At 67.6% G+C, this 84,377-nt stretch carries 76 protein-coding genes and 3 pseudogenes; 32 read left to right on the forward strand and 47 right to left on the reverse strand.

Annotated features, from left to right (window positions below; genetic code table 11):
• Positions 1–135: 135 nt before the first annotated feature.
• The 12 genes from RJ1_RS24410 to dctA all read right to left on the reverse strand — a co-directional run bounded on the left by RJ1_RS24410 (position 136) and on the right by dctA (position 13,852).
• On the reverse strand, positions 136–864 hold the full coding sequence (locus RJ1_RS24410) for an aspartate/glutamate racemase family protein (protein WP_073364701.1): 729 nt from the start codon (positions 862–864) through the stop codon (positions 136–138).
• A gap of 12 nt (positions 865–876) precedes the next feature.
• Entirely contained in the window at positions 877–2,433 is a 1,557-nt protein-coding gene (locus tag RJ1_RS24415) for an NCS1 family nucleobase:cation symporter-1 (RefSeq protein ID WP_073364703.1), read from the reverse strand.
• 202 nt (positions 2,434–2,635) lie between these two features.
• Positions 2,636–3,979, reverse strand: a complete 1,344-nt coding sequence (gene allB, locus RJ1_RS24420; RefSeq protein WP_073364806.1) for an allantoinase AllB — start codon at positions 3,977–3,979, stop codon at positions 2,636–2,638.
• On the reverse strand, positions 3,972–5,369 hold the full coding sequence (locus RJ1_RS24425; RefSeq protein ID WP_073364705.1) for an NAD-dependent malic enzyme: 1,398 nt from the start codon (positions 5,367–5,369) through the stop codon (positions 3,972–3,974). Before RJ1_RS24425 ends, allB begins: the two co-directional genes overlap by 8 nt.
• A gap of 37 nt (positions 5,370–5,406) precedes the next feature.
• Positions 5,407–6,465, reverse strand: coding sequence for an allantoicase (gene alc / locus RJ1_RS24430; protein WP_073364707.1), 1,059 nt, complete (start codon positions 6,463–6,465; stop codon positions 5,407–5,409).
• Positions 6,462–7,613, reverse strand: a complete 1,152-nt coding sequence (locus RJ1_RS24435) for a glycerate kinase (protein ID WP_073364709.1) — start codon at positions 7,611–7,613, stop codon at positions 6,462–6,464. The genes alc and RJ1_RS24435 overlap by 4 nt, the downstream gene beginning before the upstream one ends.
• Positions 7,614–7,622: 9 nt before the next feature.
• The gene (gene gcl / locus RJ1_RS24440; protein WP_073364711.1) at positions 7,623–9,428 is read right to left on the reverse strand and encodes a glyoxylate carboligase; all 1,806 of its coding nucleotides are present in this window, start codon (positions 9,426–9,428) and stop codon (positions 7,623–7,625) included.
• Between the two features lie 36 nt (positions 9,429–9,464).
• A complete protein-coding gene (locus RJ1_RS24445; protein WP_073364713.1) occupies positions 9,465–10,349 on the reverse strand; it encodes a 2-hydroxy-3-oxopropionate reductase in 885 nt (294 codons plus the stop codon).
• A 37-nt stretch (positions 10,350–10,386) separates the two neighbouring features.
• Positions 10,387–11,208, reverse strand: a complete 822-nt coding sequence (locus RJ1_RS24450; RefSeq protein WP_073364715.1) for a hydroxypyruvate isomerase family protein — start codon at positions 11,206–11,208, stop codon at positions 10,387–10,389.
• 26 nt (positions 11,209–11,234) lie between these two features.
• Positions 11,235–11,642: an allophanate hydrolase-related protein gene (locus RJ1_RS24455; RefSeq protein ID WP_073364716.1), complete on the reverse strand. Its 408-nt coding sequence runs from the start codon at positions 11,640–11,642 to the stop codon at positions 11,235–11,237.
• Between the two features lies 1 nt (position 11,643).
• Positions 11,644–12,426, reverse strand: coding sequence for an MTAP family purine nucleoside phosphorylase (locus RJ1_RS24460; protein WP_073364718.1), 783 nt, complete (start codon positions 12,424–12,426; stop codon positions 11,644–11,646).
• Positions 12,419–13,852 carry a C4-dicarboxylate transporter DctA gene (dctA, locus tag RJ1_RS24465; protein ID WP_073364720.1) on the reverse strand — a complete coding sequence of 478 codons (1,434 nt, stop codon included), beginning with the start codon at positions 13,850–13,852 and terminating at the stop codon, positions 12,419–12,421. The genes RJ1_RS24460 and dctA overlap by 8 nt, the downstream gene beginning before the upstream one ends.
• Positions 13,853–14,064: 212 nt before the next feature.
• On the opposite strand from dctA, the gene RJ1_RS24470 reads away from it, so the two are divergent.
• The gene (locus RJ1_RS24470) at positions 14,065–14,844 is read left to right on the forward strand and encodes an IclR family transcriptional regulator (RefSeq protein ID WP_073364722.1); all 780 of its coding nucleotides are present in this window, start codon (positions 14,065–14,067) and stop codon (positions 14,842–14,844) included.
• A 12-nt stretch (positions 14,845–14,856) separates the two neighbouring features.
• Here RJ1_RS24470 and RJ1_RS24475 read toward each other — a convergent pair whose 3' ends face one another.
• Complete coding sequence (locus tag RJ1_RS24475) at positions 14,857–16,455, reverse strand: serine/threonine-protein kinase (protein WP_073364724.1); 1,599 nt, start codon at positions 16,453–16,455, stop codon at positions 14,857–14,859.
• Between the two features lie 153 nt (positions 16,456–16,608).
• On the opposite strand from RJ1_RS24475, the gene RJ1_RS24480 reads away from it, so the two are divergent.
• From RJ1_RS24480 to RJ1_RS24495, 4 genes are all read left to right on the forward strand, one after another.
• Complete coding sequence (locus tag RJ1_RS24480) at positions 16,609–16,824, forward strand: hypothetical protein (RefSeq protein ID WP_073364807.1); 216 nt, start codon at positions 16,609–16,611, stop codon at positions 16,822–16,824.
• Entirely contained in the window at positions 16,821–17,312 is a 492-nt protein-coding gene (locus tag RJ1_RS24485) for a Clp protease N-terminal domain-containing protein (protein ID WP_073364726.1), read from the forward strand. The genes RJ1_RS24480 and RJ1_RS24485 overlap by 4 nt, the downstream gene beginning before the upstream one ends.
• 100 nt (positions 17,313–17,412) lie before the next feature.
• Positions 17,413–18,651, forward strand: a complete 1,239-nt coding sequence (locus tag RJ1_RS24490) for a helix-turn-helix transcriptional regulator (RefSeq protein WP_073364728.1) — start codon at positions 17,413–17,415, stop codon at positions 18,649–18,651.
• A gap of 5 nt (positions 18,652–18,656) precedes the next feature.
• A complete protein-coding gene (locus RJ1_RS24495) occupies positions 18,657–19,202 on the forward strand; it encodes a hypothetical protein (RefSeq protein ID WP_073364808.1) in 546 nt (181 codons plus the stop codon).
• 48 nt (positions 19,203–19,250) lie between these two features.
• On the opposite strand, the gene fdhD is transcribed toward RJ1_RS24495, so the two are convergent.
• Genes fdhD through RJ1_RS24515 form a run of 4 tightly spaced genes read right to left on the reverse strand, consistent with a single transcriptional unit; the run spans position 19,251 to position 24,097 of the window.
• On the reverse strand, positions 19,251–20,072 hold the full coding sequence (gene fdhD / locus RJ1_RS24500; protein WP_073364730.1) for a formate dehydrogenase accessory sulfurtransferase FdhD: 822 nt from the start codon (positions 20,070–20,072) through the stop codon (positions 19,251–19,253).
• Positions 20,072–22,378, reverse strand: coding sequence for an FdhF/YdeP family oxidoreductase (locus RJ1_RS24505; protein WP_073364732.1), 2,307 nt, complete (start codon positions 22,376–22,378; stop codon positions 20,072–20,074). The genes fdhD and RJ1_RS24505 overlap by 1 nt, the downstream gene beginning before the upstream one ends.
• 4 nt (positions 22,379–22,382) lie before the next feature.
• Entirely contained in the window at positions 22,383–23,015 is a 633-nt protein-coding gene (locus RJ1_RS24510) for an MBL fold metallo-hydrolase (protein ID WP_073364734.1), read from the reverse strand.
• The gene (locus RJ1_RS24515; protein WP_073364809.1) at positions 23,012–24,097 is read right to left on the reverse strand and encodes an S-(hydroxymethyl)mycothiol dehydrogenase; all 1,086 of its coding nucleotides are present in this window, start codon (positions 24,095–24,097) and stop codon (positions 23,012–23,014) included. Before RJ1_RS24515 ends, RJ1_RS24510 begins: the two co-directional genes overlap by 4 nt.
• 312 nt (positions 24,098–24,409) lie before the next feature.
• Here RJ1_RS24515 and RJ1_RS24520 point away from each other — a divergent pair, with 312 nt between their 5' ends.
• The 5 genes from RJ1_RS24520 (at position 24,410) to RJ1_RS24540 (ending at position 29,403) form a co-directional block, all read left to right on the forward strand.
• Positions 24,410–25,906, forward strand: coding sequence for an aromatic amino acid ammonia-lyase (locus RJ1_RS24520; RefSeq protein ID WP_073364736.1), 1,497 nt, complete (start codon positions 24,410–24,412; stop codon positions 25,904–25,906).
• A 65-nt stretch (positions 25,907–25,971) separates the two neighbouring features.
• Entirely contained in the window at positions 25,972–27,087 is a 1,116-nt protein-coding gene (locus tag RJ1_RS24525) for an ABC transporter ATP-binding protein (RefSeq protein ID WP_073364738.1), read from the forward strand.
• On the forward strand, positions 27,084–27,734 hold the full coding sequence (locus RJ1_RS24530; RefSeq protein WP_073364740.1) for an ABC transporter permease: 651 nt from the start codon (positions 27,084–27,086) through the stop codon (positions 27,732–27,734). Before RJ1_RS24525 ends, RJ1_RS24530 begins: the two co-directional genes overlap by 4 nt.
• Entirely contained in the window at positions 27,731–28,483 is a 753-nt protein-coding gene (locus RJ1_RS24535) for an ABC transporter permease (RefSeq protein WP_073364742.1), read from the forward strand. The genes RJ1_RS24530 and RJ1_RS24535 overlap by 4 nt, the downstream gene beginning before the upstream one ends.
• Before the next feature lie 11 nt (positions 28,484–28,494).
• Positions 28,495–29,403 carry an ABC transporter substrate-binding protein gene (locus RJ1_RS24540; protein WP_073364743.1) on the forward strand — a complete coding sequence of 303 codons (909 nt, stop codon included), beginning with the start codon at positions 28,495–28,497 and terminating at the stop codon, positions 29,401–29,403.
• Between the two features lie 20 nt (positions 29,404–29,423).
• On the opposite strand, the gene RJ1_RS24545 is transcribed toward RJ1_RS24540, so the two are convergent.
• A complete protein-coding gene (locus RJ1_RS24545; protein WP_073364745.1) occupies positions 29,424–30,563 on the reverse strand; it encodes a serine hydrolase domain-containing protein in 1,140 nt (379 codons plus the stop codon).
• A 224-nt stretch (positions 30,564–30,787) separates the two neighbouring features.
• Here RJ1_RS24545 and RJ1_RS24550 point away from each other — a divergent pair, with 224 nt between their 5' ends.
• On the forward strand, positions 30,788–33,142 hold the full coding sequence (locus RJ1_RS24550) for an arylsulfatase (protein WP_073364747.1): 2,355 nt from the start codon (positions 30,788–30,790) through the stop codon (positions 33,140–33,142).
• Between the two features lie 34 nt (positions 33,143–33,176).
• On the opposite strand, the gene RJ1_RS24555 is transcribed toward RJ1_RS24550, so the two are convergent.
• The 5 genes from RJ1_RS24555 to RJ1_RS24575 all read right to left on the reverse strand — a co-directional run bounded on the left by RJ1_RS24555 (position 33,177) and on the right by RJ1_RS24575 (position 40,732).
• Entirely contained in the window at positions 33,177–34,955 is a 1,779-nt protein-coding gene (locus RJ1_RS24555) for a CocE/NonD family hydrolase (protein WP_073364749.1), read from the reverse strand.
• A gap of 177 nt (positions 34,956–35,132) precedes the next feature.
• On the reverse strand, positions 35,133–35,576 hold the full coding sequence (locus RJ1_RS24560; protein WP_073364751.1) for a hypothetical protein: 444 nt from the start codon (positions 35,574–35,576) through the stop codon (positions 35,133–35,135).
• A gap of 5 nt (positions 35,577–35,581) precedes the next feature.
• Positions 35,582–37,528: a primary-amine oxidase gene (locus tag RJ1_RS24565; RefSeq protein ID WP_073364752.1), complete on the reverse strand. Its 1,947-nt coding sequence runs from the start codon at positions 37,526–37,528 to the stop codon at positions 35,582–35,584.
• The gene (locus tag RJ1_RS24570) at positions 37,525–39,015 is read right to left on the reverse strand and encodes an APC family permease (RefSeq protein ID WP_073364754.1); all 1,491 of its coding nucleotides are present in this window, start codon (positions 39,013–39,015) and stop codon (positions 37,525–37,527) included. Before RJ1_RS24570 ends, RJ1_RS24565 begins: the two co-directional genes overlap by 4 nt.
• A 211-nt stretch (positions 39,016–39,226) precedes the next feature.
• On the reverse strand, positions 39,227–40,732 hold the full coding sequence (locus RJ1_RS24575; protein ID WP_073364810.1) for an aldehyde dehydrogenase family protein: 1,506 nt from the start codon (positions 40,730–40,732) through the stop codon (positions 39,227–39,229).
• Between the two features lie 422 nt (positions 40,733–41,154).
• On the opposite strand from RJ1_RS24575, the gene RJ1_RS24580 reads away from it, so the two are divergent.
• The 4 genes from RJ1_RS24580 (at position 41,155) to RJ1_RS24595 (ending at position 44,051) form a co-directional block, all read left to right on the forward strand.
• Positions 41,155–42,609: an APC family permease gene (locus RJ1_RS24580; RefSeq protein ID WP_174695015.1), complete on the forward strand. Its 1,455-nt coding sequence runs from the start codon at positions 41,155–41,157 to the stop codon at positions 42,607–42,609.
• Positions 42,606–43,361, forward strand: a complete 756-nt coding sequence (locus RJ1_RS24585) for an IclR family transcriptional regulator (protein WP_073364812.1) — start codon at positions 42,606–42,608, stop codon at positions 43,359–43,361. The genes RJ1_RS24580 and RJ1_RS24585 overlap by 4 nt, the downstream gene beginning before the upstream one ends.
• 131 nt (positions 43,362–43,492) lie before the next feature.
• A complete protein-coding gene (locus tag RJ1_RS24590) occupies positions 43,493–43,732 on the forward strand; it encodes a response regulator transcription factor (protein WP_240319906.1) in 240 nt (79 codons plus the stop codon).
• Between the two features lie 85 nt (positions 43,733–43,817).
• Complete coding sequence (locus RJ1_RS24595; RefSeq protein ID WP_073364760.1) at positions 43,818–44,051, forward strand: hypothetical protein; 234 nt, start codon at positions 43,818–43,820, stop codon at positions 44,049–44,051.
• On the opposite strand, the gene RJ1_RS24600 is transcribed toward RJ1_RS24595, so the two are convergent.
• From RJ1_RS24600 to RJ1_RS24630, 7 genes are all read right to left on the reverse strand, one after another.
• Complete coding sequence (locus RJ1_RS24600) at positions 44,048–44,662, reverse strand: hypothetical protein (RefSeq protein ID WP_073364762.1); 615 nt, start codon at positions 44,660–44,662, stop codon at positions 44,048–44,050. The genes RJ1_RS24595 and RJ1_RS24600 overlap by 4 nt on opposite strands.
• Positions 44,659–45,321, reverse strand: coding sequence for a TetR/AcrR family transcriptional regulator (locus RJ1_RS24605; RefSeq protein WP_073364764.1), 663 nt, complete (start codon positions 45,319–45,321; stop codon positions 44,659–44,661). The genes RJ1_RS24600 and RJ1_RS24605 overlap by 4 nt, the downstream gene beginning before the upstream one ends.
• 89 nt (positions 45,322–45,410) lie before the next feature.
• On the reverse strand, positions 45,411–46,553 hold the full coding sequence (locus RJ1_RS24610) for an acyl-CoA dehydrogenase family protein (protein ID WP_073364765.1): 1,143 nt from the start codon (positions 46,551–46,553) through the stop codon (positions 45,411–45,413).
• 19 nt (positions 46,554–46,572) lie between these two features.
• A complete protein-coding gene (locus RJ1_RS24615; RefSeq protein WP_073364767.1) occupies positions 46,573–48,252 on the reverse strand; it encodes a class I adenylate-forming enzyme family protein in 1,680 nt (559 codons plus the stop codon).
• Positions 48,253–48,277: 25 nt separating this feature from the next.
• Positions 48,278–49,012, reverse strand: coding sequence for an SDR family NAD(P)-dependent oxidoreductase (locus tag RJ1_RS24620; RefSeq protein WP_073364770.1), 735 nt, complete (start codon positions 49,010–49,012; stop codon positions 48,278–48,280).
• Between the two features lie 29 nt (positions 49,013–49,041).
• Complete coding sequence (locus tag RJ1_RS24625; RefSeq protein WP_073364772.1) at positions 49,042–49,836, reverse strand: enoyl-CoA hydratase-related protein; 795 nt, start codon at positions 49,834–49,836, stop codon at positions 49,042–49,044.
• Between the two features lie 122 nt (positions 49,837–49,958).
• The gene (locus RJ1_RS24630) at positions 49,959–51,110 is read right to left on the reverse strand and encodes an acyl-CoA dehydrogenase family protein (RefSeq protein WP_073364774.1); all 1,152 of its coding nucleotides are present in this window, start codon (positions 51,108–51,110) and stop codon (positions 49,959–49,961) included.
• A 150-nt stretch (positions 51,111–51,260) separates the two neighbouring features.
• Here RJ1_RS24630 and RJ1_RS24635 point away from each other — a divergent pair.
• The 10 genes and pseudogenes from RJ1_RS24635 (at position 51,261) to RJ1_RS46025 (ending at position 59,466) form a co-directional block, all read left to right on the forward strand.
• A pseudogene (locus RJ1_RS24635) lies at positions 51,261–52,210 on the forward strand (pyridoxamine 5'-phosphate oxidase family protein).
• Between the two features lie 481 nt (positions 52,211–52,691).
• On the forward strand, positions 52,692–53,759 hold the full coding sequence (locus RJ1_RS24640) for a beta-keto acid cleavage family enzyme (RefSeq protein ID WP_073364776.1): 1,068 nt from the start codon (positions 52,692–52,694) through the stop codon (positions 53,757–53,759).
• Between the two features lie 137 nt (positions 53,760–53,896).
• Positions 53,897–55,234: an MFS transporter gene (locus RJ1_RS24645; protein WP_073364778.1), complete on the forward strand. Its 1,338-nt coding sequence runs from the start codon at positions 53,897–53,899 to the stop codon at positions 55,232–55,234.
• 14 nt (positions 55,235–55,248) lie between these two features.
• Entirely contained in the window at positions 55,249–55,848 is a 600-nt protein-coding gene (locus RJ1_RS24650; protein WP_073364780.1) for an RBBP9/YdeN family alpha/beta hydrolase, read from the forward strand.
• Positions 55,845–56,642 (forward strand): CoA transferase subunit A, encoded by a 798-nt coding sequence (locus RJ1_RS24655; RefSeq protein ID WP_073364782.1) that lies wholly within the window; start codon positions 55,845–55,847, stop codon positions 56,640–56,642. The genes RJ1_RS24650 and RJ1_RS24655 overlap by 4 nt, the downstream gene beginning before the upstream one ends.
• Position 56,643: 1 nt before the next feature.
• Positions 56,644–57,306, forward strand: a complete 663-nt coding sequence (locus tag RJ1_RS24660; RefSeq protein ID WP_073364784.1) for a 3-oxoacid CoA-transferase subunit B — start codon at positions 56,644–56,646, stop codon at positions 57,304–57,306.
• Positions 57,307–57,366: 60 nt separating this feature from the next.
• Positions 57,367–57,683 (forward strand): annotated as a pseudogene (locus RJ1_RS45420) (AMP-binding protein); the annotation flags it as partial.
• Positions 57,684–57,715: 32 nt separating this feature from the next.
• Entirely contained in the window at positions 57,716–58,102 is a 387-nt protein-coding gene (locus RJ1_RS24670) for a carboxymuconolactone decarboxylase family protein (RefSeq protein ID WP_073364787.1), read from the forward strand.
• A 294-nt stretch (positions 58,103–58,396) separates the two neighbouring features.
• Positions 58,397–59,221, forward strand: a complete 825-nt coding sequence (locus tag RJ1_RS24675) for an SDR family NAD(P)-dependent oxidoreductase (protein ID WP_073364788.1) — start codon at positions 58,397–58,399, stop codon at positions 59,219–59,221.
• Between the two features lie 41 nt (positions 59,222–59,262).
• Positions 59,263–59,466 (forward strand): hypothetical protein, encoded by a 204-nt coding sequence (locus tag RJ1_RS46025; RefSeq protein WP_143048925.1) that lies wholly within the window; start codon positions 59,263–59,265, stop codon positions 59,464–59,466.
• A gap of 43 nt (positions 59,467–59,509) precedes the next feature.
• Here RJ1_RS46025 and RJ1_RS24680 read toward each other — a convergent pair whose 3' ends face one another.
• Positions 59,510–60,586: an AraC family transcriptional regulator gene (locus RJ1_RS24680; protein WP_083400633.1), complete on the reverse strand. Its 1,077-nt coding sequence runs from the start codon at positions 60,584–60,586 to the stop codon at positions 59,510–59,512.
• Between the two features lie 303 nt (positions 60,587–60,889).
• Here RJ1_RS24680 and RJ1_RS24685 point away from each other — a divergent pair, with 303 nt between their 5' ends.
• Positions 60,890–61,501, forward strand: a complete 612-nt coding sequence (locus RJ1_RS24685; RefSeq protein ID WP_005250938.1) for a TetR/AcrR family transcriptional regulator — start codon at positions 60,890–60,892, stop codon at positions 61,499–61,501.
• A 2-nt stretch (positions 61,502–61,503) separates the two neighbouring features.
• On the opposite strand, the gene RJ1_RS24690 is transcribed toward RJ1_RS24685, so the two are convergent.
• The 3 genes from RJ1_RS24690 to RJ1_RS24700 are packed head-to-tail and all read right to left on the reverse strand — an operon-like array spanning position 61,504 to position 63,007.
• Entirely contained in the window at positions 61,504–61,875 is a 372-nt protein-coding gene (locus RJ1_RS24690; RefSeq protein WP_240319905.1) for a type II toxin-antitoxin system VapC family toxin, read from the reverse strand.
• Between the two features lie 5 nt (positions 61,876–61,880).
• Positions 61,881–62,129 carry a type II toxin-antitoxin system Phd/YefM family antitoxin gene (locus tag RJ1_RS24695; protein WP_073364789.1) on the reverse strand — a complete coding sequence of 83 codons (249 nt, stop codon included), beginning with the start codon at positions 62,127–62,129 and terminating at the stop codon, positions 61,881–61,883.
• Between the two features lie 20 nt (positions 62,130–62,149).
• A complete protein-coding gene (locus tag RJ1_RS24700; protein ID WP_073364817.1) occupies positions 62,150–63,007 on the reverse strand; it encodes an oxygenase MpaB family protein in 858 nt (285 codons plus the stop codon).
• Between the two features lie 127 nt (positions 63,008–63,134).
• Here RJ1_RS24700 and RJ1_RS24705 point away from each other — a divergent pair, with 127 nt between their 5' ends.
• Positions 63,135–63,785 carry a TetR/AcrR family transcriptional regulator gene (locus tag RJ1_RS24705; protein ID WP_073364790.1) on the forward strand — a complete coding sequence of 217 codons (651 nt, stop codon included), beginning with the start codon at positions 63,135–63,137 and terminating at the stop codon, positions 63,783–63,785.
• Here the strand turns inward: RJ1_RS24705 and RJ1_RS24710 are convergent.
• Positions 63,782–64,249 (reverse strand): DUF6069 family protein, encoded by a 468-nt coding sequence (locus RJ1_RS24710; RefSeq protein WP_073364791.1) that lies wholly within the window; start codon positions 64,247–64,249, stop codon positions 63,782–63,784. The genes RJ1_RS24705 and RJ1_RS24710 overlap by 4 nt on opposite strands.
• Before the next feature lie 183 nt (positions 64,250–64,432).
• Here RJ1_RS24710 and RJ1_RS24715 point away from each other — a divergent pair, with 183 nt between their 5' ends.
• Positions 64,433–64,972, forward strand: a complete 540-nt coding sequence (locus RJ1_RS24715; RefSeq protein ID WP_083400631.1) for a nitroreductase family deazaflavin-dependent oxidoreductase — start codon at positions 64,433–64,435, stop codon at positions 64,970–64,972.
• Here RJ1_RS24715 and RJ1_RS24720 read toward each other — a convergent pair.
• Entirely contained in the window at positions 64,950–65,534 is a 585-nt protein-coding gene (locus RJ1_RS24720; protein WP_240319904.1) for a TetR/AcrR family transcriptional regulator, read from the reverse strand. The genes RJ1_RS24715 and RJ1_RS24720 overlap by 23 nt on opposite strands.
• A gap of 232 nt (positions 65,535–65,766) precedes the next feature.
• Between RJ1_RS24720 and RJ1_RS24725 the strand changes: the two genes are divergently transcribed.
• Genes RJ1_RS24725 through RJ1_RS24740 form a run of 4 tightly spaced genes read left to right on the forward strand, consistent with a single transcriptional unit; the run spans position 65,767 to position 72,632 of the window.
• Positions 65,767–67,005: a cytochrome P450 gene (locus RJ1_RS24725; RefSeq protein WP_073364793.1), complete on the forward strand. Its 1,239-nt coding sequence runs from the start codon at positions 65,767–65,769 to the stop codon at positions 67,003–67,005.
• A 38-nt stretch (positions 67,006–67,043) separates the two neighbouring features.
• Positions 67,044–67,670 (forward strand): TetR/AcrR family transcriptional regulator, encoded by a 627-nt coding sequence (locus tag RJ1_RS24730; protein ID WP_073364794.1) that lies wholly within the window; start codon positions 67,044–67,046, stop codon positions 67,668–67,670.
• Positions 67,671–67,704: 34 nt separating this feature from the next.
• Positions 67,705–69,414, forward strand: a complete 1,710-nt coding sequence (locus RJ1_RS24735; protein WP_073364795.1) for an AMP-binding protein — start codon at positions 67,705–67,707, stop codon at positions 69,412–69,414.
• Positions 69,411–72,632, forward strand: a complete 3,222-nt coding sequence (locus tag RJ1_RS24740; RefSeq protein ID WP_073364796.1) for an acetyl-CoA carboxylase family protein — start codon at positions 69,411–69,413, stop codon at positions 72,630–72,632. The genes RJ1_RS24735 and RJ1_RS24740 overlap by 4 nt, the downstream gene beginning before the upstream one ends.
• A gap of 24 nt (positions 72,633–72,656) precedes the next feature.
• Here the strand turns inward: RJ1_RS24740 and RJ1_RS24745 are convergent, their stop codons facing one another.
• The 11 genes and pseudogenes from RJ1_RS24745 to RJ1_RS24795 form a co-directional block, all read right to left on the reverse strand.
• Positions 72,657–73,655, reverse strand: a complete 999-nt coding sequence (locus tag RJ1_RS24745; RefSeq protein WP_073364821.1) for an MDR family oxidoreductase — start codon at positions 73,653–73,655, stop codon at positions 72,657–72,659.
• 90 nt (positions 73,656–73,745) lie between these two features.
• The gene (locus RJ1_RS24750; protein ID WP_073364797.1) at positions 73,746–74,816 is read right to left on the reverse strand and encodes an L-idonate 5-dehydrogenase; all 1,071 of its coding nucleotides are present in this window, start codon (positions 74,814–74,816) and stop codon (positions 73,746–73,748) included.
• A gap of 35 nt (positions 74,817–74,851) precedes the next feature.
• On the reverse strand, positions 74,852–75,790 hold the full coding sequence (locus tag RJ1_RS24755; RefSeq protein WP_073364798.1) for a sugar kinase: 939 nt from the start codon (positions 75,788–75,790) through the stop codon (positions 74,852–74,854).
• Positions 75,790–76,404: a bifunctional 4-hydroxy-2-oxoglutarate aldolase/2-dehydro-3-deoxy-phosphogluconate aldolase gene (locus RJ1_RS24760; protein ID WP_073364799.1), complete on the reverse strand. Its 615-nt coding sequence runs from the start codon at positions 76,402–76,404 to the stop codon at positions 75,790–75,792. The genes RJ1_RS24755 and RJ1_RS24760 overlap by 1 nt, the downstream gene beginning before the upstream one ends.
• On the reverse strand, positions 76,401–77,780 hold the full coding sequence (locus RJ1_RS24765) for an MFS transporter (protein ID WP_073364801.1): 1,380 nt from the start codon (positions 77,778–77,780) through the stop codon (positions 76,401–76,403). Before RJ1_RS24765 ends, RJ1_RS24760 begins: the two co-directional genes overlap by 4 nt.
• 51 nt (positions 77,781–77,831) lie before the next feature.
• Positions 77,832–79,367 carry a mannitol dehydrogenase family protein gene (locus RJ1_RS24770; protein ID WP_073364823.1) on the reverse strand — a complete coding sequence of 512 codons (1,536 nt, stop codon included), beginning with the start codon at positions 79,365–79,367 and terminating at the stop codon, positions 77,832–77,834.
• A gap of 5 nt (positions 79,368–79,372) precedes the next feature.
• On the reverse strand, positions 79,373–80,590 hold the full coding sequence (gene manD, locus RJ1_RS24775) for a D-mannonate dehydratase ManD (protein WP_073364802.1): 1,218 nt from the start codon (positions 80,588–80,590) through the stop codon (positions 79,373–79,375).
• Entirely contained in the window at positions 80,587–81,591 is a 1,005-nt protein-coding gene (locus RJ1_RS24780) for a 2-hydroxyacid dehydrogenase (RefSeq protein ID WP_073364803.1), read from the reverse strand. The genes manD and RJ1_RS24780 overlap by 4 nt, the downstream gene beginning before the upstream one ends.
• Complete coding sequence (locus RJ1_RS24785) at positions 81,592–82,608, reverse strand: LacI family DNA-binding transcriptional regulator (protein WP_073364804.1); 1,017 nt, start codon at positions 82,606–82,608, stop codon at positions 81,592–81,594.
• A 110-nt stretch (positions 82,609–82,718) separates the two neighbouring features.
• Positions 82,719–83,414 (reverse strand): annotated as a pseudogene (locus RJ1_RS24790) (LLM class flavin-dependent oxidoreductase); the annotation flags it as partial.
• A 91-nt stretch (positions 83,415–83,505) separates the two neighbouring features.
• Positions 83,506–84,377, reverse strand: an 872-nt coding sequence (locus RJ1_RS24795; protein ID WP_073364805.1) for an RNA-guided endonuclease InsQ/TnpB family protein, incomplete at its 5' end; no start/stop codon positions are given.

Genomic DNA, 84,377 nt, shown 5'->3' on the forward strand with positions numbered 1-84,377 from the left:
GAACCCGCTCGGGCGTGGTCTGCGGAGGTCGTGGTCTGTTCGAGCAAGGGATACTCCATCGTTGCGGGCGCGGGGTGCGGCGCCGTGGGATCCGTCCGGGGTGAGGACGAAGCTGGGACAGCTCACAGCATGTGGCTACCGCGGTTTCGTCAGCGGCCAACCGGTGATCTGCTTGGGACGCGGGGGCGCGTACGTGCGCACCTTCGAGGTCGAGAGCCCCAACCCTACAAGAGATTCCGCCAATTTCACAGCCGCACTGACGCCGTCGACCACCGGAACCCCGGTGCGCTCGCGGATCCGCTCGTCGAGGCCGGCCATTCCGCCGCAGCCGAGACAGATCACCTCGGCCTTGTCTTCGCGCACAGCAGCTTCGGCTTCGTCGACGATCGCCTCGATGGTCCGTTCGGGGTCGGTTTCCAGCGCGAGGACGGGCAGCCCGCTCGCGCGCACACTCGCGCACTTGGCGTCGAGGCCGGCGAGCCGGAGCCTGTCTTCGATGAGCGGCACGGTGCGGTCGAGGGTGGTGACCACGGAGTACTTGCGCCCCAGCATCATTGCGATGCTCGCGGAGGCCTCGGTGATGTCGACGACCGGTACGTCGAGCAGTTCCTGCAGACCTTCCCGGCCGTGTTCGCCGTAGCCGGCCTGGATCACCGCATCGTAGGGTTCCGGGTACGACCGCACCCGGTCCATCACCGCGATCGCGGCGAGGTAGCTCTCGAAGTTCCCTTCGACGGACTCCGCACCGATCTCCGGTGTCAGCCCGACGATCTCGGTGCCGGGTGCGGCCGCGGCCTCGGCCTGCTTGGCGATGGCGTCCGTGATGGACGCGGTGGTGTTGACGTTGACGACGAGAATGCGCATCGAAAGCTCCTGTCAGTGGTCGCCGTGGCCACTGTCCACGGCGATGGACTCGCCGGACACGTCCACGTACTGCCGGGTGCGGTCGCCGACGACCGCGTAGATGGCCGCAGCCAGGCCCGCGCCGATGAACCACGAGAAGGGGGCGACGAGATGGAAGGCGGGGACGATCGCGAACAGTGTGCTCACGAGGGCGGCGGGAACGAGGGCGTAGATCGCCCGCAGGTTGAATCCCTTGCGGTAGTAGTAGGTTCCGGTCGGGCTGTCCGAGTAGAGCGCGGGTACGTCGACCTTCGTGCGGCGGATGAACCAGTAGTCGACGAAGATGATGCCGAACAGCGGGCCGAGGACGGCACCGAGGCCGCCGAGGAAGTAGTTGATCACCACCGGGCTGTCGTAGAGGTTCCAGGGCAGCAGGACCACACCGATGCAGGCGCTGATGATGCCCGCCTTGCGGAAGCTGATCTTCTCGGGGGCGAGGTTCGACAGCACGTACGACGGCGCGACGAAGTTCGCCATGACGTTGACGGCCATCGTGACGATGACGAGGGCGAGGCAGGCCAGCGACAGGAACAGGGTGTTCGGGATCGCCGCGACGATGTCGGTGGGGCTGTCGATGATCGTGCCGTCGATCCGGAACTGGGCGCCGCACAGGATGAACGCGATGACGGCGAACGCGAGGACGTTGACGAACAGGCCCCAGAAGTTGCCGCGCACCACAGCCGTCTTGGACGGAGAGCGCCTCGAGAAGTCGCAGAAGTTGAGGATCAGGGTGCCGTAGATCGACATCCACAGGGCCGCGCCCGCGAAGACCTGGCGCCACATCTCGCCGCCCGAGGCGGGCTGATCGGACGTCCAGGCGATGGAGAAGTCGGTACGGAACAGCATCCACAGGGCGAGCGAACCGACCGTCACGAGGATCAGCGGACCGGCCAGACTCTCGAATTTGCGCACCGCCTCCATCCCGTAGATGAGGACGACGATCTGGATCGCCCAGATCCCGATGAAGCAGATCCATCCGAGGCTGGACAGTCCGAGGATCGAGTTCTGGTCGAAGCGGTCGAGGGAGGGCGCGACGGCGACGAGGAAGATCCGGAAGACGATCGAAGCGAGGTAGGTCTGGATTCCGAACCAGACGATCGCGATGACCGCGCGGACCATCGCGGGAATCTGGGCGCCGCGGATACCGAAACTGATCCGGCTCATCACGGGGAACGGCACGCCCGTCTTCTGCCCCATGAATCCGGCGTAGGTCATCGCGGCGCAGACGATGACCGCGCCGATCATGAGAGACAGGATCATGTGGCCGCCGCCGAGCCCGAGTGCGAACAGGCCGATCGCGAACGAGTAGTTGGCGATGTTGTGGACGTCGTTGGTCCACAGCGTGAAGATGCTGTAGCTACCCCACCGGCGGCCGGTGGCCTTCGTGGGGGCCAGGTCCAAGTTGTAGAGTGTGGTGCTCGTCTCGGTCGCTGTCGGCGTCGCCGACGTAGTCGGCTGAGTGCGGCCGTGGACGGCGGCGGCAGTGTGGTCGACGGTGGTGTGCCGCGAGACTGTGTCGTCTATGAGCATGTGCCTGTCCTTGCGTGGCGGCGAACGAACTTCCGTATCACGGAAAGCTTGTTCCATTGGTCCCTCCAAGTGTGAGCCAGGCAACAGTGGGCGGTCAATGATTTCGGCAGGATATATCTTGGTGCCGCACCGCCTGGGACACGACAAACCCGCTGTAGCACTGGATCTTTCGGATCCAGCGCGTTGTGAGGGTCAGGGGGCGTCAGGCCAGTCCGCGGCTGAGCAGTCGCCCGCGGGGCGCCTCGTCGAGGTCGATCCGCTTGCCTGCCAGCCAGGTACTGCGCACGACGCCGGCGAGGGCACGCCGATCGTAGGCGGAGACGGGATTCTTGTGCTGCAGGGCGGCCACGTCGACGACGAACGCCTCCTCGGGCGCGAACACGGCGAAATCCGCCGCGTACCCCAGCGCGATGTGCCCTTTCGTGTTCAGCCCGACCTGCTCGGCCGGGTTCTCCGCCATCCATCGGACCACGTCGTTCAGGCTGTGCCCGCGACGTTTGGCCTCCGACCACACCGCGGACAGCGACACCTGCAGCGAGGCGATGCCGCCCCACGCGACACCGAAGTCGCCGATGTCGAACCGCTTGAGGTCGACCGTGCACGGGGAATGGTCGGTGACGACGCAGTCGATCACCCCGTCGGCCAGGCCCTGCCACAGCAGCTCACGGTTCCCGGCTTCACGGATCGGCGGGCAGCACTTGAATTGCGTTGCTCCCGAAGGTATCTCTTCCGAGACGAACGACAGATAGTGCGGGCACGTCTCCACCGTGAGCTTCACGCCGTCCTTGCGGGCGGACGCGATCATCGGCAACGCATCGGAACTCGACAGGTGCAGGATGTGCACCCGGCACCCGGTCCATCGCGCCAGCTCGATGACCTCGGCAATGGCGAGATTCTCGGCGCCCCGCGGCCGCGAGTCGAGGAAGTCCGAATAGTTCTCACCGCCGGGTGACGCCGCGCGGTCGATCGCATGCGCGTCTTCCGCGTGCACGAACATCATCGCGCCGAACCCGGCGATCTCCTTCAGCGCCAGTTCGAGCTCGGCCGGATCCAACGGCGGAAACTCGTCGACACCGGAGTGCAGCAGGAAGCATTTGAACCCGAACACGCCCGCGTCGTGCAGGGCCCGCAGGTCCGGGACGTTGCCGGGCACGGCGCCGCCCCAGAATCCGACGTCGACGTACGCCTGATCGGACGCGACCCGACGTTTGACGTCCAGGGCCTCGGCGTCGACGGTCGGCGGGATGCTGTTGAGCGGCATGTCGACGATCGTGGTCACGCCGCCGGCCGCGGCCGCGCGGGTCGCGCTCGCGAAGCCCTCCCATTCGGTGCGGCCCGGCTCGTTGACGTGCACGTGGGTGTCGACGAGACCGGGGATCAGCACCTCGTCGTCGCCCAGTTCGACGACGACCTCCGCGTCGAGCTGGGCGCCGAACGGTTCGATGACGACGATCCGGCCGTCCCGCACGCCCACGCACCGCGCGACCTCCCCCGCCGCGGTGATCACCCGCGGGGCACGGAACAGCAGATCGAGCGGGTCAGACATCGCCTTCACGACCTGCGCCGGCGATGCCGCGCACCGCTGCCGCCACGGCCGGGGCCACGGCTGCATCGAACACGCTCGGCACGATGTATGTGGGATTGAGCTCCGACGGGGACACCGAATCGGAGATCGCCCGGGCGGCGGCGATGAGCATGTCGTCGGTGATCTCGACGGCATGCGCGTCGAGCAGACCCCGGAACACGCCCGGGAACGCGAGCACGTTGTTGATCTGGTTCGGGAAGTCGGAACGGCCGGTCGCGACCACGGCAGCGTGCTGCCCGGCGGCGACGGGATCGACCTCGGGTACCGGATTCGCGAGGGCGAACACGATCGAGTCGGGACCCATCGTCGCGATGTCGTCGCCGGTGAGGATGTCCGGTGCCGAGACACCGATGAACACGTCGGCGCCGACCAGTGCGTCCCGCAGCGATCCGGACCGCGCTTCCGGGTTGGTGTTGTCCGCGATCCAGGAACGGAACGAGTCGGACGTGTCGTCGGGCGAGAGGATTCCGCCCCGCCCGCACGCCACGATGTTCGTCGCACCCTGCGCCACCAGCAGACGGATGATGGCGTGTCCGGCGGCGCCGACACCCGAGACCACGATCTTCACCGTGTCGAGGCTCTTCTCGACCACGCGCAGGGCATTGGTCAGTGCGGCGAGAACCACGATGGCCGTGCCGTGCTGGTCGTCGTGGAACACCGGGATGTCCAGCATGTCGCGGAGCCGGGCCTCGATCTCGAAGCATCGCGGGGCGGAGATGTCCTCCAGGTTGATTCCGCCGTACACCGGGGCGAGCGCCCGGACGATCTCGACGATCGCGTCCGTGTCCTGGGTGTCCAGGCACACCGGCCACGCGTCGACATCCGCGAACTGCTTGAACAGCGCCGCCTTGCCCTCCATCACCGGAATCGACGCGGCGGCCCCGATGTTGCCCAGCCCCAGCACGGCCGAGCCGTCGGTGACGACCGCGACGGTGTTGCGTTTGATCGTCAGCCGCCGTACGTCCTCGGGGTTCTCGGCGATCGCGGTGCACACCCGGGCGACGCCGGGCGTGTAGGCGCGGGACAGGTCGTCCCGGTGCTTGAGCGGAACCTTCGGCACCACTTCGAGTTTCCCGCCGAGATGGAGCAGGAACGTGCGGTCACTGACCTTGCCCACCACGACACCGGGCACGTCGGCGATCGCGGACGCGATCTGTTCGGCGTGCTCGACGTCGGACGCGTCGCACGTGACGTCGATGACCATGTGGTCGGGGTGGCTCTCCACCACGTCCAGCGCGGTCATGGCCCCCTTCACGGAGGCCACCGCCCCCGCGAGGGTCGAGGTGGTGCCCGCGCCGACCGGGGCCGTGACGCGAACGGTGATGGAGTAACCGGGACTGGTATTGGGCATGGTTGTTTCCTCGGGTTCGTCGAAGGGGTAGAGGGTGCTAGCGGGGCGCCTGGTCGGCGACGAGCGCCTGATGGGTCTGTGGGAGGGCGTCCCACCAGGTGCGCCGCGTCTCGGACAGCGCTGTCGCGTCGAGATCACCGAACAGCCGCAGTCGGGACAGGCCACCGTCGGGGTAGACGTCGAGCCGCAGGTGGGTGGCGGCGGCGGTGCCGTCCAGAACGAACCGGTGCCGCGTGTCGGGTTGTACGGCCGTGCGCGGCAGCAATTCCGTCCACGCGCCCTCGTCCGCGATGTCGGCGGTGCGCGCGTCGGCGGTGCTCAGCCGCACCCAGCCCGGCGCGTTCCCCACGTAGTAGCTGGTATCGATCTCGACGTGCCGCGGAGCTCCGGCCGCGGCGAGCGAGAACACGGCGAAGTCGTTGCCGCCGCCGCGGCGCCGGGAGTTCTCCCAGCCCTCCCCCATGTTCCGGGCCCGCCCGGGAAGGATGATGTTCGCGGGTGACGCGTAGAACGCGTCGGAGCAGCCGACGAGGCGGCCGCCGTTCTCAGCGGCCAGCAGGTCGACGGTCCCGTCGAGGAACCGGGGGTCGGGCACGACCTCGCCGTGCACGCGCAGCCGGGCGACGCCGCCGTCGGGGTAGATCGAGAGCCGCACGTGGGTCCACCGGTGCCGGTCGGCGACGGCGTACTGGTTCGCCGCGTGTCCCTCGGCGGGGGACTTCTCGACGATGGTCTGCCAATCCGCCTTCATGACCTCCTCGATGGACGGGTAGCCCTCGATCGAGGCCGCCTCGACGGAGATGAAGGGCGGGTAGTTGCCCTTGAAGTGTGCGGTGTCCACGACGATCCCGTGGATGATGCCGGCGGCGCCGAGGCGGACGATCGCGTAGTCGTGGCCGTCGTCCCGGCGGCGGCGAGTCTCCCAGCCGTCGTAGACCTTGCCCTTGTGTCCGAAGTCCGCGGGATCGAAGAACGGGGCCTCCGCCTTGATGAGGTTCTCCCGCTGGGCGAACAGTTCGTCGTTGGCGGCGGATACGCTCCCGCCGAGGGCTCGTGAGGCGAGGTCGGGCAGGGCGGTGAAGTCGGCAGAAGTCATGATTCTCCTCGTGTGCTGAGTGTGGTGAGTTCGTCGGACGATGCGGCGATGGTGCAGCCGATCCGGCGCAGTAGCTCCGCCGCATGTCGGATCGATCGATGAAGGTCCGGTTCCAGATCCGCGAGCGCGTAGGCCGCGGATATTCCGGCGCTGTGTAATTGGATGTCGCTGAGTAGGTTTCGGCCGCACACGGCGAGGACGGGGATTCCCTCTGCCCGCGCCTCGGTCGCGACGCCGATCGGGGCCTTGCCGTGCAGGCTCTGCGCGTCCAGAGACCCCTCGCCGGTGACGACGAGGTCTGCGGCGGCCAGGCGCCGACGGAAGTCGACGAGACCGAGGACCGTGTCGATCCCGGGTCGGGTGTCCGCGCCCAGCACCGAGATCGCTCCGAACGCCGCTCCGCCCGCGGCGCCGGCCCCCGCGACCCGGCTGTCGTCGCGGCCCGTCGCGGCGCGCACGACCTGCGCAAACCGCGTCATCGCGTCTTCCAGAACGACCAGTTCTTCTGCCGCCGCGCCTTTTTGGCTCGCATACACGGCGGTGGCGCCACTCGGGCCGAGAAGCGGGTTGTCGACGTCGCAGGCGAGCCGGAACTGCGCCGCCCGCGCCGCAGGGTGGAGGCCGGTGAGGTCGACCCGGGCGGCGCAGCGCAGCGCCGCTCCGCCCGGTGCGACGTCGTTGCCCTCGGCGTCGAGAACACGCACGCCGAGAGCCTGCAACAAGCCGGCACCGCCGTCGGTTGACGCGCTGCCCCCGAGACCGACGATGATCTCGCGAGCTCCCCCCTCCAGCGCATGCCTGACGACGGTGCCGAGTCCGAATGTACTGGCACCCAGCGGGTCCGGAGCACCGTCCGGGAGCAGGACCAATCCCACGGCCGACGCCAGTTCCACCACCGCGGTCGAATCGCGCACCGCGTAGGACGAGGTCACGGGCAGCCCCGTCGGTCCCGTGGTGTCGACCGGGACCGGGGTCCAGCCCGCGGCGACGGCCGCCGCGACGGTGCCGTCACCGCCGTCCGCCACCGGTACCCTATCGATCACCCAGGACGGATCACCGGCGAGGAGCCCGTCGGCGAGGGCGTCCGCGACTTCCGCTGCGGTGAGAGATCCCTTGAACTTGTCGGGTGCGACCAGTACACGTGTCACGGTGCGCCCCTAGTCCAGCAGCATGAGAGCTGTGGGAGCGTGCTCCCAGCTCTCCGCCAGATCCTCGAACTCGGCGACGTTGTCGAGTTCGGTGCCCATCGCGATGTTGGTGACCCGCTCGAGGAAGACCTCGACGACCACCGGCACCTTGTGTTCTCCGGCGAGTTCGCGGGCCTTCTCCAGGGCGCCGGCGATCTCGCCCGGCTCGGTGACCCGCAGGGCCTTGCAGCCCAGGCCCTCGGCGACCTTGACGTGATCGACGCCGTACCCCTTCGGGACCGCGGGCATCGTCTCGTGCTCGCTCCGCTCCTGGGTGTTGATGTTGTCGAAGCCCAGTTGCACGCAGAAGTCCATGTCGAACGCGCGCTGTGCCTGACGGATCAGTCCCAGGTAGGAGTTGTTCACCACGACGTGGATGTACGGCAGGTTGAACTGGGCGCCCACGGCCAGTTCCTCGATCATGAACTGGAAGTCGTAGTCACCGGACAGCGCCACGACGGGCGTCTCCGGCTCCGCGGCAACCACTCCGAGAGCGGCGGGGATCGTCCAGCCGAGCGGCCCGGCCTGCCCGCAGTTGATCCAGTTGCGGGCCTTGTAGACGTGCAGGAACTGGCCGCCGGCGATCTGCGAGAGCCCGATCGTGCTCACGTACCGGGTGTCGCGCCCGAAGACGCGGTTCATCTCCTCGTACACGCGCTGCGGTTTGACCGGGACGTCGTCGAAGTGGGTCTTGCGCTGCATGGTCCGCTTCCGGGTGGCACAGTCCTCGACCCAGGTGCTGCGGTCCGCCAGGGTTCCGGCGGCCTTGCGCTCCTTCGCGACGGCGACGAACAGTTCGAGCGCAGCCTTGGCGTCGGACACGATCCCGTAGTCGGGCGCGAACACGCGACCGATCTGGGTGGGTTCGATGTCGACGTGAACGAACTTGCGGCCCTTCCGGTAGGTGTCGAGACCGCCCGTGTGCCGGTTGGCCCACCGGTTGCCGATGCCGAGGACGAAGTCCGACGCCAGCATCGTGGCGTTGCCGTATCGGTGGGCGGTCTGCAGTCCGACCATCCCGGCGGCGAGACGGTGGTCGTCCGGGATGGTGCCCCAGCCCATCAGCGTCGGCACGACCGGAATGTCCAGCAGTTCGGCCAGTTCCACCAGCAGGTCCGCGGCGTCGGCGTTGATGATGCCACCGCCCGCAACGATCAGCGGGCGTTCGGCGGCACCCAGCATGTCGAGTGCCTTCTCCGCCTGCGCGCGGGTCGCGGCCGGCTTGTACACGGGCAGCGGCTGGTAGGTATCCGGGTCGAAGTCGATCTCCGCCAACTGCACGTCGATCGGCAGGTCGATGAGCACCGGTCCTGGCCGACCAGACCGCATCAAGTGAAATGCCTGCGCGAACGCTCCCGGAACCTGGGCCGGCTCGAGCACCGTCATCGCCATCTTCGTGACCGGGCCTGCGATCGAGGCGATGTCGACGGCCTGGAAGTCTTCCTTGTGCAGGCGCGCCACGGGAGCTTGGCCGGTGATCGCGAGGATCGGGATCGAGTCCGCCATGGCCGAATACAGACCGGTGATCATGTCGGTTCCGGCGGGCCCGGAGGTGCCGATGCAGACTCCGATGTTTCCGGCCTTGGCGCGGGTGAATCCCTCGGCCATGTGGGAGGCGCCCTCGACGTGGCGGGCGAGGATGTGCTTGATTCCTCCGTGGTTACGCATTGCTGCGTAGAACGGGTTGATCGCCGCACCGGGGAGGCCGAAGGCCTGAGTGGCACCTTCGAGTTCCAGAATCTTGACCGCTGCGTCAGCGGCGCGCATACGAGGCATATCACTTCTCCATCGAGGATTACGAGTTGGAACGGGTCACTGGGAGGGGCGGCCGGACAGCCGCTCCACTCCACGCAGCAGGCCCGAATGGTCCAGGCCACCATCACCGTTCGCACGGGCGGAGGCCATCAGCTGGGCGACGACCGCGCCGAGGGGTGTCACGACACCGGCCTCGCGAGCGGCGCTGGTCACGATGCCGAGGTCCTTGTGGTGCAGTTCGATGCGGAATCCCGGTTCGAAGGACCGGTCCAGCATCTTCTGTGCCTTCTGGTTCAGGACGGCCGATCCGGCCAGCCCGCCGCCGAGCACCTCGACCGCAGCCGCGGTGTCGACACCGTAGGCCTCGAGGAAGATGATCGCCTCGGCGAGGAGTTGGATGTTGCCCGCGACGATCAGCTGGTTCGCGGCCTTCACCGTCTGCCCGGAACCGTTCGGGCCCACGTGCACCACGGTCTTGCCGACGGTGTCGAGGATCGGCTTGGCCGCCTCGAAATCCTCCGGCGCGCCGCCGACCATGATCGACAGTGCGGCGTTGACCGCACCGGCCTCGCCACCCGATACCGGGGCGTCGATCAGCCGGAAGCCCCGCTCGGTTGCCTGCGCGGCGAGGGCGGTGGTGACGTCGGGCCGGATGCTGGAGAAGTCGATGATCAGGGCGCCGGCCGGGGCGTGCTCGAAGACTCCGTCCTCGCCGGCGAGTACGGCCTGGACGTCCGGGGAGTCGGGGACCATCACGGCCACGACGTCGGCGCCGGCAACGGCCTTGGCGATGGAGTCGGCCGCGGTGCCCCCGGCGTCGACGAGCGCCGCGGTGCGCTCGGGCGAGCGGTTGTATCCGACCACCTGGTGGCCGGCCTTGGCGAGATGAACGGCCATGGGGCTGCCCATGATTCCGAGTCCGATGAATGCGATAGTGCTCACGAGTCTCCTCGATTCCGTCTGAGTGTGGTGGTGTGTGTCAGCGGCCGGCGCGGGTCGCGCGCTGTTCGCGGGGCAACCAGTCGAAGGTGTCCGGCCGCGTCGCCTTGTATTCGAGCCCGACGTACCCGCGGTAACCGTGGGCGGCGAGCCTCGTCAAGTAGCCGTCGATGTCGAGTGTTCCGGTGCCGGGTTCGCCGCGTCCCGGCGCATCCGCGATCTGCACGTGCCCGATGCGGTCTGCATAGGCATCGATCGCGGCGCCGATGTCGTCGCCGTTGACCTCGAGGTGATAGAGGTCGGCGAGGAGCCGGAGCGAATCGACACCGTGCTCGGCCTTCACCCGGTCGATCACGGCGATCGCGTCCGCCGCGGTCTTCAGCGGGTACGCCGGTGTGCCGCTGACCGGTTCGACGAGAACGACCGCACCGATACGATCCGACGCCTTGCCCGCCTGGGCGAGGTTCTCGATGGCCGTGTCGTCCTGGGTCTTCGGGTCTGCGCCGTCGATACGATTACCGTACAGGGCGTTGAACGCTCTGGTGCCCAGCCGTTCTCCGATTCCGACGGTGATGTCGATGTTGTCGCGGAACGCCGAGACCTGCGCCGGGTCGGACAGCAGTCCGCGGTCCCCCGCCGGCATGTTCCCCGCCGCGAAGTTCAACCCCGTGAGCTGCACTCCGGCGTTCTCGATCGCGGCCACGAACGCGTCGACGTCGCTGTCCCGCGGTACGGCGGTGTCGAACGGCCACCAGAATTCGACGGCGTCGAATCCGGCGTCCCGCGCCGCCTGCGGACGCTGCAGGAGCGGCACGTCGGTCAGCAGGATCGAGCAGTTCAGGGTGTAGGCAAAGGTATCCATCGGCTGTTCTTTCACGCTCGGGATGTTCAGGAGACTGTGGTGTTGTCGGGCTCGGGCAGGACCCGGTAGCGACGCCAGCCGCCGTGATCGGTGATCTCGGTGAGCTCACCGGCCTTGCTCTCGAGCAGACCCGGACGCAGCCCTACCGCCAGAACCGAACGGCCGTCGGACAGTTCGATCACGGTGAGCTCGAGTTCCTCGGGCTCATCGGGGAGGAAGTCGGTGCGGATGTCGCCGATCGGGACGTCGTAGAGTTCGCCCTCGATCGAGGCGCCACCGCTCTCCGTCAGGAGGAGGGCCGGGAATTCGTCACGCACGGAGAAGAATCGGTAGTTCGGTGCGGTCCGGACCGTACCGAGGAACGTGTGTGCGGATACGTTGTGATGGAGGTTTCCACCTCGCATCGCGCCACCGTTGCAGAACAGTTCAGCCATGTCAGCTCCTTCTTCCGTGGGCAGTTGCCGCCACTTCGGGCCGGCCTGCCAGTTCGATCGCTACCTGCAGCAGCGCTTCGCGTAGTCGTTTGGTGTTGGCGTCGAGACCCTCCCGCACCAGGTCCTGGGTGACGGGCCACGGGGTGTCGCTGATGACGTCGTGATCGGTGACCAGGGCGATGCAGGTGTAGGACATGTCGAGTTCCCGGGCCAACGCAGCTTCGGGGTACGGGGTCATGCTGATCAGGTCCCATCCCTGCGATGCGTACCAGCGTGATTCGGCGCGGGTCGAGAATCGGGGACCGCGGATCGCGACCATCACGCCGCCGTCGTTGACCACCCAGCCGTTCCTGCGGAGCGTCGACACCACCGCTCGGCGTCCGTGGGCGCAGAAGGGGTCCGCGAACGAGATGTGGACGTCGTCGTCGTGGAAGGTGTCATCGGTGCGGCCCGTGCGGTCGACCAGCTGGTCGGGAACGACGACCGATCCGACACCGATCGCCGGTCGCAACGAGCCCGAAGGGGTGGGCGCGAGAATCGTTCGGACGCCCAGGCTGTGCAGCGCCCAGATGTTCGCGCGGGCGTTGATCCGGTGGGGCGGGATGTTGCGGTCGCGGCCGGTCCGGGTCAGGTACGCGAGCCGGCGGCCGCCCGCGGACCCGAGAACGATGCTGTCCGAGGTCGGTCCGTACGGAGTCTCGATGTCGACCTGCTCGGCGTCGTCGAGGAGTCCGTGGTAACCCCAGGTGCCGAGCAACCCCACGGTGGGCTGGGTGTCAGGCATGGTGGTTCACCGTTCCTTCCGTGGCCTTGTTCGCGGTCAGCAGTTCGGTCCTCTCGATCGCCGGCTGTTCCGGCGCGTTCTGGAGGTGTTCGTGTCCCGGGTGCGGGTGGACGGTGACGTCGTCCGGGTCGTCGGGTGTCACCTGTCCGTCGAGAACCGCGCGCATCTTGTCCTTGTCCAGCAGGCCTTCCCAGTTCGCGACCACGAAGGTGGCGAGGCAGTTACCGAGCAGGTTCGTGAACACCCGCATGGAATCCATGAGCCGGTCGGCGCCGAGCAGCAGCGCGACGGCGGCGACCGGGAATGCACCGATCGCGGCGGCGGTCGCGGACAGCGCGACGAAGGCCGAGCCCGGCACACCCGCCATTCCCTTGGAGCTGAGGATGAGGATGCCCATGATCGCGAGCTGCTCGCCGAATCCGAGGTCCACCCCGACCGCCTGCGCCAGGAACATCATCGCCAGCGACAGGTAGATCGCGGCTCCGTCGAGGTTGAACGAGTAGCCGGTAGGGATCACCAGACCGACGACCGCGCGGTCGCATCCCGCGTTGTCCAACTTCTTGATGATGCGGGGCATGACCGCCTCGGACGATCCGGTGCCCAGGGCGAGCATGAACTCTTCGCGGCAGTACTTGATGAACTTCCACGCATTCACGCCGGTGATCAGCTTGACGACGATCGACAGCACGACGATGAAGACCAGTGCCGCTCCGTAGCACGCCAGGATCAGAATTCCGAAGGATTTGAGCGAGCCGGCGCCGTAGTTGCCGACGGTGAAGGCCATCGCACCGAACGCACCGAGAGGCGCCAGGTACATGATGTAGCCGACGATGCGGAAGATGACGTGCAGCGTCTGGTCGATCACATCCATCAGGATCGGCGGAGCCGACTCACTGAAGGACGCCAGCGCGACACCGAACAGGATCGCGAACAGCAGCACCTGCAGCAAGTTGTTCTGGGCGAACGCATCGAACACGCTGGTCGGGATGATGTGCATGACGAACTCGACGCCACCCGGCAGGTGGCCGCCCTGCGTCTTCTCGTCCAGGGCGCTGGTGTCCAGCGTGGCCGGGTCGATGTTGAGCCCGCTACCCGGTTTGACGAGGTTTCCGACGAGCAGACCGAGCCCGAGCGCGAAGGTCGTCGCGGCCGTGAACCAGAGCAGCGCCTTGCCGCCGATCTTTCCGAGCGCTTTCATGCTGCCGACCTTGGCGATGCCGGTGACGATCACCAGGAAAATCAGCGGGGACACGACCATTTTGATCAGCTTGATGAAGCCCTCACCCAGCGGCGCCAGGTGATGGGAGAACTCCGGAAACAGGATTCCGGTGGCGATGCCCAGGGCAATTCCGATCAGGACCTGGACGAAAAGTGATCTGTACCAACGCTGCTTTGTGGGTTTCGCAGCGATTTCGACTTCAGACACGGGGCCCTCCCTCGGGGCTTGGCGTTTTCCATATTATGGAAGTTGTATTTCGTATCTCGATATAGTGAACGCCGTCACACAGGGGTTTGTCAACCGATGTAGGGAAGGAATCGGCGCGATCCGCCGGAACCGCGCTATCGTCATCCGGACGGGCTTTTCCGCTTCATGGAAGGTCCCGACCACTCGCGACATCACGACCGGGGAGGCACGACATGGAGCCCACGACGAATACGCAGGCACCCACCGGCGGAGTGCAGTCGGTGGAACGCGCCTTCGAACTGCTCGAACTCATGGCGAGCGCGGGCGGGTCGATCGGCGTCAGCGAACTCGCCGAGTTGGCCGGACTGCCCCTGCCCACGATTCACCGGCTCATCCGCACCCTCATGAACCGCGGATACGTCCGGCAACTCCCCACCCGGCGGTACGCGCTCGGTCCCAAACTGATCAGGCTCGGCGAAAGTGCCACGCAGCTGATCGGAGAGTGGTCACGTCCCCACCTGTCCGAACTCGTGAAGGGCACCGGCGAGACCGCGAACATGGCGGTACTCGACGGGACCATGGCGGTGTACGTCGCGCAGGTGCCGTCCCAACATTCCATGCGGATGTTCACCGAGGTCGGTCGCCGCGTCTACACCCACTGCACCGGCGTCGGCAAAGCGCTGCTGCTCCAACTGTCCGACGACGCCGTCCGCTCCCTCGTGGCCCGCACAGGAATGGCGTCCTACACCGAGAACTCCCTCACCGACCCCGACTCGCTGATCGCCGACCTCGAGCTGAGCCGGCAACGCGGCTTCGCCATCGACGAGGGCGAGCAGGAGATCGGCGTCCGCTGCTTCTCGGTGCCCGTCCCCAACGCGCCGACCCCCACCGCCATCTCGATCTCCGGGCCCGCCGCCCGCGTCACCCTCGAATCCGCCGACCACATCGTCCCGATGCTGAAACGCGTCGCGAAGGAGCTGGGCACCGAGTTCGACAAGAACGCCGCGCTCTGACCCGAACGCCCCTCAGCGGTAAGCGGATTCGATCATCGGTTCGGTGGCGACGACCTGCCCGTCGCTACCGACGATGGTCAGCGCGGACGGGGTGACGCGATACTGGGTGCCGTTGCCGGCGTTGGTAGCGACGAACCCGGACCCGTTCGGGACGGGGTCGTCAACGGAGATCGCGGCGCCGTCGCTGATACGGACACCCTGGTAGTAGTACCGCCCGACCCCGGTCTCGCAGACGACGACCAGCGATTTCGTGGTGCGGCCGATGAACGCTGCCGGGTTGGTGTAGTTGCAGCGCGCGTCCGAGGGCGGCAGGAAGCCCTGCTCGTCGGTGCCCGACACCTCGCCGACCATCGGCGGCGGCGGCGCCACCGTCGTCCGCGGAGTCGTCGTCCTCGTGGTCGGGGGCGTGACCGTCGACGGCGGTACCGGTGCCGCGGACTCGATCGACGTCCGCACGGCGGGTGGCTGCACGACGGTGCTCGCGGCGGTTGTCGACGGATCGTCCGGCCTGTTCCGGTCCAGGACCAGCCAGGCGACCACACCTCCGAGCGCGATGATCGCCACCACCAGCAGCGTCACCATCACCGGCACGGCGGCGGACCGCGTCTTCTGCGGAGGCGGACCCGCCGCGTAATAGTTCGACCGCGGCGGGGGCGGGTGGTGCGGGGGCGGCGCGACCGGGCCTCGCGGAACGCTCGTCGGCGGGTACTCCGGTGGCCGCCCGACACTGTCGATCCGGGTCGGCGCCGGTCCGCCCGCGACGTTCGTCGGGGCGGGTGGTCTTCCCGACAGGGCGGCCCGGGCGGCGGACGCCAAGGCTCCCGCGGTGCGGTACCGCGTATCCCGGCTCTTCGCGAGACCGGTCGAGACGACGCCGTCGAACGCGGTGGGAAGGTCGGGCCGGATCGCGCTGGGACGCGGGGCGGGCGCCGCCAGGTGCGCCCGGATGGCGCTGCTGATGCTGTTCGACGGGAACGGGATCGCCCCGGTCAGGCACTCGTGCAGCACACACGCCAGCGAGTAGACGTCGGCCCGGCCGTCCACCGGGGCGTTGTCGAACCGTTCCGGCGCCATGTAGGCGTAGGAGCCGACCGCGCTGCCGAGGGTGGTGAGCCGAAGGTCCGAACTCGAGTGGGCGATGCCGAAGTCCACGAGGTACGCGAAGTCGTTGGCCGTGACCAGGATGTTCTCGGGCTTCACGTCCCGATGGACCAACCCGTCCGCGTGTGCGGCGTCGAGGGCCGCCGCGATCTGCTCCACGATCACGGCCGCTCGCGCCGGGTCCATCGGACCGTGCGACCGTAGCAACGACCGCAGATCCCGGCCGGGGACGAGGCGCATGTCGATGTAGAGGACGCCGTCGATCTCGCCCCAGTCGTGGATCGGGATGACGTGCGGTTCCTGAAGTCTCGCCGCGGCGTGCGATTCGCGGCGGAAACGCTGCTGGTAGGTCTCGTCCTTCGCCAGTTCCACGTCGAGGAGTTTCAGGGCCACGGTGCGCCCCTTCACCGTGTCGAACGCCTCGTAGACCTCGCCCATCCCGCCGCGCCCCAACAGCGCGCGCAGGTGGTACTGCCCGAACTGCGTGCCGACCCGCGACCCTGCCGCCATCTTCCGTTCCCCTCGACGGCCGCGTTCGCGGCACCACCTCCCGACCGGGGCTGATTCTTCCCCATGGCGGCGGGATCCGACACCGCCGAGGGCGCGAAGCATCGCCATCAACAAAGGTTGACGGATCTCGCCCATCAACATAAGTTGATGGCTGTGAGTGACGATCCCGATCCGGCCACCACTTTCGCTGCCGTCGTCGCGCTGCGGCGCCAGGCCGATCAACTCGAGCGCGACGCCGTCACCCACGCACTCTCCGCCGGGTGGACCTGGGCGGACATCGGCCAGGCGCTCGGCGTCTCGGGTCAGGCGGCGCACAAGCGCCTCGGCCCCGGGCGGTCGGGCGACAAGAAGACGAGGGGAACACGATGACACTCACCCGGGCCTGGCGCGACATGCGCACGATGAAGACCCTGTTCGCCGAAACCGAGGCCGAGGCCGACCGGCTGGGCGACCGCGAACCCGGTCTCGAACACCTCCTTCTCGGGGCGTTCGCACTGCCGGACGGCACGGCCGGACGAGTGTTCGAGAATCTCGGGTCGAGCCGGGACGCCTTGCGCGAGGCCATCGTTCGCGTGCACGGCGACGCACTCGCGGCGGCAGGCATGACGGACGCGGGCGACGCCACCAGCGCACTGAGCCGCCCCCGCACCGGGCCGCTGCGACTGACCGAACCGGCCCAGGCCGCGTTCCGCAATGCGGCGGCTCTCGCAAAGTCGGAACGGAGACCGATCGTCGGAGCCGACATCGTCGCAGCCGTCGCCACCATCACGCACGGCACCGCGGCGCGAGCACTGGAGTCGCTCGGACTCACGCGATCCGCCGTCGTCGACGCGGCGCGGGCGGCGCCGGCAGGCTGAGCGGACGGCCCGGGCCTGGCGCTCGCCGACACGCGGATAGGCTCGTCACGTGGTTCTTGCAAGCTCGACTTCGGTGTCACCGGCAGATGTTCTCGGTTCCATGCGGGACGTCATCGACGGTCCGCTGCCCGACATCGCGGTGCGTTTCTCCAAGTTCCTCGCCGACATCTGGCCGCACACCGCGCTGGTGATCTTCACCCGGGAGTGCACGGGCCGTCCCCGCAAGGTCAGCGGCGACCCGTCGGTGGTCGAGCGCGTCACCATCACCGAGCTGGACACCCTGCGCACCCGGATGACGGAAGGGGTTCCGCTCGACGATCAGGCGGTGATCGCCGGCTCGAAGCGGAAGGTGTGGGCGCTGCTCGACGCGACAGGCACCCTCCTCCTCGTTCTCCCGAAACCGCGGCAGCGCATCCGGGAGGTCCCGCTGGTGGCGGGCGCATTCGGTGTCGTCGCCGTCTCGATCCGGCATCAGGTGGCGCAGGCGAGCCCGGCGTACCTGGCGGAGTCGCGGGCGGCGTCGAGCGAGCGGGCCAGGACCATCGTGGAACTGACGGACCTCCACGCGGCGACACTCGAATCGATCCTGTCGACGCTGCGGTCCAAGGACCTCGACGACCGTCGGTCGCGGATCACGGCGAGCGAGACGGCGTCGGCCGCACTGGTCACCCTGCGTTCCGCGGGCGAATCCGACCGCATCCTCACCGAGGAGGCCGTCACCACCGCGTTCGCCCGGCTGCAGGGCGAACTCCGGCCGCTGCTCCAGCACCGTCCCGTCCGGGTCGACTACGTCGATCCCCCGGTGGACGGCCGCGCTCTGCCCGGCGAGGTGGCGCACGCCGCCCGGGCTGTCGTGCGCAGCGCCGTCCTTGCGTTCGCGGCGCAGACCGCCCTCGAGCGGATCCGCATCGCCTGGGACTGCGACGGAGCGAACCTCCTGGTCGAAGTCCGCGACGACGGCGACGGCGGTCTCGACACCGACGCCCTCGTGCGTCAACTCTCCGGCCGGGTGCACACACTCGGCGGCCGCATCGACGTCGAGTCGGTCGACGGGTGGGGCTCCCGGGTCGCGGTCGCGATTCCCCTGGACCTGCCGGCGGCGAGACCCGACGAACAGCAACTCGGCGACCTCAACCCCCGCGAGCTCGAGGTGCTGGGACATCTGGCGACGGGTAAGCGGAACAAGGCGATCGCCGACAGCCTCGGCATCAGCGAGAGCACTGTCAAGTTCCACGTCGCGGGTGTGCTGAAGAAGCTCGGTGTGGCGTCCCGCGGTGAAGCGGGCGCGATCGCGCTCGAGGCCGGTATCCGCGCCGACACCACCGGCAGGCACCCGTGACCGGCATGACGACGATGCGGCGCCGTGTCACCGAACGGAAGCACGGACCGCTGCCCGCCGCCCGGGCCTCGGCCCGCCTGTCGGCCTACGTGTACGGGAACATCCTCGTCCTCACCGTGGTCGTGGCCGCGACGCCCCGGACCATCGAGAACGGCGCGGCCGTCGCGCTGGTGCTCGGCACGACGGTCACCACCTTCCTGGCCCACGTGTTCGCGGACGCCGTCGCCCACGGCAGCGTGCCCGTGGACGACGACGCGGAGCCGGCGGAACGGTCGTCGAATGCGCTCGACGAACTGCGTGACGCGGTGCCGATCGTCTCGTCCGGCACCGGGCCGGCGGCCCTGCTCGCCCTGGGGTGGCTGCATGTGCTCCCCACCGCCTGGGCTCAGCTCCTCGCCGGCGGTGTCATCGTGTTCCGCATTTCGACGATCCAGATCGTCACCGAGCGGGTTCGGGGCAACCGCCTGACTCTGCGCCTGCTGATCGTCGGACTCGCCACGGCCGCTCTCGCCGCGGCCATCGTCATCGCGAAGGTCCTTGTCGGACACTGACCCCCATGTGAGTGGCAATGCGTGCGGGCACACACATTGCCACTCACGTCAGGTGATGCGGTCGGGGTGGGTGTAGATGTTCATCGTGGTGCCGCGGAGGAACCCGATGAGGGTCAGTCCGGTGTCGTGGGCGAGGTCGATCGCCAGTGAGGACGGTGCGGAGACGGCGGCGAGGACGGGGATGCCGGCCATCACTGCCTTCTGGGCGAGTTCGAACGACGCCCGGCCGCTGACGAGCAGTACCGTGCCGCGCAGCGGGACGCGGTTCTGTTCGGTGGCCCACCCGATCAGCTTGTCGACGGCGTTGTGCCGTCCGACGTCCTCCTTGATGGTGAGCAGTTCCCCGGTGCGGGTGAACAACCCGGCCGCGTGCAACCCGCCGGTGGTCTCGAACACCTTCTGCGCGGCCCGCAGCCGGTCGGGGAGTTCCGCGATCGTCGCGGCCGGCACCCGCACCGCGTCGGTGGCCGGGGAATGCTTCGTGCGTTGCCGGATCGCGTCGAGGGACGCCTTCCCGCACACCCCGCACGAGGAGGTGGTGTAGAAATTGCGTTCGATGCCGGTGTCGGGCAGGAACACCCCCGCCGCGAGGTCGACGTCGAGGACGTTGTAGGTGTTGACCCCGTGCTCGTCGACGCTGTTGCAGTAGCGGATCGACGCGATGTCTCCGCGGTCGGCGATGATCCCCTCGGTCAGCAGGAACCCCTGCGCCAGTTCGACATCCGACCCGGGGGTGCGCATGGTGACCGCCAGCGGTGTCCCGTTCACCCGGATCTCGAGCGGCTCCTCCACCACCACCGTGTCCGGTCGGGTCGACTGCCGGGTGTCGGTGATCCGGGTGATCGGGGTCCGGGTGGTCACACGCCCCATCAGGGCCGCCGTTCGAGGCGGATGGTGATCGCCTTCGACACCGGGGTGTTCGACTTGACCGCCACGTGATCGAGCGGGATCAGCGGATTCGTCTCCGGGTAGTAGGCGGCCACGTTCCCCACCGGCGTCGGGTACGGCACCAACCGGAAATCGTCGGCGCGCCGCTCCTGCACCGTCCCGTCCCGGGTGGTCCACTCGGAGACCAGATCCACCCGATCCCCCGCCGCGTACCCGAACGACTCGAGGTCCTGCGTGCTGATGAACAGCACCCGCCGGCCGCCCTTGACACCGCGGTAGCGGTCGTCGAGGCCGTAGATGGTGGTGTTGTACTGATCGTGCGACCGCATCGTCTGCAAGATCAGCCGCCCCTCCGGCACCGGCAGCCAGGACAGCTCGTTGACCGTGAAATTGGCCTTCCCCGTGCCGGTGACGAACCGGCGCTCGTCCCGCGGCGGGTGCGGCAACCCGAACCCGTCCGGCCGGCGGACCTTGCGGTTGAAGTCCTCGAACCCGGGAATGACCCGTGCGATGGAATCGCGGATGCGGTCGTAGTCGGCAGTGAATTCCGTCCAGGGCACCGAGTGCCCGGGACCGAACAAGGCCTGCGCGATCCCGCAGACGATGGCGACCTCACTGCGCAACTGGTCGCTGGCGGGTGTGAGGCTGCCGCGGGACAGGTGCACCATCGACATCGAGTCCTCGACCGACACCTGCTGTTTCTTACCGGACTGCACGTCCTTGTCGGTGCGGCCCAACGAGGGCAGGATCAGCGCGGTCCGCCCGGTGACGAGGTGGGAGCGGTTCAGTTTCGTCGACACCTGCACCGTCAGCGCGCACCCCCGCAAAGCGGCCTCGGTGGTGTCGGTGTCCGGGGTGGCGGAGACGAAGTTACCGCCCATCCCGACGAACACCGACGCCTTCCCGTCCCGCATCGCCCGAATCGAGTCGACCGCGTCGAGGCCGTGCTCGCGCGGTGACCGGATACCGAATTCGGCGTCCAACGCGGCCAGGAACGATTCGGGCATCTTCTCCCAGATCCCCATCGTCCGGTCACCCTGGACGTTGGAGTGCCCGCGCACCGGGCACACCCCGGCCCCGGGTTTGCCGATCATCCCCTGCAACAGCAGCAGGTTCACCGCATCCTGGATGGTCGCGACCCCGTGCGTCTGCTGGGTCAACCCCATCGCCCAGCAGATGATCGTCTTCTTCGACGAGATCAACGCGTCCGCCGTGGCCCGGATCTGGTCGAGCGACAACCCGGTCGCATCCACCACCGTGCCCAGGTCGACCTGCCGCAGGTGCGCCGCGCACTCCTCGAATCCGGCGGTGTGCCGGTCGATGAAGTCCCGGTCCAGCACCGTGCCGGGCGCCGCGTCCTCGGCCTCGAGCAGCAACCGGCCCAACCCCTGGAACAGGGCCTGGTCGCCGCCGATCCGGATCTGCAGGAACTCGTCCGCGATCTGCACCCCGTCGCCGACCACCCCGTGCACCTTCTGCGGGTCCTTGAACCGCAGCAACCCGGCCTCCGGGAGCGGGTTGATCGCGATCACCTTCGCCCCATTCGCTTTCGCCTTCTCCAGGGTCGAGAGCATCCGCGGGTGGTTGGTGCCCGGGTTCTGCCCGGCGATCAGGATCAGGTCGGCGTTCTCGATGTCGGGAACCGACACCGACCCCTTCCCGATCCCGATCGTCTCCACCAACGCCGACCCGGACGATTCGTGGCACATGTTCGAGCAGTCCGGCAGGTTGTTCGTCCCGAACGCCCGGATCATCAACTGATACACGAACGCCGCCTCGTTGGAGGTGCGGCCGGAGGTGTAGAACACCGCCTCGTGCGGCGACCCCAGCGCCCGCAACTCCCCGGCGATCATCGCGAACGCCGCATCCCAGCCGATCGGCTCGTAATGCGTCGCCCCCGGCAGCAACACCATCGGATGCGTCAACCGGCCCTGCTGCCCCAACCAGAACTCGGTACGACCCAGCAGATCCGCCACCGAATGCTCGGCGAAGAACTCCGGGCCGACGGTGCGGGTGGTCGCCTCCTCCGCCACCGCCTTCGCCCCGTTCTCGCAGAACTCCGCATGCTTGCGGTGCCCCGGGGTCTCCGGCCACGCACACCCCGGACAGTCGAACCCCTCCCGCTGATTCAACTTCATCAACGTCCGGGCCGTGCGCACCGGACCCATCTGCTCCACCCCACGACGCAACGACACCAACACCGCAGGAACACCTGCCGCATAGGACTTCTCGTGCGTGACGACGACGTCGTCTTCGTCGAAGGTGTACCTGTCGGTGGTGTCGGTCATGGACTCAGTTTCCTCGTGCAATCCATTCGGCGAGGTGCGGGGCCTCGGTGCCGATCGTGGTTCCGTCACCGTGACCGGTGTGGACGAGTGTGTCTTCGGGAAGGGCGAACAGCCGGTCGCGGATCGACCCGATGATGGTCGGGAAGTCCGAGTACGAGCGGCCCGTGGCGCCGGGGCCGCCGGAGAACAGGGTGTCTCCGGAGAACAGCGCCCCCGCCTCGGGCAGGTACAGGCACACCGATCCCGGCGAGTGGCCCGGTGAGTGGATCACCTGAATCTCGGTGCCCGCGATGGCGATCCGCTGCTCGTCCTCGAGGTGCCAGTACAGCTCCTCGGGATGACTCATCTTCCACAGCACGTCGTCCCCGGGGTGCAGGAGGATCGGTGCGTGGAGCCGGGCGCCGAGTTCGGGCGCCACGGTGACGTGGTCGTTGTGGCCGTGGGTGCAGATCACGGCGTTCACGTGCCGGTCGCCGACCGCGTCGATGATCGGCTGCGCGGCGTGGGCGGCGTCGACGATGACGACATCGGTGTCGTCACCGATCAGCCAGATGTTGTTGTCGACGTTCCACTCACCACCGTCGAGGGCGAAAGTGCCTTCGGTGACGACCCGTTCGATCCGGAACTCGCCGCTCACAGGACGACGACCGAACGCAGCACCTCACCGGCGTGCATCTTGTGGAAGGCCTCTTCGACCTCGTCGATCTTGATGCGCTCGGAGACGAACTTCTCCAGCGGCAGCCGGCCCTGCTGGTACAGGTCGACGAGCATCGGGAAGTCGCGCTCGGGCAGGCAGTCGCCGTACCACGACGACTTCAGGGATCCGCCGCGGGAGAAGAAGTCGATCAGTGGCATCTCGAGCTTCATGTCGGGGGTGGGAACACCGACCAGCACGACGGTGCCGGCGAGGTCGCGGGCGTAGAACGCCTGCTTCCACGTCTCCGGCCGGCCGACCGCATCGATCACGACGTCGGCACCGAATCCGCCGGTGAGTTCCTGCACGGCCTCGACCGCATCGACGTCGGCGCCGTTGATCGTGTGCGTCGCGCCCAGGTCCTTGGCCCACTCGAGCTTCTTGTCGTCGCGGTCGATCGCGATGATCTTCACGGCGCCGGCCAGGCGGGCACCCATGATCGCGGCGTCGCCGACGCCACCGCAGCCGATGACGGCGACGGTGTCACCGCGTCCCACGTTGCCGGTGTTGACGGCGGCACCGAGACCGGCCATGACGCCGCAGCCGAGCAGCCCGACCACGGCCGGGTCCGCGGACTGGTCGACCTTGGTGCACTGTCCGGCGTGGACGAGGGTCTTGTCGGCGAACGCGCCGATGCCCAGTGCCGGGCTGAGTTCGGTGCCGTCCTCGAGCGTCATCTTCTGCTCGGCGTTGTGGGTGTCGAAGCAGTACTGCGGGCGTCCGCGCTTACAGGCGCGGCACTGTCCGCAGACGGCGCGCCAGTTGAGGACGACGAAGTCTCCGACGGCCACGGAGGTGACGCCCTCGCCGACGCTCTCGACGACCCCGGAGGCCTCGTGGCCCAGCAGGAACGGGAACTCGTCGTTGATCCCACCGTCGCGGTAGGTGAGGTCGGTGTGGCACACACCGCAGGCCGCGATGTCGACGACCACTTCTCCGGGACCGGGATCCGGAATGGTGATGGTCGCGATCTCGACGGGGGCACCCTTGGATCGGGCGATGACGCCTCGTACCTGCTGCGGCATGGGATTCATTCCTTACGGTCGATCAGTCGGAGCGGGATCGATGCATGGCTATGTATGCACCTCTCCCGAGACCCTACGTTCCGGACGGGCACCGGGGGACTGATCGAAGTGAGAGGTCGACCTAGCCGGAATGCCAGCCCGTTCCGACGAGTCACCGGCGGGTTGCGGGCCCGGTCATCGCAGGAAAACCAGCGGTTGACAGGAGGCGGTATATACAGGACTATACATTTCGAACGAGTGAGGCACGACACACTGGCTCCGTCCACAACAGCCTCGTGAGTACCCGTACACCGCATCGATCACGGAGTTCCGATGACCCGGAAAGATCCCCGCTCGACCGAGGAACCGCATCCGCCCGTTCCGGTGCTGCTCGACGGCGCCCAACTCACCGTCGATCAGCTCACGGCCCTGGCCCGGGAGCCCGTCGCGGTCGAACCGGACCCGGCGGCGCTCGACCACGCACGCCGGTCCTGGGAGACCGCGGTGCGGATCGCCGCGCGACAGCCCATCTACGGACGCACCACGGGGGTCGGGGGAAACCGCGACACGTCCGTCTCCGACGGCGTCGAACAGGATCTCCGCCTTCTCCGCAGCCACGCCACGGGGTCGGGTCCCTCGCTGCCGGACCACGTCGTCCGCGCCGCCATGATCATTCGCGTCAATCAGATCCTCAACGGCGGATCCGGTCTGCATCCCGACATCGTGACGGCGCTGATCGGTGCGGTCGCAGCGGACGAACTGCCTACCGTGCACGCCCGCGGGGCGATCGGCACCGGTGACCTCAGCGCGTTCTCGGAGATCGCGCTCGGGCTGACGGGTGAGACACCGCTGCGGGACGGCCGGATGGTGACCCGGTGGACGGCGCACCAAGGTGATGCACTCCCCCTGATCTCGACCAACGCCATGACCGTCGCACTCGCGGCCACCGCCACCGACAGCGTGGCCAACTGGCTGGAGCACTCGCTGATCGTCGGCGTGCTGTCGCTGCTCGCGACGCGCAGCTCCGTCGAGCCGTTCGCGGCCCGGGTGCAGGCGGCGCGCAGGCACCTCGGCCAGGAGGAGGTGGCCGGCCGGGTCCGGGAACTTCTCGCCGACCACCACGTCACGGCCGCCCGGGTGCAGGATTCCTACGGGTTCCGCGCCCTCCCCCAGATCCTCGGAGCGACCTGGCAGGCACTGCAACGATTGCGGGGCACCCTCGCGATCGAGATGAACTCGTCCTCGGAGAACCCTCTCATCTCCGTCGAGGACGACGCCGTGTTCCACAACGGGAACTTCCACGGAATGCCGATCGCCCTCGCCGTGGACGAGGCGAAACTCGCGCTGTCGAGCGCCGCGTTGCTGTCGCAGTGCCGGCTGGCCAACCTCTCGGACCCGGTGGTCACCGGCCTGCGGCCGTTCCTGGCCGACGGTCCGGCCGGCAGCAGCGGCACCATGCTGCTCGAGTACACGACGTCCGCGGCCATCGCGGAGATCCGGATGGCCGCCGCACCGGGATCCCTCGGGCACACGGTCATCTCCCGCGGCACCGAGGACCACGCGAGCTTCGCGTCGCAGGCCGCCACCCAGCTCACCGACATCCTCGCCCAGGCCCGGATCGTCCTCGCGTGCGAACTGATCTCGGCGGTGCGGGCACTCGGCCAGCAGCACCGCGATCTCGACACCGACACCGAACTCGGCGCATACCTGCACCGCGCGCGCACGTGCCTGGACCCGCGGACGACCGACCGTCCCCTGAGCGACGACCTGAAAGCAGCGGTGAAGTTTCTGGAACAGATGCCGAATCCGGAGAAAGACACAGCTCGGTAGAGCAGTCCCACGACACCGAACTTCCGGGCGCCTCACCGCCCGGATCACACGAAAGTAGCACGCGGATGATCACATTCGACAAAGTCACCAAGGCGTACCCGGACGGCACGACAGCGGTGAACGAACTGGACCTCGAGTGCCCGAGCGGCAAGATCACGGCGCTCGTCGGTCCGTCGGGTTGCGGCAAGACGACCTCGCTTCGCATGATCAACAGGTTGATCGAACCGACCTCCGGAACCATTTCCCTCGACGGCGAATCCACCGCGGACATGGATCCGGCACTGTTGCGCCGGCGGATCGGGTATGTCATCCAGCACGCCGGGCTGTTCCCGCATCGCACCATCGTGGACAACGTCGCGACGATGCCGAAGCTGCTGGGGAAGACGAAGAAGGAGGCTCGCACCCGGGCCATGGAACTGCTCGACACGGTCGGTCTCGCAGCGCATTTCGCGGACCGGTATCCGTGGCAACTCTCGGGCGGGCAGCAGCAGCGAGTGGGCGTCGCGCGTGCTCTCGCCGCCGATCCGGCGTTCATGTTGATGGACGAGCCGTTCAGTGCCGTCGACCCGGTGGTCCGGAGTCAGCTCCAGGACGAATTCCTCCGACTGCAGAAGGAGATCGGCAAGACGATCATCATCGTCACCCACGACATCGACGAGGCGCTCAAACTCGGCGACCAGGTCGTCGTGTTGCGGACCGGCGGAATCCTGGCGCAGGCGGCAACCCCGCTGGAGCTGCTGACCGAGCCGGCCGACGAGTTCGTCGCCGACTTCGTCGGACGTGATCGTGGCTACCGTTCCCTGGGTTTCGCGAACCTCGACGGTCGCGTGGAGACGGTCGCCGAACCCGTTGCCCGTCTCGGTGATTCCGCGGCCGATGCCCTCGCGCGGACTTCCTCCGACTGGTTGCTCGTCGTCGACCCGGCGAACAAGCCGATCGGGTGGGTACAGCCCGCGAAGGTCGTCGGCAGCATTCGCCCGGACGACGTGAACCTCAGCGGCACGGTCGCGGATGCGCACGGGACGATGCGGGCGCTGCTCGATGCCGCCCTGTCCGCACCCAGCAAGCGGGGTGTGGTCGTCGACGGCGACGGTGTGCTCGTGGGCACCGTGACGGCGCACGCGGCCGTGGCGGCGATCGAGTCGGCGGATCTCGCGGCCGCGGAGGCGATGGCCCGATGAACTTCGAATGGCTGGGCCGCCAGTCCGACCGCATCGCCGAACTCGTCGGCTGGCACATCCTGCTCTCGCTCGTACCGCTCGTCGTCGGTGTGATCGTCGCGTTGCCCATCGGCTGGCTCGCGCACCGCAGTCGCCGGATCAACCCCTATGTGGTGGGAACCGCGGGGCTGCTGTACACGATCCCGTCGCTCGCCCTGTTCGTCCTGCTCCCACCGATCCTCGGAACGAAGATCCTCGATCCGATGAACATCATCGTCGCCCTGACGATCTACACCGTCGCCCTGCTGGTGCGCGTCATCGCCGACGCACTCGATTCGGTACCCCACGAGACGGTGCTCGCCGCGACGGCGATGGGCTACCGGCCGTATCAGACACTGCTGAAAGTTCAGCTCCCGGTGGGTGTTCCCGTCATCTGCGCCGGACTGCGGGTGGCCGTGGTGTCGAACGTCAGCCTGGTCTCACTCGCCGCGCTGCTCGGGATCCCGCAGATCGGTTCACTGTTCACCCAGGGCTTCCAGTTGCGGTTCTACACCCCGATCATCACCGGCATCGCGCTCTGCCTGCTGCTGGCCCTGATCCTCGACCTGCTCATCGTGCTCGCCAATCGGTTACTCACGCCGTGGACCCCCAAGGTGGTCTCATCATGATCGACTTTCTGCTGGACGGTGCTCATTGGACAGGGCCCGAAGGCATTCCGGCCCTGCTCCTCCAGCACTTGATGTACACGTTCCTGGCCCTGTTCGCCGCCGCGCTGATCGCCGTTCCGCTCGGTCTGTACATCGGACACACCGGGCGCGGTGCCGTCGTCGTCGCCGGCCTGGCCAACTCGCTGCGCGCCCTCCCCACCATCGGCCTGCTGATCCTGCTGGTGCTCGTCATCGCGCCGTCGTTCTCGAGCAAGCTGGCCTACCTGATTCCGAGCCTGATCGTGCTGGTGCTGTTGGCCATCCCGCCGATCCTCACCAACACCTACGCGGGCATCCGCTCGGTCGACCCGGCCGCCGTGGACGCCGCGCGGGGCATGGGATTCCGGTCGATGCGCATCCTCACCGAGGTCGAGATGCCCTGCGCGCTGCCGCTGATGCTGTCCGGCGTCCGGAGCGCCGTGCTGCAGATCGTCTCGACGGCGACCGTCGCCGCGTACATCTCGCTGGGCGGCCTGGGACGGCTCCTCATCGACGGCAAGGCGCAGAGCGACTACGCGCAGATGGCGGCGGGGGCTGTCCTCGTGTCTCTCCTCGCGCTCGCATTCGACCTGGCGATCGGGTTCCTCACGGTGCGGGTCGTCTCCCCCGGTATCACCCGGCGCGTGCGCAGCAGCGGCACGCGATCCGCTTCCGCAGACACCGCGGTAGCGGCCCGTCCCACGTCCGTACCCGAGCCCTCGCTGACCTGAAGGACATCACCATGAAGAAGGCATTGATCGTCGCGCTGGCAGGCGCCACCCTGGTGTCGTTGACGGCATGCGGGATCGGTAAGGACCCGCTCGCAGCCGACGGCGGCGGGAGCAGCGACGGCGCCATTCTCGTCGGATCCGCGGACTTCCCGGAGAGCCAGCTGATCGCCACCATCTACGCGGAGGCGTTGCGCGCGAACGGCATCGACGTGACGGAGAAGCTGAACATCGGGAGCCGGGAAGTGTACGTCCCGGCCATCCGGGACGGCTCCATCGACCTGCTACCCGAGTACTCGGGTGCGTTGCTGCAGTATCTCGACAGCGCCACCACCGCAACGGCGTCGGACGAGGTGACCGAGGAGATCAAGGCCAAACTCCCCGCCGGGCTCATCGCACTGGAGCCCTCCCCCGCCGAGGACAAGGACGTTCTCGCGGTGCGACAGGAGACCGCGGACAAGTATTCGCTCGAGACGATCGAGGACCTCGTGCCGCACGCCGACGAGCTGACCCTCGGCGGTCCGCCCGAATGGAAGACCCGCGAGAACGGCGTCGCCGGCCTGAAGGACAGGTACGGTCTGACGTTCAAGGAGTTCCTGGCGCTGGACGCCGGCGGCCCCCTCACTCTCAACGCTCTGCTCAGCGGTCAGATCGAAGTGGCGGACGTGTTCAGCACCGACCCGGCGATGCGTTCGGAGAACCTGGTGGCCCTCGAGGACACCAAGCACCTGTTCCTGGCCGAGAACATCACGCCGATCATCAACGAGAACAAGGCCGGTGACGACGTCCGCGCCGTGCTGGCGGACGTGTCGACCGCCCTCACGACCGACGATCTCATCGAGATGAACAAGCGGGTGGCCGACCTCGACGACATGGGCGACATCGCCCGGGAATGGCTGCAGGACAAGGGTCTGGCGTCCTGATCACGTCCCGGACGGGCGCGTCAGCTCAGCGCATCGAAGGTTGCCGTCGCGTACTGGGCGGTGCGATCGGAGCCGAGGAGCCCCGGACCCATCTTGTTCATCACGTACGTCATGGTCATCCGGCGTTCGGTGTCGACGACCACCTGCGAGCCACCCCAGCCGCCCCAGAAGCAGATGCGGCCTTCGGGAACGAACGGCACCGACACGGGCGTCGGCAGTCCGTAGCCGATTCCGAACCGAATAGGCTGCCCCAGAGCTAGATCCACGCCGTTGGACTGCTCCTCGAAGATCAGGGAAATGGTGTCCGGCGACAGCAGGCGGACGCCGTCGAGTTCGCCGCCGCACGCCACCACGGACTGGATCCGGGCGAGCGACCGGGCGTTGCCCTGACCACCGGCCGCGCCGTTCTCCGCCTTGCGCCACTCGTCGGACCAGGACGCGGAGGCATCCGGTCCGGGCCCGGTGAACGTCTTGACGATGACACTGGCGGGGTCGAGAGACGCCAGGTCGATCGGCAGCGGAGGCGGCGGGACCACGTTCGACACCCGGCCGAACTGCGACGGGTCCAGTCCGATGTGGAAGTCGGCCCCCAGCGGTCCCGCGATCTCCTCGGCGACGAAACGTCCCAGGGTGCGTCCGTCGACCCGGCGGAGAACCTCGCCGATCAGGTGACCGTAGTTCAGGGCGTGATATCCCGACGCCGTTCCCGGCTCCCACCACGGCGCCTGCGCGGCGAGTCGCTTCGTCGACTCGGCGAGGTCGAAGGTGTCCTCGACCGTGATCGGCTGATCCCACCCCGAGACACCCGACGTGTGTGAGAGGAGATGCCGGACCTCGACGCGTTCCTTGCCGGCGGCAGCGAACTCGGGCCAGTACTTCGCGACGGGCGCGTACACGTCCAGCAGGCCGCGGTCGACGAGCATCAGCGCAGCGAGTGCGGTCACCGTCTTGGTGCACGACCACACGTTGGTGATGGTGTCGCGCTCCCATTCGGTGGTGTGATCGGAATCGGACCAGCCGCCCCACACGTCGACCACCGGCTCTCCGTCGAGGGTCACGACGATCGATGCGCCGAGCTCCTCACCGGAGTCGAGATTGTCCTTCAGTGCGTCCTGCAACGCCGCGAAGCGCTGGTCGCACACTCCTCCGAGCTTGGTCACCTGCGGTTCCTCTCCACCAGCCGACGCAATATTGATCTTGACATCGGATTCAATTGAGGTTTCAGTGTGAGGCCGCCGCGATGTGATGTCAATCACTTCATTTCGTCGCGTCCGGAAGGCTGCTACCGCGGTCGGCGCTCATCGGGTTCACCCGTGTCGGGTGAGGTTCCGGGCGGTCCGGCGGTCGACGCTGAGACCCAGGACTACAGGTGAGGAGACGTGCCATGGGCAAGCCATTTCGGGGTGTCGTCAACGTCGATATCCGCGACTCGGTTCCGGATTGGTCCCCGTTCGAACCACCCCAGGCGCCCGCCGACGCACCCAACGTCGTCTATGTCGTCCTCGACGACGTCGGTTTCTCCGCGATGCGCTGCTACGGCGGGCCGATCGAGACACCGAACATCGACCGGATCGCCGCCAAGGGTGTTCGTTACACGCAGTGGCACACCACCGCGCTGTGCTCGCCCACGCGCTCGTGCCTGCTGACGGGACGCAACCACACGCGCAACAGCATGGCCTGCATCACCGAGGCCGCGATCGGATTCCCCAACGCGAGCGGCACGATCCCGCCGGAGAACGGCATGCTCTCGGAGATACTCGCCGAGCGCGGCTGGAACACCTACATGGTGGGCAAATGGCACCTGTGCCCGACCGACGAGATGAACCTGGCCGCCACCCGCAGGAACTGGCCGAGCGGGCGCGGCTTCGAACGCTGGTACGGCTTCCTCGGCGCCGAGACCAACCAGTGGTATCCGGATCTGGTCTACGACAACCATCCGGTCGACCAGCCCCGGTCGCCGGAGGAGGGCTACCACCTCACCGAGGACGTCACCGACAAGGCACTCGAGTTCATCAAGGACGCCAAGGCGATCGCGCCGGACAAGCCGTTCTTCCTCTACTACGCGCCCGGCGCGTGCCACGCGCCGCACCACGCCCCGAAGGAATGGATCGAGAAGTTCGAGGGCAAGTTCGACATGGGCTACGACGCGATCCGCGAGCAGACCCTCGCCCGTCAGAAGGAAATGGGCATCGTCGCGGCCGACACCGAACTTCCGCCGATCAACCCGATCGGCACCCCCGAGACCCGATCGGGGCCGACGGGCGAACCGTTCCCGGAACTCGACTACACCCGCCCCTGGAACACGCTGAACGACGACGAGAAACGCCTCTTCGCGCGGATGGCCGAGGTCTACGCCGGCTTCCTGGCCCACGCCGACCATCACATCGGACGCCTGCTCGACTATCTGGAGGCCAACGATCAGCTGGACAACACCGTGATCGTGGTGGTCTCCGACAACGGTGCGAGCGGGGAGGGGGGCCCGAACGGCTCCGTCAACGAGATGAAGTTCGCCAACGGCATCCCGGACGACCTCGCCGAGAACCTCTCGAAACTCGACGATCTCGGCGGACCCAAGACATACAACCACTACCCCAACGGCTGGGCGATGGCGTTCAACACCCCGTTCAAGATGTGGAAGCGCTACGAGTTCAACGGTGGAACCGCCGATCCGTGCATCATCTCGTGGCCGGCCGGAACCAAGGCTCGGGACGAGATCCGAGATCAGTACCATCACGCGATCGACCTCGTACCGACGGTCCTGGACCTGCTCGGGGTCGATGCCCCCGAGACCATCAAGGGCCACGTCCAGAGCCCGTTCGACGGCGTCAGTATGCGGAACAGTATCGACGACAAGTCCTCGCCGTCGGAGCGGAAGTCGCAGTTCTACTCGATGCTCGGCTCGCGGTCGATCTGGCACGAGGGCTGGAAAGCCGTCACGACACACCCGACCATCGCAGGATGGGGACACTTCAACGACGACGAATGGGAGCTCTACCACACCGACGTCGACCGCGCCGAAGTGCACAACCTGGCAGCGGAGCATCCCGACAAGCTGCGGGAGATGGTGAACATCTGGTTCGCGGAAGCCGGTGCGAACGGGGCGTTCCCACTGGACGATCGATCAGCCGTCGAGATCATGGGCACGCCCCGGCCCCAACTGACAGCGGCCCGAAACCGATACGTCTATTACCCGGACGTCGCCGCCGTGTCCGAGTGGCAGGCAGTCAACACCCGCGGCCGATCGTTCGTGATCGGCGCGCTCGTCGACATCCCGGCGCCGGGAGCTGAGGGCGTCCTCTTCGCGATCGGTTCCCGTTTCGGAGGCCACGCACTGTATGTGAAGAACAACCGGCTGCATTACGTCAACAACTTCGTGGGCAGCGACGAACAGATGATCGTCGGCTCCGAGGACATCCCCACCGGAACGGACCTGATCCTGTCCGCCTCCTTCGACAAGGACGGGCAGGAGCCCACGTTCACCACCGGGATCCTGTCGCTGTTCCACGCCGACCGAAAGGTCGGAGAGGGGCGCATCAAGACGCAGCTCGGTGCGTTCGCGATCGCCGGTGCCGGGGCGTATGTCGGCCGCCACCCGGGCGAGCCGATCACCGACGACTACCCTGGCGAATCACCCCACCGCTTCACCGGTGGCACGATCGACCGAGTCGCGATCGACGTGAGCGGCGAACCGTATCTCGATCTCGAACGGGAAGCCGCCCTGATGCTCATGCGCGAGTGATTCCGACGCGCTGCACGCACGGCGAACCCGGGTCTCAGCTGCCGGTCACCGGCAGCACCAGCACCTGACCCGGGTCGCCCGCGGCGATCGTGACCTGGTGCGGCACCAGCCCGCCCCGGAAGCTCGGATCACCGCCGGACACCTCGAGACGAACGCGGTGCCCCTCGTCGAAGCGATGGACGATGGCCGGCATCGTGACCTGCACGGGCTCACCGGGCGCCACGATGCGCACCGGTGCGACCTGTCCGTTGATCAGTGTGTCGGTGCCGTCGGGTGCCACGTCGTACAGCTTGGCGAAGACCACGACCGCGTCTTCGACACCGGCGACCGCGGGTGCGGCGGTGACGCGGACGTCGAGCGTCGGCGCACCCACCACGTCCAACGGCGCATCGAGGGAACCGGACGACCACTCGACCACGGTTCCGGGGACGACACCCTGCGGGGCCGGGTTGTCCGGCCGGGTGTCCGGCGCTTCCCGGTCGGTGGGGAGCCCGCCCGGCAGGGTGTTCAATGTCCGAACGGCGGGAACGATGCCGTCGAGACGGTCGGTGAGCGCGCCGTCACCGGAGAGGTAGAGCGAATAGTCACGCCCCACCGTGACATCCCAGGACTCGGCGTACGCGGGTGCGGCGTTGCCGGTGTAGTCGACCCAGCTGCGGAAGTAGCTGAACACCGGCCCGGTGTCGACCCCGCTGTCCTTCAGATAGTGATCGAACCAGTCGACCATCCGGCCCGTCTCGTACTGGGTGTCGGGGTTCGGATCCTTCATGTTGATCTCGCCCTCGGCTGGAGTGAGATCGGAATGCCCCCAGCTGTGCCAGATCATCTTCACGTCGTTGCCCTGCGCCTGCAGCGTCTCGAACGTCGCCTTCGATTCGTTGAGGTCGAACAGAGTGTCCTGCTGCCCCTGCATGAGCAACACCGGAATCCGCACGCGGTCCGCATACGACACCACGGAGGACCGGCGCAGGAAGTCGACGGACCCCGGGTCCGGGTAGCCCTGCACCGCGGACTGCGCCAGCGCGGGGCACGCGGTGTTCGCGAAGTTGGGGCAACCCAGCGCCCGCGCCGGGTCCGAGACGTAGCCTTCGGCCCGCGGGTTGGTGACACCGACGGCACCGAACGTGAGTGTCCACAGCACCTTCGACGCACCGGGAACCGACGTACTGACCCCGGTCGTCTGCGCGGTGCCGTTGGGTGCGAGCGAGTAGCTGAGGTCGTTCCACGTGATCATCGGGATGATCGTGTCGATCCGGGGGTCCACCGACGCCGCGGCGAACTGCACGGAACCGCCGTAGGAACCGCCGACCATCCCGACCCGCGGATCGTCCGCCTCGGCCTGGCCGTGGTGGGCCGTCGCGTCCTGCACGACGTAGTCGAGACCCGGAACAGGCACGGTGTGCGCGGGGTCGGCGAAGGCCATGCCGTCGCCTCCGCCGAGGAAGCTCACCAATTCACTCGCGGCGCGTCCGTCGTAGTCGGGGTCGTCCAGGTGGATCTTGCAGCCCGAACCGCCGAAGCCGAGCCCGGAGTACGCGAGCACCGCGTAACCGCGGGACGCGAGGAACGAGGCGATCCCGGCCTGATCGTTCTTGGACCCGCCGAAGCCGTTGGTCGTGAGGACCGCGGGAACCCGATTCGATGCAGACGCCGAGTCGGGTTTGTACACGTCGCCGATCACGTCGCACGGTTCGTCGCGGTTCGGTCCCACGAGAACCTGGAAGTGGAGCGTGGTCTTCGAGAAGCCGACCGGATCGGCCGTCGCCGGAGCGGACACCGCGATCGGTGTCAGTACCGCGGCCGCGGCCGTCATCGTCGCCAGTGTCGCTCTGCCCGCCCTGCGTTTCACAGTCCACCCACCGTTCGGCCGCACCACCCCGAGCACCTCCGACGAGCGTAAACGCTCTGGACGCACCACCAGCCCAAGCTGTCGGTGTGTCCCGCAACCCCCCATGTGAGTGGGAATGCGTGCCGGGGCACACATTCCCACTCACGTGGGGGGTTGATCGAGCCGAGTGGTGTAGAACAGCACCGTCACGGCGATCACCGCTTCGATCGCCGCGGTGACGAGTGCCGCCGACATGGCGGGTGACATCGCATGGGTCATCGGAGCCGACGCCGCCGCGTGCATCGTGTGCCCGTGGTGGCCGCCACCGGAGCCGGGGGTCATCACGGTGAGGTGCAGGGCGATCATGCCCACGTTCATCATCGCGACGAGACCCCAGTCCCGCCGGGAACCGCGCACCCACAGATGCCGCGCGCAGTACAGGCACCCGAGGATCATCGCGACCGTCACCACACCGACCATCGGCGACGGCGCGTGCTCACCGAGCGAGGCGGCGTGCAGTCCGGCCGCGGCGACCGCGAGGGCCGCGGCCGCCCGCCGCCACCAGTGGCTGGTGCGGCGGGCGGTCACGGCGAAGGCGAGGGACACGGTGTCTAGCCTTCGCAGCAGTGCTTCGCGGTGCTCGCGGGCACGTCGAGAGCGGGGTTGCGGTCGAAGAATCCGACCGGCTTGAGCGTGAACCCGGCGTAGTCGACGGGCATGACGGGCCAGTCCTCGGGCCGGGGGAAGTGTGTCAGCCCGAACGTATGCCACAGCACCAGGTCTTCGCCCTCGATGTCGCGGTTGCCGGCCACGAACGTCGGGAGACCTGCCTGTCCCGGGTGCTGGTTGACGAAGTCGCCTGCGGGATAGCGCTCGGACTCGTCGTACTGCGTGACCCACAGGTGCTTGGTCGCGAACGCGGCGCGGGCGGCGATCGAACTCGACGGGTCGGCGAGGAGCACCGGCTGCCCCTCGGGGTGCAGCGCGTACCCGACGTCCTGCCCCAGCCGGTTCTGCTTCGTGGGATTGGTGATGTGCCAGACGCGGGCCTTCAGGTTGTCGGCGGTGCGTTGCCCCTCCGACTCGGTGGTCAGTGTGGTCTTCTGGCAGCGGAAGGCGTTGCCCCACGGGTTCTCCGGACCCATCGGGACGGGCACGGCATCGACCTCCTCCACGGTGTTCACATTACCGTCGACGGCCATGTCGAGGCGAGCGGAGAACAGGTGCTGATGGAAGGGGGCACCGAGCCCGGGCGCCATCTGGGTGGAGAATCCCTCCGGCCCGCGGTAGGCGGACGTGAAGACGATTCCGGTGGCCTTCGCCTCGAGCTCGATGGTGCCGTCGAGGTAGAGGTACCAGTAGAACCCGTAGTCGTAGTTGCCGATGGTGAGGAAGAAGGAGATGACGAGGCGACGCGAGCGGCGGGTCTCGGCCATGCCGTTGAACATGTCCGTGTGCTTCCACAGGACGCCGTAGTCCTCCTCGTGGAGGCAGATCGCGTTCTTCATCACCCGCGGGTCTCCGGCCTCGTCGGCGATGGTGACGTCGAAGTACTGGATCTCGCCGAGGCAGTCGCAGCCCAGTTCGAGGGAGTTGGTGTACCGGCCGAAGAGGTACTCGCCCTGATCGAAGTAGTTCTGCCAGTATCGAACCGGGGACGGGTCGGCGTACGGGACCACCATCTCGGCGATCGACGCCCGGTAGATCACGGGACGTTCGACGCCACCGTCGTCGAACGAGAGTTGGTGCAGGGTCAGGCCCTCGCGCACATCGAACCCGAAGCGGAACTTCCAGTCGGCCCAGGTGATCTCGTTGCCGTCGACGGAGAAACTGGCCCCCTCGGGCTGGGTGATCTCGATCGGCTTCAGGTCGGTGCGGGTGGGCGTCTGGTGGGGTGCGGCGTCCCACTCGCCGCGTTCGGCCGGCACCGGCAGTTCGATCTCGTCGACCACCTTCACGACGCGACGCTCGGTGAGGTCCACGTAGGCCACGACCCCGTCGATGGGGTGTGCCCACGGGAGATCCGCCTTGTCCTCCTGGTGGAACGCGAGCACGCGGACGATGCGGTGCCCGACCTCGTCCTCGTGACCGAACACGCCGGCCGACAGAGGAACCGCCCGGACCTTCGACGGTTCGATGTCCCGCTTCGCCATCGCGGCGAGCCAGTCCGAACTGCCGAGCAGGAAGGCCTCGATGTCCTCGAATTCCTCGTCGAGGATCGGCACGTGACCGTCGGTGGCGGAATCGACCGACGTCGAGCTGATCACGCGGTTCTCCGTCACCGACACCACGAGGTCGGTGCCGATGCCCGTGGAGCGGTCCAGCAGCAGGATCCGGGCGCGACGCTCGATCGGATCTCCCGGTGTGAACGCGAGGACCGTCGACTTGTGCGGCTCCGCGAGTGCGACGAAGACGAAGCGCACGCTCTCACCGATCAGCCCCTCGTCGACGAGGAGGGACTTCGCCGAACGGATTTCGTCGGCGGACAGCGGACTGAGCGGATGATCCGGGGCGGCGGAACCCACGGTGGCCGGGGTCTCGGTGGTGGCGGTGCTCATCGTGCGATCTCCTTGTCGGTGATGGTGTCGTTCGTGATGTGCTGCGGCGCAGCGGTTTCGTGTCGTGCGGCGTGCGGTCGGAGGACGGCGACGGCCGCTCCCCCGGCGAAGGTTCCTACGAGCAGAACCCCGATGACGGCGGCGAGGGTGCTGGACCCGCCGACGAGAAGCGGGAGGTTGGCGACGGTCATGACCAGCAGCAGGGCCAGCCCGGCGAGCCCGAGCAGAGGTGCTATCACCGTGTTCCACAGGCGCCGGTCCACCCGTGTCCGGCGGAAGTAGACGAGGACGGCCACGGACGTCAGGGTCATCAGTGCGACGACACCGACGGAGGACACTCCCGCGAACCACGCGAATACCTCGGTCACCGGGTCGAGTCCGGCGACGGCGGACGCGAGGATCAGGACGAGCGCGGACACCGTCTGCACGACGGACGCGATGTACGGCGACGCATGCTTGGCGTGGGAGCGGCCGCATCCGGCGGGCAGGGCCGCGCTGTTCCCGAGGGAGAAGATGTACCGGGAGAGCACGTTGTGGAAGGACAGCAGGGCGGCGAACAGGCTGGTGATGAGGAAGATCTGGACGAGGTCGCCGGCGAGTGCGCCGACGTAGCGGGTGGCGGTTTCGGTGATCATGCCTTCCGGGTTCTCCGTCGCGATGGCCACCGCGCCCTCGTCGCCCCACGCGCTGACCATGGCCCAGCTCGACAGTGCGTAGAAGCCGCCGATGACGAGCAACGCCAGGTAGGTGGCCCGGGGGATGGTGCGGGCCGGGTCGCGGGCTTCGTCACGGAAGACGGCGGTCGCCTCGAATCCGATGTATCCGGCGATGGCGAAGATCAGGGCGATGCCGGGTGCTCCCGAGAAGAATTCGCCGGGATGGAACGCCGCTGTCGAGAATCCCTCGTCGCCGCCGCCGCGGACGATGACGGCCGCGTCGATGACGAGGACGATCCCGACCTCGCAGACGAGGAGGACACCGAGCACCTTGCCGGACAGGTCGATGTGCCGGTATCCGAGGATCGCCACCACGGCCGTCACGGCCAGGGCCCACACGTACCAGGGGAGTTCGGGACCACCGTGGGCGGTCACGAAATCGTTGACGGCCGCTCCGATGTACCCGTAGACCGCGCCCTGGACGGCGGTGTAGGACAGCAGCGCGAGGAAGGCGGAGCCCAACCCTGCGTGCCTGCCCAGTCCCCGGGTGATGTAGGTGTAGAAGGCGCCCGCCCCCGGGAGGTGCTTGGCCATCGCGGTGAATCCGACGGCGAAGAACAGCAACACCACCGTGCAGACGATGTAGGAGGCGGGGTACGCGGCGCCGTTGCCCGCCGAGATACCCAGGGGAACCGTTCCGGCGATCACCGTCAACGGGGCCGCCGCTGCGACGACCATGAACACGATCGCGCCCGGGCCGAGCGTGCCGGCCAGTCTGCGGGGCGCACCGTCACCGACTGCACTGCTGTGCGTTGGGGCATTGGTTGTCATGGCTTCCTTCGACTTTCACGAGGAGAGGATCTGCGTGGATGCTCCGCGGCGAGCTCCGGGTCAAGACTCCGACTGCGGGTTGTCGGTGCAGTTGCCGCAGCGTCACAGTTGGTCGACAGCAAATGAGAACGCACGCAGGACGATTCTCATTCGACACCGGTCGAGCCCGCCTGCCTCGGTGACCGCCGGTCGACGGTCACCGCGCAGAAATTTAGAGTGCGATGTTGACGGACTTGGTCTGGGTGTACTCGCCGATGGCGCCTTCACCGAGTTCGCGGCCCCATCCGGACTGCTTGTAGCCGCCGAACGGAAGTGCGGTGTCGAACGCGTTGTGGCAGTTCACCCACACCGTGCCCGCCTTGATCTCGGCCGCCACCTCGTGGGCGCGGGAGACGTCCCGGGTCCAGACGCTGGCGGCGAGACCGTAGGGGGTGTCGTTGGCCGCGGCACGGATGCCTTCGTCACGGTTGAACGGCACCGCGACGGCGACCGGTCCGAAGATTTCCTCCTGGTACACGCTGAAGTCCCGGTTCACGTCGACCAGCAGGGTCGGCTCGACGTAGTAACCGGTGTCGCCGTGCCGCCGGCCGCCGGAGAGCGCGCGGGCACCGTCGGCGAGTCCGGCATCGATGTATCCGGTGACCTTGCCCAGCTGCTCCGCGGAGATCAGCGGTCCGATGTCGTTGGTGGGGTCGAGGCCCGGTCCGATCTTCTGTGACTTCGCGAAATCGGCTACTCCGGAGGTGAATTCGTCGAAGATCCGGTCCTCGACGAGCAGACGCGTTCCGGCCGTGCAGGCCTGGCCGTGGTTGAACAGGAACCCACTGGCGACCCCGGGGATCGCGGCTTCGAGGTCGGCGTCGGAGAAGATCACCTGCGGGCTCTTGCCGCCGAGTTCGAGGGACACCTTCTTCAGGTTCCCCGACGCGGCATTGACGATCTTCTTTCCGACTTCGGTGGATCCGGTGAACGCGACCTTGTCGACGTCGTCGTGACTCGACAGCGCCGCGCCGATATCGCCGAAACCGGTGAGCACGTTGAAGACGCCGTCGGGGACGCCGGCCTCGGCGATCACCTCGGCGAGGAGCAGCGCGGTGAGCGGGGTCTGCTCCGCGGGCTTGAGGATCATGGTGTTCGCGCAGGTCAGCGCCGGGGCCACCTTGAACGCGGCCATCACGAGCGGGAAGTTCCAGGGGATGATCTGCGCGCACACGCCGACCGGTTCGCGGGTGGTGAAGGCATGGAATCGGGCCCCGGGCGCCCACGGCACCGACACGGGGATGGTGCGGCCTTCGATCTTGGTGGCCCAGCCTGCGTAGTAGAAGAAGATCTCCGCCGCCCACGTCACGTCGACGGCCTTCGCGACCGCCACGGACTTGCCGTTGTCGATGGATTCGAGCTGCGCGAACTGATCGGCCCGGGCCAGGATCCCCTCACCGATCTTCCAGAGGATCCGCTGGCGTTCGGCGGGGGTGAGCGAGCGCCACGGCCCCGACTCGAAGGCCCGCCGGGCCACCGCCACCGCGCGGTCCACGTCCTCGATGCCGGCGTGCGGGACCGTCGTGATCACCTGTCCGGTGGCGGGATCGACCGTCTCGAACGTCCGGCCCGACGCCGAGTCCACCCAGCGGCCGTCGACGAACATGCGCTTCGGCGACGAAACGAAGTCGACGACCCGGGGGTCGAGTCCGGCTGGGGAGTGAACGACTGCAGTCATCATGTCCTCTTCGATGGGAGTGAATGAATCTGTGATTGAATCCGGCTTCTGCAGAACACGTTTGGCGTCGATATGCGCTTCGTCGTGCTGCCGCCTGAACCCACGATAAACCCAGAATGTGTCGCCGGTCACTACTAAATCCGGATGGGAATCAGCGGCTGCGGCATTCTCATTCGACTTTTCCGGCCACAGCGGCGGCGATTCTCATTCGACTTTTCGGGTCGGCCCAGTTGATCCGCCATGCGCGCCGGCGCCGCCTGCGAAATGGGGAACGTATTCTCCGGCCATTCTCATTCGAGGTGATCGAAAATTAATTGCGATCGGCGCATCCCGCTCGCCTCCTGCGCTAGCGTGCAACTCATGCGGCCCCCGGGTTGATCACCCGCGCGGGCCGGCCAGAAAGTGTGGAGAGCAGGTGCGTGGTGTCCGGTACACCGAGAATCAGAAGCAGATCACCGGTCGCCGGTCTCGAGCGGGCGCGCCTGAGTTTCGTCCAGGTGCTGGGGCAGTCCGTCTCGGCGGTCGCACCGTCGGCCGTGATGGTGACGCTGCCGGCGCTCGTCATCCCCGACGCGGGCCGGGCCACCATCGCGGTGTTCGTCGCCGCGGCGATTCTGATGACGGCGGTCGGCTACTGTGTCGGACAGTTCGCCACCCGGATGGTGGCGGTCAGCGGCCTCTACAGCTACATCGTGAAGGGACTCGGGCCGGTGCCCGGTTTCGGCGGCGGCTGGTCGCTGCTCATCGGCTACGCCGCCGCGGCCATGGCGAGCACGCTCGGTGCCGCGAGCTACCTCGCCGCCCTGCTCGGCCGGGTCGGTCTCCCCACCGGTCCGACCCTCATCGCGGTCCTCGCGGCGATCGTCGGGCTGCTGGCCCTGCTGCTGATGGTGCGCGGCGTGAAATTGTCGGCGCGGATCATGCTCGCCATCGAGGTGTTCGCGATCGTCGCCGCGTCCGCCGCGCTGGTAGTCGCGTTCGTCCAGTCGGTGCGCGAGGGCGCGACGGCGTCGGCGGGCGGCGCGAGATCGGGTTCCGCGGTCGGGTTCGCGGTGTTGCTCGCGATCACGTCGTTCGTCGGTTTCGAGAGTGCGGGCACGGTGGCACGCGAGGCCCGCAACCCGTTCGTCGCGGTCCCGCGCGCCATCAGGTGGACCCCCATCGCACTGGGGGTGCTGTACGTGTTCGCGGCTGCCCTGCAGTTGCCGGAACCGGTGCGGCAGGGAGTCGATTCGCTGCCGATCGTCCTCACCCTGCCCGACACGTCCGGCGCCGGGTCGTCGACGCTGTCGATCGTGATGGAACTCGGCATCACCGCCTCCTGGTTCGCGTGCGTCTTGGGTTCGACGACGGCGCTGTCGCGCACCCTGTTCGCGATGGGCCGCGAAGGGGTGGTGCCGAGCGTGTTCGGCCGGACCCACCACCGGTTCCACACCCCGCACGTGGCGTTGGCGGTCGCGATGCCGGTGATCGTCGCCGTGCCCGTCCTCTACCTGTTCGTCAGCGGTTCGAGCCGCGACGTCCTCATCGGGCTGCTCGCCGTCTCCGCGCACGGCTACGTTCTCGCGTACGTCCTGCTGTGCGTCGCGACGCCGGCGTTTCTCCGGCGGATCGGCGAACTGACCCGGCTTCCGCTGATCATCGGCGTGCTGGCGGCGACGGCGATGGTCGCCCTGGTCGGGTGGGCGGCGTTCTCGCGAACGTACGTCGCGGGCGCGGCGACCGCGGTCTATGTGCTTCTGATGCTGCTCGGCGCCGCGGTCTTCGCGATCCGCGCCCGGCGATCCCCCGGAATCGGAGAACGGATGGGTGTGTACGACGAGGCAGTGGCCGAGGACGTGCTGGGCCGGTACCGGCCGTGGGAGGTGCGCCGGTGAGCGCCGACGACAGAGCCCTCTCGGGGCGGCAGCCGAAGGCGGTCACCAGCGCCCTGCGGGTGCTCGAGGAGGTGGCCCGCGCCGGCTCGGGTGTCACCGCGAAGGACATCGCGGCCCGCCTGTCGATGCCGTCCGCGACCACGTACCGGCTGCTCAACATTCTGGTGGGCGAGGGTTATGTGGTCCGGCTCCCCGACCTGTCCGGGTTCGCGTTGGGCCAGAAGATCGGGATCCTCGTCGACGCCGCGGTCGTGCCCACCGTGTGCGCCGCCGCGCGTGAGGTTCTCGCCGAATTACGACTGTCGGTGCGGTTCGGGGTCCATCTCTTCTATTTCACCAACGTCGCGGTCCGCACGGCCGAGGCCGACCCCGAATACCCTCCGCCGGAGGACGAGGCCTTTCTCAATCAGCACCTGTACGCGTGTGCCGTCGGCAAACTCCTGCTCGCGGAGAAGTCGGAACTCGAATCCGTGATTCCGCGGTGGGAGCCGCGGGCGTTGACGGCCCGCACCATCGTCGCGCGGAGCGAATTACTCGCGAACCTGGACCTGATCCGCAGCCAGGGTTTCGCGACCCAACTCGCGGAACTCCGGGACGGTTCGGCGTGCGTCGCCGTACCCGTCCGGTCCGGGACCGGGGCCCTCATCGGCAGCCTGGCGCTGTCGGGGCACGTCGATCACGAACACCTCATGCTGCGACATGTGCCTTCGCTCCGCGAGCACGCGGAGCGGCTGGCACCGTTCCTGGCGTAGTCGAACCCATCCGTTCCGACGACAGCGCCGAATGTTCGGTGGCAGGGGTAGAAGCCTCTGCACCGCAGTCACGTGCCGATCGACAGGGGTCCTCGATGTGTCCGACAACGGCAGACGGCCCGACTCCCGCCGTGGACCGGCGAGGTCGACCGTCGCTCACCCCCAGAGAGCTCGAAATTCTCCGCCTCTGGGTTCTCGGTGAATCGAAGAAGGCAACGGCGGCCGACCTGGGGATCAGCCTCGGCACGATCAACACCCACCTGATTCGGATCCGGGCCAAATATGCCCGGCTCGGCCGACCGGTGGCCAACAAGACGGAACTGCTGATCCGCGCCCTCCAGGACGGAATCGTCACCCTCGGCGAGTTGTGAACAGGAAGTTCCTGTCACACGGCTGACACCCGCCGATGTCGCTACGCTGGGCACAGGCCGATGCAGTAAACCTTGGGAGGAAGCGGTGGTAGCCGTACAGATACAGGTGGGTGATCTGGTGCAGGCATCCGGTCACGCCGGTCCCTGGCTGGTGGTGGAGATCAGCAAGGGCTTGGCTTCGCTGCAGCATCCCGACGGACATCGACTCTCGGTCCGGACGACGACCCTGTCTGTGGTGCACAAGGCAACGAGCCCGGCGGGCGAGGTCGAGCCGGCCGCCGGCGATCAGCCGGGAGACGCGCCCACCCTTTTTGACTAAGTCCTTTTCGACTGGTCGACGATCGTGGTGACGACGGCCGTGGTGGCGGGTGTCCGCGGTGTGGAACCGAACCCGAATCGGACGGGCGGGGCCACCGGCCGCAGCACGCCGAGGTCTTCGCCGCGCCACGATGCGGCCATACCGGTCAGTCGCCGCTGATCGATGGCCCCGTAGAACTCACGTCGGCCGTTGCCTGCGGTGCCGCGGGTGCGCACACCCCGGAGCGCGACGCGGGCGATCGGGTCGCTGACCGCGCAGAACCACGGTGCGCTCGCGACAGCCACCGGCAGCAGATGCAGCAGTCGCCCGAGCGTCGTGCGGGCGCCGACATCGAAGCGGACGTGCAGGTCGCCGGCCCGGACCGCCCGGCTGTCGCCCGCCCGCGCGTAGTGGACGGGCGTGATCACCGTCCGGTCGAAGGTGTACGTCGCGGTGACGAAATCTCGGACGGCGTCCGACGGTGCGAGGAGCACGCGGTGCCCGTCGGCGAGTTCGACCATCACGTCGGTGAACTCACCGAGCGGCGATCGCGCCCAGTGGCCGACGACGATGCGGACGCCCGACCCGGTGCCGAGGCCCGTGATCTCACCGTCGAAACGCCATCGGGTCATCCGGTCAGGTGGCGATACGCGGCGGCACTCGGGTCTGCCAGCACGGTCCGCAGAATGAATCGTGTTTGCGCCGTGACGTATTGGTCCACGGTGTAGCGGGCCGCGAAGTGCCAGTGTTTGAGGGCCCACCCGTGCGCGAGCATCATCATGTCGAAGGTGGTGAGGTCGACGTCGAGGTCACTCGCGACGCCCGCGGCGATCGCCGCCACGAGGGCGTCGTGGAGCGGCGTGGACGTCGCCACCTCGAGTTCCTTGATCCTCTCGCGTCCCTCCGGGTCTAGCGTCCGGCTCTCCCGGTACGTCAGGACGACGGCGTCCAGGTTCTCGTCGACGATCTCGACGAACCGGCGGAACCCGGCCACCAGCCGCTCGATGGGGTCGGTGCCTGCCGCGTCCATCGCGGGTTCGAGCTGATCACGGAAGGCATCGAGGATGTCGACGATCGTGGCGAGGAGGATCTCCTCCTTGCCACCAAAGTACTTGTAGATCAGCCCCACACTCACCTCGGCCTCGTCGGCCAGCGCCTGCATGGACATCTGATGGAAGCCCGTCCGCTGCATCACGGTGACGGCGGCGTCGAGCACCTGCCGCCGTCGGGAACTGACGCGGACGGCGCGGACCGCTTCGTCGAGTGGAAGGGCGGACGTGTCCTTCGCCATGACAGATGACCTCTCCTTGCCGGCAGAATCTGCGGTGAATGGGTATTCACAGTATCTCGCGCTGACCCGGGTCGGCAGTGCGGCCCGGGTCAGATTCCGAGATCCTTCGCGACGATCGTCTTCATGATCTCGGTGGTGCCGCCGTAGATGGTCTGGATCCGCGCGTCCACGAACGCGCGTGCCACCGCGTACTCCCGCATGTACCCGTACCCGCCGTGCAGTTGCAGGCAGCGGTCGGCGACCCGGACCTGCAGTTCGGTGGTCCACCACTTGAGCCGCGCGGCCCTGGCCGGGGTCAGCTCGCCGCGGACGTGCTGCCGGATGCAGTCGTCGAGGTACGTCCTGGCCAGGTCGAGTTCCGTCGCGAGTTCGGCGAGAACGAACCGGGTGTTCTGGAAACCGGCGATCGGCTGTCCGAAAGCGCTGCGCTCCTTCACGTACTCGAGGGTCTGGACGAGCACCCCCTCGGCGGCCGAGACGGCGCCGACGGACAGCGAGAGGCGTTCCTGCGGCAGATTGTGGACCAGCTGATAGAAGCCCTGCCCCTCCTCGCCGAGCAGGTTGGCTACCGGGACGCGCATGTCGGTGAACGTCAGTTCGCTCGTGTCCTGGGCGTGCAGTCCGATCTTCTCGAGGTTGCGACCACGGGAGAACCCGGGTGTGTCCGACTCGACTATGAGCAGCGACAACCCTTTGTGCTTGTCGGCCGACGTGCGGACGGCGACGACGAACAGCGTGCCGTTCTGGCCGTTGGAGATGAACGTCTTGCTGCCGTTCACCACGTAGTGGTCGCCGTCGCGCACCGCTGTGGTGCGGATGCCGGTGAGGTCGCTGCCGGTACCCGGCTCCGTCATCGCGATGCCGAGGATCGTCTCCCCGGTGACGGTCCCGGGCAGCCATCGCGCCTTCTGGTCCGGGGTCGTCATGTCCGTCAGGTACGGCAGCACGACATCGTTCTGGAGCGAGAACGCGATACCCGCGGCGGCGGCGCCGGCCCGGTTGACCTCGTCGACGACGATCGCGTTGTAGCGGAAGTCCTCGACTCCGGGGCCGCCGTACGCTTCGGGAACCGAGAAGCCGAGCAGCCCACGCTTACCCGCTTCGGTGAACAACGCCGGGTCGAGGCAGCTGTCGTTCTCCCACTGCTCGTGGTGCGGAACGATCCGCTCGCGCACGAAGCTGCGGACGCTGTCCCGGAACTGATGGTGTTCGGACTCGTAGCCGATGGTCATGGTGTTCGTCTCCTGTCCTTTACGAGCCGACGGTCTGGGATCCGCGGGCACTCGGGACGACGAATGCCCCGCTCTCGAACTCCCTGCGCGCGGTGTCGGTGGCCTTGTAGTGCAGCTTCTTTCCCGTCGCCGACACCGGAAGCGAGTCGACGAAGCGGTAGGCGCGGGGGCGCTTGAACTGCGACAGCATCGGGTGGCGGCGGCAGAAATCGTCCAGTTCGTCCGCGGTCGGGGCCGGCGCGGTGGTGACGACGTAGGCGACGACGACCTGACCCCACTTGTCGTCCGGAACGCCGACCACCAGCGAATCGGTGACCGATGGGTGCCCGCCCAGCGCTTCCTCGATCTGCACCGGGTGAACGTTCTCACCGCCGGACAGGAGCATGTCGTCCTTGCGTCCGACGATCGTCACGAACTCCTTGTCGTCCCAGGTGGCGAGGTCGCCGATGTGCAGCCAGCCGTCGCGGAACTTCTGCTTCTCCTGCTGCGGCGCATCGAAGTACGCGACCGCGCCTTTCGGGGAGCGCACGATGACCTCACCGATCTCGGAGCCGTCCTTGGCGACCGTCTCATGGGCGTCGGCGAGGCGGTCGTCGAACAGCTTGACCACGGCGACGTCGTCGTCGATGCAGGCCCGTCCCGCTGTCCCGGCCTTCTCCGGCAGGTCGGCGGGCCGGAGGAAAGTGTTCCAGAATCCTTCGGTGCTTCCGTAACCGTTGAAGATGCGGGGATTCAGGACCTTCTGGTAGCGCAGTGCGGCGTCCCGCTCGAGGGGCGCACCCATGGTCACGATTCCTTTGAGGCTCGACAGGTCTCGGGGTTTCTCCTCCTGGGCGCGCGCGAGCATCGCCAGGTTGGTCGGAGCGCCGATCAGGAACGTCAGCCCGTGCTCCTCGACGTAGTCGAGGGTGACCTCGGCGTCGAAGCTGCGCATCGGCAGCAGCGAGGCGCCGAGGTAGAACGTGGGATTCGGTCCGGCGCAGTACAGTCCGCCGCGATGGAACCATGGGGTCATGTTCAGCGTCTTGTCCTCGGCGGACAGCGGGAAGTGCATGATCACGTCGTGAGCGCTGAAGATCTCGATCATGCTGTTGAGCGGGACCCCCTTGGGCATGCCGGTGGTTCCCGACGTGAACAGCCGCGTGGTTTCGTCCCACACCGTGCGCGTCACCTCCGGCGGCGACGCCGACTCGGCCACGAGTTCGTCGAATCGGATCACCTCGCAGCCGCTTCCCTGCAGGGGTTCTCCCGGACCGACGGCGACGACGAGAGCGGGCTTGTGCGTGGAGCGCGCCAACGCGTCCCGCACCATGTCACCGATCTCGGTGTCGTAGACGAACACCGTGGGACGGTTGGCGTCGAGGATGAAGGCCGTCTCGCCGGGTGCGAGCCGGAAGTTCATCGGGGATCCGACTGCGCCGCAGGCCTGCCCGGCCAGGTACAGCTGGGCGAACTCGGGACCGTTGAACAACTGGTACGACACGACGGCGCCCGGTGTGACGCCGGCCCGGGCGAGCCCGGTGGCGAGCCGGTCCACGCGATCACCGAGTTCGGCGTACGTCCAGCTCTCGCCGGTCGACGGGGACTGCATCGCGAGTCGATCGGCGTACCGGTGCGTGTTGCGCCGGAAGCCGTTCAGATAGGTGAAGTCGTGCTCGAAGTACTGACGATAGGCGTGGGCATCGTATGTGTACATCATGATGAGTCCTCCGTCCCGGTGCCGGTCAGCCGGCCATGGTGAGGCCACCGCTGACGCTGATCACCTGGCCCGTGATGAACGATGCGGATTCGGACGCGAAGAACAGGACCGGCGCCGCAACCTCCTCCGGCCGGGCCAGTCGGCGGAACGGAATGGCCTTGACCAGAGCCTCTTTGAGCTTCTCCTCCTGCGCCTGGAACAGCGGGGTGTCGGTCGGCCCGGGGCAGACGCAGTTGACGTTGATCTGGTACCGGGCCATCTCCCGCGCCAGCGACTTCGACAGCGCGATCACGCCGCCCTTCGCACCGGCGTAGATGCTCTCACCTGCGCTGCCGACTCGGCCGGCGTCGCTCGCGAGGTTGACGACCCGGCCGCCGGTCCCCGCCGCCACCATGCCGGGGAGGAACGCGCTGCACATGTGCACGGGCCCGAGGTAGTTGATGGCGACGACCTTCTCGGCGAATTCGGTGGTGGCGTTGAGGAACTGATCGGTGCGGTCCCATCCCGCCGCGTTGACGAGGACGTTCGCGACGCCGACCTCGGCCGTCACCCGGTCGCGCAGGGCGTCGACCTGCGCTCGGTCGGCGACGTCGACGGTCATCGGAAAGAGCCGGTCGGGCCGGTCGGCTGCCGTCTTTTCCGCGGCCTGCAGGTCGAGGTCGGCGACGATCACCCGGTCGCCCTGCTCGGCGAGCGCGAGGGCGATGGCCCGGCCGATGCCGGATCCTGCGCCGGTGACCACTGCGATGTTGTTGCTCATGGTGTTTCCTCTTCCCGTGCGTTTCGGACTCAGGCGTTCACGAATTTGTTGAACTCGGGCTTGCGCTTCTCCGAGAACGCCGCCGCGCCCTCGAGCCCCTCGGGTGAGTGCGTGAACAGGTCGAGCGCAGACATCGCGAGGTTGCTCAGCCCGGCCTGATGGTCGGTGTCGGCGTTGAACGACTGCTTCAGGAATCGCAGGGTGGTGGGGCTCTTCTCGGCGATCTCCGCGGCGACGGCCTTGGCGTCGTCGAGCAGGCGGTCGGCGGGGACCACCCAGTTGACCAGGCCCCAGCGTTCGGCGGTGATCGCGTCGTACTGGCGGCAGAGGTACCAGATCTCGCGGGCACGCTTCTCGCCGACGACGCGCGCCAGGAACGCGGAGCCGAAGCCGGCATCGAAGGAGCCCACTCGGGGACCCGCCTGGCCGAACTTCGCCGTCTCGGACGCGATGGTGAGGTCGCAGAGGACGTGGAGCACGTGGCCGCCGCCGACGGCGATGCCGTTCACGGCCGCGATGACGGGCTTGGGGACGTCGCGGATGAGCTTGTGCAGATTGCCGATCTCGAACATTCCGCTCTCGGTGGGCCCGTAGTCGCCGGTCTCTGCGCGCTGCTTCACGTCGCCGCCCGTGCAGAAGGCCTTCTCCCCCGCCCCGGTGAGGATGATCGCCTGCACCGTGTCGTCGGCCCATGCCGAGCGGAAGGCCTTGATCAGTTCCTCGACGGTCTTGCCGCGGAAAGCGTTGTAGCGGGCGGGGCGGTTGATCGTGACGATCGCAGCCGGGCCGTCGACCTCGTAGGTGATGTCTTCGTAATCGGTCACGGTGATTCCTTCCTCGGAAGCCTGGAATGAGAGTCAGTTCAGATTCTGTGAACTGTTATTCGATAGAAATGAACGTATATTCACTCGATGGGGTGTGTCAAGGGTCACCCCACCCGTGACGACTACAGGAAGGCGCTGATTCCGGTCTCGGCGCGGCCGATCAGCAGCTTCTGGATCTGACTCGTGCCCTCGTAAAGCGTCATCACCCGCGCGTCACGCATGTACTTGGCGACGGGATATTCGTCGACGTACCCGTACCCACCGAAGATCTGTAGTGCGTTGTTGGCGGCGCGCACCGCGGCCTCACTACAGAAGTACTTCGCCTTCGACGCGGCCGTGCCGAAGGGCTCACCGCGCTCGATCAGGTCGGCCGCCCGCCAGGTGAGCAGCCGGCCGGCGTCGGCGTCGACCGACATGTCGGCGATCAGGTCCTGCACGAGCTGGAACGATGCGAGCGGACGGTCGAACTGCGTGCGCTCGCGGGCGTAGTCGACGGCCGCCTCGAGGCAGCCCTGAATGATCCCCACGCATCCGGCTCCCACCGAGACACGCCCCTTGTCCAGCGAGTGCATCGCGATCGAAAAGCCCTGCCCCTCGGATCCGAGCAGGCAACTCGCCGGCACGCGCACGTCGGTGAAGGACAACTCGGCGGTCGCCTGCCCGCGGAGCCCGAGCTTCCCGTGGATCTCCCGCGATTCGAAGCCCGGCGTGTCCGTCGGCACCAAGAAGGCCGAAACCCCTTTGGGCCCGGGACCTCCGGTGCGCGCGAACACCAGGCACACCTTCGCCCAGGTGCCGTTGGTGATGAAGATCTTGGATCCGTTGATGACGTAGTCGTCGCCGCTGCGCACCGCCCTGGTCTTCAGGTTGCCGGGGTCGGAACCGTTGTCGGGCTCGGTGAGCCCGAAGCAGGCGAGCGCCTCCCCGGACGCGATGCGGGGGAGCCATTCGTGTTTCTGCTCCTCGGTGCCGTGCGACAGGATCACTTTGCCCACGAGTCCCATCGACACCGACACGATGCCCCGGACGGCGGAGTCGGCCCGCCCGAGTTCCTCCATCCCGAGGCAGTACGTGATGTAGTCGCCGCCGAGTCCGCCGTACTCCTCCGGGATGGTCATGCCGAAGAAGCCGATGTCGGCGAGTTTCGGGACGATCGACGTGTCCACCGATTCGGCGCGGTCCCATTCGGCGCGGTGTGGGACGACCTCCTTGTTCAAGAAGTCGCGGGCCAGCTGCCGGAACTCCTTCTGCTCCTCGGTCAGTGCCAGGTCCATGGATGCTCCTCGATGCCGCGATGAATGCACGATCACTGAATGTGAGCAGTAACTCACTAAAAATGAAGCTATATTCACCGCGCGGGGACGTCAACCCTGTATCGACTCCAGACACTCGCCCGACGCCACGCCCGTGAGTAGGCTCGACTCATGCCGGTCACCTGGTCGGACGAGGTCGATGAGGTCATCCGCGGCGATCTGACCTGCGGGTTCGCGTACGTCACTCCTGCAGGCGGGACCGTAGTGACGGCGGTGGCGCCCCTCGGGCTGTGCGACCGCGAGAGGGGCACGGTCGGATTCACCACCTCGCTCGGCTTCGGCCGCAAACTCGACCGCGTCCGGGACGAACCGCGGGTAGCGCTCGCCTACCACGCGCGGGAACACGGAATCGGCGACGACAGCAACCGGCGGTACGTGCTCGTGCAGGGCGAGGCGACCTTCGACCCCACCCCCGATCGGGAACTGCTCGACGACATCGGCCGGCAGTCGGTGCCGTACACGGGCGAACCGCGCCGAGGCATCTTCTGGGACCGCTGGCTCAGCGCGTACTACACCGACCGCGTGCCCGTGACGGTCGCGGTGGCACGGGTCGTGGTCTGGCCCGACCTGCGCATGACGGGAAGTCCCGAGGTCTTCGGCGCACCGCTACCCAGCGTCGAAGCGCCTCCCCAGGCGCCGCCGAAGAAGGGCACCGGCCCACGGGTGGATGCGGCGAAGGTCGGTGAGCGCGCCGGGAAGCTCCCGCACCGGCTGCTCGCCTATCGTCAGGCGGACGGCTATCCGGCCATCGCGCCGGTCGACGTGAACTCGGCGGGCGGCGACGGCGTCCGCCTGACCGTTCCCGTCGGTGTGCCCCAGGGCGGCCGCCGCGCCGGCCTGCTCGCGCACTCCTATCGCGCCCAGCTCATCGGCCTCGAATCGCGTCAGAACACCGGGTGGATCGAGGTCACGGGCACCGAGGCGGTGTACGCGCCGCACACCGAGGCGGGTTCGCCGCGCCGCCGAACAAGACGATCATGCTCCTGGCCAACGGCTTCCTGGCCCGGCGCGGGCTGGCGAAGGCCCGCAAGGAGGGCCGGTCCCAGACCCCGGGCCACTGATTCGGACGACGCCGCCGTTGACGTAGATGATCTGGCCGTTACCCCCGCGCGCAGGGCCGGCGAGGATCGACATGACCTCGGCGATATCGGTCGGCATGCCCAGTCGTTCGAGCGGCGACATGCCCGCGAGGCGATCGACCACGTCCTGCTCCCTGCAACCCAGGTGGCTCCGGCGCCGCCTGTGACTCCCGCGCAATTCGACGGCGAGGGCCACAGGCATGCCGTCGCGGATGAGCGTCCGTAAGGCCAATACGGTGGAGCGGCCGCCAGTTCGCCCCAGATAGTCAAGTTTTCTGTCCCGGTTGGTCAAAAGTTACCACCCTGCGCCAGCTATCGTGACATCCATCACCTCAAGTGGTGTGGGCCGGGCACGTCGCTAGAGATCGAGCACGAGTGGCCGCTCCGATCTCCGTTGGAAGACGTCACCGGTGGCATCCGACCGGCTCGTGCCAACCCTTATCCCTCTCGATTGGAGTTCTTCATGCATTTTCACGATGATGCCCTGTTCCCGGAGAACCAAGACAAGCTCGTCATCACTGTCGCGCCGTACGGCCCGGAGTGGGAGGTCGACGACTTTCCCGAGGACCTGCCGTTGTCGATGGACGAGCATGTCCAGCAGGCTGTGGACTGCTTTGAGGCCGGCGCGACCGTGCTGCACATCCACGTCCGCGAGCTCGACGGGAAGGGCTCCAAGCGGCTGTCGAAGTTCAACGAGCTGCTGGGCCGGCTGCGCGAGGCCGTGCCGGAGATGATCCTGCAGATCGGCGGCTCGATCTCCTTCGCCCCCGAGGGCGAGGGCGCGGAGGCGAAGTGGCTCAGCGATGACACCCGGCACATGCTGGCCGAGCTCGATCCGGCGCCGGACCAGGTGACGATCGCGATCAATACCGGCCAGATGAACATCATGGAGTTGATGACCGAGAACGACACGCGCGGAACGTCGTTGGCGCGTCCGGAACTGGTCGAGACCTACCGGGAGATGACTGTGCCTGCCGGCCCGACCTGGGTGGAGGAGCATCTGCGCCGTCTGCAGGCCGCGGGTATTCAGCCGCACTTCCAGCTTGGGAGCATTCCGCAGCTCGAGACCGTGGAGCGATTGGTCCGCCGGGGCTTCTACACCGGCCCGCTCAACATCACGTGGGTAGCGATCGGCGGCGGGCTGGATGGACCGAACCCGTACAACATGATGGAGTTCATTCGCCGAGTCCCGGACGGCGCCTCGCTCACGCTCGAGACGTTGATGCGCAGCGTGCTGCCGATGAACACGATGGCGATCGCGATGGGCCTGCACCCCCGGTGCGGCAACGAGGACAATCTGTGGGCGCCGCGGGGCGGCAAGATCACCTCGGCGGAACAGGTGCGCCAGTTGGTGCGGGTCGCGGGTGAGCTCGGCCGGGAAGTGGCGACCGCCAAGGAGGCCCGCGAGATCTACCGGATCGGTGAGAGCTACGCGGATGCGGACGAGACGCTGGCGAAGGCCGGTTACGCGCCGAATCGCCGGCCGGGGCAGGTGGGATTCACCCACTACGCCCAGCACCAGAACGTGTAGCTACACATCACGAGACGGTGGGGCACGGTGACATCGCCCGTGCCCCCAACGCACTGCCCGTCCGAAGGACCAGCCGATCGGCCCCGCGCTTTCGACACAATCTCGAACTTTTCGCAACAACCCCAAGGAAGTAGCCCATGGTGCTGCAAGGTGAACCTATCGAGGTCGACACCCCAACTCTCATATCCAGCCGGAAGCGACGGATCTTCCCCTGGGTGGTCTTGGCACTGACCTTCGGCCTACTGCTGTCGGACTACATGTCGCGCCAGGTGCTCAGCGCCGTCTTCCCAATTCTCAAGGCCGAGTGGGACCTTTCTGACTCGCACCTCGCCTCCCTGAACAGCATCGTTGCGCTGATGGTGGGCTTGCTGACCTTACCTCTATCGATCTTGGCGGATCGCTGGGGACGGATCCGGAGTCTGGTCCTGATGGCCGTGCTGTGGAGCGTCGCGACGCTGCTGTGCGCGATCGCCACCAGCTACGAGCAGATGCTCGGCGCCCGCTTCCTCGTCGGTGTGGGCGAGGCGGCCTATGGCAGTGTCGGTATCGCCGTAGCGCTCACCGTCTTCGCGCCCCGCGTCCACGCGGCCCTCGCCGGAGCATTCATGTCCGGCGGATCGTTCGGTTCGGTGATCGGCGTCGCGATCGGCGGGTTCATCGCGGTCCAGTTAGGCTGGCGCTGGTCCTTCGCCGCCATGGCGATCTTCGGCCTGATCCTGGTGGCACTGTTCCGCGCCCTGGTGTCGGAGGGCAAGCTGGCCCGATATGCCATTGAGGGCCCGCCTACCGCGATCGGCGACCCGAACACGCCGGACGGTTACCGTGCCCCCCTGTCCAGCCTGTTCACCAACCCCGCAGTCGTGTGGACCTACGTGGGCAGCGGACTGCAGATGTTCACGGCAGCGGTCCTACTGGCCTGGATGCCGAGTTTCTTCAACCGGTACTACGGCCTGGCCCCAGACAAGGCCGGAGTGGTCGCGTCCGTCTTCGTGCTGCTCATCGGCAGCGGCATGGTGGTCTGCGGTCTCATCACCGACCGGGTCAGCCGCGAGAGCCCGGCCACGAAGTGGACCTCGGCGATCATCTACTGCGTCATCGCGCTGGGCTGTCTGGGGCTTGGGTTCAGCATGGGTAACGGCCCCATCCAGCTGGCCCTGATCGGCGTCGGCGCCTTCTTCTCGGCTGGCTCCTCCGGCCCGGCCGCCGCGATGGTCGCCAACCTCACGCACACCACCCTCCGCGCCTCCGCGATGGGCGTGGCGACCTCTGCCAACAGTCTCCTCGGCCTGGCCCTGGGCCCCTTCATCATCGGGATCCTGGCGGACCACCTGGGCCTGCTCGGCGCGCTCAGGCTCTCGCCGTTGGCATACATCCCCGCGGCCTCAGCACTGCTACTGGGACGACGCCTATTCCCCGCCGGCTTACGCAAGCTACAGCAGCTGCGGCCGGGCGGCGCCTCGAACATCACCAACTAACACCGGAGACCACAATGGCCCACCCTGTCCCCACCGACCCCCCGACTCCCACAGTCGTGATCGTGCCCGGACTGCGGGACCACGTCGAAGAGCACTGGCAGACCTTGCTGGCGAACAAGCTCGACCGGGTCCGTATCGTGCCTCCACTCGAGAACGACAAGCTCAGTTTGAGCGCGCGCACAGCAGCCCTCGACGCCGTGACCGAGGACGTCGACGGTCCGATCGTGCTCGTCGCCCACAGCGCCGGCGTCATGATCGCGGTGCACTGGGCTCAGCAGACGACCCGGCCGGTCCTCGGCGCACTGCTGGCGACACCCCCCGACCTGGAACAGCAACCCCCCGAGGGATATCCGACACTCGGGGACCTCGACAGCAACGGCTGGCTACCCATCCCCCGCCGCAAGCTGCCCTTCTCGAGCATCGTCGCGGCCAGCACGAACGATCCGCTGGCCAGCCGCCGCCGAGTGGCCGGCATGGCGGAGGCGTGGGGCGGTCGGCTGGTCGACCTCGGAGACGTGGGGCACCTGAATCCGGCCTCCGGATACGGAAATTGGCCACATGCAGAGGAGCTCATCGAGGAGCTACTCGAGGTTCGAAAGGTAGCCACCTCATGAGCAAGGTATTCGGCACAGCCTCCGCCGCGGTGGCAGACATCCAGGACGGAACGTCCCTGGCGGTCGGCGGATTCGGCGCATGCGGCATTCCCGACGTGCTGATCAAGGCCATCGACGCGGCCGGAGCAACGAACCTCGAGGTGTTCACCAACAATTGCGGAGTGGAAGGCGTCGGGCTGGGAATCCTATTGGAGGGAAGAAGGATCCGCCGTGTAACGGCATCCTATGTCGGGGACAACAAGGAGTTCGCCCGGCAGTATCTCTCCGGAGAGCTCGAGGTGGAGCTGACCCCACAGGGCACCCTCGCAGAGAAGCTCCGCGCCGGCGGCGCCGGGATCCCGGCCTTCTTCACCCCCGCGGGTGTGGGCACCCCGATTGCGGGCGGAGGGCTGCCCTGGCGCTATCGCGCAGACGGATCCGTTGCGCTCGCGTCGCCGCCGAAAGAGGTCCGCGAGTTCGCGGGCAGGAGGTATCTGCTCGAGGAGTCCATCAAGGCGGAGTACGCGCTGGTGCACGCGCTCGTCGGCGACACCGCGGGCAACCTCATCTTCAGCAAGGCCGCGATGAACTTCAATCCAGTCGCGGCGATGGCGGGCGAGGTGTGCATTGCTCAGGTCGAGAGACTCGTCGAGCCCGGTCAGCTCGATCCGCACCACGTGCACCTGCCGGGGATATTCGTCGACCGGATTGTGCAGACCGGGCCGCAGGAAAAACAGATCGAAAAACGCACCGTAACCACCGCCAACGGCAACGGCAACGGCAACGGCAACGGCAACGGCAAGAGGACCACCTGAGATGACCACGATTGTTGATTCGGCGACCCCCGAGGTCGTCGGCTGGACGCGCGATGAGATGGCCGCTCGGGCGGCCCTGGAACTGTCCGAGGGACAGTACGTGAACCTGGGCATCGGGTTGCCTACGATGATCCCGAACTACCTGCCTGCCGGTGTGACGGTCACCCTGCACAGCGAGAACGGCATCCTCGGAACTGGCGCCTATCCCACGGAGGACCAGGTCGACGCGGATCTGATCAACGCCGGCAAGGAGGCGGTGACCGTCAACTCCGGCGCGTCATTCTTCGATTCCGCGACCAGCTTCGGGATGATCCGCGGCGGCCATATCGACGTCGCGGTACTCGGCGGCATGCAGGTCTCCGCCACCGGCGACCTGGCGAACTGGATGGTCCCGGGAAAGATGGTCAAGGGCATGGGCGGTGCCATGGACCTGGTCCACGGCGCCGCCAGAGTGATCGTCCTCATGGAGCACACCGACAAATCCGGCGCGCCGAAGATCTTGTCGGCCTGCACTTTGCCGCTGACCGGGGCAGGCGTGGTACACCGCATCATCACCAACCTCGCTGTCATCGACGTCACGGACAAAGGCCTCGTTCTGCGCGAATGCGCTCCCGGCGTGACAGAGACCCACGTCCGTGCCGCCACCGCCGCCGCTGTCGTGTGACCCCCATTCGAGTCTTGAAAGTGGGCCTGATGCTCAATTTGTGTGTTTTGCTGGAAGATTCGGTCCGGCTCGATCGGATGCCCGGTCTGGGGCGTCGAGCCGCGGTTGGCGGACCAGGACTGGAACACGGTCTCCGGAGAAGGCCAGGTGGGAGAGATCGCGCTGCGCGGGCACAACGTAATGAAGGGGTTCAATGTCTACCCCGCGAGATCGAGGAGGTGCTGATGACCGACGAGTCCGTCTCGCTGGCAGCGGTAGTCGGACTGCCCGACGAGCGGCACTGCCCGCGCCGAATCGAATTCGTCGCGGCGTTACCGATGACAGCGACCGGAAAGTTCCTCAGGCGCGAACTCGTCCGTTTTGAGGCTGCCCACTGATTCCCGCACCACCCAACCATTTCGGAGGAATGATGACCCAGAACGAAAACAGCCATCCCGTGGTGGAGGCGATGAAGGCCGGCGGCAGCTGGAATCCACTCTGGGATGGGCTCAACGAGATGGACCCGGACTGGACCGAGCTATACATGAAGATGGCGATGCAGCCCTACCGAAGTGGAGTTCTCTCGCCGAAGGTCATCCAACTGCTGTGCATCGCCGTCGACGCCGCCGCCACCCACATGTACGCGCCGGGCACCAGACGCCACATCCAGGCCGCGCTGGACATCGGGGTGACACCCCAGGAGATCCTCGAGGTGCTCAAACTGTCCACCGTCGTGGGAATCCACTCCTGCAACCTCGGCGTCCCGATACTCGTCGAGGAGATGGCCGCGCACGAGCGCCGTCAGGCGGCCAACTGACCCTGCGGTCAGCCGTCAAGCTGAAGCTGCGTCGTACTGCTTGGACGTGGCTATGGGTGAACGCGTGCATATGGGTGCCCAGTTGACCTCGCAACCTCACAGACGAGGGACTCCGAGCGTGGTGCGGGTACGGCGGGGTCTCTGGTTCTGAGGTAGGGCATGCCAGGTGGCCGGAGCATCCTGCTGTTGCAGCGGACCGATGACTGTCGAGAAACGAGCGAGTACCGCAGCGCGGCAGGGCCTTCCGGTGTCGAGGACTTACGAGAGCCGGCCAGGAGACGAAAGGAAACCGAGATGAAGCTGCAGGGCAAGGTGGGGGTGGTCACGGGGGCGGCCCAAGGACTGGGGAGAACCATCGCGGTGGCGATGGCCGAGGAGGGTGCGGACATCGTCGCCTGCGACATCCAGGCGGACAAATTGGCGGACGTTGCGGGAGAAATCGAAGCACGCGGCCGACAGTGCCTGCCTGTGAGCTGCGACGTCTCGGACAGCGCCGCGGTTCGAGAGATGTTCGCCCGAACGGTAGCGCGGTTCGGCACCGTGCACATCCTGGTCAACAACGCTGCTCTGGTACCGAACTCTCCCGCCGAGGAGGAGCGGCGCAACCGGCAATACGCGCACCTGACCACGCCGACGCCGCGGCGGTCCCTCGGTATCACCAGCGACCTCACCGACGAGGACTGGCTCAAGTGGTGGGATGTCAACGTCCACGGAACCTTCTACTGCACCCGCGAAGCGTTGACGTTCATGCAGGCCCAGCAGTACGGCCGGATCATCAACATCGCGTCGATCGCGGGCATCTCCGCGGCCAGCACGCACAGCCCGGGATACTCCGCAAGCAAGGCTGCGGTCGCCGGCTTCACCAAGACCGTGGCACTGGATGTCGCCGGCGCCAACATCTGTGTCAACGCGATTGCCTGCGGGGCAGTGATGACACCACAATTCGAGGAGTATCTCGCCCGAGCGACCGATCAGCAGCGAAATAGCCTGTACCAGATCATCCCGCTCGGCCGTCTCGGGCGGCCGGAAGAGTACGCCTCTCTCGCCGTCTACCTCGCCGGGGACTCTCACTACCTGGTGGGCCAGGTCATCAGCCCCAACGGGGGCGCGGTCATCTGACGGACGGTTCACCTGATCCCGCAGGCGCAGAAGAATACCGGGTGATTGAGGTGGTTGATTGCCGTACTCGGTTTGCCGCGCTGTGGTTGGCGGTGTTCGTCGACCTCGCCGCAGCGCTGGTGACGATCGTCGCCTTCTTCGTGGCGGCGGTCCTCGGTTACCTGGTCTACGTCGGTGACGGGGCACCGACGACGGGTCGGCGGCGCCGGGTCCGGGCGCCGTGGGTCTTCATGACGGTGCACTGATCGTCGTGACAGTGGTGAGCGGTGCGGTGCCGCAAGCCCGGATCTATTCCGGGGCAGAGGGGGTGACTGGTCGGAGCGAGCCCTCGGGACGCCGGCGGGTGGGGGTGCCGACTGCGGGAGACGTCGAATCCTGCGCCGCCTTCCAGGCTTTCGGGCTGCATCCGAAGCGGTCTTTGAACCACCGCGAGAACGAACTGAGCGCGGAGAATCCGAGTTCGCCGGCGATGTCGGTCAAGGATCGGTCGTGGCGGGCGACGTAGCGTTGCGCCAGATCGATCCGCACCGAATCCACCAGCGAAGAGAACGTCGCGTCCGACCGGGTGAGGTGGCGGTGCAGTGTTCGCCGATCCATGCCGAGGCTGCGGGCGACATACGCGGCCGAGCACCGCTCGGTCGCCAGGAGCGACTCGACCAGGGTTCGGACGCGATCAACGGTGGTCGTGTCCTCGGGCGGGACGAGCGCCTCCAGGTACTGCCGGGTGTAGGGCCGCAGCAAAGGGTCCGACATCGCGTTGACGGCATCGAGGTCGCGCGCGTAGACGACGATCCCGTTGAGGGTGTGCCCGAACTGGATTCGGGGGCCGAGGATACGGTGGTGTGTGCCTAAGACCGCCGGAGCGTCGTGCACGAAACACACCGTCAACGGCTCCCAGTCGTCGTGGAGCAACTCGCGCAGGATCCGGCAGACCGAGGCGACGGCGATCTCGATGCCCTGCCGACCGAACGTGACACCCGGGGCAGTGTCGACCTGCACAGTGGCCAGCCCGTTCGCTTCGACCAGCCGGGCGCGCAGCGCCTCGTTGTGCAAATTGACATGCCGCAGAACCATGCCCAAGGCGCTGCGCACGTCCGGTTCCTCCCGCGCGATCAACCCCACCGGACCCAGGTTGGACATCCCTCGGGCCGCCGCCAGCCGAAGCCCGAAATCCTCGCACCGGGTTTCGGCGGCGGACAACTCGAACAGCCGCGACACCGAGTCGACGGGCAGCCACCCGTCACCGGAACCGAGCGCGGCCGGATCGACCCCGACCGAGCGCATCACTGGGAGAGGGTCCCGCCCCAGAGTCAGCATGAGATTGACATAGCCGTTGAGCACGGCATTGCGCACCAGATACTGCATCCTCACCCTGTCCCGAACAGTCAAAGATTCTGACCCGTGAGGTCAATTGTAGTCGTTCTTGGCGGCCGAACTCGACCATCATCCGTATCGACATGCCCGGGTCGACGTGCCCGGGTCGACGTGCCCGGGGCAGGCGGATCCCCGCCCTCGTGCGTGCGCGCCCTACCCGGTCAAGGGCCAGGTACGTGGTTCACCGCCGCTGCGGTCGTCGCGGTATCCTCACCTCAACCGAACCTTCGGTCGGCTCCCCCGAACGGCGGCGCACCGATGCGGTGGACTACTGCACCTGGAAGGATTGCGCGCATGACTACGGCACGCCCCGCACGGAAGACCGGATCGCCCGGACGTCCCGGCTACGACCTCGACTCGCTGCTCGCAGTCGCCGTCAAGGTCTTCAACGACAAGGGCTACGACGGCACCAGCATGGAGGTGCTGGCCCAGCGCCTGGGAATCACGAAGTCGTCGATCTACCACCACGTGTCCGGGAAGTCGGAGCTGCTCGAACTGGCACTGTCGCGCGCACTCAACGCCCTGTTCGCGGTCACCACCGAGGAGAAGGCAACGAGCGGCCGGTACATCGACCGTCTCGAGTACCTGGTCCGTCGCAGTGTCGAGGTCCTCGCCGCCGAACTCCCCTACGTCACCCTGCTGCTGCGCGTGCGCGGCAACACCGCGGTGGAGCGCCGCGCACTCGCCCGCCGCCGCGAGTTCGACGCCTTCGTCAGCGACCTCGTCGTCGCTGCGGCGGAGGAGGGCGACCTGCGGCCCGGAATCGATCCCGCGCTCACCAGCCGACTCGTGTTCGGCACGGTCAACTCGCTGATCGAGTGGTACCGCCCCCGCACCGGCGGGACGGTCGCCGATCTCGCGGACGCCGTCGTCGAGCTGACATTCGACGGGCTGCGTCGCACCTGACCTCAGAGGGTGTCGACATCCAGCAGGTGTTCGATGCCGCGCAGATCGTCCGCGTTGCGGGTGAGGAGTCGGGCGTTGTTCGCGTGCGCGGTGGCGGCGATCATCAGATCGAGGGCTCTGGGCTGAGGTTTGCGGCCGTACGCTCGCACAGCCGCGGCCAACTGCCCGTAACTTCGAGCGACACCGGCGTCGACGGGTAAGGGTTCGAACTTGCGTTCCACGGCGATCAGGCGCTGTAACCGCAGAGCTCGCTGTTCCGCGGTGGTCGCGACCAGGAGTCCGAAGTGCAGTTCCGCCAGGCTCACAGCACTGATCGCGATCTCCCCGTCGATGGGCGGGACATCGCTCGCGATCAGGATGCTCGTATCGAGCACCGTTCTCACCGCGGGGCCCACGGGTCAACGATCGGGTCGTCGATCAGGCCGCGGTCGGCCTCCCACGTCGGATCGGTGTCTGTCTGAAAGACGTCGGCGACCTCATCGAAGGAACACCACGTCTTCCGCCCGGCCGGGCCCAGGATCGCGCTCGGTCGGCCGGCGACCGTGATCAGCATCGTCTCCCCAGCTTCAGCACGTTTGACGTAGTCACTGGCGTGCTGGCGCAGTTCCTTCAACCCCAAGCTCTCCATACCCCAGGGTAGCACTAATGCTACTTCGAGCTGTCCACCATGCCGTCGCACGCCTTGCGCGCGATCGGAGTCAGCCGCCACCGCTCGGGAAGGAACCGGAAACCGATCCGCACGGCCGCACCGAATCGGCGAAGCCTGCGTTCGTCGTTCGCGGACCAGTCCCAGCCGAGCGTGTCCCGGGCTGCGGGAGGCAGTGTTCCCCGGGCAATCCACACGAGCAACCGTCCGAGGCCCGGACCGATGACCCGCCACACCACCGCGGGAATGCGGTCGTCGGGTGACGGGGTCGGCAGCCCGTTGAGCAACCGCGACCGGCGCACCGTCTCGGTCTTCATGAGCACCGTGCCGACCATCTCGTTCCAGTAGTCCACGAAATCGTCGTACGTCCCGGGCAGGTTGGTGGCCGACACCCCGTAGAGCGCGTACCACTGCTTCGACTCCTGATACAGCTGCTCCTTCTCGGACCGGCTGAGCGGTTCACCGAAGTACTCGGCGACCACGTACTGGGTGGCCAGGAACGTGGCATGCGCCCAGAAATACGGGCCGGGGTTCAGCGCGTGGTACCGCCGACCGTCGTCTGTTGTGCCCTTGATGTCCTTGTGCATGTCCCGGATCATCTGGGCCTCCGCGCCGGTCGGGTCGTAGAGCGCGCGGATGATGGGCCCCGCGGAACGGGCCAGCCGGGCCATCTCGTTGTCGAAGACCGCCGAGTGCTGCACGAGGGCGGTGTCGATGACGGGATGCATCACCTGGAGCGTGCCCGACCACGAGATGAGCAGCGCGGTTCGCCAGTCACCGAATCGGTGCCACGTCAGCGAGTCCGGCCCGAGTGGCACCAGAGCCGAATGGCGTTGGGACGGAAGCTCGGTGGTGGTCATGGCGATCTCCTGATGCGATTCGATCGGGGACTGGTGCATTCAGGATGACTGTTGACATCACATGATGTCAACAGCGAGGTGGCGAGGGCGCCCCGATCGTTACCGGGATCGGTGCGACGATGGTCGGATGACCGACAGCGAGAACACTCGTGGTGCGCCCCGCAAATGGCGTGGCCAGGAGCCGGACGACCGCCGTGCGGCGAGGCGTGCGGCACTGATCGAGGCCGGCCTGCAGATCATGGGAACCGAGGGAACCGCGGCGACGACGATGCGGGCGACCTGCCGTCAGGCGGGTCTCACCGAGCGCTACTTCTACGAGAGTTTCGACAACCGGGAGGCCCTGCTCGTCGCACTCCTCGACCACGTCGTCCTGGGCGCCCGGGACACCCTGCTCGGCGCCCTGGAATCAGCTCCGGCCGATCCGGGGAAACTCGTCCGCCACGTCGTGAAAGCATTCACCGGCTACATCGCCCAGGACCGGCGGCGTGGACGCATCATGTTCGTCGAGTCGCAGTCCGTGCCGGAACTGGCTCAGCGCGGCGAACAACTGGTGTCCGAGTTCACCACCCCGATGGCCGCGGCACTGAAAATGCTGGGTGTCGACGACGCACCCCGCGACGCCGTCAACACCCAGCTCAATGCGATCGCCTTGTTCGGGGCCATCGCCTTTCTGTATCAGCGCTGGCTCACCGGTAGCCCGAAGATCTCGCAGAAGCGGATCGTCGAGCACATCGCACTCACCATCGAGGCGCATGCGCCGGTGAACAGCACGCCTTAGACGTGGGCGGCACGCACCAGCGGTCGCCGCATCGCTTCCAGACCGGCGACAACTGCCGCGGCCACCACCACGTGCATGACGGAGAGCGCGACGGTGCTGGCGGTGTCGAAGTCGGCCTGAATGGTGAGGGCGATCGTCGCGAGCGGCAGCAGAGCTCCGATCACTTCGGCCGGCCGGATGACGGCCACCCATTTCAGCGAGATCAACGCGGACAGTGTCATCCCGAGCAGTATCGGAACGACCGTCAGGATGACGACACCGCCGGGCGCCACACTGCTGGTCTTACCGGCATCCGTCATCTCGAACGAACCGCCGGCGGCCAGCCCCAGCAACCAGATCACCAGGTTGGGGACGAGCGCGCCGATCGCTGTCGCGGCGATCGCCCAGGGGCGGCTCAGTTCGAGCGTCGCCGGGTTGAGGCGTGAGGTCGTGGTTGCAGAAATCGTGGTTCCAGTGCTGGACATGTTCGTTACTCCCCTGTCGAGTGGACTTCGAATTGCTACTGACCGATCCTGCAACCTCAACCATTGTTTGGGTCAAGGCTTGAAATCGAGGTCTTTTCGGTGAGACCTGACAGGTAGACCCGAGAGGACCCGAAAACTCATCGCGGTCGGTCCCGATCGGCAACCTGAGGGATGATGACGGCTATGAACGCAGCCCCCTCGACGCCTCCCCGATCGCGGCGGCTCCGCAACCCACTCCGCATTCTCGCGCGCTGGCTCGGCACCCGCGAGTGGATGATGCGAATGGCACCGGTGATCATCTGGCTGGAGTCGCACCTGCGCGCCTGGACCGGCAACCGGGTGAGCCTCGTCGGCATCGGCGGACTGCAGTCTCTGCAGGTGACGGTCCCCGGCCGCAAGAGCGGCACCCCGAGGACGACGGCCCTGCTCTGCATTCCCTACGGCGACGGATACATCGTCACCGGTTCCAACTGGGGACGTCCCGAGCACCCGGCCTGGTCGGCGAACCTGCGCGCCGCCGACGAAGCACTCGTCAAGGGCGGGTCCCACGAGTCGCGGATGCGCGTGCACATGGCCACCGGCGACGAACGCGAGAACCTCTGGAAGCTGGTGGTCGACTACTGGCCCGGCTACCTCATGGAGCATCGACGGTCCGGCGGACGCGAATTCCGGCTCTTCGTGCTGGAACCCACCGGATCGGCTACGACGACTCGCGAATCCTGAAGACCGGCTCCACGAAGCGCTCGACGGCGCGACGCTCCGCGGTCGCGTCGGGCAACGGCCAGGTCAACAGGACCAGGACGACGCGCACGATCCATCCCGCGGCCTCCTCGTCGGGCGCGATGCGGGTCAGTGAGATCGCCACCCGGCCGAGTTCGGGTGCGCGGGCCAGGTACTCGTCCGTGCGCCTGCGATGCGCCCCGGTCAACCACCGCACCAGGGCCGGCTCCGCGCGGATCTCCACCACCGCCGCGAGTATCGCCTCGACGATCCGCTGCGAGTTCTCGAACGGCTCCAGCGCCTGCTCGATGCGTTCCGCCACGGCGTCGGCGGCGCGGGACATCACGGCCTCGACGAGCGCCCGCTTGCCCCCGACATACCGGTAGAGCGTGGCGCGTGAGCACCCAGCACGCGCGGCGACCTGGTCGACATCCACCCCGTCGATTCCCTGTTCGCGGATGAGGTCGGCCGCGGCGGCGTGAATTCTCTCGACCGCGAGCACCCGCCGACTGCCTCCGGTCAACCAGTCCACGTGTTCCTCGCCCACCGCTCCACCGTTCGACACGTCGTCTTCGCTTTGTCTCGTCGTGAGACGAATTCCTGAAAAATTCTAGAACATGTCTCGGTTCACGGACCCGTGATCAGCACAGACGGTTGCCGATCGGCGCGCGCCGAGACACGGGAAGACCAGCGTCCTGAACAGCGGAATCTCACTTTTCTTCCGACTCTTGACAGCGCTCCCCTGCATCGCGAACCGTGGCTACCTGTAACAGGTTCTCGCCAGCAAGGAGTCTTCGATGACCCATTCCCCGACCCACGGAATCGACATCTTCGATCCGGCCCACCTCGACGAACCGAACGAGCTCTACCGGATGCTCCGCGAGCACTCGCCCGTCCATCGCGTCACCGGCACCGACTTCTTCCTGGTGTCGACGTGGGACCTGGTGACCGAGGCCGCGAACCGCACCGACGACTTCTCCTCGAACCTCACCGGCGTGCTGGTGCAGCAGCGGGAGGGGCCGCCCACGACGTTCGACATGGACGGTGGGGGTCAGGCCGTGCACGTGCTGGCCACCGCCGACGACCCGGCTCACCTGCACCATCGCAAGCTCGTCCTGCCCACGCTCGGCCGGCGCATCCGCGTGCTGACCCCGGCCGTGCACTCGCTCGTCGACACCCTGTGGGACGAGGGGCTGCGAGACGGCCGGATCGACTGGGCGTCCGAGGTGGCCGACCGACTGCCGCTGACGATGGTTGCGCGTCTCATCGGGCTGCCCGAGCGGGACGTACCGCAACTACTCACCTGGGCCTACGACAGCACGGAGATGCTCGGCGGGATCGTCGACGCGGATCGCCTCGGCCCCCTCCTCGTCTCCGTGACCGAATTGGCCGCCTATCTGCGGGCCGAACTCGTGCGTGCGAGGTCGCATCCTCGGGAGGACCTCCTGGGTGTACTCGCGAACGCCTGCAATGCCGGAGAGCTCCCCGAGGACGTGGCGGTACTCGTCCTCCTCCAGTTGGTCGGCGCCGGCGGCGAATCGACCGCGGGCCTGATCGCCAATGCAGCCCACCTTCTTGCCACCCATCCCGGAGTGCAGAACCGACTCCGGCGGCAACCCGCGCTCGTCGACGCGTTTCTCGACGAGGCGCTGCGTCTCGAATCGCCGTTCCGGGCGCATCACCGTCACGTGGTCACCGACACCACCCTCGGCGGCGTCGACCTGCCCGCGGGTAGCCACCTGCTCCTGATGTGGGGCGCGGCAAACCGGGATCCGGCCGCATTCGAGAATCCGGACGACATCGTGCTGGACCGGCCGCACATCCGTTCGCACCTCGCCTTCGGCAGGGGCGTCCACTTCTGCGTCGGATCGGCGCTCGCCCGCATGGAGGCACTCGCCGCCACCACCACGCTGCTCGCGCGCACCGACCACTTCGCCCTCGCCGACGACGCCGAGACCGTGTGGGTCCCCAGCCTGCTCGTGCGCCGCCACCGCTCACTCCCGCTCCGCATCCGGGAGACGAGCCCCACCGATTGACATCGACATTGACATTGACGTCAATATCAACACATACTGTGACCGTGACCACAAGCGAGGCTCAGGAGCGGGCTCGGTCGGCGCGTAAGGACAACGACGGTCCCCGCCGCCGCGAACTGCTCCGCGCCGCGAGTACCTGCTTCGCGGAACTCGGGTACGACCGGACGACGGTCGAGGTGATCACCACCGAGGCCGAGGTGTCGCGGGCGACGTTCTACGCCTACTTCTCGTCGAAGGAGGAGGTGTTCCATGCCGTCGCCGCCGATGTCTGCGAGGAATTCCTCGCGTCGCAGCACGTGGAGGGACCGGCGAGCGAGGACCTGAGAGAGGTGCTGCGCACCACCACGAAAGCGTTCGTCGAGGCGGTGTACGCCAACGGGCGCGTTCTCGAACTGATCAGGCACCGCGCCCGGCTCGACCCCGAGGTCGGCCGAAGCTGGACCACCGTGCAGACGCGGCTCATCCGCCGCTACACGCGGTTCATCGAGCGCATCAACGACACCTGCGACGTCACACCGTGCGCGCCGCCCGCCCGGATCGCGCAGACCCTCGCCGACGCCCAACTCGCCGGCGCGGCCCGACTGGTCGACGCGACGGCCCGGGAACAGCGCCGGTACACCGCCGACCTGACCGCCATCTCCGAAAGACTCATCGGCTTCGCCTGACAAGGACACATCCGCACAGAATCGGGAGTTCGGTATGCCCATTTCACCTTCGAGCGACCACACGGCACTGGAATCGGCCCTCGCCGGGATACGACGACTCCAGGACGCCGCGTGGCCACCGCAGGTACCGCGGACCGTCGAGTACCCGATCGAGGGCCGCACCGTCGTCGACTATCTGCGGCACTGGGCGACGGAACGACCGCGCACCGTCGCGATCGACTTCTACGGCCGCGCCATCACCTACGCCGAACTCGACGAACTCTCGGACCGCTTCGCCGGCTGGCTCCTGCAGCGGGGCGCGTCCGCCGGCGACCGCGTCGGCGTCCACCTGGCCAACTGCCCGCAGTTCCACATCGCCATGCTGGGGATCCTGAAGATCGGCGCCGTGCACGTCCCGATCAACCCGTTGTTCCGGGAGCACGAACTCACGTACGAACTCGGCGACGCCGGCGTGGAGATCCTGCTGACCCAGGATTCCTTCGCCGCCATGGTCGAATCCGTGCGCGGCGAGACGGCGCTGCGACACGTCGCGGTCACCGCCCTCTCGGACCTGCTGCCGGCCGAACCCAGCGTCACGCCGCCGTTCCCTCGCGCGTCCGCGCTCACCGACTGGGCGGAGATCATGGAATCTCCTCGCGCCGATCCGATTCCGATGGATCCCGACGCACTGGCGGCGCTGAACTACACCGGCGGCACCACCGAGATGCCGAAGGGCTGCGAACACACTCAGGCCCACATGGTCTACACCGCCGCCACCGCGACACTGGCCGGTGGCCGGCGGGTGAGCGAGGCTCCCCCGGTGGTCCTCGGATTCCTGCCTATCTTCTGGATCGCCGGCGAGGACTTCGGCATCCTGTATCCGCTGATCAACGGCGGCACCGTCGTACTCCTCACCCGGTGGGATCCGGAAGCCGCGGCGACCCTCGTCGAAAGTCGTGGTGTGACGTCGATGGTGGGCACGGTCGACAACTACGTGGAACTGATGGATCTGCCGGGTTTCACCCGCCGCGACTTCTCCACCCTGGACAACGCCATGGCCGTGTCGTTCGTGCTCAAACTCGACCCCGCGATTCGCGGCCGCTGGCGCGAGGCCACCGGACACGTGCTGCGGGAGGCGAGCTACGGCATGACGGAGACGCACACCGCCGACACCATCACGCTCGGCTTCCAGACCGACGACGAGGACCTGCTCAGCGAACCCGTGTTCTGCGGACTGCCGGTTCCGGGCACCGACGTGTTGATCGTCGACGACGACGGGGCGCCCGTGCCGGTGGGACAACCCGGGCAGATCATCGTCCGCAGTCCGTCGCTGCTCACCGGCTACTACGGCAAACCCGACGCCACCGCTGCCGCGCTCCGCGACGGATGGCTCCAGACCGGCGACGTCGGCAAACTGAACGGCAAAGGCGCACTGCATTATCTGGCCCGCAACAAGGAGATGATCAAGACCAACGGGATGAGCGTGTTCCCCTCGGAGGTGGAGGCGCTGCTCATGCTGCATCCGGCGATTCAGTCGGCCGCGGTGGTCCCCAAGCCCGATCCCGGCAAGGGGCAGGTGCCGTTCGCGTTCGTGCAGCTGCTGCCCGACCGTCAGGTGTCGGGTGCGGAACTGCGGGAGTGGGCCGCCCAGAACATGGCCACCTACAAGGTGCCCACCGTCGAGGTGCTCGACGCCCTACCCATGACGGCGACGGGGAAGGTCCGCAAGGCCGACCTGTTCGCCCTGGCCGAGGAGTACAAGTGACCCTGCTGGTCGCCAATCGCGGCGAGATCGCGCTGCGCATCATCCGCTCCGCCGAGGAGATGTCGGTCGACACCGTCGCCGTCTACGCGGAGGACGACGCAGACAGTCCGCACGTGCGCGCGGCGACGGAGGCGGTCGCGCTCACCGGTTCGGGCCCCTCCGCGTACCTGGACTCCCGCGCCATGCTCGACGCCGCCGCCGAGTTCGGCGCCACGGCGGTGCATCCCGGTTACGGATTCCTCAGCGAAAACGCCGATTTCGCCCGTGCCTGCGCGGAGGCCGGACTGGCCTTCGTGGGTCCGAGCCCCGAGGTGCTCGACATCTTCGGCGACAAGTCGTCGGCCCGCGACGCCGCGGTGGCCGCGAAGGTGCCCGTGCTCGCGGCCACGAACGGTCCCACCGACGTGGACGGCATCCGCGCGTTCTTCGCGGATCACCCGCGCGGCATCATGATCAAGGCCCTCGCAGGCGGCGGCGGGCGCGGAATCCGGGCCGTCCGCCGCGCGGAGCAGGTGGACGAGGCGTACCGGCTGTGCGCGTCCGAAGCCCAACTCGGGTTCGGCAACCCGGCACTGTTCGCCGAGGAACTCCTCACGGGGGCAAGGCACATCGAGGTGCAGGTGGTCGCGGCCCCGCAGGCGGGCACGACGCGGGCTCTGGCCGTCGGCGACCGCGACTGCAGCGTGCAGCGCCGCCACCAGAAACTCGTCGAGATCGCACCCGCGCAGGGGCTCGACCCGGTCCTGCGCAGCGAACTGCACGAGGCCGCCACCCGGCTGTGCGCGAGCGTCGGATATCGGGGACTCGCCACCGTCGAATTCCTGGTGTCCCGGAACGGTTTCGTCTTCCTGGAAGTGAATCCCCGGATCCAGGTGGAACACACCGTCACCGAGGAGGTGACGGGGGTCGACCTCGTCGCCGTGCAGATCGACATCGCCCGGGGAGCCGACTACGGGGATCTGTCGCTGCCGGGCGGCGTCAGCGCCGTCGGACTCGACACGTCGGGCACGCCCGCTGCCGCACGCGGAATCGCAATCCAGGCCCGGGTGAACATGGAGACGATGCACCCCGACGGTCAGGCCGTCCCCGCCGCGGGCACCCTGTCCGTGTTCTCCCCGCCGACGGGTCCCGGTGTGCGGGTGGACACCTACGGCCGGCCGGGACTGTCGCCGAGCCCGCGGTACGACTCCCTCCTGGCGAAGGTGATCGTCCACTCGCGCGGCGCGTCGTTCCCGGCCGCCGCCCGCAAGGCGGAGGCGGCGCTCGCCGAGTTCGTCATCGAGGGCGTCCCCACCAACATCGGATTCCTCCGGGCAATCCTGACCGATCCCGGTTTCGCCGACGGCGTCGTCGGCACCGACCATCTCGCCGAACGGATGGGCGCCCTCGTCGATGCCGCGTACACGGCCCACCCCGCGGAGGTGGCGTCGGAGGCGCTCGAGTTGCGGGCCGGCGAGGACGTGCTCCGCGCGCAGATGGCCGGGACCGTCGTCGAGTCGGCCACGGAGGGTTCCGCCGTGGAGTCGGGCGCCCAGCTCGTGGTGCTCGAGGCGATGAAGATGCAGCACGTGATCGCGGCACCCGCGGGCGCGGTGGTCGAGCGGAATCTGGTGTCCCGCGGGCAGACCGTGAACGCCGGCGATCCGCTGGTCGTGATCCGCCGCACCGGATCCGAGGCCGGCGGTGCCGCCGACAGCGCAACCGATCTGGATCGTGAGCGCGCCGACCTCGCGGAGATCCGGCAGCGGCACGAGATCACACTCGATGCCGCCCGTCCCGCCGCGATCGCGAAGCGGACGAAGCTCGGCCGGCGCAGTGCGCGGGCGAACATCGACGATCTGGTCGACCCCGGCAGCTTCGTCGAATACGGGCCCCTGGTTCTCGCCGCGCAGCGCAGCCGTCGCTCCGAGCAGGACCTGATCGAGAACACCCCGGCCGACGGTCTCGTCGCCGGGCTCGCCACCGTCAACGGCGACGTCTTCGGTCCGCACGATTCCCAGACGGTGGTGCTGTCGTACGACTACACCGTGCTCGCCGGAACCCAGGGCATGCGCAACCACGCGAAGACGGACCGGGTGATCGAACTCGCCGGCCGCAAGCAGGTTCCGGTCGTCCTGTTCGCCGAGGGTGGCGGCGGACGTCCCGGCGACACCGACGCCGGACCGGCAGCAGGCCTGGACCTGAACACCTTTCGGTCGCTGGCGGCGCTGAACGGCAAGGTGCCGCTGGTGTCGATCGTGTCCGGCCGCTGCTTCGCGGGCAACGCCGCCCTGGCCGGCGTCTGCGACGTCCTCATCGCCACCCCCGACGCGAACATCGGGATGGGCGGGCCCGCGATGGTGGAGGGCGGCGGGCTGGGCGTGTACCGGCCGGAAGACATCGGTCCCGTCGACGTGCAGCGGCGCAACGGCGTCATCGATCTGGTCGCCCGGGACGAGGCGCACGCCGTCGAGCTGGCGAAGAAGTACCTGTCGTACTTCCAGGGGCCGCTCACCGAGTGGGAAGCCCCCGACGAGAGGCTGGCCCGCCACGTCGTCCCGGAGAACCGGTTGCGCGCCTACGACGTGCGCAGTGCGGTGGAATCCATCGCCGATGTCGGCTCGATCCTCGAACTGCGCCGAGACCACGGCGTCGGCATCGTCACCGCACTCGTCCGGGTGGAGGGAGCGCCGTACGGACTCGTCGCGAACAGCAGCCACCACCTCGGCGGCGCAATCGACGCTGTCGCAGCAGACAAGATGGCCCATTTCCTGGAGCTGTGCGAGTCGTTCGGGCTACCCGTCGTCTCGCTGTGCGACACACCGGGATTCATGGTCGGTCCCGATTCGGAGAAGGAGGCCACGGTCCGGCGGTTCAGCACGCTGTTCATCGCGGGCGCGCGGATGACGGTGCCCTACGGCACCGTCATCCTGCGCAAGGGCTACGGCCTCGGCGCCATGGCCATGGCGGGTGGGTCTTTCCACGCCTCCGAGTTCACGGTCGCGTGGCCGACCGGCGAGATCGGGGCCATGGGTCTCGAAGGCGCGGTGCGCCTCGGGTTCCGGAAGGAACTCGAGGCCCTCGGCAATCCGGCCGAACGGGACGCGGCGTTCGCGGAACTCGTCGACGCCGCCTACCAGCACGGGAAGGCACTCAACGCGGCGACGATCTTCGAACTCGACGACGTGATCGATCCCGCCGATACCCGTGCCTGGATCGTGCGCCTCCGGCGCCCGTGAGTACTTGTTAACCGCGGGACGTTACTAAGTACTCACGGGGGCGACGCCCACCACGGCCCGGCCCGAGTAGGTACCGCCACGGACCTCGTCGATCACCGACACGACGTCGGCGATCGGGACGTCGTGCGTGATCGACTCGAGGCGGGTGGGCGCGAGGTCGGACGCGAGACGGCCCCACAGCCGGCGACGCTGTTCGATCGGGTACTGCACGGAGTCGATCCCGAGCAGGCTGACACCGCGCAGGATGAACGGCAGGACCGTGGTGTCGAGCTTCGGTCCGCCGGTCAGTCCGCTCGCTGCCACGGCGCCGCCGTATTCGATGGTGCTGAGCACGTGCGCGAGGGTGGCGCCGCCGACGCAGTCCACGGCGGCGGCCCACTGCGCCTTGCCGAGGGGACGCGGTTTCGTGTCCGGCTCCGGGAGACGTCCGATCACGGCGCTCGCGCCCAGTTCGGTGAGCAGTTGCGCCTTCTCCGGCTTTCCGCTGGACGCGACCACCTCGAAGCCCGCGGCCGACAGCAGATCCACGGCAACGGTTCCGACGCCGCCGCTGGCACCGGTCACGAGCACCGGACCGTTGCCCGGTTCGACGCCGTGGGACAGCAGTGCCTCCACGCTCATCGCGGCCGTGAAGCCGGCGGTCCCGATCGCCGCGGCGGTGCGGGTGGACATGCCGTCGAGTTTCACCACCCAGTCGGCCGGAACGCGCGCGAACTGCGCGTACCCGCCGTGGCGGGCGGTGCCGATGTCGTAGCCGTGAGCGACGACCGTGTCACCGACCGCGAACTCCGGCGACTGCGACTCGACGACCGTGCCCGCGATGTCGATGCCGGGCACGATGGGGTATTCGCGCACCACCCCGCCCTTCGGGGTGAGCGCCAAAGCATCCTTGAAGTTCACGCTGGAGTACTCGACCTGAATCGTGACCTCGCCCTGCGGCAGGAACGATTCGTCGACCGTCTCCTGAGAGAGGCCGATGGCTCCCTCGTTCTCGCGAGCGATCCAGGCGGTGAATTCCTTCATCAGCTTGCTCTCCTGACCTCGGGGGTGCGTCGAGTCCATCATGCGACAGCCGTGCCGCGTCGAGGATGCCGGGGCGAGGATCTTCGCGGGTCAGAACCGGAGGAGGACCTTGCTCGACGACGACGCATCCTTGGCCAGCGCAAAGGCGGTGAGCGCGTCCGCGACGCCGTATTCGGCGGTGACGATCGGATCGACCACCAGTGAGCCGTCGGCGAGCGCGGCCACGACCTCGTCGATCTCGTCGTTGAACCGGAACGAGCCGATCAGGTCCAGTTCCCGGGTGATCGCGATCGACACGGGTATCGGCTGATCACCGGACGGGAGCAGTCCGACCATGACGACGCGGCCGCCGCGCGCCGTTCCGTGGATCGCCGACGCCAGGCCGCGAGGGTTACCGGAGCATTCGATGGTGACGTCTGCTCCGACCGCGGCGATCGCGTCGGCGTCGGTGGCCGTGAGTGTGCGATCGGCACCGACTTCACGCGCGATGGTCAGCGGGTATTCGTGCATGTCGACCGCCGTGATCCGCCCGGCACCGGCTCGCTTCAGTACCGCCACCACGAGCGCGCCGATGGGTCCCGCACCGATGACCAGGACCGACCGGCCCGTCACCTCTCCTGCGCGCGCGACGGCGTGCCAGGCCACGCTCGCCGGTTCGGCCAGCGAGGCGAGACGAAGGTCGAGCCCGTCGGGCAGAACCCGGAGCATGCGGGTCGGGACGGCGACATGGCTGACGAACAACCCGTCCGCGTGCGGAAAGTGCGCCGCACTGCCCAGGTAGGTGCAGCCGGGGGAAATGTTGGGGCGATCCGCCGGGTACTTGCTGGTGTCGCCGCCGGGTGTCGCCGGATGGATGGTGACGGGAGTGCCGACGGCGGGTCCGCTTCCGTCCGTCGCACCGATCAGAACGGTGCCGGACGCCTCGTGCCCGAGCCGCATCGGTGCGCGGAGAATCGACTCGCCCGCCGCACCGTGCTGCCAGTAGTGGAGATCGGATCCGCAGATTCCGCCGTAGGCGATGCGGATCACCGCTTCGTCCGGTTTCGGTGCCGCGATCGGCACGTCCTCGACGCGCAGGTCGTTCGCACCATGGGCGACGACCGCCTGCGCGTGCGTCGGAACCTCGGCGGTGTCCGTGCCGGTGGTCTGGGTGGTGTTCATCGGTGAAGTCCACTTCTGTCGGAGATCGGAGCGTGTCATCGGGTGACGGGTTCGGCGGTGGTGAGGAGGCCGAGTTCGTCTCGTCGGGGCATGCCCTCCCAGTCACCGGACACGGTGCACGCGAATGCCCCGACCGTCACCGCGGTCTTCAGCCTGTCGAGGGGTGATTCTCCGGCGAGTCGTTCGGCGATGTAGCCGGCGACGAATCCGTCTCCGGCCCCGACGGAGTCGACCGCGGTCACGGGCACGGCGGGAAGGGAGAACGTCTCTCCGTCGATGAGTGCGAGGCACCCCTGCTCGCCCAGTTTCAGGACGCTGTCGCGGGGGCCGAGATCGCGGATGCGGGCGACGAGTTCGGCGGGAGTGCCCTCCCCCACTGCGATCGCGGCCTCCTCCTCACCCGCGAAGACGATGTCCGACAGTTCGATCAGCTCACGGAAGACCGGTCCCGCTTCCGCCGGGGACCACAGCGCGCGACGGTAGTTGAGATCGAACGACACCGGAATGCCCAGTGCGCGTGCCCGTTCGACGCAGTGCAGGGTGGTCTTCCTGGCCGTGTCGGAGAGGGCGGGCGTGATGCCGGTGACGTGCAGCAGGGACGCCGAGCGGAGGCGGTCGTCGGCGACGTCCGACGTCGCGAGCCGCGATCCGGCGCTGCCGGTCCGGTAGTACCAGACGCGGGTGGCGGTGGCGGTTCGCCGTTCCTTCACCATCAGTCCGGTCGGCGCATCCGGGTCGCGGATGATGTCGGCGGCGATTCCCTCGGCCCGGAGTTCACGTTCGATCAGGTCGCCCAGGCTGTCCCGGCCGACGCGTCCGATCCAGGTGACGTCGACACCGAGTCGTCGCAGTGCGATCGCGAAATTCGTTTCTGCGCCGCCGATTCCCAGATGGAGCGTCGACGTGTGGGCGAGCGCCCCGGTGTCCACCGCCCGGGTGAGAGCCATCGTCTCGCCGAGGGTCAGCACCGTCATCACGCGACCGCCAGCCCGGCAACGACGTCGCCGAGGCGTCGGCATCGTTCGGCGAGCTGCCCGAGGTCGCCGCCGCGGAGTGCGTCGCCGATCAGGGGACCACCGAGGCTGACGGCGGCCGCGCCGGCCGCGATCCATGCGGGGACGCCCTCGATTCCCACCCCACCCGAGGGGACCACCTGGATGTCGGGGAACGGTCCGCGCAGGTGCCCGATGTACGCCGGCCCGACGACCGACGCCGGGAACAGCTTCACGGCGGTCGCGCCCGCGTTCCATCCGTTCCACAGCTCGGTCGGGGTGAGTCCGCCCGGGTAGATGGGGATTCCCGCACGGACGGCGGTGGCGATGACGTCGAGGTCGGTCGTCGGGGTCACGAGGAAGTCGGCACCCAGGTCGAGTGCGGCGCGCGCCTGGTCGACGGTGGTGATCGTTCCGACGCCGATCTCGACGCCGTCGGGCGCACCCTCTCGGATCGCGCCGAGGGACTCGAGGGTTCCCGGCGTGCTCATCGTCAGCTCGACGGCACGCACGCCGTTCTCGGCGAGGACGTTCACCACCGGGGCGTACAGATCGGCATGTGCGGCACGGAGAACCGCGATGACGGAGGAGGTCATGCCGCCGTCACCTCACGGTCGGTGGCGTTGGCGGCCAGCGTGAGGTCGCGGTCGCGGGTTTCCGGTGCCATCGTCGAGGCGATCAGAACGGTCACGGCCATCACGATCATGTAGACCGCCACGGGGATCCAGGAGCCGGAGAAGGCGGTGACGAGGGCGGCACAGATCAGTGGTGCCACTCCGCCGCCGAAGATCGAGGCGAATTCACGTCCGAGAGTGACGCCGGCGTAGCGGTAGCGGGAGCCGAAGATCTCCGGAAAGTAGCTCATCGTGACGCCGACCGCGCCCTGGCAGGCCAGGATGAAGCCGACGATCATCGCCATGGTGATCAACAGGTGGGAGCCGGTGTTCAGGGCCAGGAAGGTCGGCACGGGCAGGATGATGAGGGCGATCACGATCGAGATGTACACCGGCTTGCGGCCCACCCGATCCGACAGACGACCGAAGCCGTACGCGGCGATTCCGCCGCAGATGGCGCCGACCAGGAGCACCTTGGGAATGAACGTGGGATCGACGTGCACGTCGTTCTTGAGGTACGACGCCATGAAGACCTGGTAGGTGTACGACTGCGCGCTGATGCCGATGGTCATGAACATGACGATGAACAGCGGCTTCTTCCCGTTCGCGAAGATCTCCTTGACGGGTGTCTTCGGAACGTGGTGCTGCTCCTTCAGTTCCTGGAACACCGGGCTCTCGTTGAGCTTGCGACGGATGATGAATGCGGCGACGGTGACGAGCAGACTGCTGATGAAGACGAGACGCCAACCCCAGGACATGAGCTGCTCTTCCGGCAGGAGCTGCGCGGCGATCCACGCGACTGCGCCGAGGGCCGTGCCCAGCGCGGCTCCGGTCATCACCAGGGCGGCGAGGCGGCCTCGCCTGCCTATCTGCGCGGTCTCCGTCAGAAGGGTTGCACCACCGGACTGTTCGGCTCCCGCGCCGAAGCCCTGGAAGAATCGGCACGCGACGAGGAGAGCGGGGGCGAGCAGCCCCACCTGGCTGTAGGTCGGCAGCAGCCCGATCCCCAGTGTCGCGCCGCCCATCAGCATCAGCGTCGCGACGAGCACCCACTTGCGGCCGAGACGCTCTCCGTAACGCGAGAAGAACAGGCCGCCGAGCGGCCGGGCGAGGAACCCGACGGCGTAGGCGCTGAAGCTCGCGAGGATGCCGGCGGCGGGTGAGATGTTCGGGAAGAAGAGGGTGTTGAAGATCAGCGCCGACGCGGTGCCGTAGATGACGAAGTCGTACTGTTCGAGCGTGGTGCCGATGAGTCCCGCCCACGCCGCCCGGCGGACCGCGGACGGGTCTGCCTGGGGTGTGCCGCCTGCGCGGCCGGGTGTTTTCGGGTTCACCGTGGGGTCGAGTGTAGTGTCCATGGATTCCTCCATTGGTGGTTCCCGGAAATTCCGGGCAGGGGGGTGAGAGTGTCAGATGGTCGCTCTGGACTGCAGCGGAGCGGTGGTCCCGAACTCCGGGACCGGGTCGGACGCTTCGCCGGCGGCGACTGCCGGTCCGTGGCGGACGATGATGTCGAGGAAGTCGGCGATCCGCGAGACGAACTCGGTGTGTGACGCGAGAGTGCTGGGAAACAGGCCTCCGTGGAGGAACACGGAGCGAACGAATTCTGTTGTGGACGTGGCATTGTCGGCCATTCCTGCCAGGCGCGGTCGAGCGGGGTCGGTCATGGATCGTGCGTGGGGGCCGGGATCGAATCCGGGCAGTGGGGCGATGCAGGCGAGGTACGCCGCCACAGTCAGAGCCAGGTAGTGCGGGACGTCACCCCGGCCGAGGTGTTCGAGTGCGGGGATCGGGATGCGCTGCGCGAGTTTGACCGATCCGTCGGAGCCGACCTGCGAGGTGCGATGCCCCAGAGCGGTATTGGACCACCGCGAGAAGAGTTGCCGGATGTAGTCGTCCGTGTCCACCGATTCGGGAACGGTCACCGTCGGCAGGTATTCGTCGCACAGGATCCGGCGCGCCGCGTCCTCGACGAACGGCTGCGCCACGGACTCGGGGATGGTGGCGCGTCCGTCGAGTGCGCCGAGGTAGGCGATGAGCGAGTGCGTTCCGTTGAGCAACCGGACCTTCATCAGTTCGTACGGCTCGACGTCGTCGGTGAAGAGCGCGCCGCCGTGCTCCCACGCGGGACGACCGGCGGCGAAGTTCTCCTCCATGACCCACATCGTGAATGGTTCGGCGGGGACGGCGATCGTGTCCCGCACCCCGAGGTGGGTCAGTGCCGTCTCGTTGTACCGGTCCGAACCGGAGGGCACGATACGGTCCACCATCGAGTTGGGGAACGTGACCGACGAATCCATCCAGGTCAGTGTCTCGTCGCGGGCCGGTGCCGGGAACGTGCCGACGAATTCGCGCACCAGCCGTTCGGTCTGGCGGCCGTTGGCGAGCAGGTTGTCGCAGCTGAGGATGGTGACGGGAGCGCCGTGCGTGCTCGCCCGCAGGGCCAGTCCGCGGGCGATCTGTCCGATCGTGGTGCGGGGCGTCCGCGCCTCGGCGAGGTCCCGGCGGACGGCGTCGGAGACGAGGTCGAGGGATCCGGTCTCCGGGGACACGGTGTAGCCGTGTTCGGTCACCGTGATCGTCACGATCTTCGTCGCCGGGTCGGCGATCGCGAAGACGACGGGCTCCGGATCCTGTTCGGCCACCAGGGTTCCGGTATGCGAACCGGGAACACTGACGCGGGATCCGCCGGGCGAGATCTCGACGACGCTGTAGAGGAGGTCCTGCGCCGTCATGGTGTCGGCGACGGTGCGCGAGCGGCTCGCGACACCGAGGATTCCCCACGGTCCGGGTTCGCGTTCCATCGCCAGCGCCGTGTAGACGGCCTGGTGGGCGCGGTGGAAGTTGCCGAGCCCCAGGTGCACGATTCCGGTGCCGTCCGGCACCCGCCGGTGAATCAATGCCGCGGCAGGAACATTTCGGCGTGAGAGGGAGTGTTCGGTCATGCTCGTCACCAATCCGTCATGGAGCCGTCGCGGCGCCGGGCGACCGGGAGGTAGGCCTGTTCGTAGGGGTACTTCGCCGCGAGTTCCTCATTCATCGTCACTCCGACACCCGGTACGTCACCCGGGGTGAGGTGACCGTCCGCGAAGGACCACGCGTGCGGGAAGACCTCGCTGACCAGCGGGTCGTAACCCATGTACTCCTGGATTCCGAAGTTCGGCGTCGCCAGTCCGAGGTGCAGGCTCGCGCCCAGGGAGATCGGCGAGACGTCCGACGGGCCGTGCGGACCGCCACGCACCTGATACACCTCGGCGAGCGCGAAGATCTTGCGGACGTGGCTGATTCCGCCGGCGTGGACGATGGCCACGCGGATGAAGTCGATCAGTTGTTCGGTGATCAGGTGCTGGCAGTCCCAGATCGTGTTGAAGACTTCGCCGATCGCCAAGGGTGTCGTGGTGTGGTTGCGCACCAGACGCAGCGCATCCTGGTTCTCGGCCGGCGTGACGTCCTCGAGCCAGAACAGATTCACGTGTTCCACCGACTTCCCCAGCCGCGCAGCCTGCTGCGGTGTGAGTCGATGGTGGGCGTCGTGGAGCAACTTGAGGTCGGGGCCGACGTGCTCGCGCACGGTCTCGAGGATCCGGGGTGCGTGATTGAGGTACGCGTCGGTGTCCCACACTTCCTCCACGGGAAGGGCGCCGCGGCTGGCGGGTTCGTATCCCGACGCCCCCTGGTGCACGCCGTACACCGACTCCAGACCGGGGACCCCGGACTGCACGCGAATAGCTTGAAAGCCCCTCTCGCGCGTGGCGTCGACGGAGTCGAGCAGAGCGGGCGCGTCCCACCCCGTCGCGTGGGTGTACGACAGGACGCGGTCACGCACCGCGCCGCCCAGCAGCTGGTAGACGGGTTGGCCGAGGGTCTTGCCCTTGATGTCCCAGAGCGCGACGTCGACGGCCCCGATCGCGGCCATGGTGACCGGCCCGCGGCGCCAGTACACCCCGCGGTAGAGGTACTGCCAGGTGTCCTCGATCCGTGACGCATCACGCCCGATCAGCAACGGGGCGACGTGATCTCGGAGATACGATGCGACGGACAGTTCGCGGCCGTTGAGCGTCGCGTCACCGTATCCGACGACGCCGTCGGCGGTGGTGATCTTGAGGGTGACGAAGTTGCGGGTGGGGCTGCAGATCAGCACGTCCGCGGCGATGATCTTGTCGGTCATGCTCGGGATCCTTTCGATCCGACGGCGGGAGCGACGACGTTCCGCAATTGTTCTCCGCGCGCGAGTCGAGTGATGTTGTCGGCGATGTCGTCGACGCGGCCGAGAAACGTCTGCCGCGACACCCCGGAAGAATGCGGTGTCATCATGATGTTGGGGAGTTCGGAGAACGGCAGCGCGCTGGGGGTGCCTCGACCGTCGGGTCCCGGGTAGTGGTACCAGACGTCGATGGCCGCAGCAGCGATGGTCGACGAGGACAGTGCGTCGAACAGGGCCTGTTCCTGGACGAGGGGACCGCGCCCGACGTTCACGAGCACACCGCCGCTGCCGAGTGCGCGCAGTTCTGCCGCGCCGATCATCCCCCGCGTCCGGTCGTCGAGTGGGGCGGAGACCACGACCACATCGGATTCGGCGAGCAGGCGTTCGAGTCGGGACACGTCGGCGGCCCACTCCAGCCCTGCACTCGCGGCGTCGACGGTGCCGCGTCCGGTCACGGCCGCTCCGGTTGCGCCGAAGGCGCGGAACAGATTCCAGGTGGTCGTGCCGATGTGCCCGAAGCCCACGAAGCCCACTCGGGCACCCTGCAGCGAGTTCGACTGAGACAGGCGGTCGTCGTAGACCGACGTCGCCCACACCCCGCGCCGCAGGGCCGTGTCCTGAGCGAGGAAGCCGCGCCGGAGCATCACCGCGGCCGCCACGACGTACTCGGCGATCGAATTCTCGTGATGGAAGGTGTTCGCCACCAGCACGTCCGGTGCGAGCGCGTCGAATGCGATGTTGTCGGTGCCGGCTCCGGCGACGTGTACCAGCCGCAGCTTTTCCGCGGCCGACGCCATGACCGGTGTGAATTTTCCTCCGACGTAGACGTCGGCGTCGCGCAGATCTTCGGTCAGGGCCGCTTCGTCGAAGCTGCCGTGCCAGGACAGTTGCGCGTCGGCGGGGACGGCGTCGTCGAGGCGGGATCGGTGGGGAGTGAGGTTGCTGTCGGCAACGACGATTTTCATCTAGCGGCTCTCTTTTCCGGGGCGAAACACTCGATCGTGCGCCGGGCCGGCCGATGCGCGGACGACGAGTTGGGTGGGGAGATGGATTTCGCGGACGTCGGAGTCCGGTTCGCTCGCACGCTGGTACACCAGGTCGAGACTCAGCACGCCGGCTCGCGCCATGGGCACGTTGACGCTCGTGAGCGCGGGGTTGGCGAGTTCGGCCAGCGGTGAGTCGTCGATGCCGATGACGCTCAGGTCGTCCGGGACCGAGAAGCCCATCGCGCGGACGCCGTTCATCACGCCGATCGCCATCGGATCGTTGTGTGTGATCACGGCGCTCGCACCGGTCGCGATCACGCTCGCGGCCGCGGCATGACCGCCCGCAAGGGTCTCCTGCTGCCAGCCGAGCAGGCTCAGCCGCATGTCGCGGGACTTGCAGAAGTCTTCGACCGCGGCGACGCGGCGCTGGTTCGACCAGGACTGCGGCGAGCCCTGGACGTACGCGAGGTGTTCGTGCCCGAGGGCGACGAGGTAGTCGATGGTCTGGCGAAGTCCGTCCTCGGAATCTGCCACGATGCAATCGCATTCGGGCGAGGACCGGTTGACGAGCACCAGCGGGGTGTCGCCGGCGAGTTGCACGATGTCGGACGCGGGCAGTCGGGGGGCGCAGACGACGAGCGCGTCGACCCGGCCCTGCAACTCGCCGAGAACCTCACGCTCGCGATCGGCGCTGCCGTCCGTGTCGGTGAGGAGCACGGTCTGGCGCCGGTGCCAGCCCTGAGCCTGCGCTGCCTTCACGAAGCTCGCGAACACGGTGTGCCCGATGTCGGGCACCACGACAGCGACGGTGGTGGCGGTCGGTCGCACGGCATCGGTCCGTGTCGGTGACGCGGCCCGGTAGCCGATCTCGTCGGCGACCGCGATGATCCTCGCGAGGGTGTCCGGTCCGATCCGGTCCGGGGCACTGAATGCCCGCGATGCGGTGGACAGGGAGACCCCTGCGCGTTGTGCGACCTCGGTCAAGGTGGGTGCCACGGTGCTACCGCCTCGCTGTTCGTTGTGACTGACAACACACACTATCCACAGCTTGCGCAAGCTTGTCAACAAGTTGCGCAATACTTGCAGACGCGTTGTCACCGCACCGATCAGGGATACAGCAGCGACAAGTGCCGATCGGATTCGAACAATGCGTCGCGATCGAACGTGGACGTCGAGGCCAGGAGTTCGTCCGCGCCGGTGCGGTCGGCCAGGCCGTCGAGCGCGACCCTCACCTGCTCCGGGGTGCCGTGGACCGACGTGGCGATCGAGGTGTCGACCTGTTCGCGCAACCGCGGAGTCCACACCTGGTTGCCGATGTCCGCGACCGATTCGAGCGGCGGGAACTCGCCCGTCCGGCTCGATTGGGCCAGCGCCCAGGCCTCGGGAAGCAGCAGTTCACGGGCCCGATCCTCGTCCTCGGCGATCATCACCTCGAGCGAGATCACCACGTAGGGCGACCGATTTCCGGCGGACGGGACGAACTCCTCGCGGTACCGGTCGAGTTCGGGGACTCGGCCGGCGGCGCCGAGGATCGGCCCACCGACCACCACCGGCAGACCGGCCTTCGCGGCGACGTCGAGCCCGCGGCGGGTGGCGAGAACGAACATCGGCGGTGGACTCGTCACCTGCGGCCGGGCGGTCACCGCGGCCCTGCCCTCCAGGTAGCTCCGCACCTCGTCGAGGTCGTCGGCGAACGTGTCGGGAGCGTTGCGGTCGCGGCGCAACGCGTCGCGCACCGGCTTGGTGAATCCGAGTGACCGCCCGACGCCCAGATCGATCCGGCCCGGATACATCGCCTCGAGCTTGACGTCCTCTCGGCCGTGAACGACCGAGGTTCCCCTCGAGACTCGCGTCCCGAGGTTCCTGTTTCACCGACAGTCGCCACCCCACACTTTATGTGCGGGGCGGTCTCACACCATCTCCGCAGGCTGCCACCGCCAGTCCGACGGCCACAATATTCCTCGCCGCATTCACATCCCGATCATGGACGACGCCGCATCGGCACGTCCACACCCGCACGTCCAGCGGCATCGTCGACGCGACCTCCCCGCACACCGAGCAGGTCTTCGACGACGGACAGAACCGGTCGATCACCACCACCCGCCGCCCGTACCAGTCGGCCTTGTACTCGAGCATCGACCGGAACTCGGACCAACCCGCATCCGAGATCGCCCGAGACAACGACCGATTCCTGACCATGTTCCGCACACTCAGATCCTCGATGGCGATCACTTGATTTTCGCGCACCAGCCGAGTGGAGAGTGTGTGCAGATAATCGCGACGCCGATCGGCGATCCGGCCATGAATCTTCGCGACCTTCAGTCGGGCCTTGGCCCGGTTACGGGATCCCTTCTGCTTCTTGGCCAGCACCCGCTGCGCCTTCGCCAGCCGCTCACGGTCCCTTCGTTCATGTCTCGGGTTGGTGATCTTCTCCCCCGTCGAGAGCGTGTACAGGCTCGTGATCCCGGCATCGAGCCCGACCACCTCATCGGTCGACGGGTGCTCGGCGATCGTGTCCTCGACGAGAATCGAGATGTGGAACTGACCACGAGCATTCCGCGACACCGTCACCTGCGACGGTGTCGCCCCCTCCGGTAGCGGCCTCGACCACCGGATGTCCAGGGGTTCGGACTGCTTGGCCAACCGGATCTGCCCGCCGCGGTAGGTGAAGCAGTTCGAGTAGTAGGTCGCCGAATCCTTCGAGTGGTCCTTCCTCTTGAACTGCGGGTAGCGGGACTGCTTGCGCCAGAACCTGTCGAACGCCC

This window comes from Rhodococcus jostii NBRC 16295 (assembly GCF_001894825.1).
In the GTDB taxonomy this organism is placed as follows: Bacteria; Actinomycetota; Actinomycetes; order Mycobacteriales; family Mycobacteriaceae; genus Rhodococcus_F; species Rhodococcus_F jostii.

What these genes read in the sequence shown, in the direction of transcription:
- gcl (WP_073364711.1), bottom strand. Translation starts at nt 9,428, where the DNA reads ATGCCTCGTATGCGCGCCGCTGACGCAGCGGTCAAGATTCTGGAACTC.
- allB (WP_073364806.1), bottom strand. Translation starts at nt 3,979, where the DNA reads ATGTCTGACCCGCTCGATCTGCTGTTCCGTGCCCCGCGGGTGATCACC.
- RJ1_RS24695 (WP_073364789.1), bottom strand. Translation starts at nt 62,129, where the DNA reads ATGGAGAGCTTGGGGTTGAAGGAACTGCGCCAGCACGCCAGTGACTAC.
- RJ1_RS24535 (WP_073364742.1), top strand. Translation starts at nt 27,731, where the DNA reads ATGATCGACTTTCTGCTGGACGGTGCTCATTGGACAGGGCCCGAAGGC.
- RJ1_RS24570 (WP_073364754.1), bottom strand. Translation starts at nt 39,015, where the DNA reads ATGACAACCAATGCCCCAACGCACAGCAGTGCAGTCGGTGACGGTGCG.
- RJ1_RS24745 (WP_073364821.1), bottom strand. Translation starts at nt 73,655, where the DNA reads ATGAAGGAATTCACCGCCTGGATCGCTCGCGAGAACGAGGGAGCCATC.
- manD (WP_073364802.1), bottom strand. Translation starts at nt 80,590, where the DNA reads ATGACCGACAAGATCATCGCCGCGGACGTGCTGATCTGCAGCCCCACC.
- RJ1_RS24415 (WP_073364703.1), bottom strand. Translation starts at nt 2,433, where the DNA reads ATGCTCATAGACGACACAGTCTCGCGGCACACCACCGTCGACCACACT.
- RJ1_RS24655 (WP_073364782.1), top strand. Translation starts at nt 55,845, where the DNA reads ATGAGCAAGGTATTCGGCACAGCCTCCGCCGCGGTGGCAGACATCCAG.
- RJ1_RS24495 (WP_073364808.1), top strand. Translation starts at nt 18,657, where the DNA reads ATGACGACGATGCGGCGCCGTGTCACCGAACGGAAGCACGGACCGCTG.
- RJ1_RS24600 (WP_073364762.1), bottom strand. Translation starts at nt 44,662, where the DNA reads ATGACCCGATGGCGTTTCGACGGTGAGATCACGGGCCTCGGCACCGGG.
- RJ1_RS24685 (WP_005250938.1), top strand. Translation starts at nt 60,890, where the DNA reads ATGACTACGGCACGCCCCGCACGGAAGACCGGATCGCCCGGACGTCCC.
- RJ1_RS24650 (WP_073364780.1), top strand. Translation starts at nt 55,249, where the DNA reads ATGGCCCACCCTGTCCCCACCGACCCCCCGACTCCCACAGTCGTGATC.
- RJ1_RS24645 (WP_073364778.1), top strand. Translation starts at nt 53,897, where the DNA reads ATGGTGCTGCAAGGTGAACCTATCGAGGTCGACACCCCAACTCTCATA.
- RJ1_RS24755 (WP_073364798.1), bottom strand. Translation starts at nt 75,790, where the DNA reads ATGACGGTGCTGACCCTCGGCGAGACGATGGCTCTCACCCGGGCGGTG.
- RJ1_RS24425 (WP_073364705.1), bottom strand. Translation starts at nt 5,369, where the DNA reads ATGCCCAATACCAGTCCCGGTTACTCCATCACCGTTCGCGTCACGGCC.
- RJ1_RS24550 (WP_073364747.1), top strand. Translation starts at nt 30,788, where the DNA reads ATGGGCAAGCCATTTCGGGGTGTCGTCAACGTCGATATCCGCGACTCG.
- alc (WP_073364707.1), bottom strand. Translation starts at nt 6,465, where the DNA reads ATGACTTCTGCCGACTTCACCGCCCTGCCCGACCTCGCCTCACGAGCC.
- RJ1_RS24520 (WP_073364736.1), top strand. Translation starts at nt 24,410, where the DNA reads ATGACCCGGAAAGATCCCCGCTCGACCGAGGAACCGCATCCGCCCGTT.
- RJ1_RS24660 (WP_073364784.1), top strand. Translation starts at nt 56,644, where the DNA reads ATGACCACGATTGTTGATTCGGCGACCCCCGAGGTCGTCGGCTGGACG.
- RJ1_RS24485 (WP_073364726.1), top strand. Translation starts at nt 16,821, where the DNA reads ATGACACTCACCCGGGCCTGGCGCGACATGCGCACGATGAAGACCCTG.
- RJ1_RS24675 (WP_073364788.1), top strand. Translation starts at nt 58,397, where the DNA reads ATGAAGCTGCAGGGCAAGGTGGGGGTGGTCACGGGGGCGGCCCAAGGA.
- RJ1_RS24765 (WP_073364801.1), bottom strand. Translation starts at nt 77,780, where the DNA reads ATGGACACTACACTCGACCCCACGGTGAACCCGAAAACACCCGGCCGC.
- RJ1_RS24680 (WP_083400633.1), bottom strand. Translation starts at nt 60,586, where the DNA reads ATGCAGTATCTGGTGCGCAATGCCGTGCTCAACGGCTATGTCAATCTC.
- RJ1_RS24620 (WP_073364770.1), bottom strand. Translation starts at nt 49,012, where the DNA reads ATGAGCAACAACATCGCAGTGGTCACCGGCGCAGGATCCGGCATCGGC.
- RJ1_RS24565 (WP_073364752.1), bottom strand. Translation starts at nt 37,528, where the DNA reads ATGAGCACCGCCACCACCGAGACCCCGGCCACCGTGGGTTCCGCCGCC.
- RJ1_RS24525 (WP_073364738.1), top strand. Translation starts at nt 25,972, where the DNA reads ATGATCACATTCGACAAAGTCACCAAGGCGTACCCGGACGGCACGACA.
- RJ1_RS24705 (WP_073364790.1), top strand. Translation starts at nt 63,135, where the DNA reads ATGACCGACAGCGAGAACACTCGTGGTGCGCCCCGCAAATGGCGTGGC.
- RJ1_RS24555 (WP_073364749.1), bottom strand. Translation starts at nt 34,955, where the DNA reads ATGACGGCCGCGGCCGCGGTACTGACACCGATCGCGGTGTCCGCTCCG.
- RJ1_RS24460 (WP_073364718.1), bottom strand. Translation starts at nt 12,426, where the DNA reads ATGCCTGACACCCAGCCCACCGTGGGGTTGCTCGGCACCTGGGGTTAC.
- RJ1_RS24725 (WP_073364793.1), top strand. Translation starts at nt 65,767, where the DNA reads ATGACCCATTCCCCGACCCACGGAATCGACATCTTCGATCCGGCCCAC.
- RJ1_RS24670 (WP_073364787.1), top strand. Translation starts at nt 57,716, where the DNA reads ATGACCCAGAACGAAAACAGCCATCCCGTGGTGGAGGCGATGAAGGCC.
- RJ1_RS24615 (WP_073364767.1), bottom strand. Translation starts at nt 48,252, where the DNA reads ATGATGTACACATACGATGCCCACGCCTATCGTCAGTACTTCGAGCAC.
- RJ1_RS24530 (WP_073364740.1), top strand. Translation starts at nt 27,084, where the DNA reads ATGAACTTCGAATGGCTGGGCCGCCAGTCCGACCGCATCGCCGAACTC.
- RJ1_RS24760 (WP_073364799.1), bottom strand. Translation starts at nt 76,404, where the DNA reads ATGACCTCCTCCGTCATCGCGGTTCTCCGTGCCGCACATGCCGATCTG.
- RJ1_RS24470 (WP_073364722.1), top strand. Translation starts at nt 14,065, where the DNA reads ATGGAGCCCACGACGAATACGCAGGCACCCACCGGCGGAGTGCAGTCG.
- RJ1_RS24515 (WP_073364809.1), bottom strand. Translation starts at nt 24,097, where the DNA reads ATGCCGCAGCAGGTACGAGGCGTCATCGCCCGATCCAAGGGTGCCCCC.
- RJ1_RS24750 (WP_073364797.1), bottom strand. Translation starts at nt 74,816, where the DNA reads ATGAACACCACCCAGACCACCGGCACGGACACCGCCGAGGTTCCGACG.
- RJ1_RS24770 (WP_073364823.1), bottom strand. Translation starts at nt 79,367, where the DNA reads ATGACCGAACACTCCCTCTCACGCCGAAATGTTCCTGCCGCGGCATTG.
- RJ1_RS24630 (WP_073364774.1), bottom strand. Translation starts at nt 51,110, where the DNA reads ATGGACCTGGCACTGACCGAGGAGCAGAAGGAGTTCCGGCAGCTGGCC.
- RJ1_RS24605 (WP_073364764.1), bottom strand. Translation starts at nt 45,321, where the DNA reads ATGGCGAAGGACACGTCCGCCCTTCCACTCGACGAAGCGGTCCGCGCC.
- RJ1_RS24455 (WP_073364716.1), bottom strand. Translation starts at nt 11,642, where the DNA reads ATGGCTGAACTGTTCTGCAACGGTGGCGCGATGCGAGGTGGAAACCTC.
- RJ1_RS24490 (WP_073364728.1), top strand. Translation starts at nt 17,413, where the DNA reads ATGCGGGACGTCATCGACGGTCCGCTGCCCGACATCGCGGTGCGTTTC.
- RJ1_RS24640 (WP_073364776.1), top strand. Translation starts at nt 52,692, where the DNA reads ATGCATTTTCACGATGATGCCCTGTTCCCGGAGAACCAAGACAAGCTC.
- RJ1_RS24735 (WP_073364795.1), top strand. Translation starts at nt 67,705, where the DNA reads ATGCCCATTTCACCTTCGAGCGACCACACGGCACTGGAATCGGCCCTC.
- RJ1_RS24700 (WP_073364817.1), bottom strand. Translation starts at nt 63,007, where the DNA reads ATGACCACCACCGAGCTTCCGTCCCAACGCCATTCGGCTCTGGTGCCA.
- RJ1_RS24715 (WP_083400631.1), top strand. Translation starts at nt 64,433, where the DNA reads ATGAACGCAGCCCCCTCGACGCCTCCCCGATCGCGGCGGCTCCGCAAC.
- RJ1_RS24610 (WP_073364765.1), bottom strand. Translation starts at nt 46,553, where the DNA reads ATGACCATCGGCTACGAGTCCGAACACCATCAGTTCCGGGACAGCGTC.
- RJ1_RS24540 (WP_073364743.1), top strand. Translation starts at nt 28,495, where the DNA reads ATGAAGAAGGCATTGATCGTCGCGCTGGCAGGCGCCACCCTGGTGTCG.
- RJ1_RS24505 (WP_073364732.1), bottom strand. Translation starts at nt 22,378, where the DNA reads ATGACCGACACCACCGACAGGTACACCTTCGACGAAGACGACGTCGTC.
- RJ1_RS24475 (WP_073364724.1), bottom strand. Translation starts at nt 16,455, where the DNA reads ATGGCGGCAGGGTCGCGGGTCGGCACGCAGTTCGGGCAGTACCACCTG.
- fdhD (WP_073364730.1), bottom strand. Translation starts at nt 20,072, where the DNA reads ATGGGGCGTGTGACCACCCGGACCCCGATCACCCGGATCACCGACACC.
- RJ1_RS24575 (WP_073364810.1), bottom strand. Translation starts at nt 40,732, where the DNA reads ATGACTGCAGTCGTTCACTCCCCAGCCGGACTCGACCCCCGGGTCGTC.
- RJ1_RS24780 (WP_073364803.1), bottom strand. Translation starts at nt 81,591, where the DNA reads ATGAAAATCGTCGTTGCCGACAGCAACCTCACTCCCCACCGATCCCGC.
- RJ1_RS24410 (WP_073364701.1), bottom strand. Translation starts at nt 864, where the DNA reads ATGCGCATTCTCGTCGTCAACGTCAACACCACCGCGTCCATCACGGAC.
- RJ1_RS24710 (WP_073364791.1), bottom strand. Translation starts at nt 64,249, where the DNA reads ATGTCCAGCACTGGAACCACGATTTCTGCAACCACGACCTCACGCCTC.
- RJ1_RS24450 (WP_073364715.1), bottom strand. Translation starts at nt 11,208, where the DNA reads ATGGATACCTTTGCCTACACCCTGAACTGCTCGATCCTGCTGACCGAC.